Annotated in this window: 124 protein-coding genes, 2 tRNA genes and 1 pseudogene (2 of these 127 running past the window's edge); 56 read left to right on the forward strand and 71 right to left on the reverse strand. The window is 72.2% G+C overall.

Annotated features, from left to right (window positions below):
• From AC0I8G_RS05745 to AC0I8G_RS05765, 5 genes are all read right to left on the reverse strand, one after another.
• Window positions 1-235 carry the 5' portion of a VOC family protein gene (locus tag AC0I8G_RS05745; RefSeq protein ID WP_471729082.1) on the reverse strand. The gene continues 149 nt to the left of window position 1, outside the view, so 235 of the gene's 384 nt are visible here — the first part of the coding sequence; its start codon is at window positions 233-235; the stop codon falls past the left edge of the window.
• A 432-nt stretch (window positions 236-667) separates the two neighbouring features.
• Window positions 668-1,084 (reverse strand): PIN domain-containing protein, encoded by a 417-nt coding sequence (locus AC0I8G_RS05750; RefSeq protein ID WP_471729083.1) that lies wholly within the window; start codon window positions 1,082-1,084, stop codon window positions 668-670.
• Entirely contained in the window at window positions 1,081-1,356 is a 276-nt protein-coding gene (locus tag AC0I8G_RS05755; protein WP_471729084.1) for a type II toxin-antitoxin system VapB family antitoxin, read from the reverse strand. Before AC0I8G_RS05755 ends, AC0I8G_RS05750 begins: the two co-directional genes overlap by 4 nt.
• Before the next feature lie 399 nt (window positions 1,357-1,755).
• The gene (locus AC0I8G_RS05760) at window positions 1,756-2,487 is read right to left on the reverse strand and encodes a sulfite exporter TauE/SafE family protein (protein ID WP_471729085.1); all 732 of its coding nucleotides are present in this window, start codon (window positions 2,485-2,487) and stop codon (window positions 1,756-1,758) included.
• A gap of 67 nt (window positions 2,488-2,554) precedes the next feature.
• Window positions 2,555-2,941: an ArsR/SmtB family transcription factor gene (locus tag AC0I8G_RS05765; protein WP_471729086.1), complete on the reverse strand. Its 387-nt coding sequence runs from the start codon at window positions 2,939-2,941 to the stop codon at window positions 2,555-2,557.
• Window positions 2,942-3,072: 131 nt separating this feature from the next.
• Between AC0I8G_RS05765 and arsB the strand changes: the two genes are divergently transcribed.
• From arsB to AC0I8G_RS05780, 3 genes are read left to right on the forward strand one after another with little or no spacing between them, the layout of a single operon-like run.
• A complete protein-coding gene (arsB, locus tag AC0I8G_RS05770; RefSeq protein WP_471729087.1) occupies window positions 3,073-4,206 on the forward strand; it encodes an ACR3 family arsenite efflux transporter in 1,134 nt (377 codons plus the stop codon).
• Window positions 4,203-4,499 carry a hypothetical protein gene (locus tag AC0I8G_RS05775; protein ID WP_471729088.1) on the forward strand — a complete coding sequence of 99 codons (297 nt, stop codon included), beginning with the start codon at window positions 4,203-4,205 and terminating at the stop codon, window positions 4,497-4,499. Before arsB ends, AC0I8G_RS05775 begins: the two co-directional genes overlap by 4 nt.
• 22 nt (window positions 4,500-4,521) lie before the next feature.
• Window positions 4,522-4,947 carry an arsenate reductase ArsC gene (locus AC0I8G_RS05780; protein ID WP_471729089.1) on the forward strand — a complete coding sequence of 142 codons (426 nt, stop codon included), beginning with the start codon at window positions 4,522-4,524 and terminating at the stop codon, window positions 4,945-4,947.
• 37 nt (window positions 4,948-4,984) lie between these two features.
• Here the strand turns inward: AC0I8G_RS05780 and AC0I8G_RS05785 are convergent, their stop codons facing one another.
• Complete coding sequence (locus AC0I8G_RS05785) at window positions 4,985-5,728, reverse strand: hypothetical protein (RefSeq protein ID WP_471729090.1); 744 nt, start codon at window positions 5,726-5,728, stop codon at window positions 4,985-4,987.
• Between the two features lie 170 nt (window positions 5,729-5,898).
• On the opposite strand from AC0I8G_RS05785, the gene AC0I8G_RS05790 reads away from it, so the two are divergent.
• On the forward strand, window positions 5,899-7,134 hold the full coding sequence (locus AC0I8G_RS05790) for a hypothetical protein (protein ID WP_471729091.1): 1,236 nt from the start codon (window positions 5,899-5,901) through the stop codon (window positions 7,132-7,134).
• A gap of 76 nt (window positions 7,135-7,210) precedes the next feature.
• Here the strand turns inward: AC0I8G_RS05790 and AC0I8G_RS05795 are convergent, their stop codons facing one another.
• Complete coding sequence (locus tag AC0I8G_RS05795; RefSeq protein ID WP_471729092.1) at window positions 7,211-7,864, reverse strand: hypothetical protein; 654 nt, start codon at window positions 7,862-7,864, stop codon at window positions 7,211-7,213.
• 347 nt (window positions 7,865-8,211) lie between these two features.
• Window positions 8,212-8,748 carry a DUF1440 domain-containing protein gene (locus AC0I8G_RS05800; RefSeq protein ID WP_471729093.1) on the reverse strand — a complete coding sequence of 179 codons (537 nt, stop codon included), beginning with the start codon at window positions 8,746-8,748 and terminating at the stop codon, window positions 8,212-8,214.
• A 402-nt stretch (window positions 8,749-9,150) separates the two neighbouring features.
• On the opposite strand from AC0I8G_RS05800, the gene AC0I8G_RS05805 reads away from it, so the two are divergent.
• Both AC0I8G_RS05805 and AC0I8G_RS05810 read left to right on the forward strand, forming a co-directional pair.
• A complete protein-coding gene (locus AC0I8G_RS05805) occupies window positions 9,151-9,408 on the forward strand; it encodes a hypothetical protein (RefSeq protein ID WP_471729094.1) in 258 nt (85 codons plus the stop codon).
• A gap of 698 nt (window positions 9,409-10,106) precedes the next feature.
• The gene (locus AC0I8G_RS05810; RefSeq protein ID WP_471729095.1) at window positions 10,107-11,192 is read left to right on the forward strand and encodes a CDP-glycerol glycerophosphotransferase family protein; all 1,086 of its coding nucleotides are present in this window, start codon (window positions 10,107-10,109) and stop codon (window positions 11,190-11,192) included.
• Between the two features lie 134 nt (window positions 11,193-11,326).
• Here the strand turns inward: AC0I8G_RS05810 and AC0I8G_RS05815 are convergent, their stop codons facing one another.
• From AC0I8G_RS05815 to AC0I8G_RS05865, 11 genes are all read right to left on the reverse strand, one after another.
• Window positions 11,327-11,836, reverse strand: coding sequence for a putative immunity protein (locus AC0I8G_RS05815; RefSeq protein ID WP_471729096.1), 510 nt, complete (start codon window positions 11,834-11,836; stop codon window positions 11,327-11,329).
• A gap of 81 nt (window positions 11,837-11,917) precedes the next feature.
• Window positions 11,918-12,172 (reverse strand): hypothetical protein, encoded by a 255-nt coding sequence (locus AC0I8G_RS05820; protein WP_471729097.1) that lies wholly within the window; start codon window positions 12,170-12,172, stop codon window positions 11,918-11,920.
• A 22-nt stretch (window positions 12,173-12,194) separates the two neighbouring features.
• Window positions 12,195-12,671, reverse strand: coding sequence for a hypothetical protein (locus AC0I8G_RS05825; protein WP_471729098.1), 477 nt, complete (start codon window positions 12,669-12,671; stop codon window positions 12,195-12,197).
• Window positions 12,672-12,839: 168 nt separating this feature from the next.
• Entirely contained in the window at window positions 12,840-13,151 is a 312-nt protein-coding gene (locus AC0I8G_RS05830; protein ID WP_471729099.1) for a hypothetical protein, read from the reverse strand.
• Between the two features lie 134 nt (window positions 13,152-13,285).
• Window positions 13,286-13,936: a hypothetical protein gene (locus AC0I8G_RS05835; RefSeq protein ID WP_471729100.1), complete on the reverse strand. Its 651-nt coding sequence runs from the start codon at window positions 13,934-13,936 to the stop codon at window positions 13,286-13,288.
• A gap of 318 nt (window positions 13,937-14,254) precedes the next feature.
• Complete coding sequence (locus AC0I8G_RS05840; RefSeq protein WP_471729101.1) at window positions 14,255-14,647, reverse strand: type II toxin-antitoxin system VapC family toxin; 393 nt, start codon at window positions 14,645-14,647, stop codon at window positions 14,255-14,257.
• Window positions 14,634-14,864, reverse strand: coding sequence for a FitA-like ribbon-helix-helix domain-containing protein (locus AC0I8G_RS05845; protein ID WP_471729102.1), 231 nt, complete (start codon window positions 14,862-14,864; stop codon window positions 14,634-14,636). The genes AC0I8G_RS05840 and AC0I8G_RS05845 overlap by 14 nt, the downstream gene beginning before the upstream one ends.
• 144 nt (window positions 14,865-15,008) lie before the next feature.
• Window positions 15,009-16,694: a hypothetical protein gene (locus AC0I8G_RS05850; RefSeq protein ID WP_471729103.1), complete on the reverse strand. Its 1,686-nt coding sequence runs from the start codon at window positions 16,692-16,694 to the stop codon at window positions 15,009-15,011.
• Between the two features lie 306 nt (window positions 16,695-17,000).
• On the reverse strand, window positions 17,001-17,495 hold the full coding sequence (locus AC0I8G_RS05855) for a DUF5063 domain-containing protein (RefSeq protein ID WP_471729222.1): 495 nt from the start codon (window positions 17,493-17,495) through the stop codon (window positions 17,001-17,003).
• Between the two features lie 199 nt (window positions 17,496-17,694).
• Complete coding sequence (locus AC0I8G_RS05860; RefSeq protein WP_471729104.1) at window positions 17,695-18,606, reverse strand: hypothetical protein; 912 nt, start codon at window positions 18,604-18,606, stop codon at window positions 17,695-17,697.
• Window positions 18,607-18,842: 236 nt separating this feature from the next.
• Complete coding sequence (locus tag AC0I8G_RS05865) at window positions 18,843-19,394, reverse strand: zeta toxin family protein (RefSeq protein WP_471729105.1); 552 nt, start codon at window positions 19,392-19,394, stop codon at window positions 18,843-18,845.
• Window positions 19,395-19,603: 209 nt separating this feature from the next.
• Between AC0I8G_RS05865 and AC0I8G_RS05870 the strand changes: the two genes are divergently transcribed.
• Window positions 19,604-20,083: a DUF2975 domain-containing protein gene (locus AC0I8G_RS05870; protein ID WP_471729106.1), complete on the forward strand. Its 480-nt coding sequence runs from the start codon at window positions 19,604-19,606 to the stop codon at window positions 20,081-20,083.
• Complete coding sequence (locus AC0I8G_RS05875) at window positions 20,083-20,325, forward strand: helix-turn-helix domain-containing protein (RefSeq protein ID WP_471729107.1); 243 nt, start codon at window positions 20,083-20,085, stop codon at window positions 20,323-20,325. Before AC0I8G_RS05870 ends, AC0I8G_RS05875 begins: the two co-directional genes overlap by 1 nt.
• Window positions 20,326-20,542: 217 nt before the next feature.
• On the opposite strand, the gene AC0I8G_RS05880 is transcribed toward AC0I8G_RS05875, so the two are convergent.
• From AC0I8G_RS05880 to AC0I8G_RS05900, 5 genes are all read right to left on the reverse strand, one after another.
• Window positions 20,543-21,241: a hypothetical protein gene (locus tag AC0I8G_RS05880; RefSeq protein ID WP_471729108.1), complete on the reverse strand. Its 699-nt coding sequence runs from the start codon at window positions 21,239-21,241 to the stop codon at window positions 20,543-20,545.
• Window positions 21,242-21,613: 372 nt separating this feature from the next.
• Window positions 21,614-22,141, reverse strand: coding sequence for a GNAT family N-acetyltransferase (locus AC0I8G_RS05885; protein ID WP_471729109.1), 528 nt, complete (start codon window positions 22,139-22,141; stop codon window positions 21,614-21,616).
• 77 nt (window positions 22,142-22,218) lie between these two features.
• Complete coding sequence (locus AC0I8G_RS05890) at window positions 22,219-22,830, reverse strand: hypothetical protein (protein WP_471729110.1); 612 nt, start codon at window positions 22,828-22,830, stop codon at window positions 22,219-22,221.
• Window positions 22,827-23,357, reverse strand: coding sequence for a sigma-70 family RNA polymerase sigma factor (locus AC0I8G_RS05895; RefSeq protein ID WP_471729111.1), 531 nt, complete (start codon window positions 23,355-23,357; stop codon window positions 22,827-22,829). Before AC0I8G_RS05895 ends, AC0I8G_RS05890 begins: the two co-directional genes overlap by 4 nt.
• Window positions 23,358-23,632: 275 nt before the next feature.
• On the reverse strand, window positions 23,633-23,953 hold the full coding sequence (locus tag AC0I8G_RS05900; RefSeq protein ID WP_471729112.1) for a hypothetical protein: 321 nt from the start codon (window positions 23,951-23,953) through the stop codon (window positions 23,633-23,635).
• A 180-nt stretch (window positions 23,954-24,133) separates the two neighbouring features.
• Between AC0I8G_RS05900 and AC0I8G_RS05905 the strand changes: the two genes are divergently transcribed.
• A complete protein-coding gene (locus AC0I8G_RS05905) occupies window positions 24,134-24,409 on the forward strand; it encodes a hypothetical protein (protein ID WP_471729113.1) in 276 nt (91 codons plus the stop codon).
• A gap of 29 nt (window positions 24,410-24,438) precedes the next feature.
• Here AC0I8G_RS05905 and AC0I8G_RS05910 read toward each other — a convergent pair whose 3' ends face one another.
• Window positions 24,439-25,038, reverse strand: a complete 600-nt coding sequence (locus AC0I8G_RS05910) for a type II toxin-antitoxin system death-on-curing family toxin (protein WP_471729114.1) — start codon at window positions 25,036-25,038, stop codon at window positions 24,439-24,441.
• Between the two features lie 58 nt (window positions 25,039-25,096).
• A complete protein-coding gene (locus AC0I8G_RS05915; RefSeq protein WP_471729115.1) occupies window positions 25,097-25,834 on the reverse strand; it encodes an Abi family protein in 738 nt (245 codons plus the stop codon).
• A 496-nt stretch (window positions 25,835-26,330) separates the two neighbouring features.
• Between AC0I8G_RS05915 and AC0I8G_RS05920 the strand changes: the two genes are divergently transcribed.
• The 5 genes from AC0I8G_RS05920 to AC0I8G_RS05940 all read left to right on the forward strand — a co-directional run bounded on the left by AC0I8G_RS05920 (window position 26,331) and on the right by AC0I8G_RS05940 (window position 29,714).
• The gene (locus AC0I8G_RS05920) at window positions 26,331-26,618 is read left to right on the forward strand and encodes a hypothetical protein (protein ID WP_471729116.1); all 288 of its coding nucleotides are present in this window, start codon (window positions 26,331-26,333) and stop codon (window positions 26,616-26,618) included.
• Window positions 26,579-26,995 carry an HAD family hydrolase gene (locus AC0I8G_RS05925; protein ID WP_471729117.1) on the forward strand — a complete coding sequence of 139 codons (417 nt, stop codon included), beginning with the start codon at window positions 26,579-26,581 and terminating at the stop codon, window positions 26,993-26,995. Before AC0I8G_RS05920 ends, AC0I8G_RS05925 begins: the two co-directional genes overlap by 40 nt.
• Before the next feature lie 171 nt (window positions 26,996-27,166).
• Complete coding sequence (locus AC0I8G_RS05930; protein ID WP_471729118.1) at window positions 27,167-28,804, forward strand: hypothetical protein; 1,638 nt, start codon at window positions 27,167-27,169, stop codon at window positions 28,802-28,804.
• A gap of 239 nt (window positions 28,805-29,043) precedes the next feature.
• Window positions 29,044-29,436, forward strand: coding sequence for a hypothetical protein (locus tag AC0I8G_RS05935; protein WP_471729119.1), 393 nt, complete (start codon window positions 29,044-29,046; stop codon window positions 29,434-29,436).
• On the forward strand, window positions 29,433-29,714 hold the full coding sequence (locus AC0I8G_RS05940; RefSeq protein ID WP_471729120.1) for a hypothetical protein: 282 nt from the start codon (window positions 29,433-29,435) through the stop codon (window positions 29,712-29,714). Before AC0I8G_RS05935 ends, AC0I8G_RS05940 begins: the two co-directional genes overlap by 4 nt.
• 40 nt (window positions 29,715-29,754) lie before the next feature.
• Here the strand turns inward: AC0I8G_RS05940 and AC0I8G_RS05945 are convergent, their stop codons facing one another.
• Window positions 29,755-29,916, reverse strand: a complete 162-nt coding sequence (locus AC0I8G_RS05945) for a hypothetical protein (protein WP_471729121.1) — start codon at window positions 29,914-29,916, stop codon at window positions 29,755-29,757.
• A 137-nt stretch (window positions 29,917-30,053) separates the two neighbouring features.
• Here AC0I8G_RS05945 and AC0I8G_RS05950 point away from each other — a divergent pair, with 137 nt between their 5' ends.
• Window positions 30,054-31,259, forward strand: coding sequence for a Gfo/Idh/MocA family protein (locus tag AC0I8G_RS05950; RefSeq protein ID WP_380256918.1), 1,206 nt, complete (start codon window positions 30,054-30,056; stop codon window positions 31,257-31,259).
• A gap of 60 nt (window positions 31,260-31,319) precedes the next feature.
• Here AC0I8G_RS05950 and AC0I8G_RS05955 read toward each other — a convergent pair whose 3' ends face one another.
• From AC0I8G_RS05955 to AC0I8G_RS05970, 4 genes are all read right to left on the reverse strand, one after another.
• Window positions 31,320-34,454 carry a PAS domain S-box protein gene (locus AC0I8G_RS05955; RefSeq protein WP_471729122.1) on the reverse strand — a complete coding sequence of 1,045 codons (3,135 nt, stop codon included), beginning with the start codon at window positions 34,452-34,454 and terminating at the stop codon, window positions 31,320-31,322.
• Window positions 34,455-34,589: 135 nt separating this feature from the next.
• Entirely contained in the window at window positions 34,590-36,758 is a 2,169-nt protein-coding gene (locus AC0I8G_RS05960) for a sensor domain-containing diguanylate cyclase (protein ID WP_471729123.1), read from the reverse strand.
• A 57-nt stretch (window positions 36,759-36,815) separates the two neighbouring features.
• Window positions 36,816-37,565, reverse strand: a complete 750-nt coding sequence (locus AC0I8G_RS05965) for a hypothetical protein (protein ID WP_471729124.1) — start codon at window positions 37,563-37,565, stop codon at window positions 36,816-36,818.
• Complete coding sequence (locus AC0I8G_RS05970; RefSeq protein WP_471729125.1) at window positions 37,562-37,972, reverse strand: PadR family transcriptional regulator; 411 nt, start codon at window positions 37,970-37,972, stop codon at window positions 37,562-37,564. Before AC0I8G_RS05970 ends, AC0I8G_RS05965 begins: the two co-directional genes overlap by 4 nt.
• 86 nt (window positions 37,973-38,058) lie before the next feature.
• Here AC0I8G_RS05970 and AC0I8G_RS05975 point away from each other — a divergent pair, with 86 nt between their 5' ends.
• Genes AC0I8G_RS05975 through AC0I8G_RS05990 form a run of 4 tightly spaced genes read left to right on the forward strand, consistent with a single transcriptional unit; the run spans window position 38,059 to window position 41,294 of the window.
• Entirely contained in the window at window positions 38,059-38,745 is a 687-nt protein-coding gene (locus tag AC0I8G_RS05975) for a MerR family transcriptional regulator (protein ID WP_471729126.1), read from the forward strand.
• On the forward strand, window positions 38,742-39,713 hold the full coding sequence (locus AC0I8G_RS05980) for an NAD-dependent epimerase/dehydratase family protein (RefSeq protein WP_471729127.1): 972 nt from the start codon (window positions 38,742-38,744) through the stop codon (window positions 39,711-39,713). Before AC0I8G_RS05975 ends, AC0I8G_RS05980 begins: the two co-directional genes overlap by 4 nt.
• 11 nt (window positions 39,714-39,724) lie before the next feature.
• A complete protein-coding gene (locus AC0I8G_RS05985; RefSeq protein WP_471729128.1) occupies window positions 39,725-40,708 on the forward strand; it encodes a hypothetical protein in 984 nt (327 codons plus the stop codon).
• A 55-nt stretch (window positions 40,709-40,763) separates the two neighbouring features.
• The gene (locus tag AC0I8G_RS05990) at window positions 40,764-41,294 is read left to right on the forward strand and encodes a hypothetical protein (RefSeq protein ID WP_471729129.1); all 531 of its coding nucleotides are present in this window, start codon (window positions 40,764-40,766) and stop codon (window positions 41,292-41,294) included.
• 284 nt (window positions 41,295-41,578) lie between these two features.
• On the opposite strand, the gene AC0I8G_RS05995 is transcribed toward AC0I8G_RS05990, so the two are convergent.
• Window positions 41,579-41,740 (reverse strand): hypothetical protein, encoded by a 162-nt coding sequence (locus tag AC0I8G_RS05995; protein WP_471729130.1) that lies wholly within the window; start codon window positions 41,738-41,740, stop codon window positions 41,579-41,581.
• 194 nt (window positions 41,741-41,934) lie between these two features.
• On the opposite strand from AC0I8G_RS05995, the gene AC0I8G_RS06000 reads away from it, so the two are divergent.
• The gene (locus tag AC0I8G_RS06000) at window positions 41,935-43,170 is read left to right on the forward strand and encodes an amidohydrolase family protein (protein ID WP_471729131.1); all 1,236 of its coding nucleotides are present in this window, start codon (window positions 41,935-41,937) and stop codon (window positions 43,168-43,170) included.
• A gap of 251 nt (window positions 43,171-43,421) precedes the next feature.
• Here the strand turns inward: AC0I8G_RS06000 and AC0I8G_RS06005 are convergent, their stop codons facing one another.
• Both AC0I8G_RS06005 and AC0I8G_RS06010 read right to left on the reverse strand, forming a co-directional pair.
• Window positions 43,422-44,102, reverse strand: a complete 681-nt coding sequence (locus AC0I8G_RS06005; RefSeq protein ID WP_471729132.1) for a TetR/AcrR family transcriptional regulator — start codon at window positions 44,100-44,102, stop codon at window positions 43,422-43,424.
• Window positions 44,103-44,235: 133 nt separating this feature from the next.
• Window positions 44,236-45,732 (reverse strand): amidase, encoded by a 1,497-nt coding sequence (locus AC0I8G_RS06010; protein ID WP_471729133.1) that lies wholly within the window; start codon window positions 45,730-45,732, stop codon window positions 44,236-44,238.
• 405 nt (window positions 45,733-46,137) lie between these two features.
• Here AC0I8G_RS06010 and AC0I8G_RS06015 point away from each other — a divergent pair, with 405 nt between their 5' ends.
• From AC0I8G_RS06015 to AC0I8G_RS06035, 5 genes are all read left to right on the forward strand, one after another.
• Window positions 46,138-46,953 (forward strand): formate/nitrite transporter family protein, encoded by an 816-nt coding sequence (locus tag AC0I8G_RS06015; RefSeq protein WP_471729134.1) that lies wholly within the window; start codon window positions 46,138-46,140, stop codon window positions 46,951-46,953.
• Between the two features lie 596 nt (window positions 46,954-47,549).
• Window positions 47,550-48,353, forward strand: a complete 804-nt coding sequence (locus AC0I8G_RS06020) for a GAF and ANTAR domain-containing protein (RefSeq protein WP_471729135.1) — start codon at window positions 47,550-47,552, stop codon at window positions 48,351-48,353.
• Window positions 48,354-48,584: 231 nt separating this feature from the next.
• Entirely contained in the window at window positions 48,585-49,268 is a 684-nt protein-coding gene (locus tag AC0I8G_RS06025; protein WP_471729136.1) for an ANTAR domain-containing protein, read from the forward strand.
• Window positions 49,269-49,504: 236 nt separating this feature from the next.
• Window positions 49,505-49,738, forward strand: a complete 234-nt coding sequence (locus AC0I8G_RS06030; protein ID WP_380256890.1) for a hypothetical protein — start codon at window positions 49,505-49,507, stop codon at window positions 49,736-49,738.
• 3 nt (window positions 49,739-49,741) lie between these two features.
• On the forward strand, window positions 49,742-50,890 hold the full coding sequence (locus tag AC0I8G_RS06035) for a flotillin family protein (RefSeq protein WP_471729137.1): 1,149 nt from the start codon (window positions 49,742-49,744) through the stop codon (window positions 50,888-50,890).
• Between the two features lie 25 nt (window positions 50,891-50,915).
• Here AC0I8G_RS06035 and AC0I8G_RS06040 read toward each other — a convergent pair whose 3' ends face one another.
• Complete coding sequence (locus AC0I8G_RS06040; RefSeq protein WP_471729138.1) at window positions 50,916-51,932, reverse strand: LacI family DNA-binding transcriptional regulator; 1,017 nt, start codon at window positions 51,930-51,932, stop codon at window positions 50,916-50,918.
• A 162-nt stretch (window positions 51,933-52,094) separates the two neighbouring features.
• Here AC0I8G_RS06040 and AC0I8G_RS06045 point away from each other — a divergent pair, with 162 nt between their 5' ends.
• Window positions 52,095-52,274 (forward strand): hypothetical protein, encoded by a 180-nt coding sequence (locus tag AC0I8G_RS06045; RefSeq protein WP_380159746.1) that lies wholly within the window; start codon window positions 52,095-52,097, stop codon window positions 52,272-52,274.
• 42 nt (window positions 52,275-52,316) lie between these two features.
• On the forward strand, window positions 52,317-53,651 hold the full coding sequence (locus AC0I8G_RS06050; protein ID WP_471729139.1) for an MFS transporter: 1,335 nt from the start codon (window positions 52,317-52,319) through the stop codon (window positions 53,649-53,651).
• Window positions 53,652-53,901: 250 nt separating this feature from the next.
• On the opposite strand, the gene AC0I8G_RS06055 is transcribed toward AC0I8G_RS06050, so the two are convergent.
• Window positions 53,902-54,066, reverse strand: coding sequence for a hypothetical protein (locus AC0I8G_RS06055; RefSeq protein WP_471729140.1), 165 nt, complete (start codon window positions 54,064-54,066; stop codon window positions 53,902-53,904).
• 212 nt (window positions 54,067-54,278) lie between these two features.
• On the opposite strand from AC0I8G_RS06055, the gene AC0I8G_RS06060 reads away from it, so the two are divergent.
• Window positions 54,279-55,271 (forward strand): NADPH:quinone reductase, encoded by a 993-nt coding sequence (locus tag AC0I8G_RS06060; protein WP_471729141.1) that lies wholly within the window; start codon window positions 54,279-54,281, stop codon window positions 55,269-55,271.
• Between the two features lie 120 nt (window positions 55,272-55,391).
• Here the strand turns inward: AC0I8G_RS06060 and AC0I8G_RS06065 are convergent, their stop codons facing one another.
• From AC0I8G_RS06065 to AC0I8G_RS06075, 3 genes are all read right to left on the reverse strand, one after another.
• A complete protein-coding gene (locus tag AC0I8G_RS06065) occupies window positions 55,392-57,338 on the reverse strand; it encodes a glycogen debranching N-terminal domain-containing protein (RefSeq protein ID WP_471729142.1) in 1,947 nt (648 codons plus the stop codon).
• A 320-nt stretch (window positions 57,339-57,658) separates the two neighbouring features.
• Complete coding sequence (locus tag AC0I8G_RS06070) at window positions 57,659-57,883, reverse strand: hypothetical protein (protein WP_471729143.1); 225 nt, start codon at window positions 57,881-57,883, stop codon at window positions 57,659-57,661.
• A 72-nt stretch (window positions 57,884-57,955) separates the two neighbouring features.
• Window positions 57,956-58,384: a MarR family winged helix-turn-helix transcriptional regulator gene (locus tag AC0I8G_RS06075; RefSeq protein WP_471729144.1), complete on the reverse strand. Its 429-nt coding sequence runs from the start codon at window positions 58,382-58,384 to the stop codon at window positions 57,956-57,958.
• Between the two features lie 77 nt (window positions 58,385-58,461).
• Between AC0I8G_RS06075 and AC0I8G_RS06080 the strand changes: the two genes are divergently transcribed.
• Complete coding sequence (locus AC0I8G_RS06080) at window positions 58,462-59,388, forward strand: NAD(P)H-binding protein (RefSeq protein WP_471729145.1); 927 nt, start codon at window positions 58,462-58,464, stop codon at window positions 59,386-59,388.
• A 19-nt stretch (window positions 59,389-59,407) separates the two neighbouring features.
• Here AC0I8G_RS06080 and AC0I8G_RS06085 read toward each other — a convergent pair whose 3' ends face one another.
• Window positions 59,408-60,028, reverse strand: coding sequence for a pyridoxamine 5'-phosphate oxidase family protein (locus AC0I8G_RS06085; RefSeq protein WP_471729146.1), 621 nt, complete (start codon window positions 60,026-60,028; stop codon window positions 59,408-59,410).
• 38 nt (window positions 60,029-60,066) lie between these two features.
• Window positions 60,067-61,311, reverse strand: coding sequence for a multidrug effflux MFS transporter (locus AC0I8G_RS06090; protein ID WP_471729147.1), 1,245 nt, complete (start codon window positions 61,309-61,311; stop codon window positions 60,067-60,069).
• 133 nt (window positions 61,312-61,444) lie between these two features.
• Here AC0I8G_RS06090 and AC0I8G_RS06095 point away from each other — a divergent pair, with 133 nt between their 5' ends.
• The 6 genes from AC0I8G_RS06095 (at window position 61,445) to AC0I8G_RS06120 (ending at window position 65,821) form a co-directional block, all read left to right on the forward strand.
• Complete coding sequence (locus tag AC0I8G_RS06095; protein ID WP_471729148.1) at window positions 61,445-61,888, forward strand: hypothetical protein; 444 nt, start codon at window positions 61,445-61,447, stop codon at window positions 61,886-61,888.
• Between the two features lie 72 nt (window positions 61,889-61,960).
• Window positions 61,961-62,656 (forward strand): hypothetical protein, encoded by a 696-nt coding sequence (locus AC0I8G_RS06100; RefSeq protein WP_471729149.1) that lies wholly within the window; start codon window positions 61,961-61,963, stop codon window positions 62,654-62,656.
• A gap of 496 nt (window positions 62,657-63,152) precedes the next feature.
• The gene (locus tag AC0I8G_RS06105) at window positions 63,153-64,022 is read left to right on the forward strand and encodes a phosphotransferase family protein (RefSeq protein WP_471729223.1); all 870 of its coding nucleotides are present in this window, start codon (window positions 63,153-63,155) and stop codon (window positions 64,020-64,022) included.
• 245 nt (window positions 64,023-64,267) lie between these two features.
• Window positions 64,268-64,633, forward strand: a complete 366-nt coding sequence (locus AC0I8G_RS06110) for a hypothetical protein (protein ID WP_471729150.1) — start codon at window positions 64,268-64,270, stop codon at window positions 64,631-64,633.
• Window positions 64,634-64,733: 100 nt separating this feature from the next.
• Window positions 64,734-65,189 (forward strand): hypothetical protein, encoded by a 456-nt coding sequence (locus AC0I8G_RS06115; RefSeq protein WP_471729151.1) that lies wholly within the window; start codon window positions 64,734-64,736, stop codon window positions 65,187-65,189.
• A gap of 107 nt (window positions 65,190-65,296) precedes the next feature.
• Entirely contained in the window at window positions 65,297-65,821 is a 525-nt protein-coding gene (locus AC0I8G_RS06120) for a hypothetical protein (protein WP_471729152.1), read from the forward strand.
• 183 nt (window positions 65,822-66,004) lie between these two features.
• On the opposite strand, the gene AC0I8G_RS06125 is transcribed toward AC0I8G_RS06120, so the two are convergent.
• A complete protein-coding gene (locus AC0I8G_RS06125) occupies window positions 66,005-67,921 on the reverse strand; it encodes a SpoIIE family protein phosphatase (RefSeq protein ID WP_471729153.1) in 1,917 nt (638 codons plus the stop codon).
• 263 nt (window positions 67,922-68,184) lie between these two features.
• A complete protein-coding gene (locus AC0I8G_RS06130; RefSeq protein WP_471729154.1) occupies window positions 68,185-68,796 on the reverse strand; it encodes a GNAT family N-acetyltransferase in 612 nt (203 codons plus the stop codon).
• A 99-nt stretch (window positions 68,797-68,895) separates the two neighbouring features.
• On the opposite strand from AC0I8G_RS06130, the gene AC0I8G_RS06135 reads away from it, so the two are divergent.
• Together AC0I8G_RS06135 and AC0I8G_RS06140 are read left to right on the forward strand one after the other, a co-directional pair.
• Window positions 68,896-69,399, forward strand: a complete 504-nt coding sequence (locus AC0I8G_RS06135) for an LD-carboxypeptidase (RefSeq protein ID WP_471729155.1) — start codon at window positions 68,896-68,898, stop codon at window positions 69,397-69,399.
• A 36-nt stretch (window positions 69,400-69,435) separates the two neighbouring features.
• Entirely contained in the window at window positions 69,436-69,894 is a 459-nt protein-coding gene (locus tag AC0I8G_RS06140; RefSeq protein WP_471729224.1) for a hypothetical protein, read from the forward strand.
• A gap of 50 nt (window positions 69,895-69,944) precedes the next feature.
• Here AC0I8G_RS06140 and AC0I8G_RS06145 read toward each other — a convergent pair whose 3' ends face one another.
• The 5 genes from AC0I8G_RS06145 to AC0I8G_RS06165 all read right to left on the reverse strand — a co-directional run bounded on the left by AC0I8G_RS06145 (window position 69,945) and on the right by AC0I8G_RS06165 (window position 73,650).
• Entirely contained in the window at window positions 69,945-71,474 is a 1,530-nt protein-coding gene (locus AC0I8G_RS06145; protein WP_471729156.1) for an LCP family protein, read from the reverse strand.
• A gap of 96 nt (window positions 71,475-71,570) precedes the next feature.
• Complete coding sequence (locus AC0I8G_RS06150) at window positions 71,571-71,981, reverse strand: DUF4190 domain-containing protein (RefSeq protein ID WP_471729157.1); 411 nt, start codon at window positions 71,979-71,981, stop codon at window positions 71,571-71,573.
• A gap of 44 nt (window positions 71,982-72,025) precedes the next feature.
• Window positions 72,026-72,187 (reverse strand): hypothetical protein, encoded by a 162-nt coding sequence (locus AC0I8G_RS06155; protein WP_328293724.1) that lies wholly within the window; start codon window positions 72,185-72,187, stop codon window positions 72,026-72,028.
• 3 nt (window positions 72,188-72,190) lie between these two features.
• Window positions 72,191-72,901, reverse strand: a complete 711-nt coding sequence (locus tag AC0I8G_RS06160; RefSeq protein WP_471729158.1) for a class E sortase — start codon at window positions 72,899-72,901, stop codon at window positions 72,191-72,193.
• Window positions 72,898-73,650, reverse strand: a complete 753-nt coding sequence (locus AC0I8G_RS06165; protein WP_471729159.1) for a DUF881 domain-containing protein — start codon at window positions 73,648-73,650, stop codon at window positions 72,898-72,900. Before AC0I8G_RS06165 ends, AC0I8G_RS06160 begins: the two co-directional genes overlap by 4 nt.
• Window positions 73,651-73,715: 65 nt before the next feature.
• Here AC0I8G_RS06165 and AC0I8G_RS06170 point away from each other — a divergent pair, with 65 nt between their 5' ends.
• Complete coding sequence (locus AC0I8G_RS06170; protein ID WP_471729160.1) at window positions 73,716-74,069, forward strand: cell division protein CrgA; 354 nt, start codon at window positions 73,716-73,718, stop codon at window positions 74,067-74,069.
• 98 nt (window positions 74,070-74,167) lie between these two features.
• The gene (locus tag AC0I8G_RS06175; RefSeq protein WP_471729161.1) at window positions 74,168-75,076 is read left to right on the forward strand and encodes a hypothetical protein; all 909 of its coding nucleotides are present in this window, start codon (window positions 74,168-74,170) and stop codon (window positions 75,074-75,076) included.
• Window positions 75,077-75,300: 224 nt separating this feature from the next.
• Here AC0I8G_RS06175 and AC0I8G_RS06180 read toward each other — a convergent pair whose 3' ends face one another.
• Window positions 75,301-76,134, reverse strand: a complete 834-nt coding sequence (locus tag AC0I8G_RS06180) for a rhomboid family intramembrane serine protease (protein ID WP_471729162.1) — start codon at window positions 76,132-76,134, stop codon at window positions 75,301-75,303.
• Window positions 76,135-76,186: 52 nt separating this feature from the next.
• Window positions 76,187-76,711: a peptidylprolyl isomerase gene (locus tag AC0I8G_RS06185; RefSeq protein WP_328293718.1), complete on the reverse strand. Its 525-nt coding sequence runs from the start codon at window positions 76,709-76,711 to the stop codon at window positions 76,187-76,189.
• Between the two features lie 174 nt (window positions 76,712-76,885).
• Between AC0I8G_RS06185 and AC0I8G_RS06190 the strand changes: the two genes are divergently transcribed.
• Together AC0I8G_RS06190 and AC0I8G_RS06195 are read left to right on the forward strand one after the other, a co-directional pair.
• A complete protein-coding gene (locus AC0I8G_RS06190; RefSeq protein ID WP_471729163.1) occupies window positions 76,886-77,785 on the forward strand; it encodes a hypothetical protein in 900 nt (299 codons plus the stop codon).
• 205 nt (window positions 77,786-77,990) lie between these two features.
• Window positions 77,991-79,061: a GGDEF domain-containing protein gene (locus AC0I8G_RS06195; RefSeq protein WP_471729164.1), complete on the forward strand. Its 1,071-nt coding sequence runs from the start codon at window positions 77,991-77,993 to the stop codon at window positions 79,059-79,061.
• A 127-nt stretch (window positions 79,062-79,188) separates the two neighbouring features.
• On the opposite strand, the gene AC0I8G_RS06200 is transcribed toward AC0I8G_RS06195, so the two are convergent.
• Both AC0I8G_RS06200 and AC0I8G_RS06205 read right to left on the reverse strand, forming a co-directional pair.
• Window positions 79,189-79,261, reverse strand: a tRNA-Ala gene (locus tag AC0I8G_RS06200).
• 12 nt (window positions 79,262-79,273) lie between these two features.
• Entirely contained in the window at window positions 79,274-79,390 is a 117-nt protein-coding gene (locus tag AC0I8G_RS06205; RefSeq protein ID WP_328293714.1) for a DLW-39 family protein, read from the reverse strand.
• 110 nt (window positions 79,391-79,500) lie between these two features.
• Between AC0I8G_RS06205 and AC0I8G_RS06210 the strand changes: the two genes are divergently transcribed.
• The 5 genes from AC0I8G_RS06210 to AC0I8G_RS06230 are packed head-to-tail and all read left to right on the forward strand — an operon-like array spanning window position 79,501 to window position 85,646.
• Window positions 79,501-80,622, forward strand: a complete 1,122-nt coding sequence (locus AC0I8G_RS06210; protein ID WP_471729165.1) for a glycosyltransferase — start codon at window positions 79,501-79,503, stop codon at window positions 80,620-80,622.
• Window positions 80,619-81,977, forward strand: coding sequence for an O-antigen ligase family protein (locus AC0I8G_RS06215; protein ID WP_471729166.1), 1,359 nt, complete (start codon window positions 80,619-80,621; stop codon window positions 81,975-81,977). The genes AC0I8G_RS06210 and AC0I8G_RS06215 overlap by 4 nt, the downstream gene beginning before the upstream one ends.
• On the forward strand, window positions 81,965-83,053 hold the full coding sequence (locus AC0I8G_RS06220) for a glycosyltransferase (RefSeq protein ID WP_471729167.1): 1,089 nt from the start codon (window positions 81,965-81,967) through the stop codon (window positions 83,051-83,053). Before AC0I8G_RS06215 ends, AC0I8G_RS06220 begins: the two co-directional genes overlap by 13 nt.
• Window positions 83,050-84,195, forward strand: coding sequence for a glycosyltransferase family 4 protein (locus AC0I8G_RS06225; protein ID WP_471729168.1), 1,146 nt, complete (start codon window positions 83,050-83,052; stop codon window positions 84,193-84,195). The genes AC0I8G_RS06220 and AC0I8G_RS06225 overlap by 4 nt, the downstream gene beginning before the upstream one ends.
• On the forward strand, window positions 84,195-85,646 hold the full coding sequence (locus tag AC0I8G_RS06230) for a lipid II flippase MurJ (protein ID WP_471729169.1): 1,452 nt from the start codon (window positions 84,195-84,197) through the stop codon (window positions 85,644-85,646). Before AC0I8G_RS06225 ends, AC0I8G_RS06230 begins: the two co-directional genes overlap by 1 nt.
• A 1-nt stretch (window position 85,647) precedes the next feature.
• On the opposite strand, the gene AC0I8G_RS06235 is transcribed toward AC0I8G_RS06230, so the two are convergent.
• Both AC0I8G_RS06235 and AC0I8G_RS06240 read right to left on the reverse strand, forming a co-directional pair.
• Entirely contained in the window at window positions 85,648-85,806 is a 159-nt protein-coding gene (locus AC0I8G_RS06235) for a hypothetical protein (protein ID WP_328293708.1), read from the reverse strand.
• A 91-nt stretch (window positions 85,807-85,897) separates the two neighbouring features.
• Window positions 85,898-86,749, reverse strand: a complete 852-nt coding sequence (locus tag AC0I8G_RS06240) for a hypothetical protein (protein WP_471729170.1) — start codon at window positions 86,747-86,749, stop codon at window positions 85,898-85,900.
• Between the two features lie 224 nt (window positions 86,750-86,973).
• Here AC0I8G_RS06240 and AC0I8G_RS06245 point away from each other — a divergent pair, with 224 nt between their 5' ends.
• From AC0I8G_RS06245 to AC0I8G_RS06255, 3 genes are read left to right on the forward strand one after another with little or no spacing between them, the layout of a single operon-like run.
• Complete coding sequence (locus tag AC0I8G_RS06245) at window positions 86,974-87,255, forward strand: hypothetical protein (protein WP_380259483.1); 282 nt, start codon at window positions 86,974-86,976, stop codon at window positions 87,253-87,255.
• Window positions 87,252-88,637: a hypothetical protein gene (locus AC0I8G_RS06250; RefSeq protein WP_471729171.1), complete on the forward strand. Its 1,386-nt coding sequence runs from the start codon at window positions 87,252-87,254 to the stop codon at window positions 88,635-88,637. Before AC0I8G_RS06245 ends, AC0I8G_RS06250 begins: the two co-directional genes overlap by 4 nt.
• The gene (locus AC0I8G_RS06255) at window positions 88,634-89,284 is read left to right on the forward strand and encodes a hypothetical protein (RefSeq protein ID WP_471729172.1); all 651 of its coding nucleotides are present in this window, start codon (window positions 88,634-88,636) and stop codon (window positions 89,282-89,284) included. Before AC0I8G_RS06250 ends, AC0I8G_RS06255 begins: the two co-directional genes overlap by 4 nt.
• A gap of 90 nt (window positions 89,285-89,374) precedes the next feature.
• On the opposite strand, the gene AC0I8G_RS06260 is transcribed toward AC0I8G_RS06255, so the two are convergent.
• Entirely contained in the window at window positions 89,375-90,502 is a 1,128-nt protein-coding gene (locus AC0I8G_RS06260; RefSeq protein WP_471729173.1) for a glycosyltransferase, read from the reverse strand.
• On the reverse strand, window positions 90,499-91,893 hold the full coding sequence (locus AC0I8G_RS06265; protein ID WP_471729174.1) for a sugar transferase: 1,395 nt from the start codon (window positions 91,891-91,893) through the stop codon (window positions 90,499-90,501). Before AC0I8G_RS06265 ends, AC0I8G_RS06260 begins: the two co-directional genes overlap by 4 nt.
• A gap of 179 nt (window positions 91,894-92,072) precedes the next feature.
• Here AC0I8G_RS06265 and AC0I8G_RS06270 point away from each other — a divergent pair, with 179 nt between their 5' ends.
• From AC0I8G_RS06270 to AC0I8G_RS06280, 3 genes are read left to right on the forward strand one after another with little or no spacing between them, the layout of a single operon-like run.
• Window positions 92,073-93,464: a tyrosine-protein kinase domain-containing protein gene (locus AC0I8G_RS06270; protein ID WP_471729175.1), complete on the forward strand. Its 1,392-nt coding sequence runs from the start codon at window positions 92,073-92,075 to the stop codon at window positions 93,462-93,464.
• A 22-nt stretch (window positions 93,465-93,486) separates the two neighbouring features.
• Window positions 93,487-94,095: a flavin reductase family protein gene (locus AC0I8G_RS06275; RefSeq protein WP_471729176.1), complete on the forward strand. Its 609-nt coding sequence runs from the start codon at window positions 93,487-93,489 to the stop codon at window positions 94,093-94,095.
• A 4-nt stretch (window positions 94,096-94,099) separates the two neighbouring features.
• Window positions 94,100-94,621 (forward strand): SET domain-containing protein, encoded by a 522-nt coding sequence (locus AC0I8G_RS06280; protein WP_471729177.1) that lies wholly within the window; start codon window positions 94,100-94,102, stop codon window positions 94,619-94,621.
• On the opposite strand, the gene AC0I8G_RS06285 is transcribed toward AC0I8G_RS06280, so the two are convergent.
• Together AC0I8G_RS06285 and AC0I8G_RS06290 are read right to left on the reverse strand one after the other, a co-directional pair.
• Window positions 94,618-95,556: a phosphotransferase family protein gene (locus AC0I8G_RS06285; protein WP_471729178.1), complete on the reverse strand. Its 939-nt coding sequence runs from the start codon at window positions 95,554-95,556 to the stop codon at window positions 94,618-94,620. The genes AC0I8G_RS06280 and AC0I8G_RS06285 overlap by 4 nt on opposite strands.
• A gap of 94 nt (window positions 95,557-95,650) precedes the next feature.
• A complete protein-coding gene (locus AC0I8G_RS06290; protein ID WP_471729179.1) occupies window positions 95,651-96,403 on the reverse strand; it encodes an SDR family NAD(P)-dependent oxidoreductase in 753 nt (250 codons plus the stop codon).
• A 62-nt stretch (window positions 96,404-96,465) separates the two neighbouring features.
• On the opposite strand from AC0I8G_RS06290, the gene AC0I8G_RS06295 reads away from it, so the two are divergent.
• Window positions 96,466-96,888: a winged helix-turn-helix transcriptional regulator gene (locus AC0I8G_RS06295; RefSeq protein ID WP_471729180.1), complete on the forward strand. Its 423-nt coding sequence runs from the start codon at window positions 96,466-96,468 to the stop codon at window positions 96,886-96,888.
• Between the two features lie 17 nt (window positions 96,889-96,905).
• Here AC0I8G_RS06295 and AC0I8G_RS06300 read toward each other — a convergent pair whose 3' ends face one another.
• The gene (locus tag AC0I8G_RS06300; protein ID WP_471729181.1) at window positions 96,906-97,037 is read right to left on the reverse strand and encodes a hypothetical protein; all 132 of its coding nucleotides are present in this window, start codon (window positions 97,035-97,037) and stop codon (window positions 96,906-96,908) included.
• 122 nt (window positions 97,038-97,159) lie between these two features.
• On the opposite strand from AC0I8G_RS06300, the gene AC0I8G_RS06305 reads away from it, so the two are divergent.
• From AC0I8G_RS06305 to AC0I8G_RS06315, 3 genes and pseudogenes are all read left to right on the forward strand, one after another.
• Entirely contained in the window at window positions 97,160-97,777 is a 618-nt protein-coding gene (locus AC0I8G_RS06305; protein ID WP_471729182.1) for a CGNR zinc finger domain-containing protein, read from the forward strand.
• A gap of 124 nt (window positions 97,778-97,901) precedes the next feature.
• On the forward strand, window positions 97,902-98,537 hold the full coding sequence (locus AC0I8G_RS06310) for an isochorismatase family protein (RefSeq protein WP_471729183.1): 636 nt from the start codon (window positions 97,902-97,904) through the stop codon (window positions 98,535-98,537).
• 96 nt (window positions 98,538-98,633) lie between these two features.
• A pseudogene (locus AC0I8G_RS06315) lies at window positions 98,634-98,786 on the forward strand (response regulator); the annotation flags it as partial.
• Window positions 98,787-98,827: 41 nt separating this feature from the next.
• Here the strand turns inward: AC0I8G_RS06315 and AC0I8G_RS06320 are convergent.
• The 12 genes from AC0I8G_RS06320 to dnaA form a co-directional block, all read right to left on the reverse strand.
• Window positions 98,828-99,427, reverse strand: a complete 600-nt coding sequence (locus AC0I8G_RS06320) for an arsenate reductase/protein-tyrosine-phosphatase family protein (RefSeq protein WP_471729184.1) — start codon at window positions 99,425-99,427, stop codon at window positions 98,828-98,830.
• Window positions 99,428-99,434: 7 nt separating this feature from the next.
• Window positions 99,435-100,436: an AAA family ATPase gene (locus tag AC0I8G_RS06325; protein ID WP_471729185.1), complete on the reverse strand. Its 1,002-nt coding sequence runs from the start codon at window positions 100,434-100,436 to the stop codon at window positions 99,435-99,437.
• Window positions 100,437-100,494: 58 nt separating this feature from the next.
• Window positions 100,495-100,896 carry a VOC family protein gene (locus tag AC0I8G_RS06330; protein WP_471729186.1) on the reverse strand — a complete coding sequence of 134 codons (402 nt, stop codon included), beginning with the start codon at window positions 100,894-100,896 and terminating at the stop codon, window positions 100,495-100,497.
• 74 nt (window positions 100,897-100,970) lie between these two features.
• Window positions 100,971-101,044 (reverse strand) — tRNA-Ile (locus AC0I8G_RS06335).
• Window positions 101,045-101,115: 71 nt separating this feature from the next.
• Complete coding sequence (locus tag AC0I8G_RS06340; RefSeq protein WP_471729187.1) at window positions 101,116-101,487, reverse strand: DUF3566 domain-containing protein; 372 nt, start codon at window positions 101,485-101,487, stop codon at window positions 101,116-101,118.
• A gap of 137 nt (window positions 101,488-101,624) precedes the next feature.
• A complete protein-coding gene (gene gyrA, locus AC0I8G_RS06345) occupies window positions 101,625-104,363 on the reverse strand; it encodes a DNA gyrase subunit A (RefSeq protein WP_471729188.1) in 2,739 nt (912 codons plus the stop codon).
• 65 nt (window positions 104,364-104,428) lie between these two features.
• Window positions 104,429-106,504, reverse strand: coding sequence for a DNA topoisomerase subunit B (locus AC0I8G_RS06350; protein WP_380259506.1), 2,076 nt, complete (start codon window positions 106,502-106,504; stop codon window positions 104,429-104,431).
• A 265-nt stretch (window positions 106,505-106,769) separates the two neighbouring features.
• Window positions 106,770-107,375: a DciA family protein gene (locus AC0I8G_RS06355; protein WP_471729189.1), complete on the reverse strand. Its 606-nt coding sequence runs from the start codon at window positions 107,373-107,375 to the stop codon at window positions 106,770-106,772.
• Entirely contained in the window at window positions 107,368-108,543 is a 1,176-nt protein-coding gene (gene recF / locus AC0I8G_RS06360) for a DNA replication/repair protein RecF (RefSeq protein WP_328293687.1), read from the reverse strand. Before recF ends, AC0I8G_RS06355 begins: the two co-directional genes overlap by 8 nt.
• Window positions 108,544-108,550: 7 nt before the next feature.
• The gene (gnd, locus tag AC0I8G_RS06365) at window positions 108,551-109,498 is read right to left on the reverse strand and encodes a phosphogluconate dehydrogenase (NAD(+)-dependent, decarboxylating) (protein ID WP_328293686.1); all 948 of its coding nucleotides are present in this window, start codon (window positions 109,496-109,498) and stop codon (window positions 108,551-108,553) included.
• Between the two features lie 26 nt (window positions 109,499-109,524).
• Window positions 109,525-110,652: a DNA polymerase III subunit beta gene (gene dnaN / locus AC0I8G_RS06370; protein ID WP_328293685.1), complete on the reverse strand. Its 1,128-nt coding sequence runs from the start codon at window positions 110,650-110,652 to the stop codon at window positions 109,525-109,527.
• 963 nt (window positions 110,653-111,615) lie between these two features.
• Window positions 111,616-112,217 carry the 3' end of a chromosomal replication initiator protein DnaA gene (gene dnaA / locus AC0I8G_RS06375; protein ID WP_380259509.1) on the reverse strand. 973 nt of this gene lie beyond the right edge of the window, so 602 of the gene's 1,575 nt are visible here — the last part of the coding sequence; its start codon lies beyond the right edge, outside the window — the gene reads right to left on this strand; its stop codon occupies window positions 111,616-111,618.

Consider the following 112,217-nt stretch of genomic DNA (forward strand, 5'->3'; position numbering starts at 1 on the left):
CGTACGCGGCGTCGGCGTCGGTGGTGCCCAACCGCAGCGCCATCGGCAGCGGGCTGTCCGGTGGCAGCAGGACCAGACCCACGCGCGAGCCCGGCGGGACCACCTCCACCATGCGTGCCCCCGGCCACACCTCCGCGTCGTAGCGCAGTTCGCACCCCAGGACGCCGGTGTAGAAGGCCAGGGCGGCGTCCTGGTCCGCCACCGGCAGCGCAACGCTGATCACGGTCGTCGTCATCGTCATGGCGCTCAGACCTCGCGACGCTGCGAGAGTCATCGGTTCTCAGGACGGCCCGGTCATCACCTCGCCTCAGCACCTGACGCCGGGCCCACGCTCCTCGACGAGGTGGCGACCGTAGCGGAAGCTGCTCCGCAGCCATCCGGAGATCGGCAGGGTCGCTGTGTCGCCGGCCGAACGGATCGCGGGGTGACCGTGACGTCGGTGCAACAGGGCGACCCCCGTCGTGGGGGAAGACGTGGGTGCGCCGATCTGGTCGCCCGGGTGACCGTTTCGGTTCACCCACGGGGGATCTCATGTGGTGACAGCGGTGGGTGCGACGGCCAGGGCTGAACGCCCGGACATCGTCATGTGCGGACGTCACCGGCCACCGCGCACAACGCGGGATGACCGTGATGTCGACCCGGTCGATCGAAGTCCGCCTAGTCGAGGTCACGCAGTGGGTGCTTCCCGGGGAACGACGCGCTCTTGTCGCAAGGAGCTCACACGGGCGATCAGCTCGAAGTCCTCGTCCAGGTGCAGCAGCGTCAACCCGTGTTCGATGGCCGTGGCTGCGAGCAGGAGGTCCACCGGACCTGGTGCCCGGTGCCACCCTCGGTGGGTGAGGCGTTCCTGCAGGTCTTGCGCGCGAGTGCTGATCTCGGCGGTGACCTCGATGACGGTCATCGCCTCGGTGACGTCAGCGATGACCTCGCGGTAGTCCTGGGGAGAGCGGGCGGAGAACCCGATCTCCAGGACGCTGGGTCGAGCGATGTTCAGCATCTCCTCGCGCAGGAGGTCGTTCAGTCGGGCGGCCACGACCGGTTGGCCCCAGCGGGCGTGGGCGGACTTGTCGAGCAGGAAGCTCACGCGGCGCCGTGCGCTCGATCGTCGGTGTCCGGTGCTCGGGTGCCCGGTGCTTCGGCGTCCTCTTCGGTGGCCTTGGAGTGCTCTTCGAGCAACGGGGCGAAGTAGCCGCTCTCGGCGCGGGTGATGAGGCGTTCGACAGCTGCACGGCGACGCTCTTGGCGCAGGGTGGTGCGCAGCGCGGCTTCGACGGTGTCCCGCTTGGTGGTCGTCCCGGTGATCGCCGCCACCTGGGCGAGCAGGTCCTCGTCGATGTCGATGTGGGTCTTGCTCACGGCGGCCCTCCTCGGCATGTGTACACGTCGAAGGTAATCCATGTACACGAGGGTGTCGACGGCCACTGCGCAGGCCGTGGGCTGCGGGTAGCAGGACCCCTCGCTGAACGTCCTGGCCAGCGGGATGGCCTTGCGCACCGCGGGATGACGGTGAAGTCGCGGCACCGCCGTCCACACGGTGGACGTGCTTCTCACCCTGCGCCACGAGGTGAGCCGACGTGCTGATCGGGACGGCGGTCAGCGCTCGGGGGTTGAGCACCGCCGGGGTGGGTCTGGCGAGGAACCCGGACCGCAACGGGTCCTGTGCCACCGGGCGCGTCCTGACCCCGCCCTCTGCGAGCCCGGGCCCCCGACCGCGGCAGGTCCCCGGCGTGGGAACAGCGCACTGTCGCCGGTGGGTCACAGGCCCAGGAGGAAGAGGACACCGGCGGCGAGGAGACCGACCTCGACGAGGACGACGAAGACGCGGTCGCTGATGCGCCCCACGATCTTCTTGCCGGTCCAGGCTCCCAGGAGGGTCGCGGGGGCCAGGGCAGCGCCGTAGGTGAGGACCTGGGCGGTGAGGAGGTCCCCGGCCCCGTAGGCGGCGAGCTTGGTCACGTGCAAGGTCAGGGCGCTGGCGGCTTCGGTGCCGATGTAGGCAGCGCGGGTCAGGCCGTAGGCGAGGAAGAAGGGTGCGGTGAGGGGACCGACCGAGCCCAGCAGGGCTGAGCCGAGTCCGGAGGCCGCACCGACCGCGACGAAGACGGCCTCCCCCGGTGCGCGGGGGTGAGGGTTGCGTCGGCGCCAGATGACCACGGCGACGAGGAAGACCCCGAGCAGGCGTTTGAGGGGGTCCAGGGGGGCGTGGGCCAGGAGGAGACCACCCGCAGCGGCCAGGGGGACGGCGCCGAGGGCGAAGCGGGTGATGAGGGGCCAGTGCAGGTGCCGGCGGTTCAGCCACAGGCGCGAGCCGTTGCTGATGAGCTGGGTCAGGGTCAGCATCGGGACGGCGACCCGGAGCCCGAACAGGGCGGTGAACACCGGCAGCAGCAGCACACCGCCACCGAAGCCGGCGACCGCGGAGAGCACCGCGAGAGCGAACGCGGCTGCAGACGCCGCCGCCAGGGTCACAGGATCGAGGGTGTCCACCCGAGCCAGCGTGCCAGCCACCTCCACACCCCCACCTCGACCGTGGTGACGGGGGTGCGGGGATCCGTCAGGCTCGGGGAGCAGCAGCGGCGACGGGAGCGGCCAGGACGGCCGAGAGGGCGTTGAGGGCCTCGGGAACCACGGTGAAGTAGGCCCACACCCCGCGCTTCTCGCGGGTGAGGAGGCCGGCGTCGACGAGCACCTTGAGGTGGTGCGAGACCGTGGGCTGACTCAGGCCCAGGGGCTCGACGAGGTCGCAGACGCAGGCCTCGCCCCCTTCGTGGGCGGCGACCAGGGACAGCAGGCGCAGTCGGGCGGGGTCGGCGACGGCCTTCAGCGTCCGGGCCAACGACGCTGCGGTCTCGGCACTGAGGGGCTCGCGGGTCAGAGGGGCGCAGCACGCGACGCTCCCTGCGGCAGAGGGGCGAGCCAGGGTCGGTGTCGCGGAGGCCATGCGCCCAGTGTGGCGCCAAGCATTCACCGTTGTCGATATTGACAGTGACCGATGTCCCTGCCAGGGTCGGCATCGACACACGTCGATGTTCGCCGGTCGGTGGGCACGTCGGACCGAGAGGACCTGCAGGCATGAGCGACCTCCACACCGAGGAAGTCGCCGAGAACCCCCGTGGCAGCACCGAGACTCCGGTGCTGGCTCGCCTCTCGGTCCTGGACCGCTTCCTGCCCGTCTGGATCGTCGCGGCCATGGCCCTCGGGCTGGTCCTGGGCCGTGTCGTCCCGGGCCTCGACGACGCGCTCAGCGCCGTGGAGGTCGGCTCGGTCAGCCTCCCGATCGCGGTCGGGCTGCTGCTGATGATGTACCCGGTGCTGGCCAAGGTCCGCTACTCCGAGACCTCCCGGGTGACGTCAGACCGCACGCTGCTCGTCAGTTCGCTGATCCTCAACTGGCTGGTGGGCCCGGCGCTGATGTTCGCGCTGGCCTGGCTGCTGCTGCCGGACCAGCCGGAGTACCGCACCGGGCTGGTCATCGTCGGCCTGGCCCGCTGCATCGCCATGGTGCTGATCTGGAACGACCTGTCCTGCGGTGACCGCGAGGCCGCCGCCGTCCTGGTGGCGATCAACTCCGTCTTCCAGATCCTCGCCTTCGCGGCCCTGGGCTGGTTCTACCTGCAGGTCCTGCCCGGGTGGTTGGGGCTGTCGACCACGAGTGTGGAGTTCTCCGTCGGCGCCATCGTCGTGAGCGTCCTGGTCTTCCTCGGCGTCCCGCTGCTGGCCGGGTTCCTCACCCGCACGCTGGGCGAGCGGGCCAAGGGCCGCGCCTGGTACGAGGGCCGCTTCCTGCCCAGGATCGGGCCGATCGCCCTGTACGGACTGCTCTTCACGATCGTCATGCTCTTCGCGCTGCAGGGGGACGCCATCACCTCCCAGCCCGGCGACGTCGCGCGGATCGCCCTGCCGCTGCTGGCCTACTTCGTGATCATGTTCGCGGGGTCCTTCGTGCTGGGCAGGCGCATCGGCCTCAGCTACGCCAAGACCTCCACGCTGTCCTTCACCGCGACGGGCAACAACTTCGAGCTCGCCATCGCCGTCGCGATCGGCACCTTCGGCGTCACCTCCGGCCAGGCCCTGGCCGGGGTGGTCGGTCCCCTCATCGAGGTCCCCGTCCTGGTGGCCTTCGTCCACGTCGCCCTGTGGGCCGGACGGCGCTTCTTCCCCGGTGACCCCACCGTCCCCGCCCCGGCGAGCAGGAGTGCGCGATGACCACCGCTGAGACCCTGCCCGTTGTCGTCATCGGCGCGGGACCTGTCGGCCTGGCCGCCGGCTACGAGCAGGTCCGCTCCATCGCGGCGCACCTCGCCGGCGACGCTGCCGCAGCGGCCGACCTGCAGCTCGACCTGCCCGAGACCGGCGTGTGCTCGACACCGGAGATCGACGCCGCTGACGGTGGCTCGCGCTGCGCTGCGGCTGCGCCCCGGCCCGTCAGCACCGGGACCGGCCCTGTCGGGGCCGGTCTGGGCTTCGCGCACGGCCGCTCCGGCTCCGGCAGCTGCTGATCCCATGACCGAGGAGAGATCTGTGAGTGACAAGCCCAGTGTGATCTTCGTCTGCGTGCACAACGCCGGCCGTTCGCAGATGGCCGCGGGGTTCATGACGGCCCTGTCGGGTGGGGCCGTCGAGGTCCGCTCGGCCGGCTCCACGCCCGCCGACCGGATCAACCCCTCCGCGGTGCGGGCCATGGCCGAGGTCGGCATCGACATCACCGCCGAGCAGCCCAAGGTCCTCACCCCCGAGGCCGTGCAGGCCTCCGACGCGGTCATCACCATGGGCTGCGGCGACGCGTGCCCGTTCTACCCGGGCAAGCGCTACGAGGACTGGGTCCTGGAGGACCCCGCCGGGCAGGGCATCGAGGCGGTCCGTCCGATCCGCGACGAGATCCGCGCCCGCGTCCAGGCGCTCCTGGCTGACCTGCTGCCCGCCGGCACCGCCACCTCGACGGACTGACGGACCGCGGGGTGACCGTGAGGTCGCCTGCTCGAGGTCAGACGGGTCGGGTCGGACCCTCGGCCAGGACGGCGCCGGCGTGGTCCAGCGCCTGCCAGGTGCCCTCCTGCGAGCGGGCCGCGGTCGCTTCGTCCACCACGGGCGCGGCCCACCAGACGTGACCCTCGACCGCAGCGAGGTGCCGCCGGTCGTCGGGTGTGGTGACGACGACGTGAGCGACGTCGTCGGAGGCGTAGCCGTAGTAGTCCACGACGTTCTCGCCCGGGCTGTACCCGCCGCCGGCGCCGGCCACGGTGGCGATCACCGAGGTGGCGGCCGGGACGGGGATGACGGCTGACATCGCCCCGCTGGAGTCCTCGCGGAGGGTGTAGCCGGTGCAGATGAAGATGCTGTCGCCGTCGTCCTCGCGGTAGGCGGCGGCGTCGGAGACGTCGGTGGAGGCTGCGAAGACCCGGCGCAGGTGGTCGGTGGCTCCTGCGGGCAAGGCGTGGGGGTCGGGCCCGTCGTCACCGGCGCGGTGGGCGGCGCGTCCCTGGCCCATCCGGGCGCACCCCTCGCCGTCGGCCTCCACGGTGCTGGTGGTGCTCACCGGTTCCAGACGCGGCGCGTCAGGGTCCTGGACGGGTGGGGTGGACGCGGTGGTGGGGGCCGGGCTCGTGGCAGCTCCGGTGGCGGCCCGCTCGGCTGCGGTCCGGGTCGACGGCGAGCAGCCCGTGAGCAGGGCGACCAGGACGACGGCGACGCCGACGCAGCCGCCCGTGGTCTTGACGCCGGGGTTCACGTGTCCACAGTGCCTCACGGGGACTCGCGGAGGCAGCGTGCTGCGTCGACGGCTGCTGGTCACCCGCGGCGACGGGGACCCGGCCGAGCGCAGCACGTGGGCCGGCTCGGCGGGTGGAACCCGACGGCACCGGGTCTCGTCCACTCCTCATGAGGGTGGGGCGAGGTGTGGTGGCGTGGTCGCTGGTGTCGCTCCTGGCGTTGTCCTCCACGGCCTGCCGCAGCGCGCCGGAGCCCGGGGTGCTGCCGGAGCCCACGTGGGACGTTCCCGTCCTGAGCGGCGCCTGGGTGGAGATGGCGCCGGCACCGCTCAGTGCCCGAGGCGACGCCGCGAGCACGGTGCGGGACGGGCAGTTCGCCGTCGCCGGTGGCTACGTCCACCCCGATCCCACCCCGGCACCGTGCGGCGACGGAGGCAGCTGCGCGGGACCGGTCCCCAGCTTCCGCGACGACGGCGCGTCCTGGTCGGCGGCGACCGGCTCGTGGACCCCGCAGCCGAGCCTGCACGGGGTGGACAGCTACGCGAGAGGCCCCTTCCTGGAACCGTGGCTCGGGCCCACGGGTTTCGACGTCGCCCAGGCGCCCCCGCCACTGCCCTTGACCGCCGGGGAGAGCGGGCGCTGGGTGGGTCGCACGTTCGTCGTCGCCGGCTGGCCGAACGCCACCGAGGACGAACGCGTGCGCAAGCCGGTGGCCGTGGGTTCCTTCGACGCCGACACGGGGCGGTGGACGTTGGATCCGTGGCCGTTGCCCGACGCCTACCAGCAGGAGCTGGTCAGCGTGTGGACGGGGACGCAGTTGGTGATCATCGTCAAGGCGATCGGTGCGGGCTGCTCCGACGAGCAGGCGTGCCGGCGGGTGGTGACCTGGTCACCGCAGGGCGGGTGGGACCAGGTCGCGGAGTGGGCGATCGGACCAGCCGCCGGCGTCGACGGAGACCCCGGCCGGGCGCCGGAACCGGGTGAGGCGGCGAGTCCGGGTGAGGCGGACGGGGGCAGTGCGGGGGTGGACCGCTCACCGGGTCACTGGGTGGGCTTCGACGAGTTGTTGTGGGACGGGCGGCGGGTGCTCGGGGTCACCTTCGGGCAGGACGTCGTCCTCGCGGCGGTCGCCGTGGACACCGCTCACGTCGAAGAGCTCGCCTCCCTGCCCGGTGAGGGGTCGATGGCCGAGCCGGTGGCGTTGACCCGTGGTGGTGACGTGCTGCTGGTCTCGGATCGTCAGACCGCGCTGCTGGGCCCGGACGGGGAGTGGGCGAAGCTCCCCGCTGTGCCCGGCCCGCGGGAGGCGGGGCGTGCGGTGGGACTCGTCGGTGACGTCGTGGTGCGGTGGGGTGGGCGGGTGCTGCCCGGGGCCGAGGGCAGTGTCGATTCCGCCGACGGATGGTTCTTCCGGTTGCCGAGCTGAATCCGTCCAGCACAGCGCGCACGTGCGCCGCGGGATGACCGTGCGGTTGTTGGACAGTGCACGGTGATCGCCAGGACTACTCACCAGGACGGGTTCGCAGGGCTGGGTCCAACCAGCCGTCGGCGGCGTTGTAGTAGATCCAGCGCCAGCCGGAGTCGCGCAACACCTGCGCACGTCGCTGGAAGTCCTCTTCGTCGATGGCCTCGAGGTCTCTGGGGTCCATGACGCCCTCGTGCTCGAAGATCCCTTCGGCGTCCACCCAATGCACGATGGCGTGCTTTTCTCCGCTGCTCAGGGCGGTCCCCGGATGCTCCGGCTGGAGACCCAGGCGGTCAGCGCCTTCTTGGTCGCCGACGTACTTCACCCGGGTATCGGGCAGGAAGGGGTCATCGGGGCCGATCCAACGGTTCTGGGTCCAGGCGGCTCGGACGTCGCGGTCGTCCAGGTCGAAGCCGGCCCATCGGCTGCGCAGTTGCTGCGCGGCCTGTTCGTGCTCCTGTTCGGAGATGCGTTCGACCCAGTGGGGGTCGAAGCGGCCGTCGTAGCGGCCGATGCCGGGGACGCTGACCCAGTCGATGACGGCGTGGGTCTCATCGGCGCACAGGAGCTGACCGGAGTGGTCTGGTTGCAAGCCGAGTCGGTGGGCGAAGTCGTCGGGGCCGCGCCATCGGACGTGGTCGAAGACGTTGAGGTGGTTGAGGCGGTGGTAGTCGTAGACCGTGTCGCCCACGATGCTCCTTCGCCGTCTCGCCGTGGTCGGGCAGCGGGCGCTGCCGCTCACCAAGTGGACGACCTGATCAAGGTAGCTGCGGTCGGCAGTGAAGTGCCAGGGACCTTGGTAAGCGAGGTGCCCGTGAAGTTTCCGACCGTCCGCGACCGCGCACTGAGCGCGGGATGACCGGACGTCGGGCTGTTCGAGGTGCCGTGGACCAGTGGCCTCCGGGACGGCTGCTGGAGATGACCTCTCCGCCGTTGCCGTCGCTGCCGGGGATGAAGTCGCCAGGGGCATGCGTGGCGCGAGGAGCATCACGCCGAGCCCCTCGACGACCTCAGCCGTCGACTGACCAAAGGTCGCGGCTAGCCCGTGACACGCCGGACCGCCCCCACGACCACGTCCACGGCGACGCCGAACACCACGTGCGACCCGCCTTCCCAGACCCACCACGCCTTCGGCAGGTCCGACACCGGGGCCTGCACGCCCATCACGGGCAGCAGCGTCGCGTGGAAGGCGCCGAACAGCGCGGCGCCGCCCAGGGTCCCTGCCCCGGCCCGCGTGAGCGGCACCCGCCGCGACACCACGGAGTAGGCGACGGGGTAGCCGTAGGCCAGGGCGCGGTGGAACCAGACAGCGCCCGCCTCCAGGGCGTCGCCCTCCAGGGCGTCGCCGTTCCCGCCGCGCAGGTCGACCAGACGCCGGTACAGCACCGAGGGGGGCATGCGGTCGCCGTGGCCCGCGGGGTCGGCACCGGGGAGTTCCTTCTGACCGGGTGCGGGCGGGAGGAGCTTCTCGCCCCAGCCCTGCAGCGTGGACTCGGCCTTCGCCTTCGCCCGCACCGCCACCCAGCCGGCCAGGAAACCCGTCGCCACGTCGAGCGCGAACCGCGATGTCTTCACGAGGTGTGGCTACCCGATCGAGGCAACGAAAGCAATTTCGTGGATCCCCGTGGACCCCCGTGGCGCGGCGGTGTCGGCCTGGACGGCGGCGCGGTGAGCGTGGACAGCGATGAGCGCTTCACCGGTGACGTCCCCGCATCCCGTGCCCGATCCTCCAGCCCCTCGGCGTGCGCCGGGTCCGGGCCCCGGTGCCGGGAAGCAGTGCTGCCGCACCACGTCCCGGCGTGAAGCGGCTCGGGGCCGCAGGATCATCCGACCGTCCACGACTGCGCCCAGATCGCGGGATGACCGTGAGGTCCTTGACTCGACTCCTGTGCCGATCGGTTCTCCGAGCACCCGAACGGCGGCCTGACCGACGACGTAGGGTCTCGCTCCGAGCTCAGTGGCTGCGATCCTTCCTGCGTGAGACGTCCCCGTGTGACGACCCTGCTCGCCGCGACGGGCGTCTTGCTCTTCCTGATCGGTGTCGCTCTGCTCGCCTCCAGTCCGTACGCGGCGTTCGGTTGGTACGACACCAATGACGGCTCGATCCCCGTCGAGGCTTTGGGGGGCCTGGCCGTGATGACCTCCCGGCAGTACCGGGGCGGGCAGTTGGCCGCTCTGGGTCTGGTCGTGGTGGCCGGGGCCGTCGGGTACGCCCTGGGTCGTCGGCGTCGCTGAGCGCAGGAGCGGCGAGGCGGCTCTTCGCACTCTCGCCACGCCACGGCCACGGCCACGGCCACGGCCACGACCACGGCCACGACCACGACGTCGTCGGTCACCAATGGCCGCCCGGATCACCCACACAAGCGGGATCTCCGGGAGGTCGCCGGCGGGTCAGAAGCGCGCACACCGCGGGATGACCGTGACGTCGGTGCAACGGGGCGACCCCCCGTCGTGGGGGAAGACGTGGGTGCGCCGATCTGGTCGCCCGGGTGACCGTTTCGGTTCACCCACGGGTGACCTCATGGGGTGACAGCGGTGGGTGCGACGGCCAGGGCTGAACGCCCGGACATCGCCATGAGCGCGACAGTGCAGTCGTCGGCGCTTCTGCGCGTTCGCGGCGTCAGTCCTTCGTCGTCCTCAGCAGGCGGTAGGTGGCACGCCGGAGCTCGGGTAGGACGAGCGTGAACCTCGCAGCCCTTCAACGGATGCACCGCTGCGCGGGGGACACCGCGCTTCCCGCGCCTGACCCGATGATCGAGCACGAGGCGCCGGGTCAGGTCCCTGCCGGTCGCGCCCCTCGACCACGGTGGAGCTCGGTCCGCAGTCGGACCACCAGGTCCTCACCGGCCTGCACGAACCCTGTCGAGCGGTTAGCGTCGGCGCACGGCGCGGGACATCCCGCCCGGGACGAGCACGGTGGGGGCGGGAGATCGGTGAAGGTCGTCTGGAACGCTGACAACGGCCGCTACGCCGACAACCCGCGGGCGTTGCACGAGGCCTGGACCGCCCGCGGCGGTGACGGCGTCGACCACCTCTGGCTTGCCTCCTCCCGCCAGGCCGCGACGTTCCCGCCCGACGTGGCGACCGTGCCGATCGGGACGCCGCAAGCCGTCGCGGCGCTCGAGGCGGCGGACGTGCTGGTCTCGAACACGCACATCCAGCTCGACCGGTGGCGCAAGCGTCCCGGGGCGGTGTACTTGCAGACCTGGCACGGGACACCGTTGAAACGCATCCACCGCGACGCCGCGTTCCAGCCCCCGGACGACGTCATGGCCGAGCTGGACGACGACATCGCCCGCTGGGACCTGCTCGTCACCCCGAGCGCCGAGGGGACGCGGTTGCTGCGGGCTGCGTTCGCCTACCGGGGCCGGGTGCTGGAGACCGGCTACCCGCGCAACGACGTGCTCTCCGCGCCCGATCGCGACGCCCGGCGCGCCCGGGTGCGCGCCGACCTCGGCCTCGCGGAGGGCACGACGGCTGTCCTGTACGCGCCCACCTACCGCGACGACGAGGCCGCCTCGGGCGTCGACGCCCCGCTGGGGCTGGACGTCGGGGCCCTCGCGCGGCGCCTCGGCGACGACGCCGTCGTCCTGCTGCGCCTGCACCACTACATGGGCCACCAGAGCCGTCCCGCCGGCGGTGGGCGGGTGCAGGACGTGGGCGCGTACCCCGACATCTCCGACCTGTACCTGGCCGCCGACGTCCTGGTCACCGACTACTCGTCGTCGATGTTCGACTTCGCGGTCACGGGCAAGCCGATCCTGGTCTTCGCCTACGACCTCGCGCACTACCGCGACCGCCTGCGCGGCTTCACCTTCGACCTGGAGGCGGAGGCGCCGGGCCCGGTCCTGCTCGACCAGGAGGCGCTGACCGCGGCGCTGCTCGACCTGCCCGCGGTGGCCGCTGCGCAGGCGGGACGCTACGCCCGGTTCGTGGAGCGCTTCTGCGCCCTCGAGGACGGCCGTGCCAGCGAGCGCGTCCTGCAGGCGCTGTGGGCCGAGGGTCTGCTGCCCGGCTGACACCGCCGACGGGACTCGCCGACCGGACGCGGCACCGATGGCATCGTGGGGGTCGCGCCCAGAGAACGAGCACGCCGCCCCACTCCGCGTGTCCGCCCTTCGCCCCGTCGACCAGACCGCACCGCGAGGTCTCGTCAGTCGCCGAAGACGGACCAGCAGATCGCGTCGCGTCTGGCTTGGTCCTCGAGCACCAGTTCCCGGATGCGCTCCGGGAGCTGCTCGCGCTGCCAGTCGCGCTCCAGCCGGCCGGTGGTGGGACCGGCCGTGCCCGCTGCCCGTGCCGCCTTGATCGCGTAGGCGGCGGCGCCGAGGTCGTGCTCGGGCACGTGAGGCACGCACGCGGCTTGGCCGGCGGCGTAGGCGGCGCAGCGGGCAGCCCCCCGCAGCGGGCGAGCCGCTCCCATCGCGTGCCCACCGCGAGCTCGAGCGTCCATCATCTGCACGCTGCCGCCGGCCCAGGCGCGTGCTGCCTCGATGGCCTCGCGGGGGCGGGTGTCAGAGGGCTGTTCGACCTCGAAGAGGTGCAGCACGTGGTCGGCGCAGTCAGCGGCCCACAGGGCGATGAGCCGGTGATCCTCGTCGGTGAGTTCTCCGCCACGGCGGATCGTGACCAGTCGCGGGTCGCGGACCTTCGGGAGGATCACGTGACCAGCGTGCCAGCAGCGGGGCAGCCGGGGACGACCTTCCGGTACAGCCGGCGGTCATCGTCGCGGGTGGCACTGAGGTCAGCGCACGACGTCCACTTCGCAGGTGGTGCCCGGCGCACGGGACAGACGGGCGTCGGCGGTGACCAGGACGATGCCCAGCACCTCGGCCGGCGCGACGTGGGCGGCGGCGTAGCTGGTGAGGGTGTGGCGCAGTTCCCGGCTGCAGCAGCGGCCGGTGAGCGCCTCGTCGCGCAGACGATCCCGGGCCCGGTCTCCGTCGGGTCCGTCATCGGCCAGGGCGGGGGCGAGGACGCTGGCGTCAACGACGATCACGGTCGTCGTGCACCGCCCGGGATCACTCGGATGCCGTCGCACCGGCCTCGTGCGCTCGGTGGGTGGCGCCGCTCAACGGGGCGTAGGCGTAGAGGTCGGACCTGCGCTCGTCGTCGCCCGGCCTGGCAACGGCGGGCAGCGCCGGCAGGCCGAGCTGCTGACGCAGAGACGGGCACGAGGGATCCAGTCCGTAGTTCCCGTAGTGCACCTCGATGCCGGGCAGCTGCCGCTGCAGCTCCAAGGCCAGCTGCAACCCTTCCTCGGCCCACTCCGCTTCGCTCTGCTCGGCCCGCCACTGGAAGTCGGTGACCACCAGCTGGCCGTAGGTGTCGTTCCACGCGCTCAGGCGGGCGAGCAGGGCGGCGTCGGCGCCCATGTCGACCAGGACCGAAGGGTCCAGGCTGCCGACTTCGCCTGGTGAGTTGTCCCAGACGTAGGCGTCCTCGACGTGCTCCGCAGCGATGGAGATGACCGTGGGCCGGTACGAGTCGGATGGCACCTCCGAATCGTGGCACCTCCTGAGCCACAGCCCGCAGATCGTCAGATCCGGTCGTCGCCAACTCCGGGGCGACAGCGCTCACGACGCGGGACGACCGTGAAGTCGCAGAGCCGGAGATCGCGGCACGTACGGACGTGGACGACGTTCCTGTCGCCGCCGTGACCGGTACTACTCGGAGCTGTGTGCTGCGGCGCGGCGCACCCACGACAGCAAGGTCAGCAAGGTGGCTTCGTCGAGGGTACGGGCGGCCCAGTCAGCGGTCGCCAGGTCGTGGGCGCCCGTGGGGACATCGCCCGTCCTGAGGAAGTCGATGATGTCTCGTCCTGCGAGGGGGCGGTAGTCCACGTAGCGCCGGGACTTGCCGCCGGATCGGGAAGGTGCCTCCTCCAGCGCTTGGTCGGGCACAGCGGAGGTCAGGTCGAAGAGGGTGATGTTCCAAGTCCTCGTGGTCTGCTTCGTCTTCCTGGGGCGTGTGTTCATCGCTCATCTGGTCCTCGATCCTCGTCGAGGGACGATGGTGCACCTCTTGCTGAGGCCGCGAGGTCACAGGGCCGTCGTGATCGCGCAGGGACCGCGGGATGACCTGCGTTGCAAGGGGTCTGCCCTCGCCGATGTCATCTGGTCCTGGGGTCCAGGAGCCGCCGCAGTCGGCCGCGAAACCCGCGTTGCGCCGTCCAGGCTGCCTCAGCCTGGTGCTCGTCCTGCGTCAGGTCGTTCATCCGGCGCAGCGCCGAGCGCAACGTGGAGTCGTAGCGAGCAGCGTCGAAGGTGAAGGACCCGACCGAGGAGAGGTCTGGCATCTCCTCGGTTGGAGTGTGAGCGTCTTCGCACCGTACGTCTGTCCAGCGCACGACCTCCCGCCCATCGCCGGGGTCCACCTCGCGCGCAACGGTGACGGTGAGTGCGCCGCAGTAGAGGTCACCGCACTCGGGGCAGCCGTAGAGGGGTAGCCGGCCTGGTTCGAGCACGTCCCAGTCCGCGTCACGCTCCAGCGCGCCGAGCAGCTGCTGGAGGCTCAGCGCGGAGGGCTCGGGCCAGGCGAGGTCTACGACGCTGACGAACTGGGACTCGTTCAGGCCGTGGGGCAGTGGCAGGTCCACCGAGAGGACTCGTTGCAGCACCGACGCGCCGTCGACGACGAAGTCCAGTTGTGTCAACGGCTCCTGCAGTCGGTGGAGGAACCGGGCGCGCTTCTGCAGACCGGGACTGCCGGGGCGAGGACGCTCGACCTCGACGAGGTCCAGCCGAGCGAGTACGGGCTCCATGCCGGTGATGATCCTTTGGTTCTCGAGCAGCCAGGAACGGTCGGCTTCGCTGACGTGCCGGGGGCCTGCCACCTCCCTCGGGCTACTTGCTGCCCGGCACGCTGAAGCGTGCGACGGCATGGTCGGCCAGTCAGCGATGAGACGGGGAGCGACGACGTCGCGCCCATCAGATGACGACTGAACTCACCGCTCCGCTGATGAACGCATTCGCGCGCACCGCGGGAATATGCAGGTGATCTTCGCGCTCAACTCGCACCCGGACATCGGCATGTGCGGACGGCAACAGCGTCCTGCTGAGCGGTGCGTGTGGCACCGAAGTCAGCGCATGACTTCCACTTCGCAGGTGATGCCCGGGGCGCGGGACAGTCGGGCGTCGGCGGTGACCAGAACGATGCCCAGCACCTCGGCCAGCGCGACGTAGGCGGCGTCGTAGCTGGTGACGGTGTGGCGCAGTTCCCAGCAGCGGCGCAGCAGCGGCCGGTGAGCGGCTCGTCGTAGGGGTAGGTCGATGAGGTCGTCCATCGCCAGGTCGGCGCGGCGCTGCGGCAGGCGATCTCCGATCGCGGCTCGGCGCAGGACGGAGGCCACCTCGAGGTCGATCACCTCGGGGGCGGTGAGCACTTCGCCGCGCAGACGGTCCCGGGCCCGGTCCCCGTCGGGTCCGTCGTCGGCCAGGGCAGGAGCGAGGACGCTGGCGTCAACGACGATCACGGTCGTCGTGCACCACCTTCACCGCGTCGCGGAAGGACAGGCTGCCACCGGCTCGACCCCCGGCCCGTTCGAGCACCTCGTCCAGGGAGGGGGTGCTGGCCTCCTCGACGAGCTTGGCCAAGAGGTACTCCTGCAGGGACTGGTGAGCCAGGGCAGCACGACGGCGGAGGACGGTGTGCGTCTCGTCAGGGACGTCCTTGATCTGAACGCTCGGCATGGCGCCATTTTGGCGCCAGGGACGCCGATGTGCAATTGCTCGGTCATCGGCATGAGCGCGACAGCGCGGCCATCGGCAAGACCGCGACGCCGACCGTCAGCGGCAGCGCGCACACCGCGGGATGACCGCGACGTCCCTCTGTGGTCACTGCTGAGGAAAGTCTCCTGCGGCCAATCGACGGTGCACGTCCTCCAGGACTGTCCTCGGTTCCTCGTGCCCCAGGGACAGGGCGTCGACGGCTCCCAGCACTGCCTCGGCGGTCTCGGGCAGCGCGGACTGCTGCAGCGCGTCCAGGGCGACCACCTCGGGGGCGTAGGGCTGGTGAACCTCCTCCTCGGCCCAGCTGATGTAGGAGCCGCTGTACACGACCTGCTCCTCGTCCCCCTCCTCCAGGGGGAACACCTTCGTCAGCACCTGGTCGGGGTCGTCCCACAGCGGCGGCAGCGGCCCACCACCGGCGGCAGCGTGCAGAGCCTCCTCGATCCAATCCTGGCCGAGCAGCCCAGCGATCGTGCACGCCCGGCGGGCCGCCCACACTGCCACCGCGCGCTGCTCGCCGGCCGGCATGACCGCCAGGGCTTCGGCCAGTTCGCGGTGTCGTCGGCCCACCGACGACGCGCGGCCGCCGACGGACAGCAACCGTTCGGAAGGTAGCTGTTCACCGTCCTGCACCTTCCACTCCCGGCACAGGTCGAAGTACTCCTCGGGGTCCATCCCCTCGGGCACCTCATCGAGCGGGTCCGGCTCGGTGAACGGGGGCCGGTGGTCCACGACGGCCCCGACGCCGAACTGCTCGATCAGTTCTCGCCGCAGACGTGTCAGTTCCTCACGGACCTGCGCCAGGAAGGCGTCCGCGTGCTCCTGCCCGATCGCTTCGTGAACTTCCTTCACGGTGGCCACGACCGCGCTCAGGGGGTCGGTGCCGGCCGCCTCGACGAGGCTGGACACCGCGTACGCGGTCCGGCTGCGGGGGTAACCGTTGACCGCGGACGCCTCACCGTCCGGAGCGGGGAGGGAGTCGTCCAAGCGGGCGTACAGGGCGTCGGGGTCGTGGAACAGCGCCGGCAGCGGCCGGTCCTCACGTAGCGTGCCCAGCGCCGCGGCGATCCAGTCCACCCGGTCCACGCCGGTCCGGGCGCAGGCCCATTGCGCGGCCCAGTACGCCACGGCCCGCTGCACGCCGGGTTCGGCCGCCGCGAGGTCCTCGGCGAGGTCGCGGTCCAGCTCGACCAGCCAGGGCGCTTCGAAGACGTCCAGCAGCGCCTGGCTCGGCAGTGGGGTCTCACCCCACGTCGCGGACGTCCGCGCAGCGCGAGCGAAGGCGGGGTCCTGCATCCGGTGGCGGTAGCGGGCGGTCTCACTACCGACGCGCACGATCGCATCGGGAGCGGGGGGAGCGGGCCACAGGGCCAGCTCGTAGTGGTCCACCAACGGTTCGTCGGTCATGACGACGTCGGCGTTGCGGCCGGCGTCGATGCCCCGAGCGCTCCAGCGGGCGCGGTAGCTGGGCTGGTCCAGGTGCAGCTGGCACACGGTGTCGGACAGGCATCCGGCCAGAGCCGTCTCGGGCCACTGGGGGGTGAACGGCGCCTCGACGACGTCCTCCCACTCCGGCCCGACCGGCGGTGGTTCATCGCACAGCAGGACCCGGACACCGACGTCTCCGGTGTGGACACCGACCAGCAGGGTCAGGTGGCCCAGCAGTTGCCCGCCGGCCAGGCCGTTGACCTGCCCGGCGAAAGCGTCCTCGTAGTCGTCGGGGAGGTCCCCGGCGGACAGGTAGGCCTGGGAGTAGGAGACGGCCATGCGCCCCTGGTGGACCAACTGCACGGAGAACCCCTCACGATCACGCTCGGTGACGACAGCCCGCGCCGCCTGTGGAATCGACGTCGAACCGGACCGTGCGGATGTTCCACGATGGCGTGGGCGATGCGGTAGCGGACCGCCGGGCATCCCCCGAAGGGAGCAGCGAGCTGGTGCCGTGTGTGCCGAGCGGTGGTCGCAGCGTGATCGGCGCAGGCCCTTGTTGCCCGCTCCTCGTCAAGACCGCGCCGCCGCTGCCAGCTCAGGACCGCGCACAACGCGGGATGACCGTGCGTTCTGCGCTTGGTGCAGCACCTCACGTGGAGCCGGCGATCAGGTCTCTCGCGGCGATGGGTGTCCCGTGTCGGTGAGGTGCAGCAGAAGCGCACGTGAGGCGCCGGCAGCATGCCGGCCCCAGTGCCCCCAGTAGTCCTGGCGCCACTGCCACTGGACGTCGTTGAGGCTCAGACCTGCGCGCAGAGCCAGCAGCCCGTCCTTGAGGTCGCGCCAGATGTCGGTGAGGTCGTCGATGATGTCGCCGAGGCCAACGCTCGCATCTGCTTCTTGAAGAGCGAAGGGATGGAACGCCTCCCAGTAGTACCCGGCCCACGGTCCGGTCAGCTGGCCGATGCGTTGGTAGCAGGTGCGCCACTCTTCGTGGGTGATGGCCACGGGCGACTCGGCATCGGTGGGCTCGACGTCTGGGAGGCGGACGGCCGCAGCGACAGCGTCGCTGAGAGTGATCAGCAGCTGGGAGGCGAAGGTGGCCTCATCGCTCGCGTCGCTGTGCTCGATCAGAGAGCAGTAGGCCTCCGCGGCCTCGCGCATGTCCACGGTTGCATGGTGGCATCAGCTTCGCGGCCCTCCGCTCCTCACCAAGACTGCGACGTCGCCGCCCTCTGTCGATCACGCACACCGCGGGATGACCGTGACGTCGGTGCAGCGGGGCGACCCCCGTCGTGGGGGAAGACGTGGGTGCGCCGATCTGGTCGCCCGGGTGACCAGATCGGTTCACCCACGGGTGACCTCATGTGGTGACAGCGGTGGGTGCGACGGTCAGGGCTGAACGCCCGGACATCGCCATGACCGAGCGTGGGGGTCGGCTGGGCAGCACCTTCAGTGCTGCAGCGATGGCCCTCACCGGTGCCAACTCGCTGGACATCTGGAGGGAGAGGGCATCGCGGCCTACGGGCAGGACGGTTTCGACCGAGATCTGGTCGCCGAAGGTCCGGTGCACCGAGGCGGGACGTCCGTGCAGGGTGCCGCTGACGTGACCGCCCTGGACAGAGTCCAGCGGGTTGTCGAAGGTTCGAGACTGCCGCTGCGGGGTGCCCGAGATGGTCACGGCGGCCATCGGGTTGTCGAAGGTCTGTGACTGCTGCGGAGTGTCCGCCTTGGTCACGGCGTCACTGATCGACACGTTGAGCAGACCGCGCTGGTAGCTCAGGTCCAGCGGGGTGGTGTGGACGTCGACGCCGGGCGGTGCGTAGAAGACCTGGGCGGTGAAGCTGTCCTCAGGTCGTGTCTTGCCGGAGCTGGCGGTGTGGCGAGGGGGCAGGACGGTCACGGTCTGTCCGGGGTGTGAGGGGAGGCTCGGTTGGTAGAAGGCGCAGGTGCGGGTGTAGCCGGCGAGGTCGGGGAGGGTTACACCGAGCCACGTCGAGAGGGAGTGGCAGCCGATCAAGCTCATCGTCTCGGCGGCGGGGGCTGATCCGGAGGTGCCCGGCAGGCCCAGCCAGTTGGTGGTGTCGATGGGCACCACCGCCTGGACCTGGTCGAGCGGGAAGACGGCTCCCGTCGCGGTGCCGGACGCGGTGGTTCCGCTGGTGGTGACTGCGATGGCGCCGAGAACACCGAGAAGCCCGAGGGTGCGTCGCGATGACCGCAGGGCCCAGCGGGCGGGAGTGTCGGTAGACGTGGACGGGCCGTGGGTGTCCATTGCTCCCCGATGCTGGTGCTCGCGTACGCGGCGGTGCGTTGTGACCTATCGGCATCTGCTGGTCGGCACTTGAGCCGTGGACTTGATCACCCGAACGGGTGACCACATCGTGGATGTTCGTCTCGCCGAGCGAGGACACCGCCCACTTCTAGCCATGAGCGCGACGTCGCCGGCAGCTCAGGATCGCGCGCACCGCGGGATGACCGCGCACTGCACGACTGGGCTCGACGGCCTCGTCAGTCGCTGTCGGGGTTCCAGCCGACGGCGTGGGTCACCGCCAGGGCCACCTCGGAGGGGGCCTGCTCTGCGGCTACCGCCACCTCGACGTCACCGACCCCTGCTGCGTCCAAGATGGCGTCCAGTTCCCCGCTGCGGCGCAGGTGCCAGTCCAGCGCGACGTGGTCATCGTGGTGGCGCTGGCGCAGGCGGGCGTGGACGTCGAAGAGGTTCACGCGCAGACGGCACACCGTCAGTGCTGCACCCGCGGCCCGCTCGTACAGCGGTCGTTGGTCGGGGTTTTCGAGCACTCCGGCCAAGATGAGCCGGACCGCGCCGGCGGCGAGGTGGTTGCGGGCCACCGCGTGCAGGTTGGACAGCATCAGGTGCTCGTGGAAGGGATCGTCCTGGGGGCTGGGCCAGGCGTTGCGCAGCGCGTCGAGGTCGATGACGGCGTGGGGGGTCGCGTTCTCGCGCAGCAGTGCGGCGATGGCTTCGGCGGTGGTGGTCTTGCCCGATCCGACGGTGCCGGTGATCAGCAGAGCTGCCGGGGACGGCGTGGGGCGTGGCACGGGTGTGACGGTAGCGGCGGGCAGCGGGGAGATGACCTCGTGGTGGGTCAGACGCTGTTGGTGACGCGCGGCCGCTCACCATCTGCGGGATGACCGTGAAGTCGTTGGACGGCAGACTTTTGGGGACCGTGCGGTGTTGAGGTCGCCCCTCTGGGGAACCGGTCATCATATCTATTGTTTTTCGATAGCTATCGGATGATGATCGACAGGTGAACGGCAACGTCATCAGCGCCCTGCGTTTCTGCCTCGTCGTCCTGGGTCTTGGTGCCCTCTTCGGTCAGGCCGTCTACGTCCCCGTCGCCGCCTCGCAGTCAGCTCAGGAGTACCCCGAGCTGGCCTACTTGGCGGTGCCGTACGCGATCGCGATGATCGTGGTCCTGGTCTGCGTGCAGGCTGCGCTGTTCGCGGTGTGGAAGCTGTTGTCGATGGTCGAGCAGCGGTGGATCTTCGACCCACGGGCCTTGCGGTGGGTGGACGTCATCATCGTCGCCGCGGCGGTCGCGACCGCGATCACGGTGGCGACGGTGACGCACATGATCAGTTGGGTCGGGGTCGGGGGACCGTTCGCACTGGTGGTGCAGGCTGCTTCTCTGGTGGGCGGGGTGAGCTTCGTGCTGCTGATGGTCGTGATGCGAGGACTGCTCGCCTCGGCCACGGTGCTGCAGACCGAGATGGCCGAGGTCGTCTGATGGCTGTGGTCGTCGACCTCGACGTCATGCTGGCGCGACGGAAGATGTCGGTGGGTGAGTTCTCCCGCCGGATCGGGCTGACGCCAGCGAACGTGGCGGTGTTGAAGAACGGGCGGGCCAAGGCGGTGCGGTTCTCCACCTTGGACGCGATCTGCCGGGTGCTGGAGTGCCAGCCGGGAGACGTCTTGCGCTGGGTCCCGGACGCTGTCGAAGAGGTCGCAGAGGCGATGCCGGTCGGCTGAAGTTGATCACTCGTTGCACCATCGAGCACGTCCCACGATGGCGGAGTGACCGTCCGCAATTCGCCAAGACCGCGAAGTCCTCGACGTCCTGGTCAGCAGCATGACTCTCGTACGGGTGAGTGCTTGCGGTCGAAAGCCAGCAGCGTCAATCCGCAGTTCGGGATGGGAACGAACGCTCTCTAGTCCCCGCTTCGGTTGCTCGAGAACCGGAGCAGCATCACGGCTTCGCCCGATCCTGCAGAGCATCGGCCAGTCGTTGCGCGTCCTCGACGGGAACTCCGACCAGTCGCACGATGCAGTCATCGTCCAGAACGAGCAGGGACACCTCCGTCCAACGGGTCTGCACCTGCACTTCGCGTACCTGAGTCCACAAGTACTGCCGCCAGCGCCCCGAGCGTCGGACGGCTGGACCGTTGGCGCTGAGTCGGGTGGCCGGCTGGCCGAAGAGGATGAGATATGAGAACCCGAACCAGAGGACGATGCTGAGGATGGACACGGCGACGTCCCAGCCGTCAGGGTCGTCGGTGAGTCGCAGGACGGCCGCTGCGGTGTTGGTGGTGACGATGACTCCCACCAGCCAGCGCATCGTGCGGCTGGGCTTGGTGGAGTACACGGGCCGCAGGTTGCTCACGTCGGGTACACCGTTGTGTCCTGGGCCGCTCACGAGCGCCCATCCTGCAGGAGCGCGCTGGGGTTTTCGGGTGTTCTCCTCGATGTCACTCTGATGCTCGGCGCAGCAGTCCAGGACCCCAGCTGTAGTGCCTTGGCTGGGGCGGAGCGATGATCCGCTCACCGACATGACCGAGCGTCCCGCGACCGACCACCCATCCTGAGTTCGGGTCGACAACTCACCGCTCAGCCTGGCGAGCAGCAGTACCGCTGCATCGCGGTCGACTCCTGAGCCGTTGACGTGCACGTCCGCTACGTAGCCGCGTCTTCAGACGGCGGTGAATGCCCATCAACAAGACGGTGAGGTCGGCGACGTCCTGGTCAGCGGGGTGACCGTGAGGTCGTTGGTGGGTCTGGTCCTGCTGGCGGGACCTCGACCAGGCCCTGGGGCGGTACGCCCTGCCACCGCGTAGTGAGCCGTTTGCTGTGGATCGCGGATGCGGGGGCGTGGTGCTGAACTCACGGCAGCCTGTGACAGGAACGGGTGCACCCGCACCATCGGGAGATCCAGCAGGTGCGGTGAGCTGACCGCGCGTTCTGCTCCTCGACGTGACCGAGTCGTCACGTCCAGCGGGGGTGTGGGCACGAGGGTGGGCCTCGACGCCCTGGTGTCGGTCGTTCACCGATCCAGCGGCTCGTCCAACACCTTGCTGAACAACGTCGTACCCCTCACGTCCCCGTCGGGGTTCACCGCGTACCCCCCGATGGTCCCGACGCGGTGCCAGCCCCACCGTTCGTAGATGCCCTCCGCGGGGCTCCCCGTCTCGGTGTCCAGCACCAGCAGGGTTCGCCCCGCTCGCACAGCTGCCTCTTCCGCCGCGGTCACCAGGCGGGAGGCGAGCCCCCGCCCCCGGAAGTCACGGTGGACCAGCAGTTTGGTCAGCTCAGCGCGGTGCGGGGCGTTCTCGGGCTGGTCCACGCGCAGGCTGACGGTCCCGGCGACCCGTGTCGTTCCCTGCACCTCCTCGACCGCGACCCACGTCCACCCGCCCGCGAGGTACCGACGCCACCACTGCTCGGCGTCCACGACGTCGGGGACGCGGACGAAGCCGACGCTGGCACCGTCGTGGACGGCGTCCCGCAGCACCTCCACGAGGCCGGCGAGGAGGCTGGTCGGGACGGGGTCGGGAACGCGCAGGAGATCCACGCGCCCACTGTCCCGTGCCGCCGACACGGACGCGGGACGACCGTGGAGTCGACGGCGTCCACGGCCTGAGGCGTGGTTCAGCCGTCGCCGTCGTCCTGGATGAGCCAGGGGTCCTGGTCGCCGTCGCGCATCAGCAGGTAACCCCACGACGTGGGGCCGTCCGGCATGGTCTCGTCGCCCGCTCCGTGCAGGGTGAAGGTCACGGGGACGAAGACGGCTTGGGCGTGCCCCTCGGCTGCGGTGCCCGTGGGGTCTTGACGGAGGCTGGTTCCCACCTCGACGTCGTCGATCTGAGGGGGATCCTCGGCCCAGTCGCTCCGGCCGGCGAACCTCGAGGTCTCCAGCGCCCGCGCGGTGGACTCGTCGTGCCGGTGCAGGGCTTGCAGGTACGTCCGCACGACGTCTTCCGGTGACGTGGTCGCCGAGGGCGTGTAGGACGGTGTGCTGGAGACGGGCAGGAGGACGGCGTCGCTCCCGCCGACGAAGTGCAACCCACCGGTGACCGCAGCCACCACCACCGCTGCTGCCACCGCGTGGGGCAGGACCTGGTGGCGCAGCTTGCGGCGTCTCCCGCCTCGGGTGACCCCGGCGGGGGTGGTGCGCGAGGCCGGCACGGGTGCCGCGGCCAGGGCCGCGCGCAGCTGCGCGGCGACCTCGTCCGGTTCAGGTCGGGTGCCGGGAGGGTTCATCGGGGACTCACCTCGTCCGTGGGCAGGAAGGGTGTCGAGGGTGGCTGCCGTCGCTGCTGCAGGGCCTGCCGGGCGTGGCTGGTCTGACTCTCGACGGTGCCTTCGCTGCATCCCGTGATCTCGGCGACCTCGGCCACGTCGACGTCTTCGACGAAGCGCAGCACGGCCACCGCCCGCTGTCGTGGGGGCAGCGCGGCGAGTGCGGCCAACAGGTCCAGACGCTGACCGGTGTCCACGTCGGCGGCCGCGACGTCGTGGTCCTCGACACGGCCGGTGGAGTGCTCGCGCCGCCGCCACGGGCGGCGCTGTTCGCTGATGAAGCGGCGCACCAGGACGACTCGTGCGTAGCCGAAGACGTCACCGTGCCGGGTCACCCGGCCCCAGACGACGTAGAGGCGTTCGAGGGTGTCCTGGACCAGGTCGTCGGCTCGGTGCCAGTCGTGGCAGCAGGCGTAGGCCACCTGCCGCAGCCGCGGGACCGAGGCGACGACGAAGTCCTCGAAGGACTCACTCGTCGTGGCGTTCACGCACCCACCTCCCACCTCCTGGCACGCACGGGCCGACCGCCAGGTTGCACGCCTCCGCGCTGTTCGCGGTGGTCGTGGCGCTGCTGGGAGTCGCTACCGTGGTGCTCGTCGCACCGGATGATCGTCGGTCTCTCGCACCGGGTTCGATGTCGGTCCTCCTCGGCGTGAGTCTCCTGCTGGTCGCTCCGGGCAGGTCACGGCCCGGCGATCACAGCGCCGTTCCCGTCGTCCCTCGAGGTGCGGCCGAGCGACCGCACGATGACCGCGCAGTCGGCTCAGCCGCCGGCGCGGGTGCGCAGATCGACCTCCTGGTCGTGGATGACGACTTCCTGGTCCGGGCACACGGGGCCCGCGAGCGTGACGGTCCTGCCCGAGGGGAAGGTGACCAGGACGTCCCCGTCCGTGCATCCCGCGTCGAGGATCACCATCCCGCCGTCCGCGTCGACGGTGGAGGTCTGGCCGTCGGAGACGACGCTCACGTCGTCGGGTCCGTCGTTGCGGAAGGACAGGTCACCACCCCCGCCGCAGCCGGCCAGGACCACCACCAGGACCGCCCCTGCCGCGACAGCGAGCGAGCTCCCCCGTGTCCGTCCCACGAACCGATCCTGCGCCGAGCCCGACGGCGCTGCCCGGCTCCGACCAGAGACTCCACGTCCTGATCACCGAACCGCCGCCCGGCCGGTCGTCGTCTGCGCCCGCGCGCACCGCGGGATGACCGTGGAGCTGCGACGTGTCGAAGCAGCAGCTCATCGTGACGGAGGGGTGGCGAAGAACTCGTGAGCGACGAGGACCTGGGCGGGCTCGCGGTGGGTGATGCTGAGGGCGTGAACCTGCTCCTGCCGCGTGGGCCCGGTCGACGGTGGCTGCTCGCGGTGCCGTTCGTGCTGGCCTTGCTCCTCGCAGCCGTCACCCTCTTCGTGCTGCACTCCTCCGTCGAGCAAGCCGTCCGCCTGTCGCTGTGGATCTTCTGCCCCTCGCTGATCCTGGTGACCGCGGAGTGGCGACGACGCAGGCGCCAGGCGCCTCGGAAGCCGGCGGCGAAGAGTCGGTAGGCGACTCTGGCCAGGATCCGAGGAGTGCCTCAGGTCGCCCTGACCGTGCGTCTCCACCGGAGGTGCTGGTCGATCACCACCGCCAAGATCATCTGCTCGGCGTCGTCGACGTCCACGATCAGGTCAGTGTCGTTGAGCAGGCAGAAGACGCGGGTCGCGGACCAGGCCAGGCGCTCGTTGTCGTCGACCGGTGAGTGGTTGCGGGCCAAGGAGTGCATCAGGGCCGCGGCTTGATCGGGCAACGTCGGGTAGACCTCGTGGCCGAAGACGGTGGTTCGGGGTCGGGCGGCCGCCGAGGCCAGCAGGCACCGACGTCCGCCGCACGACGGTGGAGGCGGCGAAGTGCTGGGTCTCCTGCATCCACCGCACGTACAGCTCGATGTGAGGTCGCCGGGCTTGCAACGGGTTGAGCCCGCGCAGTTGGCACCAGGTGAGGTGGACGCGTAGGTCGGAGTCGGCGTAGCGGCGGGTCTGGCCGCGGTAGCGGGCGAGGTAGGCGGCGACGGCCAGGCGGAGGGGGTCGGTGCGCCATATCCCCATCGCCCAGGGCCATGGGGAGATGGTCCGGGTTTGCTGAGGGTGAGGTCATGCCCGAGCCTGCGCGCAGGCCAGCTCCTGCCGCTAAGCACGACCGCCGACGTCGGTGCAGATGTCAGTGCAGATGTCAGTGCTGGGAGGCCAGCGTGGTCAGCGTGCCGGCAGGAGGTCCGGTACCCGGCTGGTCGTGGCGATCAGCCAGTGCAGGCGTGGGGCGATGCGGCCGGCGGTGTCCAGCAGCTGGGTGTAGTCGCGGTGCAGGTCACGGCTGTGGATGGGTTCGTGGTGGGCGATGCGGTTGCGCAGCTGACGCAGGTCATCGATGGCGGAGTGCAGGCGCTGGCGCCGGACCTGGGTGAACGCTTCCCGCAGGCAGGGCTGCCACAGGCTGCGGTTGTACTCCTCGGCCAGTAGGGACCACCAGAAGCCGAAGGTGAGTTCGGCGACCACCCGGCCCGGTAGCTCCTCACGTCCGTCGCGGGTGGCGGCCCTGATGGCCGTCATGACCTTGCGGCGGGCGTTGAGGGACAGTGGCACCTGCGGGTGGCGGTACCAAGGCAGCTCCCCGGCGGGGGTGGGGCCGAGGGCGACGTCGCGCCGGCCGCCGAGAGCCTGCGTTCTGTCAGGAGAGCTGGCTGATCCGGGCGGGGCGGGGTCCAGGGTGGTGGCCCAGGTGGTCAACTGCTGGTCCAGGCGGTTGCGCAGGCCGACCTCGAAGTAGTGCAGGGACTCGTAGAAGGCGGCGCTGAGCTGCACGTTGGAGGTGTAGAGGGTCAGCGCATCGGCCAGGTCGCCACCGGCGGCCTGGCGGTAGGGGGCCAGGCGGGGAGGGGACAGCAACTGCTGCACGTCGGTGATGACGTCGGGTGTCGCGTCGTGCCAGTCCACGTTGCCCGTGCTCCTCACCTGCGGGCAGCCCGTCGCTTGCCTCCTGTGGTCGCTGATCCTAAACTGGGAGGTACGAGAGCCCCGGGATTCACGGCGTACCAGCTTCGGCTAGGGAAACCCCCCGGGGCCTTGTCGTGTCCCGCCTGTTCGGGCTCCCATCTGAGGTGTCGAACGTGAGTAGAGACGGCCATTCGGTGCCCGCCGCGGCCGAGGGCGACGACGTCTGAGCGTTGAGGAGCAGGACCTCACTACGTGGTCGCCCGCCCGGAAGGCGGGATGACCGTGACGTCGGTGCAGCGGGGCGACCCCCGTCGTGGGGGAAGACGTGGGTGCGCCGATCTGGTCACCCGGGTGACCGTTTCGGTTCACCCACGGGGGATCTCATGTGGTGACAGCGGTGGGTGCGACGGCCAGGGCTGAACGCCCGGACATCGCCACGTGCGGACGTTCGCAGGGCCGGCACAGGTGCTGTCGATCTGGTCCGCAACCTCCAGACGTGGTGCGTGGAGCGGTGTTCTTCGACGTCGACGGGACCCTGGTGCCGCGGACCAGCAGCGGGCAGCACCTGGCGGACCCGCTCGGTCACGCCGATGTGGTGCACGAGGCGGAAGCCGGCTACGCCGCCGGGACGTTCAGCAACCAGGAGGTCTCCGTCCGCGACGCCCGCGGCTGGGCCGGTCACACCCCGGCGCAGGTGCACGGCTTCCTGGGGTCGCTGCCGCTGGTCGAGGGCATCGCCGAACCGTGGCCTGCTGCCGAGAGCACGACCTGGCCCCGGTCCTGACCACCCTCGCGTGGCAGCCGGTCGGGACCTACCTGTGTGAGCGGTTCGGCTTCACCCGCGCCAGCGGCCCTGTCCTGGCCGTGGTCGACGGGCGCTACAGCGGTGAGGTCGCCGAGCACTCCGACGAGGAGGGGAAGCGGGACTTCGCCCTCACCGTGGCCGCCGAGCTCGGTGTGGCACCGGCGGGCTGTGCCGCCGTCGGTGACAGTCGCTCCGACCTGCCCCTGTTCGCCGCGGTCGGTCTGGCCATCGCCTTCAACGCCACCCCGGCAGCCTCCGCTGCCGCTCACGTGGAGGCCGCGGGAGGCGACCTGCGCGCCGTGGTGCCGCTGCTCAGCACCTGGCTGGACGCCCCGCACCAGCCGCCACGGCGCTGAACGTCCTCGACCCGTCCTGACCGTCAGGTCGTCGACCGGCCGTGGCGGATGGTCGTGGCTGCGGCGTTGGAGTGGTGCCGCGTGGATCGGCAGCGTTCAGGGGTGGCGGTGCTGCACGATCGGCGCGGTCCCCGTGGGGTGCGGTGGACGGTGTCAGGTGCGGAGGTCGGCGTGCGCGTCGTGTTCGAGGGACGCATGCACGTCTCCTACAGCCAGGCCTACGTCTCCTCGGGAGACTCCTACGGCACCTACGACGGCGCGTTCGACGGGCAGGTCAACGGACTCCTGGGAGCCGGTCTGCCCGGTGCGCTGACCATGATGGTCGGCGTGCACACCGGCGACGTCGGTCTTCGTGTCCTGGTGACCGACCAGGCCCCGCCGATCGGTGAGGAGTGGGAGGACGCCGTCGAGGTCTCCTTCCACCCCGACGATCCGGACGTCAGCATCGCCGGGTGCCTCTCGGACGCGGTGTGCACCTTCCGCCTCGAGGAACCCGGCTACCGGGTGCGGCTGTGCGCCAAGGGCATGGACGCCGGCAGCGCCGCAGACGTGGTGATGGAGGACGAGCCGCTCCTGGACTCCTACGAACTCGTGTTCTGGCCCGCAGCGCCCGGTCCGGACGTGGTCCTGCGGCAGGGCAGCGAGATCGCGGCCTACCGGCACACCACGCAGGACCCCGTGAAGGCCAGGGCGATGCACGTCCAGGCGGTGTGGGGGGACGACCCGCCCAGCGAGCGGCTCATCGACGTCTGGGGTGCGCCGTGGCTGGTCGAACGCGACCGGGACCTGGCTGAGGCTCTGGGCGCCGCGCAACCCGGGGTCCAGCGGGCCGTGGCGTACTGGGCCGCGCAGCGCGCGTGCCGCGAGGCGGGCCTGGACCGACTGGACTGGATCGCGGCCGGGCTGGCCGCCCTGCACCGGGACGAGGAGCTTCCCGCACCCTTCGACGAACCTGCCGCGATGTACGCCCGGCTGGATGCTGATGATCGCGCTCCGCGGCGCACGGTCACCGCCCACGGTCACTCCGACACCGAGCAGGGCGGCCAGGCGCTGTTCACCCTCCTGCACGCCGCGGGGGGTGGTGCTCTGGACGCGGCGGTGAGCACCCTGTCCGCCGCTCACAGCGTCTTCGGCGACGACCGCGTCGACGTGCTGGTCCGCGAGGCCGGGGAGGCGCTGCGTGCGCTGGAGGCGGAGTCCACGGCTCGTCACGGCCAGGACCCGGTTCCCGACCCCCGTGTGCCGGCCGGAGAGCTGGAGGAGGCGGAGGAGGCGGTGCCGGACGGTTTCGACCCTGAGCACTACTGGATGTACCGCTCGTTGTGGGAGGGGGAACTGCCCAGCCCCCGGCTGTTCGAGGTGCAGGCGTGGGCGTTGGGAAACGCCGACCGTGCCCTGGCCGAAGCGATCGCTTCGGCCGACCCCGAGGTGCAGCGCACGGTGGCGCGCTGGGCGGCGCGTCGGGCGTGCGAGAACGCCGGGCTCACCGTTCTCCCGCAGGTGGTGGCCGCTCTGGACGCGGTCGATCGGGGCGGTGCGCTGCCGGCCCCCTTCGACCGCGAGGGCGGGGAGTGGGCGCTGATCGGGGACGACCCGCGCGTCAGCGACCACCTCGTCGTCGTCGACGGGATGGCCAACTGCTCCGGGTGGCACTTCACGCTGCCCGTCATCCGCCAAGCCGTCGACGACGATGCCCTCCGCGCGGCGACCGAGACGCTGTGGACGGCTGCCTTCACCGCTGGTGACGATGAGCGTGCAGGTGTCCTCGCTGCTGCCGCGGCCCGGTTCTTCCCGAGTTCGCCGCGCTGAGCCCTTCGCCACCGAGGACCGGTCTTCCGCTGCGGCGACGGCCCCACCTCCCCCTCCTGATCCGTGATCTTGCGGGGATTCCCAGCAAGATCACGACACCGTGGTCTGGGCGTGCCTGCGGACCGGTGAGGTGGTCTGCCGGGTGGGAGAACTGGGGAACGCGATGGCCGGCCCGACACCCGGGTGAGCTGCGGGGAGTGTCTCCGCGAGCGCCCGGGCGGCTCCGCCAGCGTCGCCTCGTGATCCGACGTGGAGACGGTGAGCCGAGGGTGTCGCCGCTGGTGACGTTGACGGTGGTCCGCTGGGCGGCAGCGGTGGCGGGGGTCCTCCTCGTCGGGTTCGGCGCCGGCTCCTGCGTGCGGGGTGAGTGGGGGCAGGGGCTGCTCCCGCTGGTGGTCGGGATCGTCCTGCTGTCCCTGCCGTTGAAGCGTCGTCGGGTGCTGGCTTCCCTGCAGGCCGCGCAGCAGTGGTCGCCGCAGCGGGTCTCCGAGACCCTCGCTGCGGCCGGTGCGGGCGACGCTCCGCGGGTGGAGCAGGTGCGCGCGCTGCGCCGGGCCGACCCGCGGTTGGGGCTGGCCGACGCCGTGGGTCTGGTCGAGCGGGGCGCGCCGGTGGACGGGGCGGAGCGGTGAGGGTCTCGCGTCAGGATCCGGGGGCGAGCACCGACGAGGACCACCGCCCGCGGCGCCGGGCCCGGGCGACGCTGCTGCTCGTGGTGGGGGTCGTCCTGACCGTCGCCGGGGTGGCCTTCCACGGTGTCGCGGCGGCCCACCGACCCTCCGGTCCCGGCGGCTCCGACACGTGGGACGTGCTGCTGAACCACGTCGCGCTGCGCTGGGGGGCGTACGGCGCGGTGGTCGGGGGTCTGTACCTCGTGGTGCACGGCGGGAACCAGCGGCGCCCGCACTGAGCCGGGGAACGCCGAAGCAGGAAGGGCGTGCCCGGAACCGTCAGCGCCGCTCCCGCACCCCGGCGGGAGCCGCGTCGGGCGGGTCGAGGTACCTGAGCTCCCGCGCCACCTTCGTCTGCTTGACCGGCCTGGTGCGCGCCGGACGCAGCGCCCGGGCGAGCCGCGCGGCCCCGTGGGGCAACCACCGGGCGAACCCGCTCACCGCCACCACCGTCCGTCCACGAGCGTCGTGGTGCTCTCCGCAGCGGCGCGCCGCACGCCCCGACCTCGCCGCCGGCGGCGGTGTGGATCATCCTGGGGGTTCACCGTTCGTCCCCTCGGCTCACAGGAGAGTCCTTCGTGAAGATCGCTGTCATCGGCACCGGCCAGTTCGCCCGGAGCTTCATCGCTCTCTGGCAGCTGCACCCCGACGTCGAAGAGGTGTGGGTCACCGACGTCGTGCCCGAGCGGGCGCAGCAGCACGTCGAGACCCACGGCCTCGCCGGGTCCTTCGAGAGCTTCGAGGACGCCCTGGCCTCCGACGTGGACGCCGTCGCCATCATGACGCAGCGCTGGTCGCACGGTCCCCTGGTCCGCCAGGCGCTGGCCGCCGGCAAGCACGTCTACTCCGCGGTGCCGATGGCGACGACCGTCGACGACGTCGAGGCCATCGTGGCCGCGGTCCGCGAGACGGGGCTCGTCTACATGATGGGCGAGACCAGCTACTACAACCCCGCCACCGTCTGGGCCCGCGAGCACATCGCGGCCGGTGAGTTCGGCCGGGTGTTCTACGGCGAGGGCGACTACGTCCACGACATGGACAACGGCTTCTACGCCGCCTACCAGTACAGCGGTGGGGAGGACTGGAAGGAGACGGCCAGCTACCCGCCCATGCTCTACCCGACCCACGCCATCGGCGGCGTGCTGGGCGCCTGGCCGACCCACGCCGTCAGCGTCAGCTGCACCGGCATCAGCGACACCCGCGACGACGGCGTCTTCGACAAGGCGGTCTCGCGCTGGGACAACGACTTCTCCAACATGTCGGCGCTCTTCACCCTCGCCGACGGCGGGGTCATGCGGACCAACGAGTTCCGTCGCGTCGGGTACTGGAACGGTCCGGAGTCGCGGTTCCGCTTCTACGGCACCGAGCAGGTCATGGAGCAGTCCGTCACCAGCACCGTCGTCACCGTGAAGTCCGACGGCGAGGACTACCACAAGGGCAGCACCATCGACATCAGCGACGAGCTGCGGGCCGGTGAGCACTCCGACGTCCCCGAGGACATGAGCGACATCGACCCGGCGCTGCTCAGCAGCTTCCGGTCCGGCACGGCGAAGGTGCACGACCGCAGCCGGCTGCCGAAGGAGTTCGAAGGGGCCCCCAACGGGCACGAGGGAGCCCACCACTTCCTGGCCGACGACTTCGTCGTGGCCGTCCGCGACCGCGTCCACCCGCCGGTCAACGCGTGGGTCGCGGCCCGGTTCACCCTCCCGGGGATCGTCGCCAACGAGTCGGCGAAGCAGGACGGCGCGCGCCTGCCCGTCCCGGACTTCGGCGACCCGGTCTGAGCGGTGCCACCTCCCACCCGGGCGCGCGGGCGTGCGGGTGGGAGGTGGCCGTCCGACGCGTCAGGATGTCCCGAGCGCCTGTTCCAGCGCTCGCCGCGGGTCGTCGCTGTCCCCGGCGTCCACGGTGAGGGCGTTGAGGGTGAGGGTGAAGCGGGCGCCACCCCCGGCGGCGGGCTGGTAGGTGAGGTTCCCGCCGTTGGCGTTGGCCAGGGCGCGGGCGATGTAGAGGCCCAGCCCCGTGCCCTTCTTGTCCACCGCGGTCCCGGTGGTGGCGCGGGCGAAGCGGTCGAAGAGGTGCGGCACGAAGGACTCGGGCACTCCCGCACCGGCGTCGACGACGTCGAGGGCGACGAGCTCGCCGCGGCGGCGGGCGACCAGGCGCACCGGCGTCGCGCCGTACTTGACGGCGTTGGAGACCAGGTTGGTCAGCACCTGCTCGAGGTGACCGCGGTCGGCGAGGACGGTGAGGTCCTGGACGCCGGTGCTGTCCACCGTCGACCCGTCGTGGCCGGAGCGGTCGAGGACGTCGGCGACGAGGCTCGGGACGTGGACGCGGGTGGTGCGGGGGGTGGGTGCCCCGGCGTCCAGCTGCGCCATCGTGAGGATGTCCTCGAGCAGGTCGTTGGCCCACCGTCCGGCCTTCTGGATGCGGGTGAGGTAGTGCCGCTTGTCGGCCTCGGGCAGCTCCTGCCAGTCGTCCAGCAGCAGTTCCGCGAACCCGATGGTCGTCGACAGCGGCTGGCGGAGGTCGTGGCTGAGGGTCGCCACGAGGTCGTCCTTGAGGCGGTTGGCCTCCTGCAGCTGCTCGTTGGAGGCGGCCAGGGCGCTCTGGGCGCGCAGGCGCTCGGAGAGGTCGCGCACCAGGGTCAGGGTGGCGTGCCCGCCCGCGTCGGGCAGCGGCACGGTCGTGACCTCCACCGGCACGACGGTCCCGTCGCCGCGGCGCAGGGCGGTGACCAGCGGCGTGGACGGACCGAGCTGCCCGAGGGTGGAGACGCGGCGCGCGGTCCACGCGTCCTGCTCCGCCTCCGGCACCAGCAGCAGGGACGTCGGCAGGGCCAGCAGACCCGGGGTGCGGCGACCGGTCAGGCGCGCCATGGCGTCGTTGACGTAGGTGATCTGCTCGCCGTGCTCGACCAGGACGCCTTCCCCGAGGTCGCTCAGCGCCCGCAGCAGGCGGGTGGAGACGTCGCGTTGACGGCGCACGCTCTCCTCGGCCGCCGCCCGGTCGCTGACGTCGAGGAGCTGGCTGGCCAGGTACGCCGGCTGCCCCGCGGCGTCGCACACCACGACGGTCGAGGCCTGGGTGTGGACGGTGCGCCCGTCGCGGTGCAGGTAGCGGACCTCACCGTCGACGGTCGCGGCGGGGATCGACGCGAGGTCGCCACCGTGGGCCGCGGTGTCGGCGGCGCGGCGGGCGGTGTCGGCGATGAGGTCGCGCAGGACCCCACGGCGCACCTCGCGGTCCTCGGGGTGCAGGTGGGGGCTCCAGTCCTGACCGACGAGCTCCGCGGGGGTGCGACCGACCAGGGCGGCGGCGGCGGGGTTGACGCGCAGCACGGTGCCGTCGAGGGCGAGGTGGAGGTTGCCCACCATCGACGCCTCGAAGGCGGCCTGCAGCAGCGTGGCCTGCTCGTCGGCCTGGCGGTGGGTGGCTTCCAGCTCGCGGCGCAGGGCGCGGTCGGCGCTGACGTCGGTCATGGCCACCACCGCCCCCAGGGCGCTGCCGTCGGCGCGGTGCATGCGCCGCCCCGAGCAGGTCACGGTGATCGCCGGGCGGCCGGTGGGCGCGATGACGATCTCGGCCGCCCGCACGCCGCCGGTGCGCAGGACCTCGGCGAGGGGGACGTCCTCCGCCGCGAGGGCCGTGGTGCCGTCGCCGGCGAAGAGGTCGTAGCGCCCGGCGTGCTCGGCGGGGTCCAGGCCGGCGTCGGCGTCCAGGCCGTGCCAGGTCTGCGCGGCGCGGTTGAGCATCGTGAGGTGCCCGTCGGCGTCGGCGACGACGATGCCCACCTCGACGGACTCCAGGACGGCCTGGGCCAGTTCCCCGCGGGCCTCGGCCTCGGCGGTGGCGCGCTCCGCCTCACGGCGGGCCTCCTCGGCCAGGGCACGCGCCTCCTCGGCCAGCGCGCGCTGGGCGGCGGCCTCGGCGGCCAGCTCCCGGCTGGCGTCGGTGGAGAGGGCCATCCGTGCGAGCAGAGCGTCGCGCTCGTCGCGACCCATGGCCAGCGACAAGCCCAGGACGGCCAGCATCACCACGTAGAGCTGCACCACGACGGCCCGGGTGGCGTCGTCGGCGATCATGGCGAACGGGCCGTTGCCGGCCAGGGTGAGGACGACCGCCACCACCCCCATGGCCAGGTCGTGGACCACGACGATGGTGGTGTCGAAGCGCAAGGCCACCCAGGCCGAGAGGGCCACCAGCGGGAAGGCGATGGGCAGGCCGTCGTAGCGGCCGAAGATCAGCGCGTAGGCCACCGTCGAGCACACCAGGGCGGCGCTCAGCTCCACCAGCTGCCACCCCCGCGGCCAGCGCACCTGGACCAGGACGCGCGGGGCGTCGTCCCGGGCGTCCCGGGCGTCGCGACGGGCGGTGAGCACGCAGCCGACGCGGAAGGCGACGGCCGTGAGGAGCAGGACGCTGGCGGTGTTGCGGGTCATCCAGACCAGGGCCGTCAGCCACGACCAGCTCCCCGTCAGCACCCACACCGACGTCGGGCCCAGCAGGGCTCCGGCCCCGGTGGCCAGCACCGCGGCGGCGAGCATGCGCATCAGCTGCGCGATGCCGGTGAGCGGTTCACGGCCCCCCGCGCCCCAGGCCTGCGGGCACCAGCGGGTGAACAGGACGGCGAAGGTGAGGACCTGGGCGAGGTTCGCGGCGACGAAGCACGCCGCGAGCAGCGGAGCGGCACCGGTGAGGGTGTTCAGCACGAACGTCGCCACGGACAGCAGCGCGACGTCCAGCCCGCGGGTCCCGGCGCGCCGTTGGGCGCAGAACCACGCCGCGGCCACCCCCGCGGCGGGCCACACCAGGCTGAGGCTGGTGCCGTCCATGAGGGTGAGGCGCCCCAGGAACACCGAGAGGCCGAACGCGACCGCGAACGCGACGCTGCGCAGCACCGCCCCCGTCGTCAGCGGGACCCCGCTCGCGGCAGCTGCGCCCGAGCGGCGCGGTGCGACACGAGGGGTGGACACGGGGGCCTCCTGGCTGAGCACGCCACGTGGCCGGGATGCCGGTGGCCCTCACCCCTTCGACCTCCGCGGCCCTGGGCTGTAGGGGTGTCCGCCATCGGGGTCCACCTCGACGGGGAGTGACACCGGCTCCGGCCGCTACGAGCCGGCCGGAACTCCCGCGGTGTGGACGACGGTGGCGTTCCGCCCGTTCTGCTTGCCCCGGTAGAGCGCTTCGTCGGCGTGGGCGATGACGTCCTCGGCCAGCAGCCCGGGCTGCCACTGCGCGACGCCGACGGTGCAGGTCTGGCGTCGCGGGACCGCGGCGCGGATGCGGTCGGCCACCACCGCCGCGGCCTCCGCCGTGCAGCCGGGCAGGGCGACGACGAACTCCTCCCCGCCCCACCGGGCCAGGGTGTCGACCTCGCGCAGGCAGTCGCCGGCGGCGGCGGCGAACTCGCGCAGCAGGGCGTCCCCGCCGAGGTGGCCGTGGGTGTCGTTGTAGTCCTTGAAGTGGTCCAGGTCGATCAGCACCAGGCTCAACGGTTCACCGCTGCGGGCGGCGCGGGCGACCTCGGTGGTGATCGCCTCGTCCCAGCGGCGGCGGTTGGCCAGTCCCGTGAGGCTGTCGCGTTCCGCGGCCGAGGCCAGGCGCTGCACGAGGTCCGCGCGCTCCAGCGCGTGGGCCAGCTCCCCGGACAGGGTCTGCAGCACCGGCAGCACGTGCTCGGGCAGGTCCGCCAGCGGGGTCCGCCAGAACACCCCGAGGACACCCACGGTGCGCTGCCCGGACAGCACCACCGGGTACCAGAGCCCGGACACGACCCCGGTGGAGGCGACGACGCGCAGGGCGGTCCGGGGGTCGCTGACGACGTCGGCGACGAAGACCTGGGTGGAGGTGGCGAAGCAGATCGCGGCCAGGGAGGACTCCGCGGCGCGGTAGAAGACACCGCCCTCGCCGGCCCCCGCGCCGAGGCGCGAACTGAGGTCGGAGGCGAAGCCCGAGGTGACGACCGCACGCAACCCCGCGATCCCGTCCCGGGTGTCCGGGCGCAGCAGGTAGGCCGCGTCGGCGCCGGTGAGTTCCTGCAGCGACCGGCAGACGGACTCCTGCGGGTCCGCGGCGACGGCCAGGGCGCGGGAGGCGTCCGCGAGGGCCTGCACCCGTCGGCTGTGCTGGGCCAGCGCGGCGTGGGCCTCCTCGATGGTCGTGTGCGCGGCCGCCATGTCCGCGTGGGCCGCGGCCAGGGCCTGCTCCCGTTCCCGGGCGTGGGTGACGTCGTTGACGGCGACCACCGCTCCCAGCGGGGTCCCGTCCATACGGCGCATCGCCCGTCCCGAGCACACCAGGGTGCGGCGCGGCTGCCCCGGCGCGGTCAGGACGATCTCGGCGCCCTCGACCGCGCCCTCGTGCAGGGCCCGCAGCCACGGCAGCTCACGGGCGCTCAGGGGGGTGGTCCCGTCGGCGGCGAAGAAGGTCGCGGGAGCTTCGGAGGGGATTGCGGGCCTGCCCTGCCACTGGCGCATGGCCCGGTTCAGGGAACCGACCTGCCCGTCGGCGTCGACGACGACGAGGCCGACCTCGATGGTCTCGGCGACGACCTCGCTGAGTTCCCAGCGCGCCTCGGACTCGTTCATCGCCAGCATCGCCAGCTCGCGGGCCTCGGCGGCCTGCTCGCGCTGCTCGAAGGCCTGGCGGCGTTCCTCCACGGCGCGCCGGGCCTGGCGGCGACGCTCGAAGAGGGCGACGAGGACCCCGGCGAGGTCGCGCAGGACGCCGAGCTGCTGCTCGGTGAGCCGGCCGGTGACGGTGTCGAAGACGCAGAGCGAGCCCAGGGCGTGACCGGTGGGGCTGACCAGCGGGGCGGAGGCGTAGAGGCGCACGTGCGCCATCCGCCCGTCCACCCACGGGTTGCGCGCGAACCGGGGGTCGCGGGAGGCGTCGGGGACGTGGACGACCTCACCGGCCTCGAAGTGCAGCGCGCACATGGAGTCCGTGCGGGCGGAGTCCGCGCCGTCGAAGCCGACGGTGGTCAGCTGGCACTGGCGGTTCTCGTCGATGAGGTTGAGCGTGGCGTGCGGGACCCCGGCCACCAGCGCCGCCGCCCGGACCACGGCGGAGAGTTCGTCGTCGGCGGGGGCGTCGAGCAGGCCGTACTCGTGCAGGGCCGCCAGCCGCGCCGCCTCCGGCGCCGGGAGGGGGGTCGAACCCGTCGAGGCGGTCGTGAGGGTGAGGACGGGTCGGGGAAGGGCCGGGACGGCGTCGGAGCGGGCGACGTCCTCCTGCACGCTCGCCTGCGCCAGGGCCAGCCAGTCTTCCCGGTTCACCCCCGACTCATCGGCCCCGGACGGTCCCACCTTGATCGCGTCCCGGTTGGGAACCGGTCAGCCGAGGTGGTCCAGAGCCAGGACGACCGCCACGGGGACGACGAGCAGGAGCAGCATCAGCGCGACGAACGAGGCGCTGCCCCGGCGACGCTGCCGGCGCGCGCCCACCGCGTCCTGCAGGGGAGCGACCACGGGGTCCACCGCGCGGGCCGTGGTCGCGATCCACGCCGCCGCGACCACCAGACCGGGGACGAGCAGCCCCGCCGACGGGAGGCGGACGCTGAGGAGCGGACCCGTCCAGGCGTGGACGAGGGCGAGGGCGACGACGACAGTGGTGACGAGCGCTCCCCAGCCGAGCAGCGCCGGGCGGCGGGTCTGCGCGACGGCGTCGAGCAGTCGCGGGGCGACCAGCGCGATCAGCACGGGGGGCACGACCTGGAACTCCGTCAGCACCGCCTGCTCCCCGGACAGCAGAGCGGTAGCGCCCTGGGTCGCCCACAGCAGACCGGCGACGCCCGCGGCGTTGCGGGCCGTCTCCAGCCACTGCGTGCTCCGCGACGCTGCCGCTCGTTCCGGGGTGAGGGCGGCGGCGTAGTCCTGGGCGGTCCCGAAGGACCCGACCGGGTCCTCCCCGCTGCTGGTGAGGTGGTCGCGGACCTCGGCCAGGACCGCGCCGATGCGGTCCCCGGGGACGTCGCGCAGACGCAGGGCCAGGAGCACGTCGTCGCAGTAGCGGTCCACCGCCCGAGCGTTCGGGGACGCGTGAGCGGTGGCGTGGACGTCGGCGGCACGGGTGGGTTCGGTCATCGCTGCGCTCCTGCGTCGAGGTTCTGCGGGGTGGGAGGGGCGGGTTCGGGGGCTGGTTCGTCGGCTTCGCCGACCAGTCCGCTGGTGAGGTGTGCGAAGACGCGCCACCGGGCCCCCTCCCGTCGCAGGCGCTCGCGGCCCGCGGCGGTGACGGCGTACCACTTGCGACCGGGACCGGCCTCACCCTCGCGCCAGGTGGTGTCCACCGCTCCGGTCTCCTCCAGGCGGGCCAGGAGGGGGTAGAGGGTGCCGCCCTTGACGGTGCCGAGGCCGAGGTCGTGCAGGTCGTTGCCGATGCGGTAGCCGTAGGTCTCCTCGCGGGCGATGACGGCGAGGACGGCGAGGTCGAGGACTCCGCGCAGCCACTGCGCCGGCCACGGCTGGGCGGGATCCTCCGGGGTGGTCACGAGAAGATCGTGCCGCTACCTAGCTCGGAAGGCAACCTACTTGCGAGCCAAGTTCCGCACAAAGCAGATAGTGCTACTATCCGATAGTGCGAATATCCGTTCTGGCCGACCGAGCCGGTGTCCCGCTCTCCGCCGTCAAGTACTACCAACGCGAAGGGCTGCTGCCCGCGGGCGTCCGGACCGCGCCGAACCAGGTGTCCTACGACGACACCCACGTGCAGCGCGTCCGACTGATCCGCGCGCTGCTCGAGACCGGCAACCTCTCCGTCGCCGCCACGAAGGACGTCATCACCGCCCTGGACACCGACTCCGCCCCCCTCGCCGAGACCTTCGGCGTCGCGCAGCACGCCATGAGCGGCCCCCGCACCCAGGACTCCGCCCCCAGCGACGACGCCCGGCGCGCCGTCGAAGCCGTCGTCGCCGCCCGCGGCTGGGCCGTCAGCGCCGACAACCCCGGCTACGACGCGGCCGCGCGCGCCCTCGACGGACTGCGCGCCATCGACTTCGACGCGCCCGACACCTACCTGCACGCCTACGCCGACGCCGCGGCCACCGCGGCCGAGGCCGACCTGCATGCCCTGACCCACCGCGAGGGCCGCGACGCGGTCGCCGAGCTCATGGTCGTCGGGACCGTCCTCGGCGACCCGCTCCTCGCCGGCCTGCGCCGGCTCGCCCAGGAGAACGCCACCCACCACCTCTTCCCGGTCGCCGCACCAGGACCGGTCTCCTCCGAGCCCGACCCCGACCCCCTCACGGAACGAGCCACGCCATGACCGCATCGACCCACGTCGTCCTCGGCGGCAACGGCGTCGTCGGCCGCGAGACCCTCAGGGCCCTCGTCGCCGCCGGCCACACCCCGACGTCCGTCGGCCGGCACCCCACCCGCGTGGACGGGGTCGTCCCGCTCGTCGCGGACCTCCTCGACCACGACGACGTCCGCCGGGCCCTGCGCGGGGCCGACGTCGCCTACCTCGTCGCGGGACTGCCCTACTCCTCCCGGGTCTGGGCCCGGCAGTGGCCCGTGATCCTGGACAACGTCGTGGACAACGTCGCCGCCGTCGCCGCCGAGCAGGGCACCCACCTCGTCTACCTCGACAACGTCTACGCCTACGGCCCCGTCGACGGCCCCATGACCGAGGACACCCCCGTCCGACCCGGCGGCAGGAAGGGCCGGGTGCGCGCCGCCGCGCTGGACCTGCTCGCCCGGGCCGCCGCCCGCGGCGTGGACGTCACCATCGGCCGCAGCGCCGACTTCTACGGCCCCGGCGCCACGACGAGCGTCTTCAACGGCTTCGTCCTCGACAAGGTCGCCGCCGGCCGCAGGAGCACCTGGCTCTACGACGCCGACCAGCCCCACTCCCTGACCTACACCCCCGACATCGGCCGGGCCCTCACCGTCCTCGGCACCGACGACCGGGCCCGGGGACGCATCTGGCACCTGCCCACCGCCCCCGCCCTCACCGGCCGGCAGTACGTCCGGACGGCCGTCGACGTCGCGGCGGGCACGACCGCGCCGGCCGACGTCCCCCTGGGGGTCATGAGCTCGACCACGATGCGGATCGGGGCCCTCTTCACCACCGCCGCCCGGGAGACCCTGGAGCTGAGCTACCAGTACCGCGCCCCCTACGTCTTCGACTCGACCGCCTACGAGACGACGTTCGGCGTCTCCCCCACCCCCGTCGTGGACGGCATCACCGCGAGCCTCGCCGCGGCCCGCCCCCGGACGGCGTCGCTGTCGTGAACGTCGGTGTCGTGAGCCTCGCCGCCTGGCGCCGCGCCCACGCGTGGCACCCCCCGTTGATGACCGTCGCCGCCCTCATGGGCGTCTGCGCGTTCGTCAGCGCGGTCGGACTCGTCGTCGACCCGCGCGAGATCCTCGGCGCCCCGGCCTGGGCGAAACCGCTGAAGTTCTCGCTCTCGATCCTGCTCTACACGGTCACCTGGGCCTGGCTCATCGCCCACCTGCCCCGGTGGCGCTCGCTGACCCGTGCCCTCGGCACGGTCATCGCCGTCACCCTCGTCGTCGAGCAGGCGCTGATCGTGTGGGCGGCCGCGACCGGCACCACCAGCCACTTCAACGTCAGCAACGGCCTGCACGCCACCGTCTGGGCGGTGATGGCCGTCTCGATCACCGTCATGTACCTCGCCACGTTCGTGACCTCCGCGGCCGTCTTCCTCGTCCGCTTCGAGGACCCGGCCCTGACCCTCGCGCTGCGGGCCGGGGTGCTCGTCGCGCTCGGCGGCATCGGGGTCGCCTTCCTCATGACCGCCCCGACGTCGGCGCAGCTCAGCGCCCCGACCGGGATCATCGGGGCGCACGCCGTCGGTGTGCCCGACGGCGGACCCGGCCTCCCGCTGCTGGGGTGGAGCACGAACGGCGGCGACTTCCGGGTCGCCCACTTCGTCGGGATCCACGCCCTGCAGGTCCTCCCGCTGCTCGCCCTCCTGACCCGCGCCGCGGGCCGGCGCCTGACCCGACCGGACTCGCCCACCACACGGCGGCAGCTGAGCCTCACCGCTGCCGTGGTCTACGCCGCCACCACGGTCCTCCTCACCGTCCAGGCGTGGCGGGGGCAGTCCGTCGTCCATCCCGCGGGGGTGGTCCTGGTCCTCGGGTGCGGACTCACCCTGGCCGCGGTCGTCACCACGACTGTCCTCGTGGTTCGCCGGCCCCACCCCGCCCTCCTCCCCGCGACCCGGCCCGCGCGGCCCGCGGCCACCCCGGGGCCGACGTGATCGCGCTGGGGACGGCACCCTCAAGCACCGAGACGCAACGGTCGACGAGGCACCCATGCCGAGCGCGACACGCACCGCGACGACCGTCGCCGCCGCCCTCCCCCTGCTGTTCCTCTCCGGTGGACAACTCCAGCAGGACATCTCCGCACCGGCGCTCTCATGGCTGCGGGCCTCGGCGGACCACATCCCCGCCGACTGCTACGTCACGAGCATCCTCGACCACGACTCAGACACGGTGGGACTCGTCCCAGACCTGGACGCGGCCCAGGCAGACCTCGCCCTCCAGGCGAAGGAGCTCACCACCCACCTCCCCGAAACCGGGGCCCCTGACGTCTGGCAGGTACGCGCCAGGGCCAGAGCCGCCGACGTCCTCAGCCGACCCGGTGCGCACCGCTCCACCCGGGGCAGCTCCGCCTACCTGACCGCCTACGACACCCACGGCCAGGTACTCGCCGAAGCCGGCTACGGAACCCCCACCCAGGTGTTCCTGAACCCCACCCCCGCCGACGGCTACCTCTTGCAGAGCTTCACCTTCCCCGTGGAACCCCAGCCTGGACGGAAGAGCTGCACCTGGTCCAGCAGCTGAACCCCGGGCCGCAGCTCCAGCTGGTCCAGGTCGTGGGCGCGGTGCGCGAAGAGTCAGGTGGCCAACGTCTCGGTCACGGGATGAACTGATGGCCGGCCCGCGCCTCGCCCCCCTCGGGTGTGGGCCGGGGGCTGGTCGTGACGTGTCGACCCCGACACGACCAGCCCTCCCTCACCGGTGTTCCCCGGTCCGAGACGTCCGGTCCGGGCGTTCCTCGGGACGAGGTCGACAGCCGGCAACGTCCTGACCCGCCGATGACCGAGGCACCACCGGCAGCTGGCGCGTCAGGCCGCAATCGTTGGCTGCAGCGTCAGCGGGGCGGTCGGTTCGCGATCCTCGTTCGAGAGCAGGACCGGGCTCGTGCGGCGTTCGTCGAGTTGAGTTTCCTGGCGCTCCGGTGCTGACGGCGACGCGACGGATCGCCCGAGGTGGTCGTGCTCGGTCACCAAGTCATCGTCTCCGACGACCACACCCGCCCCGCACCTGCGGCCGAGGCAGCCGCAACGACCGGACAGTTTCGCGGCGGTCCGTCGGAACTTGCGGCTGAGGGTTCCGCGCAGCCCCGGATTCTTTGGTGGCGTGCTAACTTAATTTTGTTAGCGCCGATGAACTCGCGATCCACCCGGAGAACAGGACTGACGTGGCTTCCACGACGATCTCGAACGTTCGCGTCTTCGACGGCGAACACACCCTCGAGAACCAGACGGTGACGATCGAGGGGACCCGGATCGCCTCGGTCCGTCCCTCGTCCACGGACGAGCAGGCGCACACCGCGACCGGTGTGCCGATCGACGGGACCGGCAAGACCCTGCTGCCGGGACTCATCGATGCCCACACGCACTCGTCCCGGGACGCGCTCCGCCTCGCCCTGCAGTTCGGTGTCACCACCGAACTGGAGATGGGTGGCGTCCTCACGGCTCCGGGACGAGCCGACATCGAAACCGACGACGAACTCGCTGACGTCCGGTCCTCGGGTTTCGGGCTCACCCCTCCCGGCGGACACCCGTTCGAGATCATCCCGGAGGGTGCGTTCCCCGGCGAGGGGGAATCAGGGTTCGGCGACGTCGTGATGCCGCTCTCCACCACGCCCGAGCAGGCCGTGTCCTTCATCCCGAAACTGATCGCGTCCGGATCGGACTACATCAAGTTCCTCATCGAGGACGGGTCCACGGCGAACGCTCCCGGGCTTCCGATGCTCGACCAGGCCACGCTGAACGCCGGCGTCGCCGAAGCTCGGCGCCTCGGCATGATGACGCTGGCCCACACGCTCACCGTCGGTGCGACGCGGATGGCCCTCGAGGCGGGGATCGACGGTCTCGCGCACCTGTTCGTCGACGAGGCGCCGACGCCGGAGATCATCGATCTCATCGCGGCCGCAGGGGTCTTCGTCGTTCCGTGCGTCGTCCTGAACTCCTCGATCACCGGTACCACCGGAGGCGACTTCGCCACCGACACCCGCGTCAGCTCGCGACTCGACCCGCAGTGGCTCACGACCCTCCGGAGCTCGTTCGACCACTACCCCGCCGGCAGGATCGACGACGTCCTGACCACGGTTCGAGCTCTCCACGACGCCGGTGTGCCGATCCTCGTGGGCACCGACGCGTCCGCGCCGGACCCCTCGCTCGGCGGGCTCGCCCACGGCGCCAGCGTCCACCACGAACTGCAGATGCTCGTGCGTGCCGGCCTCAGCCCTGCGGACGCGCTGGCCGCTGCGACGTCGGTGCCCGCCGAGCACTTCGGTCTCACCGACCGCGGCCGGATCGCCCAGGGCCTCCGCGCGGACCTGCTGCTGGTCGACGGCGACCCGACGTCCACCATCTCGGACACCCTGAACATCGCGGCGGTCTGGCGCCGAGGCGCCGAGGTTCGCGTGTGAGCGAGGCGTGCTCCAGCGCCGAACTCACCGGTCCTTCCCCGAACTCCGACGCAACGACGACGGGAACGGTTCGACGCCCGTCGAGGCGAACCGCACCGAGGGGTTTCCCACGGATCGAACTGCTCCGGCGGCGGACCGCCGAGGCACGGCGACGACGGTCGCCGGGTGCGTCTCGAGACGTCCTTCGCGCGACGTGGGACGAGGCGCGACCACGGTTCGGACGGGCAGCAGGCGCAACCTGCGCTCGCTGCCTACTCTGCGAGGCGGTCGAGCCAATCACCCAGGAGTGCGCGCTCGTTCGCGGTCAGGGCTGTCGTCTCGGCGATCTGGTGCCTGAGCTGCATGGCGGCTCCTGAGCGGTCGTCGTTCGCGTCAGGAGCAATGAGGATCGTGCGGAGGGCAGACTCGCGGCCGCGCACCGACAGACGCAGGTCGCGGTGTTCCTCCGGCATGGCGAGAAGGGTGAACACCACCCCCACGCCCACGGCCCGCACCACGTGCACGGCATCTTCGACGGGGACGGCGAGCAGGCCCTCCTTGGCCGCCTCCCGGATCTGCACCCGCAGGATCTCGTCGATCGCGGACGCGGCCGACGTCGACGTGCCCAGGTGCGGTTCGCCGTAGGCGATCGAGTAGACGTGCGGGTTCAACAGTCCCCACTCGATGTGCATGTCCCAGCCCTGACGGATCGACTCGACCGGATCGGAACCCGGCTTCCACCCGGTCCAGCTGGCGAGGTGGTTGGAGAACCCGTGCAGGGCCACCGCATCGAGCACACCCTGCTTGTCCCCGAAGATCCGGTAGATCGTCGGGGCCTGGATGTGCAGCGCCGAGGTGATGGCGCGCGTCGTGACCGCGTCACGACCGCCGTCGGTGAGGAGCGCGAACGCGGTGTCGAGGATGCAGACTCGCATCTCGTCAGAACGGGTCAACGTGCTTCCTCTTCCGCCGGTGACGACATGACAGCCGGTGGGACGACGGCCTCCACCATCATCCCACCGGTGACGTCCAGCCGGCGCAGCCGCTCCTCGATCACGAGCGAACGCGCCGGAGCACCGGAAGGGCTCAGTTCTGCTCGATCGCCCGACCGACGCGGAATAGCATGGCCTCGTCGAAGTGGCGTCCGATGATCTGGAGGCCCACCGGGAGTCCGTCCAGCGTGCCGCACGGCACGCTGAGGGCAGGGTGGTGGGTGATGTTGAACGGGGTGGTGTTCGCCGACATCTCGATCGACGCCCCGATGGCCGCGCCGGCACCGTGCGCCGGGTCCGGCAGCGGGCGTGCGGTCTGAGGAGTGGTCGGGGTGATCAGGACGTCGAAGCGCTCCAGCGCCTGGTCGTACGCCGCGCGGAGGGTCCGGGCCCGGTTGACGGCCTTGGCGTAGTTCAGGCGACCCTGCTGCTGGTCGACGTAGCGGCCGACGAGGGTGAACAACTGCACGTTCGCGGGGTGCTCCGCGGCGGCCGCACGGTGGTCGAAGAGGTACTGCATCATGTCGACGGGGTAGTGGTCAGGACGACCGAACCCGAAACCCTGGTTGCGCAGGACCGTCTCGGCCATGCCCTCGATGGCGATGGCCGTCCAGAGCGCGGGGGCCAGCGCGTGCAGCGGCACCGACACCTCGTCCACGATCGCACCGCGCTCGCGCAACGCTTCCGCCGCTGCGACGACGATCTCGTCGACGCCGGCTTCGGCGTGGTCGCCGCCGAACCCTTCCGTGAGGATGCCGATCCGGAGTCCTCGGACTCCTGCGTCGAGGGCGGTGAGGTAGTCGCCGACGGAGATGTCGCGCTGGCGCGGGTCGATGCCGTCGGAGCCGGCCAGGACGGTGAGGAAGCGTGCGTTGTCCTCGACCGTGCGGGTCATGGGGCCGACGTGGTCGAAGTAGCCGTCGAGCGTCGCGATGCCGGTGTAGGGGACGAGTCCGTAGGTCGGTTTCAGGCCGACGACACCGGACCAGGACGCCGGCATCCGGATGGAACCGGCCTGGTCGGCGCCGAGGGTCATGTCGGCGTCGCCGGTGACGAGCGCGACGGCGCTGCCGCTGGAGGAGCCACCCGAGGAGAAACCCCTCCGGTGCGGGTTGTGCACCACACCGGTGGCTGCGGTGTGGCTGCCCCCGGACATGCAGAAGTACTCGTTGGTGGTCTTCCCCACCACCTCCGCGCCGGCGGCGAGGGCTCGGGTGACGACCGTGGCGTCGGCGTTCGGAACGAAACCCTCGAGTTCCTTCGAACCGTTCCGCATCGGGAGACCGGCCACGAGGATGCTGTCCTTGACCCCCAGGCGAACTCCGGCGAGGAGACCCCCCGCGGCTCCGCGGATCGACGCACGGACCTCCCACGCGTGGTGGGGGTCCTCCTCCGCGGAGGGGACCGTGTGCTCAACCGCGTCGCGGCCGGCCAGCACCTGCGGATCCGGGAACGCGTCGAGGGCGTCGTACACCCCGAGCATGCCCGAGATCATCTTGGTGTACTCCTCCGGTGCTGCGGCGATCGAGGAGTAGCCGATCTCGGCGGCGAGGGCGGCGATCTGCGCGGGCGAGGGCTTCTGGATCGGCACGGGTGCTCCTGGGGTCGTGGATGAACGTCTGACTTGGACGCTAACAGAAAAATGTTAGCGAGTTAGGTCAGGCGGTCGAAGCAGAGCCGAACGGGTGGTGGCGGCGTCGCACGACGCGTGGATTCGGACCCGGACCACCACCGCTCCGGTCGTCGTCGTCGAGAACCGGGCACGGTGGCTGCACCGCAACGTGAGGGTTTCGCCGCCAGCGCTGAACGTGGCTGAACCCCGTCAGCGTGCAGGTTTCGAACTGTCACCGGCCTTTCGCTCGCAGCGCGTCGGTCGCGGCCAGGTGGTGGCTGCCTCCGCCTGACGTCCGGCCGTTCCGTCCTCCCGGGACCAGCACGGTCGAAGCCGCCAGAACTCCCGCTGGCGGGCCTTCGCCGTCACATCGACAGTCGTGACATGGACCAGACGGCATCAGCCCTTCCCGGTGCGGCAGACCGCCCCGACGAACCCGAACACGAGGTGGAAGACGCCTTCGACCGCCTCGTCGAAGAAGGCGAAGACCGTCTGCGCCGCCCGCTGCTGCCGCTGCTCAGCGTCGGCCTCCTCGGAGGCATCGACATCGGAACGGGTCTGCTGGCCTACCTCGTCGTCAAGCACGAGACCGGCAACGACCTGCTCGCCGGTCTCGCCTTCTCGGTGGGCTTCGTCGCACTCCTGCTGGCCCGCAGCGAACTGTTCACCGAGAACTTCCTCGTACCGGTGATCGCCGTCGTCGCCCGCCGGGGCACCCTCGCCCAGCTCGCCCGGCTGTGGGGCACGACCCTGCTGACGAACCTCCTCGCCGGATGGGTCATCACCTGGATCATCATGACCGCCCTCCCCGACCTCGCGAGCACGGCGGTGGACTCCGCCCGCCACTTCATCGACCTCGGCGTCGGCAAGGAGTCCTTCGCCCTGGCCGTGCTGGCCGGCGCCGTCATCACCCTCATGACCCGCATGCAGCACGCCACCGAGGCCGTCGGCGTGAAACTCGTCCCCGCCATCCTCTTCGGTGCGCTCCTGGCGGGAACGCAACTGCTCCACAGCGTCCTGGACTCCCTGCTGATGTTCGCCGCCCTCCACGTCGGTGCACCGTTCGGCTACGCGGACTGGGCCAGGACGGCCGCGTGGGCGGTGCTGGGCAACGTCGTCGGCGGCCTCGTCCTCGTCACCGCCGTCCGCCTGCTCCGTGTTCCCCACCGCGTCGCGGAAGAACGAGACAAGGCGAAGTGAGAGCCGAGCACTGGGCGACGGCGTCAGTGTCGAGCGGCGACCGACGTGGCTGAGGGGGCGCTCACAGGCCAGGGGATCTGCCCCGGTTCGATCGTCCCCGATGATCTGCGTCGATGAGGAGGATCGGTTCAACGGCCCTCGACGGGTCGACGTCGGACGTCTCCGCGAGTTCCCGGAGTACTCCCGCCGGAGAACCTCGAGGAGCCGTTCCACCCGGACGACCGCCCCTTGCCCGCGGGGAGGACGCACCGGACACCGACCTCTTCGAGGCGTTTCCCGACACGGGGATGCTCGTCACAGCCGATGCCGAAGCGCTGTCCGCCCCGGAACCACCCCCGCGCGTGCCGCACGTCATCGACGACGTGGTGGAGGAGGTGCGGGGAGGAGTACGTGGCCGAGGTGGACCAGGACGGGTCCACCGCGGCGCGCGGACAGGTCGAGGAGCTGCTCGCGGGTGCTGACCGTCGGCGTCGGCACCACGAAGCCGTCCGACGCAGCCGGGATGTGACCCCTCCGAGGGTGTGATTTCCTGTTGCCCCGGGTGCAGCAGCCGCCCGTCCACCAGTCTCGAAAGCTGCCCCCTTGAGCGACCTCACGTGAACATCGTCGAAGACTTCCGCGCCGCCTGGATCTTCGAAGCCGCCCACCACGACCTGGACCTGCTGCCCACCGTCCTGGCCCGCGCCGCCACCCAGGTCCTCCCCGTGGACGCCGCCGGCATCAGCTTCTTCGGAGCAGAACACCGTGTCCCCCTCGGCGCCAGCACCGGGGAGGCCGTCGCCGCCGAACGCTGGCAGTTCACCCTCGGAGAAGGACCCTGCTTCACCGCCTACGACACCGATCAGCTGGTGATCGCCGACGAAGCCACCCTGCGGAGGCGCTGGCCCGCTCTGCACGACCTGCTGCGCCAGCACAGCCCCTTCCGCTCCATCGTCGTCCTCCCCCTGGGTCACGGCGCCCGCCTCAGCGGCGCCCTCGACCTGTACTCCACCCGGCCCAGCCCCGGCGCCGGGCTGGACCTGCAGTCCGCGCAGACGGTCGCCGCCCTCGCCCACCACGCACTGACGTACCTCTGGTCAGCCTCCGACCTCGACCTCGACCTCGATCCCGACGCCGGCGTCGACTCGGGTCAGGCACCTCCACCCACGGCTGGAGCGGGCCGGTTCGTGGATCCGGTCCATCCGCGGGCGTGGCTGAACAGCGCCGCGGTCCGCGCCCGCCAGGAAGTGTGGATCGCCATCGGCATCTGCAACGCCACCCTGCACCTGGACACCTCCGACGCCTTCGCCCTACTCCGCGCACACGCCTACACCCAGGACAAGACGCTGGAGGAGGCCGCCGCCGACGTCGTCAGCGGCCGTACCCCGGTGCAGTCCCTGACCGGGACGGACGGCAGCTGACCCCGCTCGTTCGACCCGTTCCGCCCGTGTTGGGCGGTACGCTCCCCGCCTGCGTCGTCGAGACCTCTCGGGTGTCTCGTCACTGGTCGAAGCCACAGCCGGTGCAGGACGGAAGGCACCACCATGACCCATGGCTCTCCCACCGCACCCGGCGACCGACCCGACCCGCCCGAGACCACCTCACCGAGCCTGAGCTCGTCGCCGTCGGTCCCTCCGACCTCGGGGCCGCTGATGCAGCCCGGTGAGGCGTTCACCGAACTGGGCCAGCTCGTCATCGGCTCCCAGCCCCTGAGTCAGGTCCTGAGCCGCGTCGCCGAACTGGCCAAGGCCTGCGTCCCCGGCGCCGAGGAGGTGTCGGTGACCCTCCTGGAAGGCGACAGCGGAGCCCGCAGCGCCGCGTTCACCGGCGACCTCGCCGTCCACCTGGACGAACGGCAGTACGAGAGCGGTTTCGGTCCCTGCCTCGACGCCGCCGAAGCCGGGCAGACCGTCCGCATCGACGACACCGCCCACGAGAGCGTCTACCCCGACTTCGCCGCCGTCGCCGCCCGCCAGGGCGTGCGCAGCACCGTCTCCGTCGGCATGCCCGTGCCGCAGCGGATCCTGGGCGGGTTGAACGTCTACCGCTTCGACAGCCAGGTCATGGACTCCGACTCCGTCCACCTGCTGGAGGTCTTCGCCGGTTACGCCGCCGTCGCGGTCGCCAACCACTCCCTCCACGCCTCCTCCGTCGCCCTCAGCGCGCACCTGCAGACCGCGATGCAGTCCCGGGCGGTCATCGAGCAGGCCAAGGGCGTCGTGATGGCCGAACTGCACTGCACCGCCGAAGAAGCCTTCCAGCACATGGCCCTGCGCTCCCAGCACACCCACCGCAAGCTGCGCGACATCGCCCAGGACGTCGTCGACCAGCTCTGAACCCCCGCAGCCGACCTGAGTCCGAGGGTGACCGGCGGTGCGGCGCTGGTTCGCAGTCCGTGACGCTCCGGAGGTTCCTGGGAAGAACCCGACGGTTCCCTGGAACCTCCGTGCGGGGTTCCGGTGGTGGCCCCCGAACGCGACCGTGGGGAAACTCCCGACCACACCCCGCGAACGCCGGCGGATCACTAGTGTGTGCCTGGACGAACGGAGTGGGGGAACCGGTGGATCGCGAGGTGGTGGGTCGACAGGGACGGGTCACCGTCCGCATCCGCGGCGCGGGCCGGCCGGGAGAGGTGACCGTCGAGGTCCGCGGCGCCAGTGAGAGTTTCATCGCCTACTGCGACGGCGAGGTCCGGCTCGGTGAGGCCGTCCTGGTGGCCGCCAGCCGGGGCGACCGCGCCGTCGAGGTCTACCCCGTCAACCACCTACGAGTGCCGCCGCGCAACCCGCCGGCCGAGGAGATCTGAACGATGTTCGGGTACCGCATCCCGCAGCCGGACGAGGCGCTGCTGATCTCCGGCCGCCGCGCCCGCGACGGTGGAGAAACCCCCTTCCGGATCGTCACCGGCCACGGTGTCTTCGTGGTCCCCGTCCTGCGTCGCGCCAGCACGCTGACCCTGGCGATGCAGGAGGCGGAGGTCGACGAGGACTGCTACACGACCCAGGGTCTGGCCGTCCACGTCCGCGCGGTGATCGCGTTCAAGGTCGGTGACGACCCGGAGAGCATCACCAAGTCCGCACGACGTTTCCGCCGCGACCAGCGGCAGATGCCGGCCCTGGTCGGGCGGATCTTCTCCGGGCACCTGCGTTCCATCGTCGGGAGCATGACGGTGGAGAGCATCATCCGCGACCAGCAGGCGCTGGCGGAGAACATCATGGGTGCCTCCAAACCCGAACTGGCCCGGATCGGCCTGATCGTCGACTCGCTGCAGATCAGCCAGATCGACGACAAGGACGCCGGGTACATCGCCGCGCTGGCGAAACCCCACCAGGCGGAGGTCAACAAGGCCGCGGCCGTCGCCGCGGCCCGGGCGGCGCAGCAGGCGGCTGCGGCGGAGCAGGAGAGCGCGCGCAACCAGGCCGAGTACGCCCGCCAGACCGCGATCGTGCGCGCCCAGTACCAGGCCGAGGTCGACGCCGAGCAGCGGAAGGCCGCCGCCGCCGGTCCGCTCGCCGACGCCACGGCCCAGCAGGCGGTCATCGAGGCCCAGCAGGAGGTCGCCCGCCGCAACGGTGAACTCCGGCGGGAACAGTTGACGGCCGAGGTCGTCCGGCCCGCCGAGGCGGAGGCCGCCCGGGTCCGGATCGCCGCGGAGGCGGACGCCGACGCGATCCGCCGCCGCGCCGAGGCCGCGGCCAGCAGCGACCGGATCGCCCTGGAACAACGGCTCATCGAGTTGCTGCCCGAGATGGTCCGCGCGGCCGGCGCCGGTCTGGGCGGTGCGAACGTCACCGTCCTCAACGGCGCGACCGGGCTGAACGAGGTCGTCGCGCAACTGGCCGGCCAGGGTTCCGCGGTGTTGCGGTCGGTGCTCGAGGGTTTCGAGTTCAGCGACCGCGCGAAGGACGGGCCCCGTGAGGAGGCCGAACCTCGCACCCGCGCCCAGCTCGAACCGTGAGGACCGCGGGGGGCGTGTCCGGGTCCTAGCGGGTCGTCCCCCGGGGCACGAACGTGTGGTGCACGAACTGCTGCCGACCCTCCGCACCAACGGCCGCACCCGTCGACCACCGCAGAGCCGCGTCCACGCTCACCCGCGCGACGGCCTCCGGGTCCAGCACCACCGTCGACAGCGCGGGGGCGGTGAACTCCGCGACGGACAACCCGTCGATGCCGAGCACCTGGGTCTGGTCGGGAACGCCGACCCCCCGCTCCGCGAGGGCGGCGAGGGCACCGATGGCGATCGGGTCGTTCCAGCCCACGACCACGTCGGGAACGCCGCGCCGCAGCACCTCGTGGGTGGCGCGGTGTCCGTCGCGGTACCCCGGACCACCGGCAGGGTGCGTCACGGCGTGCAGGCCCGCACGGGTCAGGGCCTCCAGGACGATCTCGGTGCGGCGGTCGGGCCCGGCCCAGGCGCCGAGGACCACCGCGTGCACCGCCCCGCTCGCGCGCAGGTGCGCGACCGCGGCGGCCAGCGCCGTCGTGGGGTCGGGGGTGATCCGCGCCCCGGTGGTGGGCACGGGGTCGCCGGGCGCACCGACCCAGACGGTGGGGACGTCGGAGAGGACGTCGGTCCAGCTCTCGTGGCGTCCGAGGTAGGCGATGACGGCGTCGACCTGTCGCGTCACACCGGTCAGCAGCCGGACGGGGTTCGGCGACGACGCGACGTCGACCAGGACGACGTCGTGACCCGCCTGACCGGCCCGGCGCATCGTCGCCGCGGCCAGGGGTGCGTAGAACGGGTCGGTCAGGTCGCTGACGGCGACGCCCAGGGCGTCGTGACGGCCGCGGGCCATCGCCCGTCCCGACCGGGACGGGCGGTAGTCCAGCTCCGCGGCCCCGCGCAGCACGCGCTCCCTGGTGACGGCGCTGATGCCGGTCATGTCGTTCACGGCGCGGGTGACCGTCTGCCGGGACACACCCGCCGCCCGCGCGACGTCGTCGATGGTCGTGGCGTTCAGGCGTGGTCGTCGTGCTCTCGAGGTGCCGGTGCCGTCCACGTCGCGATCATCGTCCCGACCGGGCTCACGGGAGCGCCGGGGTCGGCGGATCGACGGTCACGGCGCAACGAGGTCGGCGGCGCGCACCAGGGTGCCCGGTACATGCCCCGGCAGGCGTCGGGTGTGCCAGGGTGGAGGTTCGTCGACGCAGAGGAGCAACTCGTGGTCCTGGCTACGGTCATCGCTGTCGGTGTCGTGCTGGTAGCTCTCGTCGTCCTGCTGGTCCTGCGTGATCGCGGCCGGGACCGGTCGGCCCGCCGGCAGCCGGAGCGCGGTGACTTCGACCGCGCCACCTCCGAAGGGGTCGCGACCTACCGCCACGAGCAGTTCCCCAGCTCCTGACCCCTCGCCGGCGCTGATCGGCGAGGCCACCGGACGGCGCACGTGGACGAGTCGGGGAACGCGCAGGCACGGTCGCTGCGGGAGTGCCGCGGGTACGGGCGGCTGTGGTCCGCCGGGGTGACCTCGGCGTTCGGCTCCTACGTCACGGCGCTGGCGATCCAGGTCCTCGTCGTGGAGACCCTCCACGGCAGCGGCGCCGCGGTCGGCCTGGTCAACGCCGCCCGGTGGCTGCCCTACCTGGTCGTCGGTCTGCTCGTCGGGGTCCTGGTGGACCGGGTGCGGCGGCGCCCGCTGGTGGTCGCCACCGACCTGGCCTGCGCGCTGGTCCTGACGTCGATCCCCGTGCTCGCGGTGACCGGGCGCCTCGACCTGGGCCGTCTCGTCGCGGCGATGGTGGTGTTCGGGACGGCGACCCTGGTCGGCGACGCCGCGTCCCAGTCCTTCCTGCCCCGAGTCGTCCCCCGCCCGCTGCTGGGCGCGGCCCACGCGCGCATCGACCAGGCCGACGCGGTCGCGCAAGGGAGCGGCCCCGCCGTGGCCGGCGTCGTGGTCTCCCTGCTCGGGGCGGCGTCGGCCGTCCTCGTCGACGCGGTGAGCTACCTCGGCTCGGCGGTCCTGGTGGCGACCGTCCGGGTCACCGAACCGGTCGCTCCGGAAGCGACACCGCGGCAGGGCGACGGCCTGCGGGGCGGGGCGCGCGGTGTCGTGACCGACGTCGCGGAGGGCCTGCGGTGGGTCTACCGGCACCCGACGCTGCGGCCGTTCGCGATCTCGACGCACCTGTGGTTCGCGGGCTCGGCCGTGGCCGGTGCGGTGCTCGCACCGATGGCCCTGCGGGGCCTGGGCCTGAGTGCGACCACGTTCGGGCTGGCGACGACGGCCGCGGGTCTGGGGGCGCTGGCAGGGGCGACGGTCGCGGTCCGCCTGGGCCGGCGCTGGAGTGCGGGGCGGGTGATCATCGCGACCCAGGCGGGGACGGGACTGGCGTGGGCGGTCATGGCGCTCGCCCCCTCGGTGGCGCCCGCCGGCGGCGGCGACGGACCGTGGGCCGGCGGGGTCGCCTGGGGCGTGTTCGCGCTCGGCCAGCTGTTCCTGGGGTTGTGCATGGGTGCGTCGAACGCGAACGAGATGAGCTACCGCCAGGTCGTGACCCCGGACCGGTTGCAGGGCCGGATGAACACCACGATGCGTTCGTTCAACCGGGCCGCGGTGGTGGTGGCGGCACCGTTGGGTGGTCTGCTCGGCGACGCGGCCGGCTACCCGGTCGCGCTCGCCGTCGCGGCCGTGGTGGTCATCGGCACGGCTGCGGTCATGACCACCTCGGCGCTGCGCGGGGCCCGGCTGGACGACGAGCACGTGGTCGAGGGCGCCGCGTGAGGCAGCGTGGTCGCTGTGGTCGCACCGTGGAGTCGGAGCAGCTCACCGAGCCGCTCCCCGACCTGGACCCGGTCCGACGTGGGCCACACAGTTGGGTCACCCCCGTCGTGGGGGAAGACGTGGGTGCGCCGATCTGGTCGCCCGGGTGACCGTTTCGGTTCACCCACGGGTGACCTCATGTGGTGACAGCGGTGGGTGCGACGGCCAGGGCCGAAAGCCCGGACATCGACACGACCGAGCCTCCCGCCCGTCAGCCGCGGGCGGTCCGCAGGTGCGCCGTCGCGGCGTCTTCCAGGTGGGTCAGGTCGCCGGAGACGGTGACCAGGTCGAACCCCTCGGCCAGCCGCGCGGCGGCGACGTCGCCGCTGGTGGTGTGGATGCCCACCGAGACCCCGGCCGCGCGGGCGGCGGCCACGATGCGTTCGACGGCGACGGCCAGGGCGTCGCCGACCGCGGGTCTCCGGGGTGGGACGCGCCCAGGGCCAAGGACAGGTCGGTGGAGCCGATCTGGACACGACGTCGGGAGCGCCGGGGGAACGGTCCGGGCGCCGTGCGACGCTCAGCCCCGGCGTCCGCAGGGAGGTGTCCTGCTCCGGCGCTCCCGGCCAGTGAGAGGACACCCACCCGATGTACGCAGCGTGGTACGACCAGCGCGGAGCAGCCGCCGACGTCCTGCAGGTCGGGGAGCTGCCCGATCCCACCCCCGGTCCGGGTGAGGTGCGCGTGCGGGTGTCGGTCTCCGGGATCAGTCCCGGCGACACGAAGAAGCGCGGCGACTGGCTGGGTGGTGCGATGTCGTACCCCCGCGTCGTCCCGCACAGCGACGGCGCCGGAGTCGTCGACCAGGTGGGAGCCGGAGTCGACGAGGACCTGGTGGGGCGCCGGGTGTGGGTCTACGGGGCGCAGTCCTACCGCCCCTCCGGAACCGCAGCGCAGTGCACGGTCGTCCCGGTCGACCAGGCCGTGGCCCTGCCCGACGCGGTCGGTGACGAGGTCGGGGCGTGCCTGGGGATCCCGGGCATCACCGCCCACCGTGCGGTCTTCGCCGACGGACCGGTCCGCGGCCGGACGGTGCTGGTGCACGGCGTCCTGGGGTCGGTCAGCTCGATCGCCGCGCAGCTGGCCCACCGTGCCGGGGCCCGCGTCATCGGCACCGTGCGGCGCGCCTCCGACGTCACCGCGTTGCCGGCGTTGGAGTCCTCGCGCTGGCTGGACGCGGTCGTCGCGTTGGACGGTGACGACCCCGCCGCCGCGGTGCTCGACGTCGCCCCCGGCGGGGTCGACCGCATCGTGGAGGTCTCCTTCTCCAGCAACGTCGACCTGGACGCGGCGGTCGTGGGCGACGACGCCGTCATCGCGGCCTTCGCCACCCGCGAGGACCGTCCCGCGTTCCCGTTCTGGCCGATGCTCTTCCGCAACACCACGATCCGGCTGCTGGGCAGCGACGACTTCCCGGCGTCGGCGAAGGTGGCGGCCGCCGTCGAGCTCACGGAGGCCGCTGCGGCCGGGGACCTGGTCATCCCCTACGGGCAGCCGTTGCCGCTCGAGCGCATCGCCGAAGCCCACGACCAGGTCGATGCCGGTTCGCGGAGCCGCGTCCTGCTCACCCTCCCCGGGTGAGCGACGGCCGGGGGACGTCGTGACCCGGGGTCAACCCGTGCCGCCCCGGGGGCCGGTGCAGGAACGACATCCCGTCGGTGTCCGCCTCCTCCACCGAGCACTGGTGCAACTCACCCGGGTTCACCCCTCGGTCCGGTCGTCGGCGGCCAGGGCGCTCCAGACGGGAACGACGGCGGCCGCGGACCAGGCCTGGGGACGGCACGCCGCGGGGTAGGGCACCGGGGCGGGGTGCTCCGACGCCGGATCGCCGGAGTGCAGTTCGGGCATCCGGAAACCGAACGCCACCGCTGCGCGCAACAGCCCCTCGGACAGTTCCCGTGCGGGTTCCGACCGTCCGGTCCGGAGGAGCCCGGCGATGGCGATGGCCGTGTCGTGGGTCCAGACGCTGCCGCGGTGGTAGCTCAACGGCCAGTACCCGCGGTCGGCGGTGGACAGGGTGCGCAGTCCGTAACCGCTGTTCAACTGCGGCGACACCAGGCGAAGGGCCACCAGGTCCTCCTCGGCCGGATCGAGCAGACCCGTGCCGAGCAGGTGCCCGATGTTGCTGGTGAGGGAGTTCACGGGGCGCTTGGCCGCGTCCAGGGCGATGGCGGGGTAGGGGCCCTGCTCGTCGCGGACCCAGAACTCCGCGCGGAAACGCTCACGCAAGCGGGTGGCCCACTGCCGCCACCCGGCCGCTCCCGGGAGACCGAAGTGCTCCAGGAGGTCGGCGCCGTGGACGGCGGCCTCGTGGGCGTAACCCTGCACCTCGCACAGGGCGATCGGACCCTCGGCGAACGTGCCGTCGCGCCACTGGACGCTGTCGCCGGAGTCCTTCCAGCCCTGGTTGGCCAGACCGTGACCGGTCTCGTCGACGTACTCCAGGAAACCGTCGCCGTCGCTGTCCCCGTGCTCGCGCATCCAGTCCAGCGCGCGCTGCAGGTTCGGCAGCAGTTCGCTCACCTGCGCCTCGGGCATCCCCGCGCGCCAGGCGTCGTGCAGCAGGCAGATCCACAGCGGGGTGGCGTCGATCGTCCCGTAGTAGAGCGGGGCCAGACTGACACCCTCGCCGGGGATGTGCAGGGTTTCGCGGCGCAGTTCGTGCATGACCTTGCCGGGTTGCTCGGCGGTCCCGGGTACCGACCGGGTTCCCTGCAGAGCGGCCAGCACGCGCAGGGTCCCGGCCGCCACGGTGTGGTCCAGCGGCAGCAGGAACCTTGCGGCCCAGAGGGAGTCACGACCGAAGAGGGTGAAGAACCACGGGGCGCCCGCGGCGAGGAAGACGTCGTCGGGTCGTTCGCGGGTGCTCATCCGCAGCGCGGCGAGGTTGTCGAGGGCGCGGGTGAGCCAGCGCGTCAGGCGGTCGTCTCCCACGGGGGTCCGCGGGACGGACCACGGGGCGTCGCCCTCGACACCCTGCACGACAGCACTTCCCGTCTCCGAACGCAGGGTCCAGCCCACCGTCTGCGAGCCCGCGGCAGACAGCCGGACGGTCCAGCTCAGGACGACGCGCGGGCCGTCCACGGTGAGGCGGGCACCGGGGGCGCGCAACTGGTTGTCGACCCCGCCGCCGCACCAGCGGGCGGTCTCGCCGTCCACGTCGACCCCGTCGGCGGCCCGGGGCGACAGGCCGGCCTTGACGAGTTCCATGGCGGAGGCGTCCGCACGCAGGTGCACCTCCAGGGTGGTGTCGACCGGGTGGGCGAGGCGGGAGGTCAGGACGAGTTCGTCGTGCATCCCGGTGCGGCTGACGCGACGACGCAGGCTCAACCGGACGTCCGGATCAGCGCCACGGTCGTCCAGGCCCCGCAGCAGGGCCTGGGTGCGCAGTTCGTGGGCGTCGAGCAGGGCCGAGGAGATGTTCTCCACCGCGGTCCCGGCGACGCGCACGCGCAGGTCAGCGACGACGCGGGTGTCCCCGACCCAGACCCCGTGGACGGCGGCGTCGCCCATGCCGCCGTCCGCGGCGCTCCACGCCTGGACAGGGGCCTGGAGGACGACGGTCTGGTCGGCCAGCAGCGGCTGCAGGTTCTTCGGGTCCGGTCGGGGAGCGTCCGCGGCCAGGTCGGCGCGGTGGGTTTCAGACACGAGGATCTCCTGGGGTGGAAGGCGTGCGGCAGGACGATCGACCAGAAGGCCCGGAAGGTCCCGGCGCCGTCGATGCGTGCGTGTTCCTCGACCCCCCACCCGTGATCTTGCTGGGTTTCCCAGCAAGATCACGGGTGGGGGTGGGGAACCGTGGGTGGGCGGCCCGCAGTCGCGGGTCGGAGGCTGCGGACACCGCCGGACCTCCTTCTGCTCCCGGCCCGATCAGCGGTGGGTGTCGAACTCGGACGTGCACTGCTGCGCTCGCGTGCCGCGCAGGATCGGCCACAGACCCGCCACGAGGGCGAAGAGCGCTCCCCCGGTCATGGTCGAGACGGGCACCGCCGCCTGCTCCACCGCTCGAAACCCGCGGGGCCGGCCACGACGACGAAGACGAGGACGGCCTGGACGGCGGACCCGCCGGTGCTGCCACCGAAGCCGAAGTGCCACAGCAGCCACGTGACGACCGCGCCGCCCAGGGCCGCCAGGACGACGCGTTGGAAAGAGGTCCGGGGCCCGGCGCTGCGGGGTTCTGCGGAGGACGTCACCCGGGTCAGCGTGCCCAGTGCGGGCGGCGGTGTCGAGAGGGTGCGAGTTCCGGGCCGAGGCGGGCCACGCCGTCACCCGTCCCCGTCGACCATCCGCAGCAGGACCTCGTTGAGGGCGGCCACCTCGGCCGCGCTCAAGTCCAACCGTTCGGGCCGGTTCGCGGCCTGGACCGACGGCCAGACCTCGGCGAGCAGGTCGCGGCCGGTGGGGGTGAGGGTCAGCGGGTTGCGCCGTCCCTTGGTCCGCTCGGAGTCCCGGGTGATCAGGCCGCGTTCGACCATCCCGTCCAGGACCCCGCTCAACGACTGCGGTCGCACCAGCACCTTGCGGGCCAGCTGGGCCTGGGTGAACTCGGCTCCGGTGCCCAGGTGCGAGAGCACGCCGAACTGCACCGGCGACAACCCGTGGTGGGCGAACACGGCCGTGAGTTCGCGCTGGGCGCGGTGCGCGGCGCGGATCAGCGACCACGTCACGAGCGCGTCGATGTCGTCCTCGGTCACGTCCACGGTCGGCTTGCCACCTCCTCGAGAGGAGTGCAGTCTCTCACCAACAGGTTCCTGCTAGTGAAGAGGTCGACGTGACCCTCCCCACCCCGCCCCGTCCCGACGTCACCCCGGCCCGGTCGCTGGTCATCGGCGCCACCGGTGACGTCGGTACCCACCTCGTGGACGACCTCGCCGCCCGGGGCGTCCCGTTCCGGGTCCTGGCCCGACGGCCCGGACAGGTCCGCGCCTTCACCGACCGCGGCCTCGACGCCGTCCTGGGGAGCTTCGAGGACACCGACAGCCTGCGCGCCGCGATGCGGGGGTGCGACCAGGTCTTCCTGAACACTCCCCCGGGCCTGGAGCAGTTCCGGCAGAACCGCGACGCGATCGACGCCGCGGTCGCCGCGGGGGTCCGCCACGTCGTCAAGGTGTCCGCCTCCGACGCCAACCCCCGCTCGGCGATCCCCTGGGCCCGCGACCACGCCCTGGCCGACGAGCACCTGCGGCGCAGCGGTCTGGCGTGGACGCGCCTGCAGCCGGCTGCGTTCACGAAGAACCTGCTCGTGGAGGCGGCGGCCATCCGGCGCGGGTGGCTGCCGCAGACCAGCGGGCACGGGGCGACCGCCTGGATCGACGTGCTCGACGTCGCCGCCGTGGGCGCCCGGGTCCTCACCGACCCCACCGTCCAGGGCGGCGCCGGGGACGACGGACGGGTCTACCGGCTCACCGGGGACCGGCCACTGTCCTACCCGGAGGTCGCCGGCGTGCTGACCGCGACGCTCGGGCACCGCGTGCGCTACGTCCAGGTTCCCGCGCCGCTCTTCTACGGCGTGCTGCGCGCCACCGGTGCCCCCGCGTGGCAGGCCAAGGGCCTCGTCCACCAGTTCGTGGACGTGGTGCGCCGCGGTGCGGACGACGGGCGGCTGTGCACCACCGACGTCCCCGACCTGCTGGGACGACCCGCCGTCACCGTCGCCGACTTCGCCGCGGCCCACCGCACCGAACTCCGCGCCGCCTGAGCCGCGGGGCGCCCACGGGTCACTGTCCGCGGTACAGCCCGTCGGCGTAGCTCGGACCGTAGTAGTCCTCGAGGTCCGACAGCGTCGCGTCCGGCCGTTCCAGGGTCTGCGCAAGGACCGCCCGCGGGGGGACGGCCTGCGGCGCCCAGGTCTCCGGCTGCCACAGCTGCGAGCGCAGGAACGCCTTGGAGCAGTGGTGGAAGACCTGCTCGACCTCGACCACGATGGCCAGGACCGGGCGGTGGCCCTTGACCACCATGTCGTCGAAGAAGGGGGCGTCGCGCACGAGGCGGGCGCGACCGTTGATGCGCAGGGTGTCGCCCCGCCCGGGGATCAGGTGGATCGATCCCACGTGAGGGTTGGTCAGGATGTTGCGCAGGCTGTCCACGCGACGGTTCCCCGGGCGCTCGGGGATGGCGATGGTCCCCTCGTCGAGGACGAGGGTGTACCCCGCCGGGTCGCCCTTGGGCGAGACGTCGCAGGAGCCGTCGGCGCCGGCGGTGGCCAGCAGGCAGAACGGGGACGCCGCCAGCCAGGCCCGGTCCAGCTCGTGCAGGGACGTGCGTTCCTTCTCCCACGCCCGCGGCAGCGGTTCGCCGATGAGCTCGCGCAGTTCGGTGTCGTCGGTGATCTCCTGCATGCCCGCAGTCTTGCCGACTCCCGCCGTCCGCGGGCGGTTCAGCCCCGGTGGGCGCGGGCCGCGAGGCGGGTCGCGACGAGCTGGATGACGACGGCGACGGTCAGCCCCGACGCCATGACCGCCCCCATGGCGACGGCGGTCCCGCCCAGGGCCCCGGCGAGCGGTGTCCCCAGACCCCCGACGCCGAAGGCCAGGCCGCCCTGCAGCGCCGCGGCCGTCCCGGGGAGGGCCTGCCCGAGGGCCTGGGTCCGCGTCGCGGACCCGGTGATCACGAACCCCCACGCTCCGGTGACCACGGCCAGGCAGATCCAGACCGGTCCGGGTCCCGCGCCGAGCAGGGCCGCGGTCAGGACGCCCAGCGACCCCACGGCGGCGACGCCCAGCCCGATCGAGAGCAGGACGTCCTCGTCGTGGCGCCGTACGAGACGACGGAAGACCAGGGTGCTCGCGATCATGCACGACGCGTTGGTGGCGAAGACGAGCGTGTACGCCGGTTCCGAGAAGCCGAACTCGCTCTGGAAGACGAAGGAGCTCGTGGCGATGTAGGCGAAGAACCCCGCGGTGGCGCAGCACGAGGTCACCAGGTAGGCGCTGAAGCGCGGGATCCGCAGCAGGGTCCCCATGCGGGCCGCCGAGGCGTGCAGCCCGACCCCGGAGGCCCGGCGGTGCGGGGGGAGCGTCTCGCGGAAGGTGAACTTCACGCTCGCGGCGAGAACGAGGCCGAGGCACGCCAGCGCGACGAACATCAACCGCCACTCCCCCACCAGCAGCAGTGCCGCCCCCAGCAGCGGGGCCAGGACGGGGCCGAGGGCGTTGATCGCGGCGAGCGAGCTGATCGTCCGGGCGCGGGCCGCGCCCTGCAGGACGTCGGTCACCACCGCCCGCCCGACGACGGACCCGGCCGCGCCGGCCAGACCCTGCAGCAACCGCGCCGCGACCAGGGTCACCGGGTCCGGGGCCAGCGCGCAGACGACGGAGGCCACGGCGAACGCCGTCGTCCCGGCCAGCAGCAGCGGTCGGCGCCCCACCGCGTCCGAGACGGGTCCGATGAGCAGCTGCCCGATGGCGAAAGCCACCAGGAAGGCGGTCAGGGACAGCTGGACGGCGGACGTGCTGGTGCCCAGGTCCGCGGCGATCGCGGGCAGCGCCGGGATGTACATGTCCGTGGCCAGCGGCGCGATCCCCACCACCACCGCCAGCGGCAGCAGCGGTGGCAGCCCGACCGCGGTGTCCCGTCCGACGGGCGGGGAGGACGTCTCGGCGGTTCCTGCGGTGTCAGCCATCCGGACCAGCTTCACACCCCGGCGGCCGCACCACCCGCCGGCGCGGCTGCAGGCCCCGACGACCGGGAGGTGCAGCCCTCCGGACCGGAGCGAAGCCGCCCGGTGGCAGTCGCTGCTGCGGCACGGTGAGGTCGTGACGCAACCGCTCCACGGCACCCGCCCGCCCCGCCGGTCCGCACCGGTCGTCGTCGGCGGGCTGGTGCTGCTCGCCGTGGTGAGCGCCCTGGTCCTCTGGCGCTCCACCGGTCCCTGCGGTGCCGGGGCGGGTGACCCCCGGGAGGCGGTGCGGGGGGTGCTGGCGGCGCTGCACGACGACGACGAGCGGGGACTGTGCCGTCGGGTCAGCGCGGACTACCGCATCCCCGAGGACCAGGCGGGGGTGCTGCGGGACCGGGTGGAGGCTGCGGGCGGGGTGGACGAGGTGTCGGTGGCCGAGGTCGGCGACGAGCAGATGGGCAACCTGCACGTCCTGGTCGCCACGGCGCCCGGCGGTCGCCTCGTCGGACGGTTCCAGACGATCCCCGGTCAGCGCGGAGCACTGGTCGTGCGAGCCACCTCCTCGGACGCGACCTGGTGAGCCCGGCGCCCTCCCCCTGCGGTCTCGCGGGGTGAGACCGTCGGGGACCGGCCCAGCTGGGAGGTCGTCGCCGTGAGGACGGGAGGTCTGGAGATGCCGGACGGAGCACGACCGGAGCAGTTGCCGAGCGAGGTGGTCGAGGCCCTGCGGGGGTTGAGGCGTGGTGAGGAGCTGACGTCCGCGCTGCGGCCGTTCACCCGCGCGCCCGGTCACCTGCACCGGTCCTGGGCTGCCGTGACCGCGGACCGCCTGCGCCTGCTCACCGGCTCCGCCCCGGTGCGCCTGCCCGACCGCCTGACCACCGGTCAGCGAGAAGTGCTGGCCGTGCCGGGGCGAGACGGCGAGCCGACCCTCGACGTCGACCAGGACGGGCGGGAGGTCACCGCACTGTTCGCGGCCTTCTACCTCCCCCGGCAGCTGGACTGGCGACAGGCCAGCAGGTCCTCCGTGCTGCGATCCGACGTCACGGCGCTCTACGTGCAGGAAGCCGACGACCGTCCCTGGCCGCTGTCGATGGTCCACCGCCGGCAGCACCTGGACGTCGACGGCTCACCCGTCCCTGCGCAGGAGGGGGGTGACTCCACCGTCGTCGAGGTCGGCGGGACCGCGGTCGGGGTCCAGGCCGACCGCAGTGGAGCGGTCAGCGTGGGGTGGTCGGTCTCCCGCCCAGCGGAGGGGACGCGTCGTCGGTGGAACGTCACGATGCTCACCCGGCGATCAGCGGTGGAGGCGGTGCAGCTGGCGCGGGACGCGGGGCTCCTGGGGTGATCGCGCGGCGCGGCCGGACCGTGAGGTCAGCGTCGCCGAAGGCGGAGTGCCACGACAGCCACGTCGGGACACTGCCATCGCCGTTCTGCCACTGCGCCACGCCGCTGGGCTGGATCTCGTACCTCACAGCGCCTCATCCGCCTTCTCGCTCCCCGGTGCGGTGACGACTCGATCCTGCCTGCGCCACAGACGTCGTGTCGGCGATCCGTGCAACCGGCTTGCGCTCGTTCACCGCCGCGACCGCGACGTCGCCGGCCCGCACCGCGGGATCACCGTGCCCTTCGCGCGCACCGCGGCACGAGCGCGTCCCGTTCGCGGCACGGACGTGGCTAGGTTGGTCGCCTCACCAGCCCGTCGGAGGAGCACCGTGACCACTCACCCGACGACCCCCCTCGAGCCGACTCACGATCCGGTGCTGTCGAGGACGCTGGAGGCCGCCGGTCTCGCAACGACGGGACGGTTCCACCCGAAGTCCGGCTGGGTGAGTCGCGCCTGGGTGGGCGATGGATGCGTCGTGCGTCTGAACACCGACGTGCGGCACCGCGACGCCTACCGCCACGAAGCCGCAGTCGTCAGCCTCCTCGCCGGTAGCGACGTCCCCCATGCACGGCTGCTCGCTCACGGCGACGGCCCGGACGGGCCGTGGTCCGTCTCCGAACGCCTGCCCGGGCAGACCCTCCACGAGGCGTGGCCGACGGCGGACCCACCCACCCGCCGATCGATGATCGAGAGCCTGGGCTCGGCGTTGCGGGCGCTTCACCGCATCCCCGTCCCGGCCGGCCTGTTGCCGCCCTGGTTGGTCGGGGCGCTCGATGGTCAGCCGTGGCCTGCGTTCCACCCGCCCGTCGTTGGTGCCACGCTGGCCCTGGTCGAGGCGGCCCGACGGCTGCCCGGCCACGATCCGCACCTGCTCGTCGACGTCGCCGGTTGGATCGAGCAGCGGCTGACGCTCTTCGCCCCTGACGTACCCGTCCTCGTCCACGGTGATCTCCACGGGTCGAACGTGATCGTCGACCAGGGACGCGTCACCGGCCTCATCGACTTCGCTGAGGCGTTGGCCCAGCCGGCCGACGTCGAGCTCGACACCGTCCTGCGCTGGTGTGCGCGGCCGCGGGAGTTCCCTCCCACACCCGACGAGCGAGGGCTCGAGGAGACTTCGCTGGCAGAGGTCCCGCGCTGGCTGCGCGGCGCGTACCCGGAGTTGTTCGAGCGGGAGCACCTGCGCGAGCGTCTGAACTTCTACGACATGCACGTGGAGCTCGCCCTCTACGCGCACCACCCTCGGTCCGAGGTCCGTGAGACGGCGCGGAACCGCATCACCGGCCTGCTGTCCGGTCGCAACCACCTCGACGGACTCACCTGGTGAGTCGCAGGTCATCTCCGCAGGGTCAGCTCGATCACGACGACAGCACTTCGCGGACATCGTCAGATGAGTGAAGTCGGGTCAGGTGCCGGAGGCCAGGTCGGAGTCGGCGTGGCAGCGGGTTTCGCCGCGCCGTCACGGTCGAGGTGTTGCTGCGTTCCGGACGTCGATGAGCGAGGTCGCCGGCCGTCGGCGCACGACGCGGGACGACCGGGCGGCCCGACGCGTCGGGATGGCAGGGTGCGGGGGTGCGTCCACGGATCTTCCTGCCTCGTCCGGAGCTGGCGCCTGGTGAGCAGGTGCTGCGCACCTGGCACGCGAACTGGCTGCGACGGGGCATCGCACGGGGTGGGACCTTGAACCTCACCGACCGTCGGCTGCTGTTCCAGCCGAACACCGTGGAGGCACTGATCGGACTGCGCGCCGAGTCCTGGGACAGGTCGCAGCTCGGCGGGACCGAACTGGTCCGGGGTCGGCGCCGCATCGCCACCTGGCAGCGGAGGCTGGGTGTGGTCCTCACCGACGGCGAGGTCGTGGAGTTCGTCGTCTGGGAGCCGGAGGCCGCGGTGCCCGAGTTCGCCGCCCTGCTGACCGACGGGGCGCCGTCTCGCTGACGCAGCCGCCACCAGCTGCGGTGGGTGTGCTGTCCGCCGGCGAGCCCCCGGGTGACACGAGATCACCAGCTCGAGCCGGCTCAGCTGGCACGCTGGATCCGTGACCGGGGGCGGGGAGATCGAGCGTGGGTGGACCCGCGCTGTCGTCGTGCGTGGGCTGGGCTGGGGTGCTCTGGCGGGAGCGGTGGGCGGCGCAGGACTGCTGCTGCTGATCATCGCCCTGGGGGCGTGGGCCTTCGGAGCGGGGTTGGTCGCGGCGACGGTCTTGAGCGGTGCGGGGGTGGGCGCGCTCGTGGGCGCGGTGCTCGGCGTCCTCAGCCTGGGGGCGGCGGTCGCCGTGCTGGTGGTCGCGGATCGCCGCGGCCGGAGCGGGCACCGGCTGGTCGGGGTGTCGGCTGCCGCGGCTGCGGCCGTGGTGGCCGCTGTCGCGGTCCGTCTCCTCCTCGCGTTGACGATGGGTGTTCTCGTGGCGGGGGTGGCGGCCGTGTTCGTGGGTCTCGCCGCGTTCGTCGTGGCGTCGGTCGTCGTGCGACGCCTGGTCGCGCTGGCGTCTTGAGGGTGCGGTCGCCGTCGCTGCGCCCGCTCGAGCCGGCGGGTGAGGGTGTGGCCGCCGTGTCGCCGCCGTGGCTGGCGGTCCTCGTGCGGCCGGTACGAGGTGACCTCGTGCCATGGGTGATCACGAGTTCGGACGCTGACCGGCGCGGACGAGGGCCGGTCCTCGCCGCGGCCGCGGGCCGTGGCCTGCTGGGTGGGCTGGCCGGGGCGGCGGCCATGACCGCCAGTCAGCGTCTCGAGCGGGCCGTCACCGGCCGTCGCGCTTCCCACGTGCCGGGCCGGACGTTGCTGCTCCTGGCCGGACGTTCCCCGGGCGAGGACGACCAGCCCGGCGCAGCGACCCTGACGATGGTGGTGGCGACGAGTGCGGCACTGGGTGCCCTGCGTGGGGTGTGGCGGGCCAGTGGACTGGTGCGGGTCCGTGCCGACGTGGCACAGACGCTGGCGCGGATCATCGTGGACCAGACGTTGGAGAACGCCACCGGCGCCGGTGCACCGCCGCGGACCTGGCGCGGTGGTGAGGGCGTCGTCGAGGTCCTGCACGCCGCGGTGGCCGCGGTGGCTACCGGTGCGGTGGTGGAACGCCTCGTCGAACCTGTGCTGGAGTCCCGGCGCGGCGCGGCCAGCCGCTGAAGCGTCCGCCGTCGTCCAGGTGGAGGTCGGTCGGACCTCCGTCGATGACCGCACGGGTCCCGAGCACCCTCTCGACCCTCCACCGCCGGTCGTCTCCTGGCTCCTCGGCGCTCGCCTGCGCGGTGCTGTTCGCCAGTGGTGCCGCGTCGTGGCACGGGGGAACGGAACGGCTCCGACGTCGCCTCACCCGTCGGGGTGGCGGAAGGACTGCTCCGGCACGTCGATCCGCACGGCGAGGACGGCGATGTCGTCCAGGCCGGTGGGTCCCATCCGTCGCAGCAGTTCTCGGGGCAGGTCCTGCAGCGGGGTGTCGGTGAGGTCCTCGCCGGCCGCCAGCAACCGCTGGAAGCTGACGGTCAGGGACTCGTCCGGGTGTTCCACCAGACCGTCGCTGTACAGGACCAGCGTGTGCGCCTTCGATCCCGGCGAGCGCCCGCCGGTCCCCGGGGCGGGGGGACCGTCTCCGGCGGGGTTCGGCGGTTCCGGGGTGAAGCGCAGTCGTCCCGTCGTGAGCAGGTGGTGGGCGTCGGTCCGCTCCTCGTCCTCGTCGACGCCGAGCGGGAGGTCCACGACCTCGTCGAGCAGTCGCGCGGGTTCGCCGGCCCGCAGCAGGAGCGGCGGCGGGTGCCCCGCGTTGGCCCACTGCAACGTCGTCCCGGCTGCGTCGCTGTGCAGGCGGGCGTAGACGAGGGTCGCGAGGTCGTCGGGGGCGAAGCGGTGCAGGATCCGGTCCAGACGCGCGATGACCTCGGACGGTGGTGCGATGCGGTCCCCGGCCAGGGCGCGGAGCTTGTGCCGGATGGCCCCCATGCGGGTGGCGGCGTGCAGGTCGTGGCCCGCCACGTCGCCGATGACCAGGGCGACGCTGTCGTCGGGCAGGACGAAGGCGTCGTACCAGTCGCCTCCGACCTGGGCGAAGTCGTTGGCGGGCTGGTACAGCCCGGCCAGGTCCAGCGCTCCGATCCGGGGTGCGAGTTCGGGCAGCAACGCCCGCTGCATCTGTTCGGCGCGCCGGGCCTGGCGCTGCAGGACGCGGGTGGTGTCCAGCAGCGCACCCGCGCGGACGGCCAGGTCGGCGGCGAAGTCGGAGTCCTGCTGCCGGTAGGGACGGGAGGGATCGGTGCGGACCAGGGTGATCGCTCCCAGGGTGCGCCCCCGGGCCCGCAACGGAGCGGTGACCCACTCCGACGCCCCGAGTCGTCGGGCCAGTTCGAGACGGTTGCCGGCCAGGGCGTCCACGTCCAGCGTCCACGCCTGGTCCGGCGCCGGCATGCGTTGGTGCTGTATCCCCGCACCGTGCAGGACCTGCGCCAACCGGCTGGTCATCGCCGGTTCCAGCGACGGCAGAGGACCCAGGTTCGCGGCGGCCGTGGCGTGGAGGTCGGGGTTGCGGTGGGCCAGGGCCACCCGCCGCAGGCTGGTCCCGTCCTCGGCCAGGACGTCGACGGTGACCCAGTCGGCGAGCGCCGGGACGAGCAGTTCGGCCAGGGCGGTCAACCCGTCCTCGACGTCGTCGGCCCCGCCCAGGACCCGGGAGGCCTCGGCCAGCAGGGCCAGGCGGACGTTGGCCTCCTCCAGCGCGTCGAGCCGTTGTCGCTGACGGGTGGCCTCGGCGTGCTGGGCGGTGGTGTCGGACAGGGTGAGGACACCACCGACGAGGGTCCGGGCCAGGACGGTGGGGGCGAAGGCCCAGGCCAGGACCAGGGCGGAGCCGTCCCGGCGGAGGAACACCCCCTCCCCGGCGGCGGGACGCGCTCCCCGGAGGGCGAGCAGGATGGGGCTCTCCGCGGCCGCGACCGTCCGTCCGTCGAGGTGCTGGTGGTGCAGGTGCTCGTGCAACGGGTGGGTGATGAGTTCGGCCTCGCCGTAGCCCAGGAGACGTTCGGCCGTGGGGGTGACGGCGGTGACCGCGCCGTCCTGGTCGAGGGCGAGGACCGCCACCGGGGCGCTGCTGAACATCGAGGGCAGGAGGACGGCGTCGACGGCGACCCGGGTGTCACGTTGTCCCGATCGTGCCGGCCCGGGCTCCCGGGGGAGTTCACCGTTCAGCGGGGTCCCCGCAGGCAGGGGTTCACTGTGACCCAGCCCGCCGGTGTCCATGTCCCTCCCTCGCACGTGTGTTCCCGAACCGCGCCCCCGGTCCGTGCGCGGGTGCGCCGGGACCCGGGGTGGATCGTCGCAGCGGGACCACTCCTCCTCGAGCTCGTCGCACGGCAGGGGGCGCACCAGGTTGCGTCTCTCCGACGGTCGTCACTGACGCTACAAGGACGCGCACGTTCCGTGCCACGTGAGGGAACGCGTGGCGGCGGTGGGTGAGGCCGGCGCCCGCGTCACGGCACCGGCGGACGGCGATCCCCCACGGGTCAGGGGACGCGCACGCGCGTCGACGGCGTCGAGAGCCGGAGCGACAGGTCGCTCGTGAGCGAGGTGAGCACCAGCAGGGTCACGTCGCTGTCCTGACCGCGGAACGAACCAACCCGGACCAGACCCCACCGCTCGTACATCGCCACCGCGTGCTCGGCACTCTCGTAGACCCCGATGAGCACCCGCGCCTCGTCGCGGTCCCGCAGGACCTCCCGCAGCAGGGTGCGCGCGACTCCCCGGCCGCGGAACCCCTCGTGGACCGCCACCTCGTGGACGACGAGGGCGTCCTCGGGACGGTCGAGGGCGTCGTCGGCGGCCGGGTGTGCGGTCAGGGTGGCCAGGATCGCCTGCCACGGCTGGTCCTCGACCAGGCCGTGGACCAGGGCGAAGCCGGCGCACTGCGCACCCTGCCGGGCCACGGTCAGTCGTCCGCCCGGGTGGGACAGGTGTGTCGGCCCCCAGGTCCGGATGTGCGCCAGCTCCTGCGGGTCCTCCCCGTAGGGGGCCGCCGCGAACGCGGCCACGAACAGGGCCGTGACCTCGGCCCACGTCCCAGGAGGCGCACTCCCCTCGTAGGTCGCGCAGGTCGTGGAGGGGTCAGCGCCGGGCACGGGCGCAGTCTCGGGCACGGCGCGTCGTCGTGCGACCGGTCCGACCCCGACGCGACCAAGGCGTGGCGTGCGGACGGAGGAGCCCGCCAGACTGCCTCGGTGATCACCGACGGCCCGCCCGCGGTCCTGCGACCCCGTGCCCTCGCGCGGGGGGACCTCGTCGTCATCGCCTCGCTGTCGGGACCGCTGCACGCGCAGTACGAGCCCGACCTCCGGGAGGCCGAAGCGGTCCTGGAGCGGATGGGGTTCCGGGTGCGGCGCGCCCCGTTGCTGCGGGTCGGGCTGCAGCACTGGTGGAGCGCGGCCCCACCGGCGGAGATCGCCGCGGAGTTCAACGGGCTGCTGCGCGACCCCGAGGTCCGCGCGATCGTCGCCCACGACGGTGGCCAGACGGCCTTCGGCTACCTCGACCTCCTCGACGTCGACGCGGTCCTCAGCGACCCGAAACCGATCCTCGGCTACAGCGACGTCTCGCTGCTGCACCTGGTCCTGCACCAGCGGACGGGCCTGGTCGGCTTCCACGCCGACCTGGCCACCCCGGGACTCGGCGGCGCGTGGCGACGCTCCCCGGCAGGACGTCGGGCCGAGCTCGAGGACCTCTAACTCAGGCTGCTGACCGGGACCGAGGCGATCGGCGCCCTGCCCACCACCCCGTCCTGGGAGTGCTGGCGCCCGGGGCGGGCGGAAGGGCCTCTCCTCGGCGGGGTCGTCAACCGCATCGCCCTCGTCCAGGCCACGCGGTACGCCCTGCCGGTGGAGCGCTTCGCCGGCGCGGTCCTGTTCTGGGAGGAGATGGGCGGGTACGCCTCGCACGTGTGGAGCTACCTGCACGTGCTGCGCCACGCCGGCGTCCTCGACCGCATCGGCGGGATGGTCGTGGGTGTCCCGCACCTCGTCGACGGGCTCGAGGGACCCGATCCGTCACCGTCCCTGCGCGAGATCGTGCTGGACGTCCTCGGTGACCGGGACGTCCCCGTCCTGGGTGGGGTGGAGTTCGGCCACGCCGGCCCCAACCTGCCGATGCCGGTGGGGATCCGGGTCGCTCTCGACGCGGGCCGGCGCGAGCTGTCGCTGCTGGAGCCGGCGGTCGTCCGCTGACCTGGCTACCCGCGCCGCACCCCGGCCCGGGCGCCTGGGCGACGGGAACCTCAGGCGCAGATGTCGTCGGAGGCGACGCGGCCGGTGACGGCGGCGCTCGGGGTCGCGGTGGGCAGGGTGCCGGTGACCCGGGCCCGGACGTCGGTCACGGTCACCGCCGCCGTCGAGACCTCGACGACGATGGTCTTGCCGAGGCTCGCGTCGAGCTGGGTCTTCGCCCCGCCGAGCGCGGCCGCGACGGTGTTCGCGGAGTCGCCCCGGCCGGTGCCGTAGCGGACGAGGACGTCGGTGCCCGGGTCGGTCGCGGGCCCGTCGCTGGTGGAGGCGCTCGCGAACCCGACCCCGGTCAGCTGGTCGGCGACGTTGGCGGCCGTCCCGGCCGGGGCGCCGACGTTGAGGACCTGGACGGAGATGCCGGACGGCGCGACGAGCAGTTCGGAGCTGTCGGCGGGGTTCCCGGTGGCCGTCGCGGTCGGGGTCGCCGACGTGGGTCCGGCGGTGTCGGTGGCGATCTGCTGCCACAGCCCGGCGGCGGCGGCGGTCCACTGCACGCGGTTGTGGTCGGCGGGGTACTCCTCGGTGGGCACCGTGACGAACTGGACGCCGTTGGCGGGCATCTTCTGCAGGCTCTGCGCGAGCGAGGCGATCTCGCTGAGGCTGGCGAACCCGGTGTCGGTGGTGACCGACTTCGTCGCCGCGTCGAGGAAGGAGAAGAGCTTGGTCGGGGACAGCAGGATCTGCGAGCTCGTGACCTTCTGGACCACCGAGCTCATGAGGGCCTGCTGGCGGGAGATGCGGGAGAGGTCCGAGCCGTCGCCGATGTGACGGACGCGGGCGTAGGCGAGGGCGGTCTGACCGTTGACGTCGTCGTGGGTCCCCGCGGTCAGGTGCAGGTTGGAGGCCTTGTCGTCGATGTCGTCGGGCGTGCAGATCGTCACCCCGCCCAGGGCGTCGATCATCGACTGGAACCCGGAGAAGTCGACGACGACGTAGTGGTCGACCTTCACGTGGGTCAGCGACTCGACGGTGCTGATCGTGCAGGCCGCGCCGCCGAGGGAGAAGGCGGCGTTGAAGATGCCCTTCCGGGCCTTCGTCGTGGAGCCGTCGGCGAGCTTGCAGGCCGGGATCTGGACGACGGAGTCGCGGGGGATGCTGACCATCGTCGCGCTCTGGCGGTCCGCGGCCAGGTGCACGAGGACGGTGGTGTCGGAACGTGCACCCGGGTCGGCGGACTCGCCGCCGTACTCGTCGCCGGTCCCGTCGGAGAGGTCACGGGTGTCGCTGCCCATCACCAGGATGTTGACGGCGGACTGCCCGGTCGTCGGGTCCACGGTGGACTGGTCGGTCGGACGGTTGCTGAGCAGGCCGTCGATGTTCTGGGCGTTGATGTTGCCCTGGAGCCTGTAGTACGCGTACACCCCGCCACCGGCGCCGAGCACGGCGAGGACGACGACGGCGACGAGGAGACCGCGCAGCACCCGGAACGCCGCTCCGTGGGCGTGGCTGGAGTGCTGACCGCGTGCGCGGCGACCGGCGCCGGGGACCTCGTGCTGCGAGCCGGGGTCGGTGGAGGTGGGCACGTCGTCACGGTACGGCGCGTCGCACCCGTTCCTTGAGCCCCACCGGCACAGTTCCGCAGCGTGTGCGCGAGGCCTTCACACGTGGTGCGGCGGTGGTCAGCGGTCGAGGTCGAGGCGGTAGGTGTCCGCGCAGGCCTGGACGGCGGCCTGGTCGCCGTTGGTGTCCAGGAAGCAGTTGACGGCGTCACCGCCGCCGTTGGACCAGATGGCGCCGAAGGCCACCGCGTAGACGGTGGTCAGGACGGCCGCGATGAGCAGCGCGAGGACGTTGATCACCAGCCCGGTGATCGCGACCCCGCGGTTGGTCGCGCGCCGCTTGCCGATGCGGCGGAAGCCGATGATCGAGAGGACGAGCCCGATGATCGCGAGGGGCAGCCCGATCACGATCCAGGACAGCAGCAGGGCGACGATGCCGAGGACCAGCCCTGCGACACCTGCACCGTTCTTCGCGACGGTGCCGGACTCGCCGTAGGAGCCGTAGCTCCCGGGTGCGTACTCGCTGGACATCGTGTCCTCCCTGGTCGTGGGCTGCGATCCTCCCAGACCCGGCGCTACCGCCCGTCCACCGTGCCGTCGTTGATGGCCAGGTGGTCGGCGATCGCCGGGAACACCCAGACGAAGCAGACCAGGACGACACCGGCCGCCACGACGAGGCTGATCAGCAGCCGCAGCCACCACGGACCCGGCAGGGTGCGCCACCAGAACGCGTACACGAGCTACTCCTGTCCCACGGCGGCGAGCGACGCCGGCGGCCCGGCGCTGCGGTCCTGCACCGACTCCAGCAACGCGTGGACGACGTAGCGCTGCCTGGCCGAGTGCATCGGGTGGCAGGCCGTCATCGTCAGCCAGGCCTGCGTCGGCGTGGCCCCCGGCTGGTCGGGGACGGGGGCGATGACGGACACCTGCTTCGGGCTGACGATCTCGTGCGACTGGACGCGGTAGGTGAACCACTGGGTCGCGGTCGCGACGACGACCGCGTCGCCGTCCTGCAGGTCGGCGATGAGGTTGAACGGCTTGCCGTAGGTCACGCGGTGACCGGCGATGGCGAAGTTGCCGACCTGGCCGGGGAGCGCGGCGTCGGCGTAGTGCCCGATGCCCTCCTGGAGCTCCGCGGTGCCGGTGCCCTCGACGACGGGCACGGCGTAGTCGCTGCCGAAGCGGGGGACGTGCACGATCGCGAACGCGTCACCCGTGGGCGGGGTCTGGTCGACGTCCACCGTCGGGGCGGCGCTGGGGGCGGACGCGGACGCGGACGCGGTGGGGGCCGGGGTCGCGTCCCACTGCTGCTCCAGGGACGTGACGGTCGCGGCCTGCACGCGTCCGGAGGTCAGGTCGGTCCAGTACAGCTGCCAGACGACGAAGAGGAGCGTGAGCACCCCGGCCGTGACGAGCAGTTCCCCGATCACCGAGGTGATCCGGCGGATCACCCGGCACCGGCCTTCGCGTAGGTCGTGCTCGTGGTCCCGTCGAAGGCGGGCAGCTGCAGGTCCTTCCCGGCGGAGACCTGGTAGCCGAGACCGTAGGCGCTGACGTACTCCTGGTAGATCGAGATCGCGCTGGAGTGCGCGAGGCCGGAGCGCAGGGCGTCGACGTCGCCGATGGCGCTGATCCGGTACGGCGGGGAGTAGGTGCGGCCCTGCAGGACGAGGACGTTGCCGACGCAGCGCACGGCCGAGGTCGACACGATCCGCTGGTCCATGATCATCATCGCCTCGGCGCCGCCGGCCCACAGCGCGTTGACGACGGCCTCGACGTCCTGCTGGTGCACGACGAGGTCGTCGGGGGCCGCACCGGCCGGTCGCGGTTCGCTCGTCGGGGCGTCGTCGAGGGTGACCGTGACCCCCGGACCGGTGACCGCGAGCGCCCCGGAGGTGGTGCCCAGTCCGGTGTCCTGCAGCGGGTCGCCGCCGGTGCCGGCGCTGCTGCCGGCGTCGCGGGTGAGGGTGTCGACCTCGCCGCGGAGCGCGGAGACCTGGGCGGAGCGCTGTTCGTTCTCGCGGGAGCGCTGGGCGACGAGGGAGCCGAGGTCGGCGTTCTCGGAGCGCAGGTCGGTCCCGCGCGAGGTCTGGGCGCTGGTGGCGAAGAGCAGCCCGGCCAGCGCGAAGACGCCGGCGACGGCCAGTCGTCGGGCGGTCGGTCGTCGAGCGGACCGTCGCCAGGGTGGACCACCCACCACGTGCACCCCCTGTGGACCGACCGCACACCGATCGTCGCACTACGCTAACCAGAGGGGCGCACCACGTGTCCCGGCCCCACCCCCTACTGGAGGTCGACGTGCCCCGCCGCAAGGAGTCCGACGACACGGAGTCGAGTGTCGACGCCGTGAACGACACGCCGGCCAAGGGTCGCAAGGGCCGGAAGGGCCAGGTCGACGTGGTCGCCGACGCCGACCGGGCCGTGAAGCGCAAGAACCAGCTCACGCCGCGCTGGTGGATCTGGACGATGGTCGGCCTGATGGTCGTGGGCCTGCTCTGGATCGTCGTGTTCTACCTGTCGGGCGCGCTGCTGCCCGTGCCGGGCTGGAACAACTGGAACCTGGTGATGGGCTTCGGGCTCGTGCTCGTCGGGTTCGCGATGACGACACGCTGGCGATAGCACTCGTCACATCGGGTGACTCCCGTGCACGAGCGGTGAACCCTGACGGCGCGTGACGGTTACGATCGCGGTCCGATCGTGATCGAGCAGGGGGACCAGTGCTGCACGTCGTCTACCGATCCCACGGCGGGGAGAACGCCAAGGGGCGACCGGCCTGGTACTCCAAGCAGGTCGCCCTGCTGTCGTTCCTGCGCGCCGCCCGGGGCGCCGAGCACGCCGACCTGGTGTTCCTCAACGACGGTCCGATCCCGCAGGAGCGCCTCACGCTCATGCGCGAGCACGGCCGGGTCTCCGCGATCACCGGCGGCAGCAACCGGGCGAGCTACCTCGCCGCCCTGCGCCTCGCCGTCCGCTCCGACTGGGCCGACGACGACGTCGTCCTGTTCGCCGAGGACGACTACCTGTGGCGCCCGGACGCGCTGACCTCGCTGGTCGCGACGGCCGCCACGGCGCGCGCGGAGTACTTCGCGCCCTACGGCGTCGGCACGCACGACGACATCGAGGGCCGGGTGCCGCAGTGGCGCCGTCCGCGCACCTCCCGCGGGGAGGACAGCCTGCCGGCCGACGTCGTGCGCTGGGTGCCGCACGAGTCGACGACGAGCACCTTCGCCGTCCGCGTGGGGGCGTTGCGCCAGGACCACCGGCTGCTGGTCCTGTGCTGCTTCTCCGGGGGCGACTTCGACCACACCAGCCTGCTCGCCGTGCAGGGCATCCCCCGCTTCCGGCTGCGCGACCTCGTCTCGCACCACCGGGGTGCGTCGTCGAACCCGGCGGTGCGGTTGGCCCGTGCCGTCTACCTCACGGCCTTCCGCGGCGCGGTCGACGTCGCGTCGTTGCGCACGCCGTCGCGTCGTCGTCGCCTCGCCGCCGCGGACCCCGCGGTGTGCACGCACATGGAGGACGGCTGGCTCGCGCCCGCCCCCGCCGGACGCCCCCGCTACTGGGAGGACCTCGCCGCGCAGACGCTGCGCTGGGCCGCCGGACGGGAACCGTCGGCGCTCGCCTGACGGACCCGGGCGGTGGATCGTTGTCCACTGCCTGGGGATGACGTGTGGACAGCCGGGGGATGACGCCGCGGTTGTCCACAGAGTTTGTCCACCGCTTCATCCACACCCTGTGGATAGATGTGGGAAACGAACCGTTCCATCCACAGAGGTACCCACACACGGTGGATGAAGGCCGTGCCGTTCGCACACCTGTGCGAACGGCCTGTGGATGACGGTGGATGTCCTCAGAAGCGCGAACCCGTTGCCGCGTAGGCCAGCAGGCCCACCACGACGACGGCGACGGCGGCCGTGCCGCCCCACTGGAGGACGGGGTTGCCCCTGCGTCCACGGGCCATCACCCAGGCGACGACCGCCCCGGCGAGCAGTCCACCGAGGTGCGCTTGCCACGAGATTCCGGCGTAGACGACGCCGATCACGAAGTTGATGACGATGAGCGCGGCGATCTGGCCTGTCTGCCGACCGAGGTGACGGTTGACGACGAACATCGCCGCGAAGAGCCCGAAGATGCCACCCGAGGCACCGACGAGCGAGCTGTCAGCCGTTCCCGGCAGCAGGAGACCACCAGCGGCACCAGCCAGCAGAGAGACGAAGTACAGCGCGCTGAAGCGGAGTCGACCCAGCAGGGGTTCGAGGTACTGACCGGTGACCCAGAGGGCGTACATGTTGAAGAGGAGGTGCAGCAGCCCGGCGTGCAGGAAGCCGGATGTGAGGGGCTGCCACCAGGTGTCGGCCGAGAAGGCGTTCGAGTACTGCTGGCTGAAGTTGCCCAGGGGCAGGTAGTCGAAGAGACCAGCAGGCAGCACGTACTTCGCCGCGTAGATCACGAGGCAGAGCGCGATGACCACCTTGGTGACCACGGTGTCACCGCTGCGCAGGACACCGCCGAAGCTCGTCCGGGCGGTGCGGACGTCGCGGTTGCCCTGCGCCACGCAGTCCACGCACTGGACGCCGACGGCGGCGGGGCGCTGGCACTCCGGGCACGCGGGCCGGTTGCAGCGCTGACAGCGCACCCACGACTCGCGGTCGGGGTGACGGGGACAGACGGGGACGTCGCTCACGTGGGGTCCAACGTGCGGGACGCCCCCGTCGTTCGTGCTCAGAGCTGTGGTCTCAGTCGCGTTCGACGTCGACGCTGGTGATGACGACCGGTTCGCGCGGGGCGTCGCCGGGGCCGGTGGGGACGTTCTCGATCGCGTCGACGACGGCCTTGCTGGCCTCGTCGGCGACCTCACCGAAGATGGTGTGCTTGCCGTTGAGGTGCGGCGTGGTCGTCACGGTGATGAAGAACTGCGAGCCGTTGGTGCCGTGACCGGCGATCTTGCCGGCGTTGGCCATGGCGAGCAGGTACTTCTTGTCGAAGCGCAGGTCCGGGTGGATCTCGTCGTCGAACTGGAACCCGGGGCCGCCGCGGCCGTCGCCGCGCGGGCACCCGCCCTGGATCATGAAGCCGTCGATGATGCGGTGGAAGGTGAGCCCGTCGTAGAAGGGCTCGGACTTCTTCTCACCGGTGGCGGGGTCCTGCCACTCCTTCGTGCCCTCGGCGAGGCCGACGAAGTTCGCCACCGTCTTCGGGGCGTGGTTCTCGAACAGTTCCAGGCGGATGTCGCCGTGGTTGGTGTGCAGGGTGGCGTACATGGCGGCCATCCTTCCACGACCCCTGCACGCCTTCCTGCGGGCGTCTACTGGCGGTCTGCCTCCACCTGCGGTGGGATGAGCGGTGGTGATCGTCGCTCTCCGTGGTCCGGGGCACCTGCCCGGGACACCGGACGTTGGCGACGACAGAGCACGACGACGCAGGAGGAGGATCGGATGTCGCTGAGCAAGACTCGTACCGAGAAGTTGCAGGCCCAGGGTGCGGCGCTGGCGGAGAAGGTCGGACCGGCCGTCGGGAGTGCCCGTGACTGGGCCACGCCCAAGGTCGAGGCCGCTGTCGACTGGGCACAGCCCCGCCTCGAGAAGGGCTGGAACAGTTCCCTCGAGGCCGCCGCGCCGCGCGTGGAGGCCGCTGCCCAGCGGGTCTCGCCCGCGGTCGACAGCGCCCGCGACAAGATCGTCGACGACCTGCTGCCCAAGCTGATCGAAGCCGTCCAGGACGCCGCCGGCACCGCGCGGGACTCCGCGCAGCACGCGGCGGCCCCCGTCGTCGCCGCCGCGACGGCGGCGGCCGTGTCGACGTCGGACACGGTGAAGGACGCCGTCAAGGACGCCGTCGGCAACGCCAAGGACGCGCAGAAGTCGGTCCAGAAGCCCCTCAGCCGCTCCGCGAAGAAGTCGGCGAAGAAGGCCGCAGCTCGGGCTGCGGCGGCTGCGGCCGCCGCCAAGGGCGCCAAGAAGGTCGCCCGCAAGACCGCGAAGACCGCGAAGAAGCACCCCGCCGCCACCCTGGCCGCGGTGACGGGGGCAGCGGCGAAGAAGAAGCAGAAGAAGGGTGGCGCGGGGAAGAAGTTCCTGGTCCTCACCATCCTCGCCGCCGGTGGCACCGCCGTGTGGGCGGCGACCCGGGGCAAGAAGGAGGACCCCTGGGCGGCGCCGGGCGCGGCGTGGACCCCCGCTCCCGCGGCGACCACCCCCGTGACCCCGAAGACCGAGGCCGCGACGGAGAACCTCGAGAAGGCGACCGCGCCGGAGACGACCCCGGAAACGACGCCGGAGACCGTCACCCCCGGGACCGTCACGGACGCGACCCCGGACGAGCTCAAGGGCGACTGAGCCGTTCCGACGGAGCGCCCGGCGTCCCGGGGGGCCAACCCCCGGTGACGCCGGGCGCTTCGTCGTGAGGCTCACCACCACGTGCGGTGCCCCGCTTCGGACGGGCCCCCTCCGTGCCGATGGTGGGGAGGGTCGCGCGACGGGTGCGGCGGTGGGTGCAGCATCGACGGATCGGGGACGCGCGGGCCGTGCGGGGGAGATGGTGGTGAGACCGCGGGGCCTCGGTGCGGAACGAGGGCTCGACGACGCGGCGACGTCCCTGCGGGCCAGCCAGGTGTTCATCGCCCTGTGCGCGCCCGCCCTGCTGCTGCTGGCGGTCGCGGTCGTGGTCTTCGTCCCGCAGATCCTGCACCCGGGCACGGTGCCCGTGGTCCTGGGAGCGGGCGTCCTCGCCCAGCCGGTGGCCGCCCTGGCCGTCCTGCAGCACCGCCGGACCCTCAGGCCCCAGAGCTGGTGGTCGGTGTGGGCCACCCTGGTGATCGCCGTCCTCACCCTGTGCGTGCGCGATCCCGCGTTCCGGCAGGAGGCGGTGATGGCCCTGGTCGTCGGTCCGCTCTACGCCGCGATGTTCACCAGCATCCGCTCGATGCTCCTCCACCTGGCCCTGGCCGGCGGGACCGCCTCCAGCCTCGTCTTGGCGATCCCCGGGGACCCCCTGGTCCGGATGGCGCGGGTGCTGGCCGTCGACATGGTGCTCGCCGTCACCGTCAGCGGGTTCTTCATCCTGCGCCGACGTCTCGACGCCGCGCTGCACCGGGCGGTCACCGCGCTCGAACGGGCCGACCACCTCGCCGCGCACGACCCCTTGACGGGCCTGCTGAACCGCCGGGGTCTGAGCGCGGCCCTCGAGGTCGCTCCGGGTGGCGCGCCGGACCCCGACCCGTCGACGACCGGCGCGGTGCTGCTCGACATCGACCACTTCAAGCGCATCAACGACACCCTGGGGCACCAGACCGGCGACGAGGTGCTCTGCCGGGTCGCCGCCGTGCTGGCGAGGACGGTGCGACCGGGTGACCTGGTCGCGCGCGTCGGCGGCGAGGAGTTCTTCGTCGTCGTGCCCGGCACCGACCTCGCCGACGTGGCGGCGCTGGCGGAGCGGCTGCGCAACGCCGTCAGCGCGGACGTGGACGGCCCGACGGTGACCGTCAGCGCGGGCGTCGCGGCCACGACGGCGCACGCGTCCGGCTCGCTGGACGACCTGTACGGCCGCGCCGACCGCCTGCTCTACCGGGCCAAGGTCGAGGGCCGCGACCGGGTCTGCGTCGAGGCCGCCTGACCCGCCGGCCCCCCGCGGAGGTCAGGGGTCGGGCCGGGGGTGTCGTGCACGGTGACCGGCTCCCGGCCGGACCGGGGACGACGAAGGCCGGCCACGCTCTCGCGTGACCGGCCTCGACGGGTTCCGGTGGAGGCAAGGGGACTCGAACCCCTAACCCCCTGCTTGCAAAGCAGGTGCGCTACCAATTGCGCCATGCCCCCGGAGGGTGGACCTCAGCGGACCGAGTCGGTCGCCTCGGCCCAGAGGTCGCGTTCGGCCTTCTCCGACGCCTTGCGGCGCCACACGACGGCGGCACCCGCGAGCACCGCCACCAACAGCAGCTTCTTCACCGGGGAACCTCCAGGACGTGGTCGAGACGACGGCAAAAAGCTAGCACGCGCGACCCCGGGTGATCGCCCGGGACTCAGGTCCGCGGGCCGGGTGCCGACCGGTGGGTGTCATGCCGACGCCCCCGAGGTCCCGCAGCCACCCGCGTACCGCGCTGGTGCACGAGTGGATCGCGGCGCGCGCCGGGGCGGAACAGGTCTTCGAGGTCCTCGCGGGACAGTTCCCCGACGCCGACCTGCACGCCCTCAGCGCCGAACCGGGCGTCGTCCTCGACCTCGGCGGGCGACGCGTGCGGACGACGGCCCTCGACGCCCTCCGGGGACAGCGGGCGCTGGCCCTGCCGCTAATGGCCCCGGCCTGGTGGGCGCACGCGCGCGACGTCCAGGGCGGCTACGACCTCGTCCTCACCTCCCACCACGCCTTCGCGACCTCCAACCGGCTCGTCGCCCCGGACGGGGTGCACCTCGCCTACGTCCACACCCCCGCCCGCTACGTGTGGAGCCCCGAACTCGACGGTCGCGGCACGTCACCGCTGCTGGCCCCGGCGCGCCGGGCGTTGTCCGCGCTGGACCGCCGGGCCGCCGCCGGGCTGACCGCGATCGCCGCGAACAGCGCCGAGGTCGCCGCCCGCGTCGAACGGTTCTGGCACCGCGAGGCCGTCGTCATCCACCCACCCGTCGACGTGGGTTCCTTCGCCGACGAGGCGCCGGACACCCTCGACCTGCCACCGGGGTTCCTCCTCGCCCTGGGCCGGTTCGTGCCCTACAAGAACCACCTCGCGGCGATCGACGTCGGTGAACGCCTCGGGCGGGCGGTCGTCGTGGCCGGTCGGGGGCCGCTGCTCGCGCAGCTGCGCGAGCGCGCGGCGTCGAGCCCGGTCCCCGTGCTCGTGCTCGACTCCCCCACCCGGACACAGGTCCGCGAACTGCTGCGCCGGGCGAGCGTGCTGCTGTTCCCGACGGTGGAGGACTTCGGCATCGTGCCCGTCGAGGCGATGGCCTCGGGGACCCCCGTCGTCGCACCCGCCCGCGGAGGTTCCGGCGAGACCGTGCTCGACGGGGTGAGCGGGGCCCTCGTGGAGGACCTGCACGTCGAGACGCTCGCGGGCGCCGTGGCGCGCGCCGAGCACTGCCTGCCCTCGGCCTGCCGTGACCGGGCGAAGGTCTTCGACGTCACCCGCTTCCGCGACGAGGTCGCCGCCTTCGTCGACCACCACGCCGGGGGGCGCGGGTGATCCTGGAACTGGGACTCGCGGCCGCCGGGGCCTTCACCGGCCTGCTGTTCTGCGTCACCGCCTCCGACCGGACCCGCCTGTCGGTGGCGGCGTTCCTCGCCGTGCCGCAGTTGTTCGTCGGGCCGCTGGGCAAGCTGTCGCTGCCGCTGAGCCAGTGCTGGGTCATCCTCATCGCCGTCTGCTGGCTGCTGGAGCGCAAGGAGCTCCCCGTGCGCGACCCGGTGTTCCGCGTGGTGCTGCTGCTGGCGCTGGCCGAGGGGATCGCCATCGCCTGGTCGCCCGTGCCCATGTACGGGATCCTCGAGGTCGCCCGGATCGTGTCGTTCCTCTTCCTGGTCCTCTACGCGACGCGGGTCGAGCGGTCGAGACCCGGGGCGCTGACCGGGCCGTTCACCGTCGTGCTGCTCTGGGCCCTGCTCAACGCCGTCCTGGTCTGGACGTTCCGGCTGCTGCCGGCGGTCGAGGCGACGTTCCTGCACTCCCCGCTCGCGACGCTCGTCGTGGGTCCCGACGCGATCACCGCGTTCTTCAACGGGTCGGCCAACAACGTCACCGACCCCGACAAGGCCGGCGGGTTCTTCATCAACGCCAACGTGTCGTCGATGTTCCTCGGCGTCGCGACGTTCTCCTTCCTGGCCCTCGGGGTCGGTCAGCGCGGGCTCCGCCGCCGGTTCCACGCCGCGGGGGCCCTCGTCTGCTGGTCGGCCACGTTCGCCACCGGTTCCAAGACCGCGGCCGCGCTGGCGCTGCTGCTGCCCGTCGCCGTCCGCGGCGTCCAGGTCCTCGGCCGGCCCAACGCGAAGTGGTTCCTCCCGCAGGCCGCCGGGGCGATCGGGCTCGGCGCGTGGGTCCTCCCCGGCGTCCTCGAGAAGTTCGTGCCCGGCTACGCCGAGGCGTCCACCGAGAGCCTCGAGAGCCGGCAGCCCATGTGGGACTTCGCGCTGCAGATGTTCCGCGAACACCTCGTCCTCGGCCTCGGCCACGGCGGCTGGGACCTCACGATCGCGCAGTTCGCGTCCCTGGGCATCACGACCCTGCCCCCGCACAACCTCTTCATCGCCGCCTGGTCCGCCGCCGGACTGCCCGGCGTCGCCGCCCTGCTGGCGATGGCGGTGACGATCCTCGTCGTCCTCACCCGCACCGTCGTCGTCACCGTGGGAACCCCCGTCGCCCGCACGGCAGCGTTCGCCCTCGGGGCGTGGTGGTGGGTGCTCATCCACGGCATGGGCGACAACACCGCGATCTACGGCGAGTCGAAGTCGATGATCCTGCTGGCCATGCTGCTGGCCCTCGTCGCCACCCGGGTCCAGGCCGCCCGGGCCGCCGAACCCCAGGAGGCGACGTGCCCCGCGTAGCCGTCCTGCGGCACACGTTCGGGCTCGCCTCCGAGACGTTCGTGCTGGAACAGGCCCGGGCGTTCACGCGCTGGGAACCCGTCCTGCTCTCCCGCGACGCCCTGCCCGCCGGACTGGACGGACGGTTCCTCGAGCACGGGGCGGCCGCCCACACCGCCGGCCTCGGGTCCGCCCCGATGACCCGGCTGCTGCGGGAACTCCGGGTCGACGCCGTCCTCGCCCACTTCGGGGTCGAGGGTTCCTGCGTCCTGCCCGCCACGCGTCGGGCGGGCGTCCCGCTGGCCACCGTGTTCCACGGTTTCGACGCGACGACCACCACGGCCGCGCTGCTGCGCGCCCGGACGCCGTCCTGGGTGACGTACGCCCGCCGCCGGGCGCGGCTGGCCCGCCAGGGTGAGCTGTTCCTGCCCGTCTCCGAACACCTGCGCACCCGGTTGCTGGACCGGGGTTTCCCCGCGGACCGCACCGTGACCCACCACCTCGGACTGGACCTGCGGAAGCTCCCCGACGCCGGGGAACCCGAACCCCGCACGATCGTCCACGTCGGGCGACTCGTCCCGAAGAAGGGCCACGTCCACCTGCTGCGGGCGCTCGCGGAACTCCCCGGCGTCGGGTTGACGTGCGTGGGCGACGGACCGCTGCTCGGGGACCTGCGGGCCCTCACCGCCTCCCTCGGCCTCACCGACCGCGTGCGGTTCGCGGGACGCCTCGACAACGCCTCGACGCTGGGGCTCGTCGCCCGTTCCGCCGTGCTGTGCCTGCCCTCGACGACGGCGCCCAGCGGTGACCAGGAAGGACTCGGTCAGGTGCTGCTGGAGGCCGGGGCGCTGGGGCGGCCCGTCGTCGCCAGCCGGCACGGCGGGATCCCCTCCGCCGTCCTCGACGGGGTCACCGGGTTGCTCGTCGCGGAGGCGGATCCCGTCGCGCTGGCGGCTGCGCTGCGCCGGGTCCTCGACGACCCGGGGTTCGCCGCACGGCTGGGTTCCGCGGCCCGCGAGCACGTCACCCGCGAGTTCGACGTCCGGACCCGGACCGCGCGGCTCGAAGGGCTCCTCGACGGGCTGGTGCGGCGGTGAAGCGCGTCGTCGTCGTGACCCGCGGCCTGCCCGTGCACCACGTGGGCGGGATGGAGTCGGTGGCCTGGGACCTGTGCCGGGAACTCGCCCGGACCACGGCGGTCACGGTGCTGACCACCTCCGTTCCCGGGCGTCCCGACGACTTCGTGCTCGACGGGGTGCGGCTGCGGGCGTTGCCGGGAACTCCGAGCGGGCGCTACTCCGCGGCGTGGTGGCGAGCCTCCCGCGCAGCGCTCGCGCAGGAACTCTCCGACGGTGACGTGGGCGGGGTCCTCTCGATCAGCGCGGGGGCGTTCTCCGGCGTGGACCTGGTCGCCGGTTCCGGCGCCCGCGCGGTCATGCAGGCGCACGGCACCTCCGTCATGGAACTCGCCTCGAAGCTCGGCAGCCACCGGTTGCGGCCGACGGCGTCCGCGGTCCGCAACGTCCGCGGACTCCTGCGCGACGTCGCGACGTACCGGAAGTTCGACGACGTCGTGGCCATCGGCCCCAGCGTGGAACGGTCGCTCTCCCGGGCACCGCTGGGCAGCCTCGTCGGGATGCCACCGATCCACCTGCTGCCCAACGGGGTCGACGGTGCGGTGTTCCGTCCCGACCCCGCCGCGGCTGCGGGGCTGCGGGCGGAGCTGTCGATCCCCACCGGTCCTCCCCTGCTGCTGGTGGCCGGCCGGTTGCACCCGCAGAAGCGCGCCGACCGCTCGGTGCGGTTGCTGTCCGGGCTCGACGGTTTTCTCGTCCTCGCCGGTGACGGCCCCGACCGCGCCGCGCTGGAACACCTCGCCCGGGAACTCGGGGTCTCCGCACGAGTCCGGTTCCTGGGTTCCGTGGCCCGGGAACGCGTACCCGCCCTCTACGCGGCCGCCGACGTCTCGCTGCTCACCTCGCAGTGGCGGGAGGGGTTGCCGATGGCCGTCCTGGAGTCCCTGGCCTGCGGGACCCCGGCCGTGACGGCCCTGACCACGGCGGAGGTCGCCGGCGCCGGCGACGCCGTGACCCGGGCCGACGCGAGCGACCCGACGGCGCTGCTGGACGCGGTCCGCACCGTCCTCGCGCGGGGGCGGTCGGCGACTTCGCTGTTGCCCGCGGGGTATGACCTCGCCGGGGTCGCGGCGCGCTACGCGGACCTGCTGGGCGGCGGCTGATGCGGGCCGCCGTCCAGCGTCTCGTGCTCGGCGGTCTGGCGGGGAAACTGCTGGGGATGGTGCGCGAGGTGCTGCTGGCCGCGGCCTACGGCACGGGGGTCCCGGCGACCGCCACCCGTGTCGCGCAGACCGGGACCCTCGTGCCCGTCGACTTCTTCACCGCCGACGTGCTCACCGCGGGGTTCCTGCCGCTGCACAAGGAACTCCTGAGCACCGATCCGGCCCGGGCGGCGACGCTGTTCCACGGACTGCGCACGGCCCTCTGGGTGCTGTCCGGGATCCTCACCGTCGGGTTGCTCGTGCTCGCCCGACCGGCGGTGGACCTGCTCGCGCCGGGCCTCGACGCCGGCGCGGCGACGGCGTCCGCGGAGTTCCTGCGGGTGATGGCCGTCGGCATCCCCAGCTACCTGCAGTTCTCGCTGCTGAGCTACCTGGAGATCTCCCACGACGGGTTCCGGCTCTCCAGCGCCCGGGCGACGGCGCAGAACCTCGGCATGCTCGCGTCGCTGGGACTGGCCTGGGTGCTGCACCAGCCGGTCGTCCTGGCCGGGGGTTTCGCCGCGGCCTACGTCGTCCTGCACGCCTGGGGGTACGCGTCGGTGCGCCGCCGCGGGTTCCTGCCCCCGGTCTCGGGGGTGGGCGGTCGGGAACTGCTCGGGCGGTTGTGGCGACGGTTGCGGCCGTTGCTGCTGCTGCCCCTCGTGCTGCAGGGTTCCGTCGTCACCGAGCGGATCGTCGCCTCGCTGCTCGGGGACCAGGTCGTCGCGGCCGTCGACTACGCCCGGTTCGTGGCGAGCACGGGGGTGAACCTGCTGGCCGTCCCGCTGGGCCTGGCCGGGCTGGCGGCGTTGTCCGGTCTGGACACGACCGTCGCCCGCGAGCGCCTGGCCGGGATCCTGCCGGGGTTGCTGCTGGTCGTCGCGCCGGTCTCGGTGGTGCTGGCGGTGGGGAGTTCGCAGGTGGTGGAGGTCCTCTACGCCCGCGGTGCGTTCGACGCGGGCGCGGTGGCGACGTCGGCGTCGGTGCTGACGGGTTTCGGGCTGGGTTTCTGGGCGCAGTCGTGCGCGTACGTGCTGGTGAAGGCGCTGAACGCGGCGAACGAGAACACGGTGGCGGCGGGGTCGCTGCTGGCGGGACTGGTCGTGACGCTGGCGGTGAACGTGTCGTTGCACGCGCTGCTGGGCCCGGTGACCCTGGGGCTGGCCGCGTCGGCGGGTTCCGTGGTGACGGCCGCCGTCGCCGCGCACGTGCTCGGGGTCTCGCGGACGTTGTGGCGGTGGGTCGGGGCGTGCGTTCCGGTGGCGCTGGTGGCGTGGGGTGCGTGCGCGTGGGCCCCCGCCCGGGGGTGGCCGGGGCTCGTCGCCGTCGGCGGGTGCGTGCTGGCGGTGTTCGCGGTCGCGGTGCTGGTGCTGGCGCCGTGGCGCCGGGTCGTCCTCGCGCTGGTGCGCTGAGTCAGAGCGGCCAGCGCAGTGCGGCGGCGCGGTTGGGGTCCTGGGCCTCGGCGGGGTCGGGCGTCGGGGGGAACGGGTCGTGGGTCTCGACGGTGTCCTCGAGGCGCACGGGGTCGGGCAGGGTCCTGAACCGGGCCCGCGGGTCCTTCGCGTCGGTCATGGGACCAGCATGCGCCTCGGCGCGCTCCGGAGGCCAGGATCGCCGCGAGTCCGGGGCTGGTCGCACACCTGGACCTGCGGTGCGGCACGCCTCAGCGCTGGTCCGCGAGCTCCGTCTCGCGCCACGGGCCGGGCAGGCCTGCGCGGTGCCGCACGACCTGCGCGACCCGGTTCTCCTGTCCGCTCTCGAGTCGCAGGTGCAGCGCGCTCCCGTCGGCGAAGGTCAGCGCGAGGACGACCCGCCGGCTCTCCGAACCGTCCTGCCCCTTCGACGTGTCCAGCAACTCCGCGCCGGCGATCTCGCCGTAGGCCACCCGCCAGTCGGGTTCGCAGCGCGTCGGGACGGGCCGGGACGCGAGGACGTCGGTGGAGCGCCACCGGTAGCGACCCCGGGAACGGCGCTGGACGAAGAGTTCGACGTGCTCCTCCCCGGCCCTGAGCACGAGGCGCTCGCGCGGGAGGATCCCGCTCTTGTCGCTGCGCTTCACGTCGATGGTCTGCGGGAGCCCCGTCAGCACCCCGCCCTCGACGAACCGCAGCGCCGGAGCGTGCACCCACTCCACCTCACGACGTTCGGTCCACCGCCCCCACGACTCCGGCGGGACGAACTCGTCCTTGCCGGAGCCCCCCGAGGACCACCCGGTGGCCGCCCCGGCGGCGTCGCCGACCACCATCAACGCCACCAGCCCGAGGACTCCGACCCCGGCGACGACGACGCCACCGATCTCGAGCGCGGTGGTCAGGGCACTCGACCGGTCCTGCTCGGGAGGATCCAGCGGTGCGTCGTCCGCGGGGATGCGGACCCAGCCCAGCACCCGGGGGTCGAGCCGGTCACCGGCGGCGTCGACGAGCCACGCAGGACGGAGCGAGGCGTCGAGGGTGACGCTCGCCACCGGCCGGGCGGTCGGCAGCCACTGCTCGAGCGAGGGGAGTTCACGGGCCATGGCTCCAGGATGGAACAGCTCACCGCCGTCCCAGGGCCGAACGGGCGAGCGGCACCCGAGCGGGCGAAGGCCCTGGCGTCACGGGGCGGGTACGAAACGTGAGCGGTCCCCGACGGGTGGGTGAGGTCCGTTGCGCCATCGGGCGGACCACGGGGGGATCGAGCCCCGCGAGACCGGCCCGCGGGTGACCGTGGTGGCCCAGCCACCCGTCTCGAGAGGTTCCCGTGTCCGACCTGCGCCTGACCGACGCCGCCGTGACCTCCCTGCGAGGTGACCTGCGCTGCGTCGCCGACGACCTCAGCACCGCCCGCCGCCGCCTCGGCGGCCACGACACCGCTGCGCTCGGGGCCCCGAAGCTGATCCGGCGCCTGGAGGACTTCTCCGACGACTGGAACCACGGCCTCGGCAGGCTCGCCGACCAGGTCGGGACGGCGACCGCCGACCTCGACGTCATCGAGAAGACGTTCGCCGACGTCGACACCAGGCTCTCGGAGTCGTGCCGGTGACCGTGCGCAGCTTCCCCCACCTCGGCGCCGACCCCACCCCGGGCGACGTGCACGGCACCGGCTCCCTCGCCGGCTCCCTGCGCGACCTGGCGGGCGGCCTCGGTGACACCGCCGGCCGATTGCGCCGCATCGAGGCCGGCGAGTGGCGCGGCCAGGCGGCCCAGGCCTTCGTCGACCAGACCCACCAGGACCTGCTGCCGCTGGTCGAACGGGCCCGCGACGCCTTCGACACCGGGCGTGACGCGCTGCTGCGCTGGCAGACCCAGCTCGCCGCGTTCCAGGCCGAGGCCGACCAGCTCGAACGCGAGGCGGCCACCGCGGCGGCCGGGGTCAGCGCCGCGCAGGCCGCCCGGAACCAGCCCCGCGTCACGGCTCCCGAGGACACCGCGCGGGTCGTCGGGGAGCTCGCCGACGCCGTCGACTCCGCCCAGGCGGGGCTCACGGCCGTCCGCAAGCGCTCGCTGGACCTGCACCAGCGCTACCTCGACGCCGCCGACGAGGTCGGCGCCGCGCTCGAGAAGGCCGCCGACCAGGCGCTGCAGCACCACCTCTGGCAGCAGATCGCCGACACCGTCGCCGACGGCTGGGAGAAGACCTGGGACTGGGTGAAGGACCACGCCGACGACTTCGCCGCCGTCGGGGACGCGCTCTCGACGCTGTCGTCGGTGTTCGCGACCCTCGCGATCCTGACCGCGGCCATCGAACCCGTCGGCGCGGTCTTCGCAGCCGGGGCCCTGCTCACGAGCGCGGGCGCATTCACCGCTCACGGCATCGCCAAGCTCGCGGGCGCCGACGTGAGCCTCACGACCATCGGGTTGGACGCTCTCGGTCTCCTCCCCGGGATCAAGGGTGTCGTGGGTGGGGTGAAGGCCGTCGGCGCCGGTACGGAGGGGCTGGTGAAGGCCGCCGCCGCGTCGACCCGGCTCAGCGGAGCCGTCACGGTGGACAAGGCTGCGGCCAAGGTCCCGTGGGCGGCCAAGGTGTTCACCACCGAGCTCGCCGAGAAGGCTCCCGGTGTGCTGCAGAAGCCCCTCGGCACGATCCAGGAGGTGGTCGGGGGAAAGGTCGTGGCGGTGACGGTGAGACCCGGAGGGCTGGCCGACCGGGCCAAGTCCGTCGTCGCGAACACGCAGGTCGGTTTCGGCTCCGGTCAGATCGTCGGCACGAAGGGGATCAACGTCGTCGCGGGCGTGATCGGCAAGAAGGTCCCGGCCGTGGCGGGACTGGTGATCGACGACACCGCGAGCGCCGCCGCGAACCTCGTCGACGCCCACGTCAAGATGGCGACCATGGTCGCCGGAAAGGCCTGGGCCGCAGCGAACCCGCGCGAGCCCCACCCCAGCGACCCGTTCGTCGCGGCCGTCCAGGGAGCCTCCCGGTGAACCCCGTCGACGACCTCGGCCTGGAACTGGTCGTCCCGGCGGGTTTCCACGCCCTCCCCCTCGACCTCGACGCCGAGGGGATGCCCGACCCCGACGCGTTCGAGGACCTCGTGACCGGGCTGCTGCCGCACGGCGGCGACGAGCACCGCCTCGTCGTCGCGACCCGGATCCTGGTGCTGCTGCGCGCCCAGGCCGCGGCCCCGATCGAGGTCGGGTTCGCCGCCCTGGGGCTGCTCGGCGATGAGCAGGGCGGGATCGCCCCGGTGACGTTGTCGGTGTCGCGCTCGCCGTCGGCGCACGACGACCCCGAGGTCGCCGCCCGCGGCATCCTGGAACTGCTGCAGCGCAGGCACTCTCCGGCGGACGGCCCCGCGGACGTCCGCTGGCTGGACCTGCCCTGCGGGCCGGCCGTCGTCGACACCCGGTTCGAGCGGCGCAGTTTCGCGCCGGACCCCGCGCCCGCCGAGGACGGACCGTTCCTCGACCACGGGCGGTTCGACGTCCACATCCCGCACCCCGCAGGGGGCTCCGTCGTCGTCGTGACGATCGACTCTCCCGCCCTGCACGTCTGGGGCTCGGTGAGCAACCTCGCGGCCGCCGTCGTCAGCTCCGTCCGCTTCCTCGTCGCCGAGGTCACGGCGGCCTGAGCTCTCAGCCGGCGGTCTCGGCGGGTCGCGGCTCGCTCCAGGGCCCCGGCAGACCCGCCCGCCGGCGGACGAGGTCTCCACCCGACCGGCTCACGCCGCGAGCAGCGCCCCGGCGAGCGCCCGCAGTTCCCGTCCCCGTGAGGTCCAGTCCTGTCCCTGCGCCACCGCGGCGACGCGTTCGGGTCGCGACGGGTCGTCGACGGCGAGCACGTGCAGGACCTGGCGCACGAACGCCTCGCGATCGGCGACGAACACCGCGCCCGGAACCGCGGTGACGGCTGGCAACGGTGTGCTCACGACGGGCAGTCCTGCGGCGAGGTACTCGAAGGTCTTCAGCGGACTGATGCCCACCGTGAGGGGCGAGACGAGGTAGGGCACGATCCCGACCGTGGCGGCGGCGAGTTCGTCGGCGAGCGCTGCCGCGGGGAGGGCGCCGACGATCTCGGCGCCGGCGGCGATCAGCCGTGACCACGCGGGATCCGTTGCGGCGGAGTCGGTCACAGGCCCGATCAACCGCAGTCGCGCGGTCCCGAGGGAGGCGGCGAGGTCGGCCAGCAGTGCCAGGTCGACCTTGTGCGGGGCCAGCGTCCCGGCGAAGACGACCATGGTTCCACGTGGAACACCGCGTCCGCGGGCCGCGGCGAAGAGGTCGACGTCGCACACGTTGGGCAGGCACGTCGTCCGGGTGAACCCCTGCGCGTCGAGGTGGGCCTGGACGAGGGGACTCGTCGCGACGGCCAGGTCGCTCCCGCGGGCGAGGACGCGTTCGGCCGCCAGCAGCCGTCCCCGGTGCACGCCGGGGTTCTCGTGCAGCAGGTCGACGAGGTGGTAGACGGCGGCGTCGGCGTGACGTTCCAGGCCGTAGGTGAACGGGGTGTAGGTCCAGAGCAGCCGCGGCCCGTCGTGCTCGATCCAGCGCCGGACCTGGCGACGCAGCAGCCGGGCGTTGACCGCGCGGGTCGAGGGGGCGTGGTGCGGGACGAGCCGAGTGCTCACGACCTCGAGCCCGGCCGGGAGCGCACGTCCGGCGACGGGGACGGACGGACGCAGCCGGCGCAGGACGCGACGGGCGTCGGAGAGCCGCAGTCGCCGGGTGCCGGCTCCCTCGGTGAACACGACCGGCCAGCGCTGCGCGAGGGCTGCGCTGACGTGGTGCTGGTTCGTCGCGATGACGGCGTCCCAGTCGGCGGTGCCCAGCACCAGGACGAGGGGCTTCACCGGCCGGCTGCCGTGACGACCTGGACGACGGTGCGCAGCAGGATCTTGACGTCGAGCCACAACGACCAGTTCTCGACGTAGTGGTTGTCGAAGCGAGCGCGCTCGGAGATCGAAGTGTCGCCGCGCAGGCCGTGGACCTGGGCCCATCCGGTGACGCCCACGGGCACGCGGTGGCGCCAGAGGTAGTCGTCGTAGTCGACGGTGAACTTCTCGACGAAGTGCGGACGTTCCGGACGCGGTCCCACGAGCGACATGTCGCCGCGCAGGACGTTCCACAGCTGGGGCAGTTCGTCGAAGGAGAGGCGGCGCAGCCACCGGCCGAGCGGCCCCACCCGGCTGTCCTCGCCCACGCTCCAGCGGGTGTCGGACTCGGCGTCGTCCACCCGCAGGGTGCGCAGCTTCAGCAGCGGGAAGTGCCGGCCGTCCATGCCCACGCGCTCCTGGCGGAACAGGACACCGGGGCCGACCTCGAGGCGCACGGCGAGCGCGCACGCGGCGATGAGCGGACTGAGGACGAGCAGCCCGATCGCGGAGGCGGTCACGTCCATGACCCGCTTCAGCCGCCAGCTCTGGGCGCGGAACGCGGGGCGGCGCAGCCGGACGAGCGGGACGCCGCGCACGGACTGCACGAAGCGGTGGGTGTTGGTGACCTGCCAGAACCGGGGGACGGTGAAGATCTCGACGTCGAGGCCCTGGCACCCGCGGAGCACGTCGACGACGACCATCTCGGGGGCGTTGGAGTAGGCGATGACGACGATCTGGACCTCGTGCTCCGCGACGAGCCGTTCGAGGTCGGCGATGCCGCCCAGGACGGGCAGCGGTCGCACCGCGGCGGGCAGGCGGGGGTCGTCGTCGATGAAGCCGATGGGCAGCAGTCCGTGCTCGCCGGAGCCGAGGATCTCGACGAGCTGGGCACCGAGGCCACCGCAGCCGACGACGAGGGTGCGCAACGCGACGCGGCGGGACAGGCGGTGGCGGAGGCGGACGGAGTACACGACGGTGCGGGCGACGGTGAACAGCGCGGTCTGAACGAGGACGGCTCGCAGCGCGGTCCCGTCGATCTCCCCGATCCCCAGCGCCCCCTGGGCGATCGAGGCGAGACCGACCGCGGCGATGGCCGCGCCGAGCAGGAGGGGCAGGTCGTCGAGGATGCTGAGGTCGAGGCGGGGCTGGTGGAGACCCGCGAAGGCGTGGACGACCAGCACGGCGGGGGAGAAGACCAGGACGGCGGGCTCGTCGTGGCCGAGCAGCAGGACGACGGCCAGGACGCAGACGGCGTCGGTGGCCAGCAGCAGCAACCCCAGCTGGGACCTGGGTCCGTGGGTGCGTCCGATCCCGGACGCGACCCAGCGATCGGCCGGGCGCACACCCGTGCTCGGATCACTGGCCATGGTCACGCGGTCCTCCACCTCGGACGCCCGATAGCACGAAGCCCGGGCCTGACCCCGTGATCGTCGTCCACCCGGCGTGTCGACTTGAGGCCCGAGGCCTCCTCCGTCGCGCCCGGCCGTCCGGGTCCCGGCCCCAGGGGCCGGGGTCAGGTGCGGACGGGGACGGCCGATGGACGTCCGTGGAACTCGTCGACTACCTGCGCGCGCTGCGCAAGCACTGGATCCTGGTGATCCTCTCGGTGCTGCTCGGCGCCGGGGCGGGCGTCGGGGCCTTCAGCGCGAGCGCACCCGTCTACCGCGCGGACAGCCTGCTGTTCGTGTCGATGTACGACACCGGGAACGCGACGGCGCTCATGCAGGGCAGCATGTTCACCCAGCAGCGGGTGCAGTCCTACACGGGCGTGCTGACCAGCCCGAAGGTGCTGCAGCCCGTCATCGACGAGCTCGGTCTGAAGACGACGGCCCGTGCGCTGGCGAGCCACGTGAACTCCAGCGCGCCGCTGGGGACGGTCCTCATCGAGGTCACCGTCGACGAGTCCTCGCCGAGGCTGGCGGTGGACGTGGCGAACGCGATCTCCAAGCACTTCGGGACCGCCGTCAGCGAACTCGAGCAGGCCACCCCCGACACGATGAGCCCGGTCCGGGTCAGCGTGCTGCGGCCCGCGGTCGTCCGCGAGGACCCGATCGCGCCGAACCTGCCCCGGACGCTGGCCCTCGGGCTGCTCGCCGGTGTCGTCCTCGGGACCGGTCTCGCCGTGCTGCGCGAGGTGCTCGACACGACCGTGAAGTCGCTGACGACGATCACCGACCACGGCGCCCCCGCCCTCGGGTCCGTCCCCGACGGCCCGGGCGGCCCGCGCCCCGAACTCGTGCTGGAGGGATCGCGGTCCCCGCAGTCGGAGGCGCTGCGCCAGATCCGGACGAACCTGCAGTTCGCCGACGTCGACCACCCGCCCCAGGTGCTCGTCGTGACCTCCGCGCTGCCCGGTGAGGGCAAGAGCACCACCGCGGTGAACCTCGCCCTGACGGCCGCGACGGCGGGGATGCGGGTCATCCTCGTCGAGGGCGACCTGCGGTTGCCGAAGGTCGCGGACTACCTCGGGGTCGAGGACAGCGCCGGCCTCACGACGGTGCTGGCCGGCCGCGCGGACCTCGACGACGTGCTGCAGCCCTACGGCGACACCGGGTTGTCCGTCCTGGCCAGCGGTCCCATCCCGCTGAACCCGGCGGCCCTGCTGGGGTCGCGGCACATGTCGGACCTGCTGACGCGGCTGCGCGAGCGCGCGGACCTCGTCATCATCGACTCCCCGCCGCTGCTGCCCGTCGCGGACGCCGCCGTGCTGGCCCGCCAGACCGACGGGGCGATCATGGTCGTCAAGCACGGCAAGACGACCCGCGACCACCTGACCCGCGGCCTGGAACGGTTGCGTGCCGTCGACGCGCGGGTACTGGGCGGGGTGCTGACGATGGTCCCGGCGAAGGCGTCGGAGTTCTCCTACGCCTACGAGTACGGCTACGGCTACAGACCGACCGTCCCCGAGGACGCCGAGGCCGTCGTGCTGGAACGCTGAGACGCGGCTAGCGTCGCGGCTCGTGCACTCCTACCGACCCCGCGAAGGCCACCGCCTGGCCCACGACCCGCTGAACTCGATCGTGGCGCCGCGCCCCATCGGCTGGGTCTCGACGCAGGCGAGCGACGGGACGCTGAACCTCGCGCCCTACAGCTTCTTCAACCTCTTCGCCTACCGCCCGCCGATCGTCGGGTTCTCCAGCATCGGGCGCAAGGACAGCGTCGCCAACGCCGAGGCGAGCGGCGAGTTCGTCTGGAACCTGGCCTCGGCCCACCTGGCCGAGCGGATGAACGCCACCTCCGCCGCGGTCGGCCCCGAGGTCGACGAGTTCGCCCTCGCCGGGTTGACGCCGGAGGCGTCGCTCGAGGTGGGTCCGCCGCGGGTCGCGGAGAGCCTGGTGTCCTTCGAGTGCCGGGTCAGCGGGGTGCAGGAGCTGACCGACGCCGCCGGGGCGGGGGTGGACGCGTGGCTGGTGCTCGGTGAGGTCGTCGTCGTGCACGTCGACGAGAGCGTGCTCGTCGACGGGGTCTTCGACACCCTCGCCGCGGACCCGCTGCTGCGCGGCGGCGGCCCGAGCAACTACTTCACGATCAGCGCCGAACGGCGGCTGCGGATGGACCGGCCCGCCTGAGCGAGTGGAGTCCCCGCCCGGACTCGACTGCCGGCTCACCCCGCTGGCCCGGGTCGACCGCTCACCCATCGAGGGGGTCGGTCTGTTCGCGACCGCCCCCCTGCGCGCCGGCACGGTCGTCAGCCGGTTCGGCGGGCGCCTCGTCTCCGACGCCGAGCAGCACCGGCTCTTCGCCGACGCGGCCAGGTCCGGGACCTACGTGGACACGCTCTCCGTCGGGACGGACCTCAACCTGGTCCTGCCCCTGGACGCGCCCCAGCGCGCGGGCAACCACAGCTGCGACCCGAACACCTGGTGGGTCGACCCGTGCACCGTCGTCGCGCGGCGGGACGTCACCGCCGGCGAGGAACTGACCCTCGACTACGCGACGATCACGGACGACCCCGACTTCGTGATGACGTGCTCGTGCCGGGCGCTGTCCTGCCGCGGTCGGGTCACCGGCCGGGACTGGCGCCTGCCCACGCTGCAGGTGGAGTACGGGCCGCACTGGGTGCCGGTCCTGCGCGAGCGCATCGCCGGTTCCTAGCGTCCGCGGCCGGACGGGGACGCGGGTCCGGGGGTGGTCCCCTCGAGACCACTGAACAGGCGGTGCAACCGCCCGCACGCCCGGTCGAACTCTGCCGCGGACCGGTGCTCGACCCACCAGGCGAGGTTGTCGTACGTGACCGCCACCACGCACCGGGCGAACACCGCCGGCCCCGCCACGCCGCACGCCGCCGCCCGCAGGAGGTCCCGGCCGTCGCCGTCCACCCCGGGGTGCAGGAAGGTCTGGCGGTAGAGGTCGGCCAGGTCACGCACCCGGCTGCCCCGCCCGACGGTCTGGCAGTCGACGAGGGTGGCCGTCAGCTCACCGCGGTCACGGTCGAGCAGGACGTTGGCACTGCTGTGGTCACCGTGCACCAGGTCGTCGAGGGGGATGCTCGCCCGGCCGACCCGGGCCACGACCTCGTCACCGTGGCGGACCAGCGCGGCACCCGCCGGCGTGAACCCCGCCACGTCGGCCTTCCACGGGTGGTCGCCCACCAGGACGGCGTCGAGGTGGTCGGAGTCGTCGCGGGCGTCGGGGAACGCCAGCCCGCTCTGCGTCTCGTTGGCCGCCAGGACGGCCCGGGCCTCGGCGAGGTCGAGGCGGGTCATCGGGGTACCGGGCACGTGCTCCTGCAGCAGGAACGTCCCGCCGCCAGCCAGTTCCCCGCAGGTCAGCCACCGGGCCGCGGCCCAGCCGCCCGCGGTCGCCCGGACCACCACCGGGAAGGCCCGGCGGAGCTGGTCGGACCTGCGACCCGGCGGCTCCCACGTGAGGACGACGGACCGGCTGCGGTCGACGACGACGTGCGCTCCGCCCTGCTCACCACCGTCCAGCCGCCGACGCCACCGGTAGTGCGCACCGGTCTGGGCGTTCACCTCCGCCAGGACCGTCCGGGCATCGGTGGGCGACGTCGTTCCGCGGTGCTCGGGCACCCGGCCAGTGTCTCGAACGGGGTGGGACGTCGGGCGGACCTGCGCGTCGGCGGTCGCGGAAACCCCGCCGACCAGGGGTCGGAGGAGGCTCACGTCACCGTTGGCCGCCGCTGGCGAACAGGACCTCCCCGGTGATCCACCGCGCGGCGTCGGAGGCGAGGAACGTGACCACGGGGCCGTAGTCGGCCGGTGTGCCCAGTCGACCGAGCGGGATCTCGGCCACCGCCGCGTCGGCCGCGGGGGAACCGGGGAAGCCCATCGCCCGGGTGCCGTCGGTGTCGGAGGCGCTGGGAGCGACGGCGTTGACCCGGATCCCGCGCGGGGCCAGTTCCCTGGCCACGACGCGGGTCGCGGAGTTCAGCGCGCTCTTGGTCCCCACGTAGACGGCGCTGAACGCGGGGTGGGTGGAGGTGCCGGCGGTGGAGACGTTGACGACGGAGGCCGAGGGCCCGAGGTCGTCCTGGGCGGCGAAGGCCTGCATGGTCAGCAGCGGGCCCAGGAAGTTGGTCTCGACCTGGCGGTGGACGTCGTCCTCGGTCACGGCCGAGATCGGGGCGAACGTGACGACGCCGGCGTTGTTCACCAGGACGTCGACGGGTCCGAACGCCTCGCGGGCGGCGGCGAACAGGGCGTCGACGTCGCTGCGGCGCCCGACGTCACCGCGCACGGCGATTGCCTCCCCCCCGGCCGCGGTGATCTCCTCGACGACGCGTGCAGCGCCGGCGGCGTCGGTGCGGTAGTTCACGACCACGGAGGCGCCCGCCGCGGCCAGCGCAGTGGCGATGTGTGCCCCGATGCCCTTGGCGGCGCCGGTGACCAGGGCTGTGCGGTTCTGCAGTTCATCCATGCGCTCATCGTCCAGGAGTTGCTCACTGGCGGTAAGTAGGCACTACTTCGTAAGCTGCTTCCATGACGGTGACCAGCCCGACCGCGAGCCCGGAGCTGGCGTCGGCGTACCGCCTGCTCGCCGGGGACACCTTCGAGGCGCGGTGCCCCTCCCGATCCATCGCCGACCAGGTCTTGACGCGCTGGGGGACGTTGATCGTCGCGGCGCTGATCACCGGCCCGCACCGCTTCTCCGCGCTGCACCAGAAGATCGGCGGCATCAGCCAGAAGATGCTGTCGCAGAACCTGAAGGCGCTGGCCCGCGCCGGGCTGGTCCACCGGCACGTGGAGGCGACCACCCCGCCGCAGGTGACCTACTCCCTCACCGACCTCGGGCTGAGCATGGCCGAGCCCCTGTGCGGGTTGCTGACCTGGTTCGGCGCCCACACCGAGGAACTGCTCGCCGCTCAGCAGCGCTACGACACTCCCCCGCTGCCCTCGACGTGAGCTCGGCGGAGTCCGGCTCAGCCGGGACGGGAGGAGTCGTCCTGCGCCCCGGCCGCGGCAGCGTTCGCCCGCCGGGTGGTGAACCACACGACGAGCCCGACGATCACGAAGGCGGGGAGCACCCCGGCGGCAGCAGCGAGCCCGTCCACGTCCTCACCCTGGAGCGGTCGACGACCTGCGCGGCTGCCGCTGCGGAGCGCGGGACCACGAACACCCGGGCACCGACTCCACCGCTCCTCTCACGGACGATCGGCGGTGTTAGCGTGAACCGGTGCCTGAACCACTGATCGCGCCCACCCCGCCGCTGCCGCCGGCGCCGGGTACCGCGGCCCACGTGGGGTTGGAGCTCGCGAACAGCACGCTGCGCGTCGCCGGTCGGGGGGGCGCCGGTCACGAGGTGGTCGAGCTGCTGCCCACCCCCGCCGCGGCCACCGCCTGGCTCATCGCTCACGACCTGGCCCCCCGCGACGCGCAGTTGCAGCGTCACTGCGCCGACCGGCTCACCGCTCTGCGCGACGCGGTCCGGGACCTGCTGTCGGCGGCCCTCGCCGGCGAGGCACCGTCCGCCGGCGCGGTGGAGGCGCTGAACGACGCCCTGACCCGCACGCCGGCGGTGCGGTTGCTGCGGTGGGGGTCTCCGGCCGGGTTCACCAGCGAGCTGACCCACCCGGCGACCCAGGTCGTGGAGCACGCCATGGCCGCGATCGCCGCCGACGTCGTGGACGTGCTCACCGGCGCCGACGCCACCCTGCTGGCGACCTGCGCGGCCGCGCCGTGCGACCGCTTCATGCTGCGCACCCACGGCCGGCGGCAGTGGTGTTCCACGCGCTGCGGCGACCGGGTCCGGGCGGCACGTTCCTACGCCCGCCGGACCGGTGCACCCGCCTGAACAGGCACTGCGTCTCACGGAAGAATGCTTGTCTTGACGTGAGTTGGCGGTAGCGTGGGGCCGTCCCCACCGGGAAGCTCAGAGCAATCACCACGCCCCCACGACCACCTCACCAGGAGCGACCATGACCTCCCCCCGCCGCGCCCTCGTCGTCGTCGACGTCCAGCAGGAGTACTTCAGCGGTCCCCTGACGATCCAGCACCCCGCACCCGAGGACGCGCTGGCCAACGTCGTCCGCGCGGTCGAGACCGCCCGGGCGCACGACGTGCCGATCGTGGTCGTCCAGCACGCCATGCCCGCCGGAGCACCGATCTTCGCGGCCGGGTCCCCCGGCTTCGACCTGCACCCCGACCTCCTCGCGGTCACGGACCCCCGGGACGAGCGGATCAGCAAGTCCTTCGGCAGCGTCTTCGCCGGCACCAGCCTCGCGGACCGGTTGCGCGAACGCGAGGTCGACACCGTGACGATCGTCGGGTTCATGACCAACAACTGCGACCTGGCCAGCGCCGTGGAAGCGGAGGGCCTGGGGTTCTCCGCCGAGGTCCTCTCCGACGCCAGCGGGGCGATCGACCTGGACAACGCCGTCGGCCACGTCCCCGCGTCGGTGCTGCACGAGACCCTCATGGTCCTGCTGCACTCCAACTTCGCCGCGGTCGCCACCACCCAGCAGTGGATCGAGGCGGTCGCCGGTGCGCGGCCCCTGCCCCTGGACAACCTGGTCGACTCCGCGGTCCGCGGCCGCGCGCGCATCGGCGGGTGATCGCGGGCCGTCCGGAAAGCGCTCCAGGACGTTCGTAGCGTGCTGGGTCCGCTGCACAGGGAGCACGGACCCCCCACCTCACCCACGGAGACGGACCTGCCCCCCGAGGTCGTCCTGATGGACGTCCGGATGCCCGGGACGGACGGCACCGAAGCGACCCGGCGCATCACGGCGGAGCACCCGACCTCGCAGGTGCTGGTGCTGACCACGTTCGGCGTCGACGAGTGCGTCTTCGAAGCGCTGCGGGCCCGGGGCGAGCGGCGGACCAAGCTGCCCCGACGGCCGGTGGATCAGGCCGGAGGTGCGGGCAACGCGGCCACGAGCGCCGCGAACGCCTCGTCGAGGCGACGCCCGGCCTTGAGCTGTTCCTCGATCTTCTGCCCGTGCACGTCGGCGACGTCGTCGGAGGCCTGGTCCCGGGGGGCGGTCGGCCCGCGCCAGGCGGGGGCCGCGGTCACCAGCGAGCGCAGACCGGCGGCGGGGGCGGCGCTCGCGGGCAGCCGGTGGTCCTCACCGAGGCGGCGGGAGATCCGGGCCAGTTCCAGGACGGTGAACACGCGCCGCTGCACGGGCGGGACGGTCGTGATCACGTGCGCGCGCTGGTCCCGGGTCATGGTCAGGACGAGGTCGGCCGCGCTGACGAGCTGCGGGTCGACCTGGCGGGCCGGGGTCGGCTCGGGGACGGGACGCCGCAGCGCACGCAGCACCTCCGCCACGGCACGGTCGGTCGGTTCGCCGACCAGCGCGATCGTCCCGGCCGAGGTCACCCGGATCGTCGCGGCGGCCTCGCCGAACCGCGCGCCCAGGTGGTGGCGCAACAGGGCAGCGGCCATCGGTGAGCGGCTGATGTTGGCCGTGCAGACGACGAGGACCTCGAACCGGGTCCTCACGAGGGGCTCACGGAGCCATCTTGAGCATCTGCCGTCGTTCGCGCAGCGCCGCCAGCAGCGCACCCGTCTCGACCTGCGGCGCGCCGTCGAGGATGCACTGCTTGGCGGCCAGCGCCGCCGCGGCCGCCACCTGCTCGTGGCTCAGTCCGCTGGCCGTCGAGGCGACCCGGGGCCACTCCACGGTGCTCAGGTCGAACCCGCGCAGCCGGCGCAGCACGATCTCCTGCACGACACCGGTGCTCGGCAGCGGGTAGTCGATGACGGTGTCGAAGCGGCGCAGCACCGGCCGGTCGAGCAGCTGCGGACGGTTCGTCGTGACGACGAGCACGCTGGCCGAGGCGTCGAGTTCCAGCATCCCGGTGAACGCGCGCAGCACGTCACGCAACCGGGAGCGGCTGCGCTCACCGCCGTCGGGGTCGATGAGGGCGTCGACGTCGTCGAAGAGGCAGACGCCGCGGCTCTGGGCCAGCAGGTCGAAGACCAGGGACAGCTTCGCGATGGCGTCCTCGGCGGCGAGGTCGGCGAAGACGTCGAGGCGGACCGCGAACACGGGCAGGGCGAGCTCCGCGGCCAGGACCTCGGCCGTCATGGACTTGCCCGTCCCGGACTGGCCGGTGAGGAGCAGCTTGCGCAGCGGGTCGAACCCCTTGGCCCGCAGCGTGCCCGCGTGTCGTTGTTCGGTGAGGACCCGGTGCAGGCGGGCCATGACGTCACTGCCGAGGGCGAGGTCGGCCAACCCGACGGTGGGCAGCGAGACGGTGAGGACCTGGGCGAGCTCTCCGCGGGGCTGGGCGACCGAGGACGGCGCGGCCGACTGCGGGGGCGCCTGCGGGCGGACGCTGGCCCGGCGGGTCTCGAGCAACCCGCGCAGCTCCTCGACCTCCTGGGAGCGCCCGGCCTTCTCGAGGACCTCGGCGACGGCAGCACGGAACCGCACGTCGTCGCCCGCGCTGTGACTCTCCACGAGTGCCCTGACGTGCGCCGCGGTCGCCAGCAGCCGTGCCTCCACCCCAACAACTTACCGTGAGTCACCCCACGTCACACCAGTGTCGCGAGCACCGAGCCCCTCACCCCACGAACAGGCAGAACGGGTGACCCGCCGGGTCGGCGAGCACGTACAGCGGTTCCTCGGGATCGTCGGTGCGGTCCAGCAGCACCTGCGCGCCCAGGGCCAGCGACCGGGCGTGGTGGTGCTCCAGAGCGGCCCGGTCGGGGACGGTGAAGTCGACGTGCACCTGCATCGGGACGTCACCCGCCGGCCACGTGCTGCGGGCGAGCTGCTCGACCTGCTGGAAGGCCAGGACCCGCGCACCGTCGTCGTCGAGGAGGACGAGCCACTGCGCCGGCCCGGTCCCCTCGTCGCCCGGGCGGTAGCGCAGCCCCAGCAGCTCCCGGTAGAACTCCGCGAGGCCGCGGGCGTCGGTCGTGTCCAGGACGGTGTGCAGCAGCCGGGGGAACGACGTCGTCATCGTCCCAGGGTGCACCGCACACTCACCGCGGGCATGAGAAAACCCCCGGAGAAGGATCTCCGGGGGTTCCAGGGTGGGCCTAGGAGGACTTGAACCTCCGACCTCTTCCTTATCAGGGAAGCGCTCTAACCAACTGAGCTATAGGCCCTCATGCCACCCGCTCTGCGCGCGCGGCATCGTCAACCTTACCCGACTCGGGGCCGTGCTCCGAACCGGGATTCAGTCGTCGGACAGGGTGACGTGCAACCCGCCGACCAGCGCGGACGAGACGTTGTAGAGGAAGGCGATGATCGTCGACAGCGCCGTGAGCAGCACGACGTCGACGACGGCGATGACCGTGGCGAGCGAGATGACCTTGCCGAACCCGACGTAGTCGAGCAGGTTGAACTTCACCTCGTTGCCGACGACGTCCTTGAGCAGGCCGTTGAGGTCGGTGAAGACGCTCATCCCGTTCAGCACGCTCCAGATGACGGCGGTCGCCACCACCAGGGCGATCCCGACGGCCACCGACAGCAGGAACGACAGCTTCGTCACCGACCACGGGTCGACCCGCGCCAACGTCAAGCGCACCCGACGGGGCACCGAGTCCACGCCGCTGCGGGGACGGGCCTGAGCCTGTCCCGCGGTGGTCGCCTGTGCTGCTGAGGGCTGTCCTGCCGAGGACGTCGCGGACCTAGCGGCCTGACTGGCCGACTGGGCCGACGACGCGGTCGCGCGTTCGGCGGGGGTCACTCGTCACCTCCGGGTTCGTCCTCGCTGTCCGAGGCCTCCGGCGACGGTACGCCATCGACTGCCCCACCCACAGGGTCGTTCGCCGGTTCCTGCACAGGTGCTCCACCGTTCGGCAGCTCATCCACCCCTTCGGCGGCTGCGAGGTCGTCCCCGGAGCCGGCGATGTCCGGGTCCGGCTCGCCCGTGACGGGGTCGGCGCCGTCGTCGGCGCCGTCGGTGTCGTCCGTTCCCAGCTCCACGTCGATCACCCGCTCGACGTTGCGGGCGACGGCGAGGATCTTGTCGCCCTTCTCCGGCTTGGCGAACGTGACACCCATGGTGTCGCGGCCCTTGGCCGGCACCTCGTCGACGCGGGAGCGCACGACGCGGCCGGCCTGCATGACGACGAGCACCTCGTCGTCCTCGGCGACGGTGAGCGCCCCGACCAGGTCACCGCGTTCGTCGGTCAGCTTGGCGACCTTGATGCCGAGACCACCGCGCCCCTGCTTGCGGTACTCAGCGATCGCGGTGCGCTTCGCGTACCCGTGCTCGGTGACGACGAAGACGTAGAGGTCGTCGCGGGCGACGGCCATCGCGAGCAGCTCGTCGTCGCCGCGGAACTTCATCCCCGTGACCCCGGAGGTGGCCCGGCCCATGGGGCGCAGGTTCTCGTCGGTCGCCTCGAACCGGACGCTCATCCCCTTGCGCGACACGAGGAACAGGTCCTCGTTCTCGCTGACGAGGGTCGCACCGAACAGTTCGTCGTCGACCTCCTCCTCGCCCTCGGCCCCGGCGTGGGAGCGGAGGTTGATGGCGATGAGACCACCCGAGCGGTTGGAGTCGTACTCGGAGAGCTTCGTCTTCTTGACGATGCCGCCCCGGGTCGCGAGCACCAGGTACGGCGCCTGCTCGTAGTCCTCGATGTCGAGGACGGCGACGATCTTCTCGCCCGGCTGGAAGGCCAGCAGGTTCGCGACGTGCTGCCCGCGTCCGTCCCGGCCGCCCTCGGGCAGTTCGTAGCCCTTGGCCCGGTAGACCCGACCCAGGTTGGTGAAGAACAGCAACCAGTGGTGGGTCGTCGTCGTGAAGAAGTGCTCCACGACGTCGTCCTCGCGCAGGCTCGCACCGCGCACCCCGCGCCCACCCCGCCGCTGCGCGCGGTAGAGGTCGGTCTTGGTGCGCTTGGCGTACCCACCGCGGGTGACGGTGACGACGACGTCCTCGACCGGGATGAGGTCCTCGACGGTCATGTCACCCTCGAAGGGCAGGATCTGCGTCTTGCGCTCGTCGCCGTAGCGCTCGACGAGTTCGGCCAGCTCGTCGGCCACGATCTGCCGCTGACGTTCCGGCCGGGCGAGGATGTCGTTGTAGTCCTCGATCGCGCGCATGAGTTCGTCGTACTCGTCGGTGATGCGCTGACGTTCCAGCGCGGCGAGGCGGCGCAGCTGCATCTCGAGGATCGCGCGGGACTGGATCTCGTCGATGTCGAGCAGTTCCATCAGGCCGTCACGGGCGATCTCGACGGTGGCGCTGGCGCGGATGAGCGCGATGACCTCGTCCATGGCGTCGAGGGCCTTGAGCAGCGCGCGCAGGATGTGCGCGCGTTCCTCGGCCTTGCGCAGCCGGAACCGCGTGCGGCGCTGGATGACTTCCAGCTGGTGGGTGATCCAGTGCTTCAGGAACGCGGTGATCGGCAGCGTGCGGGGCACGCCGTCGACGAGCGCCAGCATGTTCGCGCCGAAGTTCGTCTGCAGCTGGGTGTGCTTGTAGAGGTTGTTCAGCACGACCTTCGCGACGGCGTCGCGGCGCAGGATGATGACCAGGCGCTGACCGGTGCGACCGGACGTGTGGTCCTGCACGTCGGCGATGCCCGTGAGCCGGCCATCGCGGACGAGGTTCGCGATGTTCTCCGCGAGGTTGTCCGGGTTGACCTGGTACGGCAGTTCGCTGACGACGAGGCAGGTCCGGCCCTGGATCTCCTCGACCTCCACGACGGCGCGCATCGTGATCGAGCCGCGGCCGGTCCGGTAGGCGTCCTGGATCCCGCGCTGGCCGAGGATCAGTGCGCCGGTGGGGAAGTCCGGGCCCTTGATGCGCTGCAGCAGCGCGGCCGTCTGCTCGTCGTCGGAGGCTTCGGGGTTGTCCAGCAGCCACTTCGCGCCGTCGGCGACCTCGCGCAGGTTGTGCGGCGGGATGTTGGTCGCCATGCCGACCGCGATGCCGGCGGAACCGTTGACCAGCAGGTTGGGGAACCGGCTGGGCAGGACGTCGGGTTCGGTGGTGTGGCCGTCGTAGTTCGGGGAGAAGTCGACGGTCTCCTCGTCGATGTCGCGGACCATCTCCATGGCCAGCGGCGCCATCCGGCACTCGGTGTAGCGCGGGGCCGCGGCCGGGTCGTTGCCGGGCGACCCGAAGTTCCCCTGACCGTCGACGAGCGGGTAGCGCAGCGACCAGTCCTGGGCGAGCCGGACGAGGGCGTCGTAGATCGAGGTGTCACCGTGCGGGTGGTAGTGACCCATGACGTCGCCGACGACGCGGGCGCACTTGGAGTACCCGCGGTCGGGCCGGTAGCCCCCGTCGTACATCGCGTAGAGGACGCGGCGGTGGACGGGCTTCAGACCGTCTCGAACGTCCGGCAGGGCGCGCGAGACGATGACGCTCATCGCGTAGTCGAGGTACGACCGCTGCATCTCTGCCTGCAGGTCGACCTGTTCCACCCGGTCGCCGGTGGGGGGTTCGGTGGTGCTCTCGCTCACAGCGGGTTCTGCCTCTCAGGTCATGGTCTCGACGGTCGGTGCTCCACGTGGTTCCACGTGGAACATCAGACGTCGAGGAACCTCACGTCGCGGGCGTTGCGCTGGATGAAGCTGCGTCGGGACTCGACGTCCTCACCCATGAGCGTCGAGAACACGGCGTCCGCGGCGGCGGCGTCCTCGAGGGTCACCTGCAGCAGGGTCCGGTGGGCCCGGTCCATCGTCGTCTCGGACAACTCGTCCCAGTTCATCTCACCGAGACCCTTGTAGCGCTGGGTCTTCCCCTCCTTGGGGAGCTTCCGCCCGGCGGCGAGACCGGCCTCCATGAGGACGTCCCGTTCGCGGTCGGAGTAGGCGAACTCATGGTTCTCCGCGCCGCCCAGCCACTTGATCCGGTACAGCGGCGGCTGCGCCAGGTACACGTGACCACCCTCGACGAGGGGGCTCATGTAGCGGAAGAGCAGCGTCAGCAGCAGGGTCCGGATGTGCTGACCGTCGACGTCGGCGTCGGCCATGATGATGATCTTGTGGTACCGGAGCTTCTCGAGGTTGAAGTCGTCCCCGATGCCGGTACCGAACGCGGTGATGAGCGCCTGCACCTCCTGGTTGCCCAGGGCGCGGTCCAACCGGGCCTTCTCGACGTTCAGGATCTTCCCGCGGATGGGCAGGATGGCCTGGGTGCGCGGGTCACGGCCACGGGTGGCCGAACCGCCGGCGGAGTCCCCCTCGACGATGAAGACCTCGCACTCGACGGGGTTGTTGGACTGGCAGTCCTTCAACTTCCCCGGCAACGAGTTGCGCTCCAGCAGCGACTTCCGGCTCGCCTCGCGGGCCTTGCGCGCCGCGGACCGCGCGACCGAGGCGGCCTGCGCCTTCTTCGCGATCGTCCAGGCTTCCTTGGGGTTGGCCTGGAACCAGTGCCCGAGGTGCTCGCGGACCTGGGCCTGGACGAAGGTGCGGGCCAGGGTGTTGCCCAGCTTGGTCTTCGTCTGCCCCTCGAACTGCGGTTCCGTCAGCTTGACCGAGACGATCGCGGTCAGGCCCTCACGGATGTCCGACCCTTCGAGGTTGTCCTTGTCCTCGAGGATCTTCGGCTTCGCCGCGCGGGCGTACTCGATGACGAGGTTGGTCAGCGCCGTGCGGAAACCCGCCTCGTGGGTCCCGCCCTCGGAGGTGTTGATGTTGTTGGCGTAGGTGAAGACCGCCTCGGAGTACGACGTCGTCCACTGCATCGCGATCTCGACCGCGATGCCCTTCTCCGTGTCCTCCGCCTCGAGCGAGATCACGGTGTCGTGCAGCGGTTCGTTCTTCTTCAGCGCGTTGATGTGCTTGACGTAGTCGATGAGACCGTCGTCGTAGCGGTAGCTCGCCGCGCGGACCGGCTTGTCGTCGGCAGCGCCCTCGGCGGCGTCGTCCTCGGGGTAGGCGCGCTCGTCGGTGAGGTTCAGGGTGAGGCCCTTGTTGAGGAACGCCCGCTGCTGGAAGCTCGTGCGCAGGGTCTCGTAGGAGTAGTCGGTGGTCTCGAAGATCTCGTCGTTGGCCCAGAACGTGATCGTCGTCCCGGTCCGATCGGTCTCCTCGCCCTTCACCAGCGGCGCCAGCGGAACACCGTTCGCGTAGGACTGGCGCCAGGCGAAGCCCTGCCGGAAGACCTCGACGTCGAGGCGGGTGGAGAGGGCGTTGACGACGGAGCTGCCGACGCCGTGCAGACCACCGGACACCGCGTAGCCACCGCCACCGAACTTGCCGCCCGCGTGCAGGACCGTCAGCACGACCTCGACGGCCGGCCGGCCCTCGCCCGGCATGACGTCGACGGGGATCCCGCGGCCGTTGTCGACGACCCGGACGCCGCCGTCGGCGAGCAGGGTCACGTCAATCGTGTCGCAGTACCCCCCGAGCGCCTCGTCGACGGAGTTGTCGACGATCTCGGAGACGAGGTGGTGCAGACCGCGTTCACCGGTGGAGCCGATGTACATGCCCGGACGCTTGCGGACCGCTTCGAGACCCTCCAGGACCTGGATGGCGTCGGCGCCGTACTCCGGGTTCGGCTGACCGTCCGGGGTGACGGCATCCGCGAGCGACGCGGCGTCCTCCGGAGCGGGCTGTGCTTCCTGGCTGTCCTCGGGACGTTCCTCGTCTGGCACGAGCGGGTGCTCTCCCTCCGCGTCGAGGCGGTCGGCGCGGCCCGCGGACGGCGCGCACCCACAGGGCCGGACGTACGTGGCCGAGCAGTACGAGGACGTGCGCCCTCTGACCGCCTGGTTCACCGCACAGTCTACCCCGAAGAGACCAGGGCCTCTCACTCAGCGCGCCTCAGCGCGCCCCCTGAGCGGTTCGACCCCCGTTGTCGTGGGGGACCACACGAGAGGGGTGCCGGAGGTTTCAGCGCCAGATCTGGGCCAGGACTCCTCAGCCGTAGGTGTCGCGGGGTCCGCGACCGCCCGGGGCGGTGCGACCCCCCTTGCGCCACGACGGCCCCTGCGGCCCGCGGACGACGACCTTGGTCACGACCCCGTGGCCGAGCTCCTCGTCCAGGCGCCGCACGAGGTGGCTGGTGAGGAGGCGGACCTGGGTCGCCCAGGCGGTCGACTCGGCGCGGACGACGAGCGTGCCGTCCTTCAGCGTCTCGGGGGTGCAGTGCCCGGCGAGCTCGGGGCCGACGACGACGTCCCAGCGGCCGAACGCACCGCCGACGGCGACGGGCTGCTCCCACCCGCGCTCCCCGACGAGACGCCCCAGCGTGGAGTCCAGGGACTGCGGGTCGCGGGCGTCGGGGTGGGCTCCGGACCGCCCGGCCGTGTTGCGCCGGGCCTCCTTCCACTCCTCGCGCGTCTTCGGACCGCCCAGCGGGACGCGTCCCGGGCGCAGCCCCTTGGCCGCCGCGGCAGCGCGGGCCCGACCCAGCGCGGTGCGGGCGAGGTCGGCGCCGAGGGTGTCGTCGAGCTCCTCCTCGGGACCCGGTTCCGCGCCCTCGCTCTCCGCGTCCCCGGCCTCGGCGCCGGGCTGGTCAGTCACCGCGGACCGCCACCCCGGTCGTGACGTGGACCCGGTCGGCGTGCTCCCCCTGCAGCGCAGCGGGCACGTCCTCGGGGACGGCGGCCGTGACGAGGACCTGCTCGGCGTCGGCGACGATCGCTGACAGCCGTTCGCGGCGGCCGGCGTCGAGCTCGGCGAAGACGTCGTCGAGGATCAGGACCGGTCCCCCGGGGTCGTCCATCTCGTCGTCGGCGAGCAGCAGCCGGTAGCTCGCCAGCCGCAGGCCGAGCGCCACCGACCAGCTCTCGCCGTGACTGGCGTAGCCCTTGGCCGGCATCCCGCCGAGGGTCAGCACCAGGTCGTCGCGCTGCGGGCCGACGAGGCAGACCCCGCGGTCGAGTTCGGCCTTGCGGTTCTCGACCATCGAGGCCAGCAGGCCCTCGCGCAGCTCCTCGCGCGTCGGCACCTCCCCGCCCGGGGTCGTGGCGACCCCCTCGGCCAGCAACGGCAGCGCCGAGCGGTACCCCAGCTCCAGGTCGCCCTGCCCACCGCTCACCGACCGGTAGGCGGAGTCGGCAGGTGCGCGCAGGTCGGCCAGCAGCGCCAGGCGGGCCGACAACAGCTCCGCCCCCGTCGTGGCCAGGTGCTCGTCCCAGACGTCGAGGGTGTGGGTGTCCGCCCGGCCCGAGCGCATGGCCGCGCCGGCGGACTTCAGCAGAGCCGTCCGCTGCCGCAGGATCCGGTCGTAGTCGGCCCGCACCCCGGCGACCCGCGGCCAGCGGGTGACCAGCAGTTCGTCGAGGTAGCGACGCCGCTCGCCGGGGTCGCCCTTCACGAGGGCGAGGTCCTCGGGGGCGAAGAGGACGGTGCGCAGCACGCCGAGCACGTCACGGGTCCGGCGGACCGGGTTGCCGTTGAGGCGGGCCCGGTTCGCCTTGCCCGGCGTGATCTCCAGCTCGACCAGCGCCCGCCGGCCCCCGCGCTCCAGCTGAGCGCGGACGACGGCACGCTCCGCCCCCTGCCGGACGAGAGGCGCGTCACCGGAGACCCGGTGGCTGTCCAACGTCGCGACGTACCCGATGGCCTCGACCAGGTTGGTCTTGCCCTGCCCGTTCAGGCCGACGAAGGTCGTCGTCCCGGGGCGCAGGTCCAGTTCGAGGCTCGGGTAGGAGCGGTAGTCGACGAGCGAGAGGTGCGCGACGTGCACGCGAGGGTCAGTCGTTCACGGAGCCCGTGCCCGAGGAGGGCCCGGCCTGCGTCACTGCGTGCCCGCCGAACTGGTTGCGCAGCGCGGCGACGGCCTTGATCGAGGGCGAGTCCTCCTGGCGCGAGGAGAAGCGCGCGAAGAGCGCGGCCGCGAGGACCGGCATCGGGACGGCGTTCTCGATCGCCTGTTCCAGGGTCCAGCGGCCCTCACCGGAGTCCTGGGCGTAACCGCGGATGTTGTCCAGCTTGGGGTCCTCCTCCAGGGCGCGGACCATGAGGTCCAGCAGCCAGGAGCGGACGACGGTGCCCCGGGTCCAGGCCTTGAAGACGGCCGGGACGTCGTGGATGATCCCCTTCGCCTCGAGGAGCTCGTAGCCCTCGGCGTAGGCGTGCATCAGGCCGTACTCGATGCCGTTGTGGACCATCTTCGAGTAGTGGCCCGCTCCGACGCCGCCGGCGTGGACGAAGCCCTCCTCGCGCGGACCCTCGGGACGCAGCGCGTCGAAGATCGGCATCGCGAGGTCGACGTGGCCCTTGGCGCCACCGGCCATGAGGCCGTAGCCGTTGTCCTTGCCCCACACGCCGCCGGAGACGCCGCAGTCGAGGTAGCCGGTGCCGCGCTCGGCGAGGAGCTTGGCGTTGATCTCGTCGTCGGTCCACTTCGAGTTGCCGCCGTCGATGACCAGGTCACCGTCCTTGAGCAGCGGAGCCAGGTTCGCGACGGTGTCGCGAGTGATCTTGCCCGAGGGGACCATGACCCAGATGACGCGCGGCGAGGGCAGCGCCTCGACCAGCGCCGCGAGGCTCGCGACGTCGGTGACGTCGGGGTTCGGGTCGTACCCGGTGACCTCGATGCCCTTGTCGCGCAGACGGGAACGCATGTTCCCGCCCATCTTGCCGAGACCGACGAGACCGATGTGCATGCCAGACGTTCCCTTCTCGTGCCCGGCCTTCACACCGGGCTCATGTGGACTGACCGGGCTCAGCCGGCGAGCCGGACCGGCATGAGCAGGTACCGGTAGGTGTCGTCGTCGTCCCCTTCGAGGTCCGCCTGGCCGGTGAGGACCGCCGGGCGGGTCGACTGGGTGAACGACAGTCGGGCGAACGGGGCACCGAGTGCCCCGAGGCCGTCGAGCAGGAACTGCGGGTTGAAGGCGATGGCGATCGATTCACCGACGAGCGCGGCCTCGAGGGCCTCCGTCGCCTGTGCGTCCTCGCCCTGACCCGCTTCCAAGGAGAGCACGCCGTCCTCGAAGCGCAACCGTACGGGCGTGTTGCGCTCCGCGACGAGGGCCACGCGCTTGACGGCCTCCGTCAGGGCGGCGGTGGAGACGACCGCGTGGGTGGACGATTCGGCCGGGAACAGCGCCCGGACCTTCGGGTACTCACCGTCGACGAGCAGCGAGGTCGAGTAGCGACCGCCGGCCTGGAAGCCGATGAGGTCGCTCTTGCCGTCGGCCATGGCCATCGTCAGCGAACTCGTGGAGCCCAGCGAACGGGCGACGTCGGACAGCGTCCGGGCCCGGACCAGGGCCACCGCGGACATGTCGGGGCTGCTCGGGTTCCAGCGCAGTTCGCGCACCGCGAGGCGGTAGCGGTCGGTGGCCAGCAGCGTGAGCCGGTCGCCTTCGATCTCCATCCGGACACCGGTGAGGATCGGCAGGGTCTCGTCCCGGCTGGCCGCCACGGTCACCTGCGCCACGGCCTCGACGAACTCGGCTCCCGGCACCTCACCGGAGGAACCCGGCAGCGACGGCAGGGCGGGGTACTCGTCGACCGTCATGGTCAGCAGGGTGAAGCGGCTCGCCCCGCAGGTCACGACCACCTTGGAGCCCTCGGTGGTGAGGGTGACCGGACGGTTCGGGAGGCTGCGCGAGATGTCGGCGAGCAGTCGTCCGGAGACCAGGACGCGCCCTGCGGTTCGGACGTCGGCCGGCAGCTCGACCCGGGCGGACACCTCGTAGTCGAAGGTCGACAGCTTCAGGGAGCCCTCGTCCGTGGCCTCGAGGAGGACACCGGCCAGGACGGGTACAGGAGGCCGGGAGGGCAAGGCCCTGGCTGCCCACGCGACGGCGTCGGCCAGCACGTCGCGCTCGACCTGCAACTCCACCGGGCACCGCCTTCTCTCGAACCTCTGTCGCGTCCCCCGTCCGGCAGGGAGCAGGACGAGCGGCTTCCGACAGTAGTGGAGACCGCCGACGCCGGTGCACGCGCCTCCACAGGGCCGGGGGGATCCGTCGTCCCAGACTTCTAGAAGACCTTTGCAGCGAGATCACGCTGCGTGATCAACGTGCCGAGGGGTACCGCACACCTTGTTCGAACAGGGTTGGGCCTCGTGGCCCCCCAGTCTTCCTCCAGGCCGCACTTCCCCACAACCTGTCCACACTGGACGTGGGCTGACGGGATTCACCATGGATAGATCAGTCGTAGTCGTAACCCTTGTGGACCCTGTGGACAACTCGGCGTCGTCGCAGGTCAAAGCCCTTTTGCCCCCCTCTCGGGGGTGTGGACGGCATGGGGACGGGCGAACCGGGTCATCCACAGGTCGGCGCTTCCGAGGCGGTCTGTCCACCGCTGTCCCCAGGTTGTCCCTGCTGGATCCACGTCTCGTCCACCGGGTTGTCCACGGGTGTGGGCTTCTTTGTCCACAACCCTGTCCCCAGCATGTGGACAACTGTGGAGAACTTTTCCGAGGGGGTCTGACAGCGCCCGGATCGACTCTCCGTCAGGGATGAGGGGACAGCGGCGACCTCGAGCGGTTGCCCACTCAGGACGGCTCGACGGCCGACGGCGGGCACGCGTCAGCACACGGCGGACGGCTCGGGCGCAGACGGCCGGAGCGGCGGCGTCAGGAGGCCACTGGAGACGTCGTGGGCTCCGCCGCGGGGGCAGGGGTCGGAGCTCGTCACGGGCGGGTCGGAGGTGCGCCCGTGGACGTCAGGAGGAGTGGCCGTGCAACCACCACGTCGTGCGCCCGGTCGCGCCGGATCCCACGCTGGATCCGGTACGACCGGGGCGGTCACGTCCTGTGGTGCCAGCCCCGGACCTGTCGTCGTCGGGGCTCAGCGTCGGGTCAGGCGCCCGCTTGCTTCTTGATGCGGTTGGTGAGCTCGGTGACCTGGTTGTAGGTGCTGCGTCGCTCGGCCATCTGCTGCTTGATCTTGCGTTCGGCGTGCATGACGGTCGTGTGGTCGCGGCCGCCGAAGTGCTGACCGATCTTCGGCAGCGACAGCTCGGTCAGCTCGCGGCAGAGGTACATCGCGATCTGGCGGGCGGTGACGAGGGTCCGCGAACGGGACGTCCCGCAGAGGTCCTCCAGCGTGATGCTGAAGTACGACGCCGTCTGACCCATGATCGCGGCGGCCGTGATCTCGGGGCTCTCGTCGTTGGGGATGAGGTCGCGCAGCACGATCTCGGCCAACTGCATGTCGACGGGCTGCCGGTTCAGGCTGGCGAACGCCGTCACGCGGATGAGCGCGCCTTCGAGCTCACGGATGTTCGAGGAGATCTTCGACGCGATGTACTCGTTCACGTCGTCGGGCACCTCGAGGCGTTCCCCGATCGCCTTCTTGCGGAGGATGGCGATGCGCGTTTCCAGGTCCGGGGGCTGGACGTCGGTGATGAGGCCCCACTCGAAACGGCTCCGCATGCGTTCCTCGAAGCCGGACAACTGCT

It is taken from the genome of Kineococcus sp. AC630, assembly GCF_979255925.1.

Excerpts from the sequence above, each read along its gene's own strand:
- AC0I8G_RS05765 (WP_471729086.1), bottom strand. The coding sequence starts at position 2,941 with ATGGCCTCCGCGACACCGACCCTGGCTCGCCCCTCTGCCGCAGGGAGC.
- arsB (WP_471729087.1), top strand. The coding sequence starts at position 3,073 with ATGAGCGACCTCCACACCGAGGAAGTCGCCGAGAACCCCCGTGGCAGC.
- AC0I8G_RS05775 (WP_471729088.1), top strand. The coding sequence starts at position 4,203 with ATGACCACCGCTGAGACCCTGCCCGTTGTCGTCATCGGCGCGGGACCT.
- AC0I8G_RS05830 (WP_471729099.1), bottom strand. The coding sequence starts at position 13,151 with ATGAACACACGCCCCAGGAAGACGAAGCAGACCACGAGGACTTGGAAC.
- AC0I8G_RS05835 (WP_471729100.1), bottom strand. The coding sequence starts at position 13,936 with ATGGAGCCCGTACTCGCTCGGCTGGACCTCGTCGAGGTCGAGCGTCCT.
- AC0I8G_RS05845 (WP_471729102.1), bottom strand. The coding sequence starts at position 14,864 with ATGCCGAGCGTTCAGATCAAGGACGTCCCTGACGAGACGCACACCGTC.
- AC0I8G_RS05855 (WP_471729222.1), bottom strand. The coding sequence starts at position 17,495 with ATGCGCGAGGCCGCGGAGGCCTACTGCTCTCTGATCGAGCACAGCGAC.
- AC0I8G_RS05860 (WP_471729104.1), bottom strand. The coding sequence starts at position 18,606 with ATGGACACCCACGGCCCGTCCACGTCTACCGACACTCCCGCCCGCTGG.
- AC0I8G_RS05875 (WP_471729107.1), top strand. The coding sequence starts at position 20,083 with ATGGCTGTGGTCGTCGACCTCGACGTCATGCTGGCGCGACGGAAGATG.
- AC0I8G_RS05890 (WP_471729110.1), bottom strand. The coding sequence starts at position 22,830 with ATGAACCCTCCCGGCACCCGACCTGAACCGGACGAGGTCGCCGCGCAG.
- AC0I8G_RS05965 (WP_471729124.1), bottom strand. The coding sequence starts at position 37,565 with ATGACCGAACCCACCCGTGCCGCCGACGTCCACGCCACCGCTCACGCG.
- AC0I8G_RS05980 (WP_471729127.1), top strand. The coding sequence starts at position 38,742 with ATGACCGCATCGACCCACGTCGTCCTCGGCGGCAACGGCGTCGTCGGC.
- AC0I8G_RS05990 (WP_471729129.1), top strand. The coding sequence starts at position 40,764 with ATGCCGAGCGCGACACGCACCGCGACGACCGTCGCCGCCGCCCTCCCC.
- AC0I8G_RS06015 (WP_471729134.1), top strand. The coding sequence starts at position 46,138 with ATGGACCAGACGGCATCAGCCCTTCCCGGTGCGGCAGACCGCCCCGAC.
- AC0I8G_RS06025 (WP_471729136.1), top strand. The coding sequence starts at position 48,585 with ATGCAGCCCGGTGAGGCGTTCACCGAACTGGGCCAGCTCGTCATCGGC.
- AC0I8G_RS06035 (WP_471729137.1), top strand. The coding sequence starts at position 49,742 with ATGTTCGGGTACCGCATCCCGCAGCCGGACGAGGCGCTGCTGATCTCC.
- AC0I8G_RS06060 (WP_471729141.1), top strand. The coding sequence starts at position 54,279 with ATGTACGCAGCGTGGTACGACCAGCGCGGAGCAGCCGCCGACGTCCTG.
- AC0I8G_RS06085 (WP_471729146.1), bottom strand. The coding sequence starts at position 60,028 with ATGCAGGAGATCACCGACGACACCGAACTGCGCGAGCTCATCGGCGAA.
- AC0I8G_RS06090 (WP_471729147.1), bottom strand. The coding sequence starts at position 61,311 with ATGGCTGACACCGCAGGAACCGCCGAGACGTCCTCCCCGCCCGTCGGA.
- AC0I8G_RS06125 (WP_471729153.1), bottom strand. The coding sequence starts at position 67,921 with ATGGACACCGGCGGGCTGGGTCACAGTGAACCCCTGCCTGCGGGGACC.
- AC0I8G_RS06150 (WP_471729157.1), bottom strand. The coding sequence starts at position 71,981 with ATGTCCAGCGAGTACGCACCCGGGAGCTACGGCTCCTACGGCGAGTCC.
- AC0I8G_RS06185 (WP_328293718.1), bottom strand. The coding sequence starts at position 76,711 with ATGTACGCCACCCTGCACACCAACCACGGCGACATCCGCCTGGAACTG.
- AC0I8G_RS06190 (WP_471729163.1), top strand. The coding sequence starts at position 76,886 with ATGTCGCTGAGCAAGACTCGTACCGAGAAGTTGCAGGCCCAGGGTGCG.
- AC0I8G_RS06210 (WP_471729165.1), top strand. The coding sequence starts at position 79,501 with ATGCCGACGCCCCCGAGGTCCCGCAGCCACCCGCGTACCGCGCTGGTG.
- AC0I8G_RS06230 (WP_471729169.1), top strand. The coding sequence starts at position 84,195 with ATGCGGGCCGCCGTCCAGCGTCTCGTGCTCGGCGGTCTGGCGGGGAAA.
- AC0I8G_RS06235 (WP_328293708.1), bottom strand. The coding sequence starts at position 85,806 with ATGACCGACGCGAAGGACCCGCGGGCCCGGTTCAGGACCCTGCCCGAC.
- AC0I8G_RS06240 (WP_471729170.1), bottom strand. The coding sequence starts at position 86,749 with ATGGCCCGTGAACTCCCCTCGCTCGAGCAGTGGCTGCCGACCGCCCGG.
- AC0I8G_RS06265 (WP_471729174.1), bottom strand. The coding sequence starts at position 91,893 with ATGGCCAGTGATCCGAGCACGGGTGTGCGCCCGGCCGATCGCTGGGTC.
- AC0I8G_RS06290 (WP_471729179.1), bottom strand. The coding sequence starts at position 96,403 with ATGGATGAACTGCAGAACCGCACAGCCCTGGTCACCGGCGCCGCCAAG.
- AC0I8G_RS06295 (WP_471729180.1), top strand. The coding sequence starts at position 96,466 with ATGACGGTGACCAGCCCGACCGCGAGCCCGGAGCTGGCGTCGGCGTAC.
- AC0I8G_RS06310 (WP_471729183.1), top strand. The coding sequence starts at position 97,902 with ATGACCTCCCCCCGCCGCGCCCTCGTCGTCGTCGACGTCCAGCAGGAG.
- AC0I8G_RS06330 (WP_471729186.1), bottom strand. The coding sequence starts at position 100,896 with ATGACGACGTCGTTCCCCCGGCTGCTGCACACCGTCCTGGACACGACC.